Source organism: Psychrosphaera aquimarina, assembly GCF_032461525.1.
Taxonomy (GTDB): Bacteria; Pseudomonadota; Gammaproteobacteria; order Enterobacterales; family Alteromonadaceae; genus Psychrosphaera; species Psychrosphaera aquimarina.
In genome coordinates, this window is record NZ_JAWCUA010000010.1 from 1 (window position 1) to 115,343 (window position 115,343).

108 protein-coding genes and 6 pseudogenes are annotated in these 115,343 nt (G+C 37.9%); 76 read left to right on the forward strand and 38 right to left on the reverse strand.

Features of this window, described 5'->3' with window-relative positions; genetic code table 11:
• Positions 1-27: 27 nt before the first annotated feature.
• The 13 genes and pseudogenes from RT723_RS11860 to RT723_RS11920 form a co-directional block, all read right to left on the reverse strand.
• On the reverse strand, positions 28-465 hold the full coding sequence (locus RT723_RS11860; protein ID WP_315947305.1) for a prepilin-type N-terminal cleavage/methylation domain-containing protein: 438 nt from the start codon (positions 463-465) through the stop codon (positions 28-30).
• A 22-nt stretch (positions 466-487) separates the two neighbouring features.
• Positions 488-1,048 carry a prepilin-type N-terminal cleavage/methylation domain-containing protein gene (locus RT723_RS11865; protein WP_315947306.1) on the reverse strand — a complete coding sequence of 187 codons (561 nt, stop codon included), beginning with the start codon at positions 1,046-1,048 and terminating at the stop codon, positions 488-490.
• Between the two features lie 148 nt (positions 1,049-1,196).
• Positions 1,197-1,745, reverse strand: coding sequence for a hypothetical protein (locus tag RT723_RS11870; RefSeq protein WP_315947307.1), 549 nt, complete (start codon positions 1,743-1,745; stop codon positions 1,197-1,199).
• An 11-nt stretch (positions 1,746-1,756) separates the two neighbouring features.
• Positions 1,757-2,967 (reverse strand): annotated as a pseudogene (locus tag RT723_RS11875) (type II secretion system F family protein).
• Between the two features lie 9 nt (positions 2,968-2,976).
• A complete protein-coding gene (locus RT723_RS11880; protein WP_315947308.1) occupies positions 2,977-4,704 on the reverse strand; it encodes a GspE/PulE family protein in 1,728 nt (575 codons plus the stop codon).
• Positions 4,704-5,813 (reverse strand): tetratricopeptide repeat protein, encoded by a 1,110-nt coding sequence (locus tag RT723_RS11885; protein ID WP_315947309.1) that lies wholly within the window; start codon positions 5,811-5,813, stop codon positions 4,704-4,706. Before RT723_RS11885 ends, RT723_RS11880 begins: the two co-directional genes overlap by 1 nt.
• A complete protein-coding gene (locus tag RT723_RS11890; RefSeq protein WP_216056452.1) occupies positions 5,810-6,730 on the reverse strand; it encodes an ExeA family protein in 921 nt (306 codons plus the stop codon). Before RT723_RS11890 ends, RT723_RS11885 begins: the two co-directional genes overlap by 4 nt.
• A 5-nt stretch (positions 6,731-6,735) precedes the next feature.
• Positions 6,736-8,154, reverse strand: coding sequence for a pilus (MSHA type) biogenesis protein MshL (gene mshL / locus RT723_RS11895; protein ID WP_315947310.1), 1,419 nt, complete (start codon positions 8,152-8,154; stop codon positions 6,736-6,738).
• Positions 8,151-8,438, reverse strand: coding sequence for a hypothetical protein (locus tag RT723_RS11900; protein ID WP_315947311.1), 288 nt, complete (start codon positions 8,436-8,438; stop codon positions 8,151-8,153). The genes mshL (RT723_RS11895) and RT723_RS11900 overlap by 4 nt, the downstream gene beginning before the upstream one ends.
• Complete coding sequence (locus RT723_RS11905; RefSeq protein ID WP_315947312.1) at positions 8,431-8,778, reverse strand: hypothetical protein; 348 nt, start codon at positions 8,776-8,778, stop codon at positions 8,431-8,433. Before RT723_RS11905 ends, RT723_RS11900 begins: the two co-directional genes overlap by 8 nt.
• Positions 8,762-9,418, reverse strand: coding sequence for a hypothetical protein (locus tag RT723_RS11910; RefSeq protein ID WP_315947313.1), 657 nt, complete (start codon positions 9,416-9,418; stop codon positions 8,762-8,764). Before RT723_RS11910 ends, RT723_RS11905 begins: the two co-directional genes overlap by 17 nt.
• On the reverse strand, positions 9,415-10,026 hold the full coding sequence (locus tag RT723_RS11915; RefSeq protein ID WP_315947314.1) for a PilN domain-containing protein: 612 nt from the start codon (positions 10,024-10,026) through the stop codon (positions 9,415-9,417). Before RT723_RS11915 ends, RT723_RS11910 begins: the two co-directional genes overlap by 4 nt.
• Positions 10,026-10,961 carry a hypothetical protein gene (locus tag RT723_RS11920; RefSeq protein WP_315947315.1) on the reverse strand — a complete coding sequence of 312 codons (936 nt, stop codon included), beginning with the start codon at positions 10,959-10,961 and terminating at the stop codon, positions 10,026-10,028. Before RT723_RS11920 ends, RT723_RS11915 begins: the two co-directional genes overlap by 1 nt.
• 95 nt (positions 10,962-11,056) lie before the next feature.
• Between RT723_RS11920 and RT723_RS11925 the strand changes: the two genes are divergently transcribed.
• Entirely contained in the window at positions 11,057-12,004 is a 948-nt protein-coding gene (locus RT723_RS11925; protein WP_315947316.1) for a 1-aminocyclopropane-1-carboxylate deaminase/D-cysteine desulfhydrase, read from the forward strand.
• Here RT723_RS11925 and RT723_RS11930 read toward each other — a convergent pair.
• The 5 genes and pseudogenes from RT723_RS11930 to RT723_RS18180 all read right to left on the reverse strand — a co-directional run bounded on the left by RT723_RS11930 (position 11,931) and on the right by RT723_RS18180 (position 14,637).
• Positions 11,931-13,208, reverse strand: coding sequence for an EAL domain-containing protein (locus tag RT723_RS11930; RefSeq protein ID WP_315947317.1), 1,278 nt, complete (start codon positions 13,206-13,208; stop codon positions 11,931-11,933). The genes RT723_RS11925 and RT723_RS11930 overlap by 74 nt on opposite strands.
• Positions 13,187-13,825, reverse strand: coding sequence for a hypothetical protein (locus tag RT723_RS11935; protein ID WP_315947318.1), 639 nt, complete (start codon positions 13,823-13,825; stop codon positions 13,187-13,189). The genes RT723_RS11930 and RT723_RS11935 overlap by 22 nt, the downstream gene beginning before the upstream one ends.
• 244 nt (positions 13,826-14,069) lie before the next feature.
• Positions 14,070-14,210, reverse strand: a pseudogene (locus tag RT723_RS11940) (porin); the annotation flags it as partial.
• A gap of 50 nt (positions 14,211-14,260) precedes the next feature.
• Entirely contained in the window at positions 14,261-14,512 is a 252-nt protein-coding gene (locus RT723_RS11945) for a hypothetical protein (RefSeq protein WP_315947319.1), read from the reverse strand.
• Between the two features lie 38 nt (positions 14,513-14,550).
• A complete protein-coding gene (locus RT723_RS18180) occupies positions 14,551-14,637 on the reverse strand; it encodes a hypothetical protein (protein WP_428983704.1) in 87 nt (28 codons plus the stop codon).
• A gap of 96 nt (positions 14,638-14,733) precedes the next feature.
• Here RT723_RS18180 and RT723_RS11950 point away from each other — a divergent pair, with 96 nt between their 5' ends.
• From RT723_RS11950 to RT723_RS11965, 4 genes and pseudogenes are all read left to right on the forward strand, one after another.
• Complete coding sequence (locus RT723_RS11950; protein WP_315948535.1) at positions 14,734-15,051, forward strand: DUF4956 domain-containing protein; 318 nt, start codon at positions 14,734-14,736, stop codon at positions 15,049-15,051.
• A gap of 38 nt (positions 15,052-15,089) precedes the next feature.
• The gene (locus tag RT723_RS11955) at positions 15,090-15,341 is read left to right on the forward strand and encodes a hypothetical protein (protein WP_315947319.1); all 252 of its coding nucleotides are present in this window, start codon (positions 15,090-15,092) and stop codon (positions 15,339-15,341) included.
• A 50-nt stretch (positions 15,342-15,391) separates the two neighbouring features.
• A pseudogene (locus tag RT723_RS11960) lies at positions 15,392-15,532 on the forward strand (porin); the annotation flags it as partial.
• Between the two features lie 244 nt (positions 15,533-15,776).
• Positions 15,777-17,672 (forward strand): EAL domain-containing protein, encoded by a 1,896-nt coding sequence (locus RT723_RS11965; RefSeq protein WP_315947320.1) that lies wholly within the window; start codon positions 15,777-15,779, stop codon positions 17,670-17,672.
• Here the strand turns inward: RT723_RS11965 and RT723_RS11970 are convergent.
• Positions 17,599-18,546, reverse strand: coding sequence for a 1-aminocyclopropane-1-carboxylate deaminase/D-cysteine desulfhydrase (locus RT723_RS11970; RefSeq protein WP_315947316.1), 948 nt, complete (start codon positions 18,544-18,546; stop codon positions 17,599-17,601). The two genes, RT723_RS11965 and RT723_RS11970, sit on opposite strands and share 74 nt — an antisense overlap.
• Positions 18,547-18,641: 95 nt before the next feature.
• Here RT723_RS11970 and RT723_RS11975 point away from each other — a divergent pair, with 95 nt between their 5' ends.
• The 37 genes and pseudogenes from RT723_RS11975 to RT723_RS12155 all read left to right on the forward strand — a co-directional run bounded on the left by RT723_RS11975 (position 18,642) and on the right by RT723_RS12155 (position 57,877).
• The gene (locus RT723_RS11975) at positions 18,642-19,592 is read left to right on the forward strand and encodes a hypothetical protein (RefSeq protein WP_315947321.1); all 951 of its coding nucleotides are present in this window, start codon (positions 18,642-18,644) and stop codon (positions 19,590-19,592) included.
• Complete coding sequence (locus RT723_RS11980; RefSeq protein WP_315947314.1) at positions 19,576-20,187, forward strand: PilN domain-containing protein; 612 nt, start codon at positions 19,576-19,578, stop codon at positions 20,185-20,187. The genes RT723_RS11975 and RT723_RS11980 overlap by 17 nt, the downstream gene beginning before the upstream one ends.
• Positions 20,184-20,840, forward strand: coding sequence for a hypothetical protein (locus RT723_RS11985; RefSeq protein ID WP_315947313.1), 657 nt, complete (start codon positions 20,184-20,186; stop codon positions 20,838-20,840). The genes RT723_RS11980 and RT723_RS11985 overlap by 4 nt, the downstream gene beginning before the upstream one ends.
• On the forward strand, positions 20,824-21,171 hold the full coding sequence (locus RT723_RS11990; protein WP_315947312.1) for a hypothetical protein: 348 nt from the start codon (positions 20,824-20,826) through the stop codon (positions 21,169-21,171). The genes RT723_RS11985 and RT723_RS11990 overlap by 17 nt, the downstream gene beginning before the upstream one ends.
• Complete coding sequence (gene mshL / locus RT723_RS11995; RefSeq protein WP_315947322.1) at positions 21,164-22,867, forward strand: pilus (MSHA type) biogenesis protein MshL; 1,704 nt, start codon at positions 21,164-21,166, stop codon at positions 22,865-22,867. Before RT723_RS11990 ends, mshL (RT723_RS11995) begins: the two co-directional genes overlap by 8 nt.
• A 5-nt stretch (positions 22,868-22,872) precedes the next feature.
• On the forward strand, positions 22,873-23,793 hold the full coding sequence (locus tag RT723_RS12000) for an ExeA family protein (RefSeq protein WP_216056452.1): 921 nt from the start codon (positions 22,873-22,875) through the stop codon (positions 23,791-23,793).
• The gene (locus RT723_RS12005) at positions 23,790-24,215 is read left to right on the forward strand and encodes a hypothetical protein (protein WP_315947323.1); all 426 of its coding nucleotides are present in this window, start codon (positions 23,790-23,792) and stop codon (positions 24,213-24,215) included. The genes RT723_RS12000 and RT723_RS12005 overlap by 4 nt, the downstream gene beginning before the upstream one ends.
• Complete coding sequence (locus RT723_RS12010; RefSeq protein ID WP_315947324.1) at positions 24,215-24,898, forward strand: tetratricopeptide repeat protein; 684 nt, start codon at positions 24,215-24,217, stop codon at positions 24,896-24,898. The genes RT723_RS12005 and RT723_RS12010 overlap by 1 nt, the downstream gene beginning before the upstream one ends.
• Positions 24,898-26,625 carry a GspE/PulE family protein gene (locus RT723_RS12015; protein WP_315947308.1) on the forward strand — a complete coding sequence of 576 codons (1,728 nt, stop codon included), beginning with the start codon at positions 24,898-24,900 and terminating at the stop codon, positions 26,623-26,625. Before RT723_RS12010 ends, RT723_RS12015 begins: the two co-directional genes overlap by 1 nt.
• Positions 26,626-26,634: 9 nt before the next feature.
• A pseudogene (locus RT723_RS12020) lies at positions 26,635-27,845 on the forward strand (type II secretion system F family protein).
• An 11-nt stretch (positions 27,846-27,856) separates the two neighbouring features.
• Positions 27,857-28,405, forward strand: coding sequence for a hypothetical protein (locus RT723_RS12025; RefSeq protein WP_315947307.1), 549 nt, complete (start codon positions 27,857-27,859; stop codon positions 28,403-28,405).
• Between the two features lie 148 nt (positions 28,406-28,553).
• Positions 28,554-29,114 (forward strand): prepilin-type N-terminal cleavage/methylation domain-containing protein, encoded by a 561-nt coding sequence (locus RT723_RS12030; RefSeq protein WP_315947306.1) that lies wholly within the window; start codon positions 28,554-28,556, stop codon positions 29,112-29,114.
• A 22-nt stretch (positions 29,115-29,136) separates the two neighbouring features.
• Positions 29,137-29,574, forward strand: a complete 438-nt coding sequence (locus RT723_RS12035; protein ID WP_315947305.1) for a prepilin-type N-terminal cleavage/methylation domain-containing protein — start codon at positions 29,137-29,139, stop codon at positions 29,572-29,574.
• A gap of 48 nt (positions 29,575-29,622) precedes the next feature.
• Complete coding sequence (locus tag RT723_RS12040; RefSeq protein WP_315947325.1) at positions 29,623-30,117, forward strand: prepilin-type N-terminal cleavage/methylation domain-containing protein; 495 nt, start codon at positions 29,623-29,625, stop codon at positions 30,115-30,117.
• Entirely contained in the window at positions 30,104-30,718 is a 615-nt protein-coding gene (locus tag RT723_RS12045; RefSeq protein ID WP_315947326.1) for a type IV pilus modification PilV family protein, read from the forward strand. The genes RT723_RS12040 and RT723_RS12045 overlap by 14 nt, the downstream gene beginning before the upstream one ends.
• Positions 30,718-31,599 (forward strand): PilW family protein, encoded by an 882-nt coding sequence (locus tag RT723_RS12050; protein WP_315947328.1) that lies wholly within the window; start codon positions 30,718-30,720, stop codon positions 31,597-31,599. The genes RT723_RS12045 and RT723_RS12050 overlap by 1 nt, the downstream gene beginning before the upstream one ends.
• 47 nt (positions 31,600-31,646) lie before the next feature.
• The gene (locus tag RT723_RS12055; protein ID WP_315947330.1) at positions 31,647-32,105 is read left to right on the forward strand and encodes an MSHA biogenesis protein MshP; all 459 of its coding nucleotides are present in this window, start codon (positions 31,647-31,649) and stop codon (positions 32,103-32,105) included.
• A gap of 68 nt (positions 32,106-32,173) precedes the next feature.
• A complete protein-coding gene (locus tag RT723_RS12060; protein WP_315947331.1) occupies positions 32,174-37,486 on the forward strand; it encodes a LamG domain-containing protein in 5,313 nt (1,770 codons plus the stop codon).
• A gap of 117 nt (positions 37,487-37,603) precedes the next feature.
• A complete protein-coding gene (locus RT723_RS12065) occupies positions 37,604-39,469 on the forward strand; it encodes an SUMF1/EgtB/PvdO family nonheme iron enzyme (RefSeq protein ID WP_315947333.1) in 1,866 nt (621 codons plus the stop codon).
• A 159-nt stretch (positions 39,470-39,628) separates the two neighbouring features.
• The gene (locus tag RT723_RS12070; RefSeq protein ID WP_216056439.1) at positions 39,629-40,672 is read left to right on the forward strand and encodes a rod shape-determining protein; all 1,044 of its coding nucleotides are present in this window, start codon (positions 39,629-39,631) and stop codon (positions 40,670-40,672) included.
• Positions 40,673-40,760: 88 nt separating this feature from the next.
• Positions 40,761-41,639, forward strand: coding sequence for a rod shape-determining protein MreC (gene mreC / locus RT723_RS12075; protein ID WP_216056438.1), 879 nt, complete (start codon positions 40,761-40,763; stop codon positions 41,637-41,639).
• Positions 41,626-42,114, forward strand: coding sequence for a rod shape-determining protein MreD (mreD, locus tag RT723_RS12080; protein ID WP_216056437.1), 489 nt, complete (start codon positions 41,626-41,628; stop codon positions 42,112-42,114). Before mreC ends, mreD begins: the two co-directional genes overlap by 14 nt.
• The gene (locus tag RT723_RS12085; protein ID WP_315947336.1) at positions 42,111-42,677 is read left to right on the forward strand and encodes a Maf family protein; all 567 of its coding nucleotides are present in this window, start codon (positions 42,111-42,113) and stop codon (positions 42,675-42,677) included. Before mreD ends, RT723_RS12085 begins: the two co-directional genes overlap by 4 nt.
• The gene (gene rng, locus RT723_RS12090; RefSeq protein ID WP_216056435.1) at positions 42,677-44,149 is read left to right on the forward strand and encodes a ribonuclease G; all 1,473 of its coding nucleotides are present in this window, start codon (positions 42,677-42,679) and stop codon (positions 44,147-44,149) included. Before RT723_RS12085 ends, rng begins: the two co-directional genes overlap by 1 nt.
• A gap of 20 nt (positions 44,150-44,169) precedes the next feature.
• Positions 44,170-44,634 (forward strand): tRNA (adenosine(37)-N6)-threonylcarbamoyltransferase complex ATPase subunit type 1 TsaE, encoded by a 465-nt coding sequence (tsaE, locus tag RT723_RS12095; protein WP_216056434.1) that lies wholly within the window; start codon positions 44,170-44,172, stop codon positions 44,632-44,634.
• 41 nt (positions 44,635-44,675) lie between these two features.
• Positions 44,676-45,998, forward strand: a complete 1,323-nt coding sequence (locus RT723_RS12100; protein ID WP_315947338.1) for an N-acetylmuramoyl-L-alanine amidase — start codon at positions 44,676-44,678, stop codon at positions 45,996-45,998.
• A gap of 9 nt (positions 45,999-46,007) precedes the next feature.
• Positions 46,008-47,888: a DNA mismatch repair endonuclease MutL gene (mutL, locus tag RT723_RS12105; protein ID WP_315947339.1), complete on the forward strand. Its 1,881-nt coding sequence runs from the start codon at positions 46,008-46,010 to the stop codon at positions 47,886-47,888.
• 35 nt (positions 47,889-47,923) lie between these two features.
• A complete protein-coding gene (gene miaA, locus RT723_RS12110) occupies positions 47,924-48,859 on the forward strand; it encodes a tRNA (adenosine(37)-N6)-dimethylallyltransferase MiaA (RefSeq protein ID WP_315947340.1) in 936 nt (311 codons plus the stop codon).
• 70 nt (positions 48,860-48,929) lie between these two features.
• Positions 48,930-49,178 (forward strand): RNA chaperone Hfq, encoded by a 249-nt coding sequence (gene hfq, locus RT723_RS12115; RefSeq protein WP_216056430.1) that lies wholly within the window; start codon positions 48,930-48,932, stop codon positions 49,176-49,178.
• Positions 49,179-49,278: 100 nt separating this feature from the next.
• Positions 49,279-50,566: pseudogene (gene hflX / locus RT723_RS12120) on the forward strand (ribosome rescue GTPase HflX).
• A gap of 100 nt (positions 50,567-50,666) precedes the next feature.
• Positions 50,667-51,824 carry an FtsH protease activity modulator HflK gene (gene hflK / locus RT723_RS12125; RefSeq protein ID WP_315947341.1) on the forward strand — a complete coding sequence of 386 codons (1,158 nt, stop codon included), beginning with the start codon at positions 50,667-50,669 and terminating at the stop codon, positions 51,822-51,824.
• Between the two features lie 2 nt (positions 51,825-51,826).
• Complete coding sequence (hflC, locus tag RT723_RS12130) at positions 51,827-52,702, forward strand: protease modulator HflC (protein WP_216056427.1); 876 nt, start codon at positions 51,827-51,829, stop codon at positions 52,700-52,702.
• A 129-nt stretch (positions 52,703-52,831) separates the two neighbouring features.
• Entirely contained in the window at positions 52,832-53,980 is a 1,149-nt protein-coding gene (locus RT723_RS12135; RefSeq protein ID WP_315947342.1) for an aminotransferase class V-fold PLP-dependent enzyme, read from the forward strand.
• Positions 53,980-54,159, forward strand: a complete 180-nt coding sequence (locus RT723_RS12140) for a DUF2065 domain-containing protein (protein WP_252731830.1) — start codon at positions 53,980-53,982, stop codon at positions 54,157-54,159. Before RT723_RS12135 ends, RT723_RS12140 begins: the two co-directional genes overlap by 1 nt.
• A 204-nt stretch (positions 54,160-54,363) precedes the next feature.
• Entirely contained in the window at positions 54,364-55,662 is a 1,299-nt protein-coding gene (locus RT723_RS12145; RefSeq protein WP_216056425.1) for an adenylosuccinate synthase, read from the forward strand.
• Between the two features lie 128 nt (positions 55,663-55,790).
• On the forward strand, positions 55,791-57,116 hold the full coding sequence (locus tag RT723_RS12150; protein ID WP_315947344.1) for a S41 family peptidase: 1,326 nt from the start codon (positions 55,791-55,793) through the stop codon (positions 57,114-57,116).
• A 95-nt stretch (positions 57,117-57,211) separates the two neighbouring features.
• A complete protein-coding gene (locus RT723_RS12155; RefSeq protein WP_216056423.1) occupies positions 57,212-57,877 on the forward strand; it encodes a tetratricopeptide repeat protein in 666 nt (221 codons plus the stop codon).
• Positions 57,878-57,913: 36 nt separating this feature from the next.
• On the opposite strand, the gene RT723_RS12160 is transcribed toward RT723_RS12155, so the two are convergent.
• On the reverse strand, positions 57,914-58,228 hold the full coding sequence (locus tag RT723_RS12160) for a prephenate dehydrogenase (protein WP_315947346.1): 315 nt from the start codon (positions 58,226-58,228) through the stop codon (positions 57,914-57,916).
• Positions 58,229-58,363: 135 nt separating this feature from the next.
• On the opposite strand from RT723_RS12160, the gene RT723_RS12165 reads away from it, so the two are divergent.
• Positions 58,364-58,570 (forward strand): hypothetical protein, encoded by a 207-nt coding sequence (locus tag RT723_RS12165; protein WP_216056421.1) that lies wholly within the window; start codon positions 58,364-58,366, stop codon positions 58,568-58,570.
• A 30-nt stretch (positions 58,571-58,600) separates the two neighbouring features.
• Here the strand turns inward: RT723_RS12165 and epmB are convergent, their stop codons facing one another.
• Positions 58,601-59,605, reverse strand: coding sequence for an EF-P beta-lysylation protein EpmB (gene epmB / locus RT723_RS12170; protein ID WP_315947348.1), 1,005 nt, complete (start codon positions 59,603-59,605; stop codon positions 58,601-58,603).
• Between the two features lie 40 nt (positions 59,606-59,645).
• On the opposite strand from epmB, the gene efp reads away from it, so the two are divergent.
• Positions 59,646-60,209, forward strand: coding sequence for an elongation factor P (gene efp / locus RT723_RS12175; protein WP_315947349.1), 564 nt, complete (start codon positions 59,646-59,648; stop codon positions 60,207-60,209).
• Between the two features lie 95 nt (positions 60,210-60,304).
• Complete coding sequence (epmA, locus tag RT723_RS12180; protein WP_315947350.1) at positions 60,305-61,300, forward strand: elongation factor P--(R)-beta-lysine ligase; 996 nt, start codon at positions 60,305-60,307, stop codon at positions 61,298-61,300.
• 16 nt (positions 61,301-61,316) lie between these two features.
• Here epmA and RT723_RS12185 read toward each other — a convergent pair whose 3' ends face one another.
• The 4 genes from RT723_RS12185 to rsgA form a co-directional block, all read right to left on the reverse strand.
• On the reverse strand, positions 61,317-62,027 hold the full coding sequence (locus RT723_RS12185) for a glycerophosphodiester phosphodiesterase (protein WP_315947351.1): 711 nt from the start codon (positions 62,025-62,027) through the stop codon (positions 61,317-61,319).
• 8 nt (positions 62,028-62,035) lie between these two features.
• Complete coding sequence (locus tag RT723_RS12190; protein ID WP_216056416.1) at positions 62,036-62,914, reverse strand: DMT family transporter; 879 nt, start codon at positions 62,912-62,914, stop codon at positions 62,036-62,038.
• A 94-nt stretch (positions 62,915-63,008) separates the two neighbouring features.
• A complete protein-coding gene (gene asd, locus RT723_RS12195; RefSeq protein WP_216056415.1) occupies positions 63,009-63,872 on the reverse strand; it encodes an archaetidylserine decarboxylase in 864 nt (287 codons plus the stop codon).
• Positions 63,873-63,977: 105 nt separating this feature from the next.
• Positions 63,978-65,033: a small ribosomal subunit biogenesis GTPase RsgA gene (rsgA, locus tag RT723_RS12200; protein ID WP_216056414.1), complete on the reverse strand. Its 1,056-nt coding sequence runs from the start codon at positions 65,031-65,033 to the stop codon at positions 63,978-63,980.
• A gap of 111 nt (positions 65,034-65,144) precedes the next feature.
• On the opposite strand from rsgA, the gene orn reads away from it, so the two are divergent.
• Positions 65,145-65,690 (forward strand): oligoribonuclease, encoded by a 546-nt coding sequence (gene orn, locus RT723_RS12205; RefSeq protein ID WP_216056413.1) that lies wholly within the window; start codon positions 65,145-65,147, stop codon positions 65,688-65,690.
• Positions 65,691-65,849: 159 nt separating this feature from the next.
• The gene (locus RT723_RS12210) at positions 65,850-66,722 is read left to right on the forward strand and encodes a sulfite exporter TauE/SafE family protein (RefSeq protein WP_315947352.1); all 873 of its coding nucleotides are present in this window, start codon (positions 65,850-65,852) and stop codon (positions 66,720-66,722) included.
• An 84-nt stretch (positions 66,723-66,806) separates the two neighbouring features.
• Here RT723_RS12210 and RT723_RS12215 read toward each other — a convergent pair whose 3' ends face one another.
• Complete coding sequence (locus tag RT723_RS12215; RefSeq protein ID WP_216056411.1) at positions 66,807-67,196, reverse strand: DUF2721 domain-containing protein; 390 nt, start codon at positions 67,194-67,196, stop codon at positions 66,807-66,809.
• Positions 67,197-67,320: 124 nt separating this feature from the next.
• On the opposite strand from RT723_RS12215, the gene RT723_RS12220 reads away from it, so the two are divergent.
• Positions 67,321-67,950 carry a YjaG family protein gene (locus RT723_RS12220; RefSeq protein ID WP_315947353.1) on the forward strand — a complete coding sequence of 210 codons (630 nt, stop codon included), beginning with the start codon at positions 67,321-67,323 and terminating at the stop codon, positions 67,948-67,950.
• Positions 67,951-68,008: 58 nt separating this feature from the next.
• Here RT723_RS12220 and RT723_RS12225 read toward each other — a convergent pair whose 3' ends face one another.
• From RT723_RS12225 to prmA, 7 genes are all read right to left on the reverse strand, one after another.
• Entirely contained in the window at positions 68,009-69,073 is a 1,065-nt protein-coding gene (locus tag RT723_RS12225; RefSeq protein ID WP_315947354.1) for a formimidoylglutamase, read from the reverse strand.
• 13 nt (positions 69,074-69,086) lie between these two features.
• Entirely contained in the window at positions 69,087-69,572 is a 486-nt protein-coding gene (gene rraA / locus RT723_RS12230) for a ribonuclease E activity regulator RraA (RefSeq protein WP_216056408.1), read from the reverse strand.
• A gap of 57 nt (positions 69,573-69,629) precedes the next feature.
• Entirely contained in the window at positions 69,630-70,433 is an 804-nt protein-coding gene (locus RT723_RS12235) for a type 2 periplasmic-binding domain-containing protein (RefSeq protein WP_315947355.1), read from the reverse strand.
• Positions 70,434-70,534: 101 nt separating this feature from the next.
• Positions 70,535-72,127, reverse strand: coding sequence for a bifunctional phosphoribosylaminoimidazolecarboxamide formyltransferase/IMP cyclohydrolase (gene purH, locus RT723_RS12240; RefSeq protein WP_315947356.1), 1,593 nt, complete (start codon positions 72,125-72,127; stop codon positions 70,535-70,537).
• Positions 72,128-72,238: 111 nt separating this feature from the next.
• Positions 72,239-72,529, reverse strand: coding sequence for a DNA-binding transcriptional regulator Fis (gene fis, locus RT723_RS12245; RefSeq protein WP_105051584.1), 291 nt, complete (start codon positions 72,527-72,529; stop codon positions 72,239-72,241).
• 71 nt (positions 72,530-72,600) lie between these two features.
• Positions 72,601-73,563 (reverse strand): tRNA dihydrouridine synthase DusB, encoded by a 963-nt coding sequence (gene dusB, locus RT723_RS12250; protein WP_315947357.1) that lies wholly within the window; start codon positions 73,561-73,563, stop codon positions 72,601-72,603.
• Positions 73,564-74,000: 437 nt separating this feature from the next.
• The gene (prmA, locus tag RT723_RS12255) at positions 74,001-74,882 is read right to left on the reverse strand and encodes a 50S ribosomal protein L11 methyltransferase (protein ID WP_315947358.1); all 882 of its coding nucleotides are present in this window, start codon (positions 74,880-74,882) and stop codon (positions 74,001-74,003) included.
• 174 nt (positions 74,883-75,056) lie between these two features.
• Here prmA and RT723_RS12260 point away from each other — a divergent pair, with 174 nt between their 5' ends.
• Complete coding sequence (locus tag RT723_RS12260) at positions 75,057-75,911, forward strand: 23S rRNA (adenine(2030)-N(6))-methyltransferase RlmJ (RefSeq protein WP_315947359.1); 855 nt, start codon at positions 75,057-75,059, stop codon at positions 75,909-75,911.
• A gap of 1 nt (position 75,912) precedes the next feature.
• Here RT723_RS12260 and RT723_RS12265 read toward each other — a convergent pair whose 3' ends face one another.
• On the reverse strand, positions 75,913-76,605 hold the full coding sequence (locus RT723_RS12265; protein WP_315947360.1) for a substrate-binding periplasmic protein: 693 nt from the start codon (positions 76,603-76,605) through the stop codon (positions 75,913-75,915).
• A 167-nt stretch (positions 76,606-76,772) separates the two neighbouring features.
• Here RT723_RS12265 and RT723_RS12270 point away from each other — a divergent pair, with 167 nt between their 5' ends.
• The 4 genes from RT723_RS12270 (at position 76,773) to RT723_RS12285 (ending at position 82,221) form a co-directional block, all read left to right on the forward strand.
• The gene (locus RT723_RS12270) at positions 76,773-77,618 is read left to right on the forward strand and encodes a class I SAM-dependent methyltransferase (protein ID WP_315947361.1); all 846 of its coding nucleotides are present in this window, start codon (positions 76,773-76,775) and stop codon (positions 77,616-77,618) included.
• Between the two features lie 461 nt (positions 77,619-78,079).
• Entirely contained in the window at positions 78,080-79,267 is a 1,188-nt protein-coding gene (gene uxuA / locus RT723_RS12275) for a mannonate dehydratase (protein ID WP_315947362.1), read from the forward strand.
• Positions 79,268-79,321: 54 nt separating this feature from the next.
• Positions 79,322-80,734, forward strand: a complete 1,413-nt coding sequence (uxaC, locus tag RT723_RS12280; RefSeq protein WP_315947363.1) for a glucuronate isomerase — start codon at positions 79,322-79,324, stop codon at positions 80,732-80,734.
• Entirely contained in the window at positions 80,734-82,221 is a 1,488-nt protein-coding gene (locus tag RT723_RS12285) for a mannitol dehydrogenase family protein (protein WP_315947364.1), read from the forward strand. The genes uxaC and RT723_RS12285 overlap by 1 nt, the downstream gene beginning before the upstream one ends.
• A 61-nt stretch (positions 82,222-82,282) precedes the next feature.
• Here RT723_RS12285 and RT723_RS12290 read toward each other — a convergent pair whose 3' ends face one another.
• A complete protein-coding gene (locus RT723_RS12290) occupies positions 82,283-82,996 on the reverse strand; it encodes a FadR/GntR family transcriptional regulator (protein WP_315947366.1) in 714 nt (237 codons plus the stop codon).
• 218 nt (positions 82,997-83,214) lie between these two features.
• Between RT723_RS12290 and RT723_RS12295 the strand changes: the two genes are divergently transcribed.
• The 15 genes from RT723_RS12295 (at position 83,215) to RT723_RS12365 (ending at position 100,722) form a co-directional block, all read left to right on the forward strand.
• Entirely contained in the window at positions 83,215-84,129 is a 915-nt protein-coding gene (locus RT723_RS12295) for a sugar kinase (protein ID WP_315947367.1), read from the forward strand.
• Positions 84,122-85,129 carry a TRAP transporter substrate-binding protein gene (locus RT723_RS12300; RefSeq protein WP_315947368.1) on the forward strand — a complete coding sequence of 336 codons (1,008 nt, stop codon included), beginning with the start codon at positions 84,122-84,124 and terminating at the stop codon, positions 85,127-85,129. Before RT723_RS12295 ends, RT723_RS12300 begins: the two co-directional genes overlap by 8 nt.
• A complete protein-coding gene (locus RT723_RS12305; RefSeq protein WP_315947369.1) occupies positions 85,126-85,632 on the forward strand; it encodes a TRAP transporter small permease in 507 nt (168 codons plus the stop codon). Before RT723_RS12300 ends, RT723_RS12305 begins: the two co-directional genes overlap by 4 nt.
• Positions 85,625-86,917: a TRAP transporter large permease gene (locus RT723_RS12310; protein WP_315947370.1), complete on the forward strand. Its 1,293-nt coding sequence runs from the start codon at positions 85,625-85,627 to the stop codon at positions 86,915-86,917. The genes RT723_RS12305 and RT723_RS12310 overlap by 8 nt, the downstream gene beginning before the upstream one ends.
• Before the next feature lie 19 nt (positions 86,918-86,936).
• On the forward strand, positions 86,937-88,187 hold the full coding sequence (locus RT723_RS12315; protein WP_315947371.1) for a glycoside hydrolase family 88/105 protein: 1,251 nt from the start codon (positions 86,937-86,939) through the stop codon (positions 88,185-88,187).
• On the forward strand, positions 88,187-88,960 hold the full coding sequence (locus RT723_RS12320) for a glucose 1-dehydrogenase (protein ID WP_315947372.1): 774 nt from the start codon (positions 88,187-88,189) through the stop codon (positions 88,958-88,960). Before RT723_RS12315 ends, RT723_RS12320 begins: the two co-directional genes overlap by 1 nt.
• A 66-nt stretch (positions 88,961-89,026) precedes the next feature.
• Positions 89,027-90,955, forward strand: coding sequence for a glycoside hydrolase family 2 protein (locus tag RT723_RS12325; RefSeq protein WP_315947373.1), 1,929 nt, complete (start codon positions 89,027-89,029; stop codon positions 90,953-90,955).
• Positions 90,916-91,464: a DUF4982 domain-containing protein gene (locus RT723_RS12330; protein WP_315947374.1), complete on the forward strand. Its 549-nt coding sequence runs from the start codon at positions 90,916-90,918 to the stop codon at positions 91,462-91,464. The genes RT723_RS12325 and RT723_RS12330 overlap by 40 nt, the downstream gene beginning before the upstream one ends.
• Before the next feature lie 159 nt (positions 91,465-91,623).
• The gene (locus RT723_RS12335; protein ID WP_315947375.1) at positions 91,624-92,850 is read left to right on the forward strand and encodes a DUF4861 family protein; all 1,227 of its coding nucleotides are present in this window, start codon (positions 91,624-91,626) and stop codon (positions 92,848-92,850) included.
• 35 nt (positions 92,851-92,885) lie between these two features.
• Entirely contained in the window at positions 92,886-93,716 is an 831-nt protein-coding gene (gene kduI / locus RT723_RS12340) for a 5-dehydro-4-deoxy-D-glucuronate isomerase (RefSeq protein WP_315947376.1), read from the forward strand.
• Positions 93,717-93,883: 167 nt separating this feature from the next.
• A complete protein-coding gene (locus tag RT723_RS12345; protein WP_315947377.1) occupies positions 93,884-95,035 on the forward strand; it encodes an NAD(P) transhydrogenase subunit alpha in 1,152 nt (383 codons plus the stop codon).
• Positions 95,035-95,310, forward strand: coding sequence for an NAD(P) transhydrogenase subunit alpha part 2 (locus tag RT723_RS12350; RefSeq protein ID WP_216056387.1), 276 nt, complete (start codon positions 95,035-95,037; stop codon positions 95,308-95,310). The genes RT723_RS12345 and RT723_RS12350 overlap by 1 nt, the downstream gene beginning before the upstream one ends.
• Before the next feature lie 8 nt (positions 95,311-95,318).
• Positions 95,319-96,689 carry an NAD(P)(+) transhydrogenase (Re/Si-specific) subunit beta gene (locus tag RT723_RS12355; protein WP_216056386.1) on the forward strand — a complete coding sequence of 457 codons (1,371 nt, stop codon included), beginning with the start codon at positions 95,319-95,321 and terminating at the stop codon, positions 96,687-96,689.
• A 91-nt stretch (positions 96,690-96,780) separates the two neighbouring features.
• Positions 96,781-97,398: a bifunctional 4-hydroxy-2-oxoglutarate aldolase/2-dehydro-3-deoxy-phosphogluconate aldolase gene (gene eda / locus RT723_RS12360; protein ID WP_315947378.1), complete on the forward strand. Its 618-nt coding sequence runs from the start codon at positions 96,781-96,783 to the stop codon at positions 97,396-97,398.
• Between the two features lie 339 nt (positions 97,399-97,737).
• Complete coding sequence (locus RT723_RS12365; RefSeq protein ID WP_315947379.1) at positions 97,738-100,722, forward strand: TonB-dependent receptor; 2,985 nt, start codon at positions 97,738-97,740, stop codon at positions 100,720-100,722.
• Positions 100,723-100,837: 115 nt separating this feature from the next.
• Here RT723_RS12365 and RT723_RS12370 read toward each other — a convergent pair.
• Positions 100,838-100,987 (reverse strand): annotated as a pseudogene (locus RT723_RS12370) (alanine--glyoxylate aminotransferase family protein); the annotation flags it as partial.
• Positions 100,988-101,038: 51 nt separating this feature from the next.
• Between RT723_RS12370 and RT723_RS12375 the strand changes: the two are divergent.
• From RT723_RS12375 to RT723_RS12410, 8 genes are all read left to right on the forward strand, one after another.
• Positions 101,039-101,266, forward strand: coding sequence for a hypothetical protein (locus RT723_RS12375; RefSeq protein ID WP_315947380.1), 228 nt, complete (start codon positions 101,039-101,041; stop codon positions 101,264-101,266).
• The gene (locus RT723_RS12380; protein ID WP_315947381.1) at positions 101,256-101,597 is read left to right on the forward strand and encodes a hypothetical protein; all 342 of its coding nucleotides are present in this window, start codon (positions 101,256-101,258) and stop codon (positions 101,595-101,597) included. Before RT723_RS12375 ends, RT723_RS12380 begins: the two co-directional genes overlap by 11 nt.
• Positions 101,598-101,927: 330 nt before the next feature.
• A complete protein-coding gene (locus RT723_RS12385) occupies positions 101,928-104,195 on the forward strand; it encodes a response regulator (RefSeq protein ID WP_315947382.1) in 2,268 nt (755 codons plus the stop codon).
• A 190-nt stretch (positions 104,196-104,385) separates the two neighbouring features.
• Positions 104,386-105,738 (forward strand): sigma-54-dependent transcriptional regulator, encoded by a 1,353-nt coding sequence (locus tag RT723_RS12390; RefSeq protein ID WP_315947384.1) that lies wholly within the window; start codon positions 104,386-104,388, stop codon positions 105,736-105,738.
• Complete coding sequence (locus tag RT723_RS12395) at positions 105,719-107,008, forward strand: sensor histidine kinase (protein WP_315947386.1); 1,290 nt, start codon at positions 105,719-105,721, stop codon at positions 107,006-107,008. The genes RT723_RS12390 and RT723_RS12395 overlap by 20 nt, the downstream gene beginning before the upstream one ends.
• Positions 107,009-107,269: 261 nt before the next feature.
• Positions 107,270-108,460: an HlyD family secretion protein gene (locus RT723_RS12400; protein WP_315947387.1), complete on the forward strand. Its 1,191-nt coding sequence runs from the start codon at positions 107,270-107,272 to the stop codon at positions 108,458-108,460.
• Positions 108,461-108,525: 65 nt separating this feature from the next.
• The gene (locus RT723_RS12405) at positions 108,526-109,230 is read left to right on the forward strand and encodes an ABC transporter ATP-binding protein (protein WP_315947388.1); all 705 of its coding nucleotides are present in this window, start codon (positions 108,526-108,528) and stop codon (positions 109,228-109,230) included.
• A complete protein-coding gene (locus RT723_RS12410) occupies positions 109,227-111,653 on the forward strand; it encodes an ABC transporter permease (protein ID WP_315947389.1) in 2,427 nt (808 codons plus the stop codon). The genes RT723_RS12405 and RT723_RS12410 overlap by 4 nt, the downstream gene beginning before the upstream one ends.
• 78 nt (positions 111,654-111,731) lie before the next feature.
• Here RT723_RS12410 and RT723_RS12415 read toward each other — a convergent pair whose 3' ends face one another.
• Both RT723_RS12415 and RT723_RS12420 read right to left on the reverse strand, forming a co-directional pair.
• Positions 111,732-112,862, reverse strand: a complete 1,131-nt coding sequence (locus RT723_RS12415) for a pyridoxal-phosphate-dependent aminotransferase family protein (RefSeq protein ID WP_315947390.1) — start codon at positions 112,860-112,862, stop codon at positions 111,732-111,734.
• A 257-nt stretch (positions 112,863-113,119) separates the two neighbouring features.
• Positions 113,120-115,210 carry a VCBS domain-containing protein gene (locus RT723_RS12420; RefSeq protein ID WP_315947391.1) on the reverse strand — a complete coding sequence of 697 codons (2,091 nt, stop codon included), beginning with the start codon at positions 115,208-115,210 and terminating at the stop codon, positions 113,120-113,122.
• Between the last annotated feature and the right edge of the window lie 133 nt (positions 115,211-115,343).

The following is a 115,343-nucleotide window of genomic DNA, read 5'->3' on the forward strand; positions in this document are numbered from 1 at the left end:
TAAGCGTTAGTAACCTTTTAATTAAACTTATCCGCAGTTTTTGTCTACAGATATGACGCCAGCATTATATTGGGCATAACAATCAAATCCCGCATCTCCACTAACAAGAGTAGCGAAAGCACCATCAGCGGCAGGTGCTTGACCGCTAGGATAAATACGAACGATTGTAGCATCTGCTGGCACAGCATCATTATATCTAACTGTCCAACTACTATCTAAATCTAGACCATCACCAACAGCCAAAGCACTCGGAGTTACTGAAGAGCCTGTAGTAATGATTGAGCGAGATTCTTCTATATTAACTACGCCTACCATAGCCGTTTTCACACCGTCTAGAGTCCCACCAACTGCATCACTTTTAACGTCTAAAAATTTAGGTGCTGCGGTTACTGCTAACACACCTAAAATAACGATTACGATAATTAGTTCTACCAAAGTAAAACCTTGTTGATTTGTGTTTTTCATAATTTACTACCTTTTATAAAAATTAATTCTTGAATACTGATACTTGACCGGTGTCCGCATTATAAGTGAAACCTTGAGTTCCACCTGTTGTCGCACCGTCATTAATAATATTAGTGGCAATAGTGGTACCAGCTGCAATATTCTGAGCCAATACAAACTGACAAACTCCTGCACCTGTTACATCTACTACGTAACGTTCACCATTATAGGTACCACCAATAACAATAGATGTTGGCGATGACTGTAAAATGTTATCAAATACTTGCTGGCAAGTTGTCGTGGTCATTGCTGACATGTCAGCTTCATTGCCACCTAGGCTTGATGGAAAACCAGTATCAGTTACATCTAAACTAACATTACCATAAGTTATATTATTATTACCGGCTGGACGTCCTGCTAATTCCCATTCCGCACGAACCATACCAACAGCACTTGCTATACCACCAGCTACACCTTCAACTGCTGAATCTTTTGCATCGTCGGTCGCATCCATAAAACGAGGTACTGCAGCAGCACCAAGAAGTCCTAAAATAATTACTACGATCACTAATTCGATTAATGTAAAACCTGTTTGTTTCTTCATTTTAAAACCTCTTGAACATATTTAATTTAATTCTTGTAAACATCTTTAAATATTATGTGTTGATTTTATCCTCAATCACACAATAAATCATTGATAATTGTTATTTTTATCTATTTGGCACCATAAATGTGTAAATATTAACGTCCTGTTAATACGTATTGCTTGTTACCACTTGTCCATTGCTTGAGTTATAACTGAACATTAGTTGGTTTGGAAATTTTTCTTTATGTAAATAATGACAATTATTATTTATCCTCTTTACATCCAGCTGCTCAGTTAAGTTTTCAACGGTTTTATTATCCTGCTCTTCATGTGCAAAATACATCCACAAATTTAAACAATCCAGCTCACGACTCTCACTTGCTACATTAATCGGCCAACCAAATTCATTTATTTGTAATAACAGTTTTTTATTGATCTTATTATTAATTGCTTGTTGATCTATATAGTATTCTAAAGTCAATGAATCCGGTTTGCCACGTATAATCCACTCTCTGCGGGCGTAATCCATAGATATAGAAAAACGTTCCGCTAGTAGATCATATTTGAACTCTTCTACTTCATTAATAATACCTAAAAACGAACGAACTGCGATATAAAACAGCACTGCAATAATTCCAGCAGCAACCAAAACTCGCACAAAAGAACGATCCATCAAGGAATCTGTAGTCACTTTACCTTGTTCTTGGTTCACCATGGCTGTTCAACTTATTTATGCGCGGACATCATGTCCCACATTGGTGTGAAAATACCTAATGCAAGTACTAAAACCATCCCTGCAACAACACTGATCAATACAGGTTCTATTTTAGCTGTTAAGCTTTTTAAATCAAAATCCACTTCACGTTCATAATAATCGGCGGCATCGGTGAGCAGTTCATCCACACGTCCAGTTTCTTCTCCCACCGCTATCATTTGTAATACTAACGGTGAAAACAGTTTACTAGCTACTGCTGAACGTAATAAAGATTCACCTTTTTCAATACTCGTTCGCATTTCCTTAATCTTAGCTTCCATATAACTATTGTCTACGGCTTCAGCCACTAAGGATAAGCCAGAATTCATCGGAACACCTGCATCCAAAATCATAGAAAAGCTACGTGAAAATCGAGCTAATAAACTACGTTCAATAATCGAGCCAACAAATGGCATCTTGATTTTATAATGATCCCACTGATAACGTCCGGCTTTGGTCGCGACATATGATCGTAAAAAAATATACCACCGACAATAACCAATACTAATACTTCCCAATACGTCACAAAAAAAGTAGAAGTCGCGATTAATATTTTAGTTGCCAGTGGTAAATCGGCACCTAATTTTGCAAACATCCCAGTAAAAGTTGGGATAACTTTTAAATTAAGTAAAAACATAGCCGCAGTGATAAAGAACAATACCATTTGTGGATATCGAATAGCTGAGTTTATCCGCTTTTTGGTTTCTTCATCACGTTCAAAGTATTCCGCCAGTTGCAAAAACGAACTTTCCAATCGCCCTGTATTTTCGCCTACATGCACAATACTGATTGCAATTCTTGGAAATACTTTACCATGGCTACTAAAAGCAGCCGATAGGGATCGCCCTCGTTCTAACTGTACGGCTACGTCATTTAAAATTCTTTTTAAGGTCTTATTGGTCGTGGTATCTGCCAACCCTACGATTGCTCGGATCATTGGTATTCCAGACTTAGTTAACGAGTACATCTGTCTTGAAAACACCACTAAGTCTTCAATTTTTACGCGGTCAAAATACCCTTTAAAAATATCTTTGTTTTGATCTTCGTCGGTTAAGGTAATCTTAATCGGAATTTCTTGGCGAGCCATTAGTATGTCTGCAGCCGAGTTTGTATTTGGCGCTTCGATCTGCCCCTTTATCAAGTTGCCTTTTTTATCACGTGCTTGATACAGAAAAAATGGCATTAATATGGCCTATTTATAAGTGGCTGTGTCACTAACCACCTCGGAAATTCTTAATACTTCAGAAATAGTTGTCACACCTTCAAGTGCAAGCTCTAACGCGGTTTCGCCTAAACTTTTATAATCTGGTAATGCTTTAGCCGCAACAGAAAATGCTTCAGTATCACCATTTCGTAAAGCAGTTAATAAACTGTCGTCGTTCATTTCTAATAACTCATAAACACCAATTCGACCTTTAAAACCTGTGTTATTACAAGTTTGGCAGCCCGTTCCTTTAAAGAACTGAGACATTGAATGATCTTTATGGGCAATATTTGATACCCATGTTATTTCTTGAGCTGAGGGTTCATATCTGGTTTTACACGATGAACAAACTCGACGAACCAATCGTTGTGCTAAAACGGCACGCAACGAACTTGCTACTAAATAAGGAGCAGCCCCCATATCGATTAAGCGCAACGCCGTCGATATAGCATCATTGGTATGCAGCGTTGATAATACCATGTGACCGGTTAATGCCGCTCTTAAGCCAATCTCGGCGGTTTCTTGGTCACGTATTTCACCAACCATGATTACGTCAGGATCTTGACGTAAGGCCGTTCTTAACACCGATGAAAACGTTAAACCGATTTTATTATTAATCTGTACTTGGTTGATCCTTGGTAAACGGTATTCTACTGGATCTTCAACCGTAATTATTTTTGTCTCAGCGTCGTTAAGTTCGCTTAAACAGCCGTATAACGTGGTTGTTTTACCAGAACCTGTCGGTCCGGTTGCTAAAAACATACCGTTAGGGCTTTTAACTAATTTACGCACTTTGGCTAAGATGTGTGGCGGCATCCCAGTCGCATTTAAGCTTAATAAACCGGCGGATTGATCCAACAAACGCATTACAACCGATTCACCGTCTTGAATTGGCATCGTTGAGATACGAACATCAACTTCATGCCCTTTCACTTTAATATGAAAACGGCCATCCTGAGGTACACGTTTTTCAGAAATATCTAAGCTTGCCATTAACTTGAGTCTGAGTACTAATGCAGGGGCGATATTGACTTCACGTAATATACTTTCTTGTAATATACCGTCAACACGAGTACGAATACGTAAACTGCCGCGATCGGGTTCAATATGAATATCTGATGCTCTGACTTGGATAGCATCTTCAAATAACGATCTCAGTAGTTTTGCTACAACAGAATCCGCTTCTCCGTCGCCATCTAACGAGGCAAAATCAAAGTCAGCACTTTCTTCATATTCCGCTTGTAGTTCAGATGCAAACTGTTCAATCTCTTTTGTTCTACGATATAAAACGTCAAAAGCAATTAAAATTTGGCTTTCACGGACCGCGACAATTTCAAGATTTTTTGGCGACAATAAGCTGGACAATTGTTCAATTGCCGCAAGATCTGCAGGGTCTGACATACCCAACATAACGTGTTCATCACCACTTTCTAATATTATTGCGCGTAAACGTCTGGCGTGAACTTCTGATAATTCCGAGGCTAATCGTTCTTCAATCTTCCAATCGGATATATCCAAAAAAGGCACATTGAGCTGTTGTGCCAAAAAGCGTAATAACTGCTCTTCCGAGATAATACCCGTTTCAATTAAAACAATACCAAGCTTACGACCACTTTCTTTCTGTGCTGCTAACGCAACCATTAACTGATCTTGTGTAATTATCTCATCATCAACTAACAGATCTCCGAGTCTCTTTTTAAGTTTATGCGTTGCCATTATTGTTTAAGCTCCTGAATTCGGTTCTCTACAAAATCCATGGTGGACCTTAACATGCCGCCTTTGGCTGCTGCGGTTTGATAACTCAATATGGCAGCATCAAACTTACCTTGGCTATCTAAGGAGATAGCATGGCCTAACCACCAATTACCAAGCTCAGGTTGCAATCTGGTCAACATTAAATAAGCTGATTCCGCACTTTCATATCGTTCTAACTTACGAGCAATGGATGCTTTCATCGAATAAAACTCTAACGTAGCGTTAGATAATTCAATATCTAAATATGAAAACGCGCCTTTAATATTATTCTCTTTAAAGTAAATTTTTGCTGCAGTCATGCGCCATAATTCAACGTTTGGATATTTAGACAAACCATCATTTAAAATCGATACCGCTTGCTGTAATTCACCTCTACCGTACCAAGCTACGGCTAATAAATTTCTTGCTTCAACATGACCATCGGATATGGATAATACTTTATTTAATTTTTCCACCGCTTCGGTCACATACCCTTTATCAAACGATGATTGAGCTTTAGTCATTAACTGTTCTAATCTCTGCTCTGGAGAATATTTTTCAGATGACTTAACAATAGTTAATTCAGGATTTGGATTTGATTTAGGCGCAGGCGCTATTGGTTTTGCTTTAGGTTCTGCCGTTTTAGTTTGTACGGTAACCGGCACTAATGGCTTAACTTTTTTGACGACGTCAACAGATGCTGCTGTTTCAGTAACTTTCTGTTCTTCCGGTTTTGTTTTTTTTGTTTGCTCTGGGATGACATCATCAACAATGGCTACTTTCTCTTCAGCTGTTTTGTCCGATGGTTGAACTGGCATTAAAGGTTTTATCTGTATTTTTTTTGGTTTTGAATCAACCTTATTAGCTTGAGCAACTGGGACTATAGGATCCTGAATGGGAGTAATGGGTTCATCTTTTAATAATAACCAACCTATCGCGATGGCTAAGCACACAACAACAACTGAAAGTGCAATGACAATATACTTAGCCGTATTTTTCACTGGTGGCTGATAAACCGCATTGATTACATCTGCTTCAGGATCATCATGACGTTGTTCTAAATCTTTTAGCATTTTATTAATTACGCTCATTGTAATTGTCCCTTAACAATAGGCCATAACCAATACCAACCAAATAATCCAGCCAACGATATACTTGAGAGTACAAGCGCTATCGCCCAGATACCTAACGATTCTGCTTTTGCAGAGTCAGTATCTTTCGCTGCATATACAACTTGTTTTTTACCCACTTCTTGTTGACCTAATCCATAAGTCAACATTAACGATTTATGACTCAAAATATTCACTAAACGAGGAATACCGCCACTGTATTTGTACAACATTTTAACGGCACTTGGTGTAAACAATTGTTTTCCTTTATATCCCGCAACCCTAACTCTATGTTGCACGTACGCTCTGACTTCATCCAACGTTAATGCACGTAACTTATAAGAGAACGTTATCCGTTGGCGTATTTGTCTTAAACGGTCAGACTTTAACATTTGGTCTAATTCAGGCTGTCCAAATAAAACAACATGAATCAATTTACGAGATTCGGTTTCTAGATTAGTAAATAATCTTAATGCTTCAAAACTTTCCCATGGGATTGTCTGTGCTTCATCGATAACCAATAAAACACTTTTCCCTTTACCGTTTAATTCTAATAACTTTAATTGAATTTTTTGACTGAGTTGCTGTTGATTTATATTACTAATGCCGCGAATTTTTAGCTCGCTGGCCAGAGCAAAACGTATTTCGTCTGGCGATAAAGCAGGATTTGGTAGATATGCAACTTCGAATGAATCTTGTGTTTCATTTAAAAGTTTACGACACAACAAGGTTTTACCTGTCCCAACTTCACCAGTAACTTTGATGAAACCTTCACCAGTTTTTAGTGCTGTTGTTAATACTTGCATAGCTTCATCATGACTTGGTAAGCCAAAATAAAAACTGGTATTAGGGGTAATAGTAAAAGGGAGTTCCCTTAAACCGTAATGATACAAATACATCTAAATTAATCACCGTACCAGCGTTTAAGTAATTCTGAACTACGGTTCATTTGCTCTTGCCATGTGCCAGTTCCTACCACAGTAGGCCTAATTAAAATCACTAATTCTTTTTTCTTACGCGACTCTTGTTTAGATTTAAACAAATGCCCTATAAATGGAATAGCACCTAAAAATGGTACTCTAGACTCACCATCCGATGAAATGGACTGCATAAGACCACCAATCACAACTATCTCACCACTTTTAGCACGAATGACGGTATCAGACTCACGTATATTGCTTTGAGCTAAAGGTAATACATATTGTTCTTCATTTAAAGTAACCACTTTTTGTTGTTCTGCTGTTTCTGTAACCGACGGGTGTACATGCAATATCACATCGCCTTTATCACTAATCTGCGGGGTAACATCTAGTGCGATACCAGAAAAGAATGGTTCCAATTCAATGTCTGGAGAACTTGTTGTCGCAGTGCCCGTCACTGTTGTTGTGGATACATCGGTTACAAAGTACTCATCTTCACCCACTTTAATCACTGCTTTTTGATTATTGGTCGCGGTTACTCTTGGTGAGGAAAGAACTTGTACATTACCTTGCGTTTTTAATAAATTAACCACGCCAGAAAAATCAACATTACTAAAACTTAAACTGGTTGCGCCACCTAATGACGCGGTAATAGCATTACCAAATGTACCGCTGCCGGTACTAAACTCAAAGTTAGTCGCCCCATCATTGGACATCACATTTTGCCAATTAATACCTTGTTGATAATCATCATCCAACGCGACTTCTACAATTTTAGCTTCTAAAATTACTTGTCTGGTTAAGTTTTCTTCCGAACGTTTAACAAAGTCTTTAACCACTTGAATATCAGAAGGTAAACCTCTTACGGTGACCAAACCTGATTGTGGACTAACAACTACTTTAGAATCATCCCCTGAACCAGACTTCATGATCATTTTTAACGTATCTTCTAGCTCTTGCCAATAATCAGTTTGCGACGTTGTTTGGATGTTAGAACCACTGCCACCTTGGTTGCCCATCTGGCTACCAGATTGGTTTTGATTACCTGACTGATTGTTAGAATTACTTGAGCTGTTATTCGATAAGTTATTAGACGAATTATTTGACGAATTGCCACTAGAGTTGTTACCAGAAGAAGAACCATTTTGTACTAAACCACCCGAGCTTATACTGGTTGATGTCATACCATAACGTTTTAACATCAAGTAGTTGATATCAATTGTTTCGGTTTTTATATCCGCCGGAAAAACTTGAATAACTTTTCCTCTAAATTGGATATCGACAGGATAAAGGCTATTTAATAATTCCATCACTTCGGAGATAGTGACATCTTTTAAATCTAAACTAATGCTTGCATCCACACCTGGATGAAACGCTACGCTATAAGGCGTATCTTCCGTCATACCTTGTAAAAAGGTTTTAATGGCACGCCATTCGCTGCCACATTAAATCGTTCTTCTAAACTAGACGTATCTAATGACGTATTGCCCACAGATAATAAATCAGCCGTTACTGAGTCTGGGATAACCAGTTTTGAGCGAGCGTCAGCTTTATCTTGATCTGTTTCAAAGACCTGATGAACCTCCTCAGATTTTTCTAACGAAGGCGTTAAGCTACAACTCGTTATTAATAAAGATATCAATGCAGTTATTACTACTTTTGCCGAATTCAAAATATTTTTACTCATATATATAAAGGCGTCTCTGGGTTTCTGAGTTAACTAATACAACATTATCATGGTTAATTTGACTGATAATGTAACCATTGATCTTATCGCCTTTGGCGTATATTTGATCAGAGATAATGGCAATCTTTGTGTCTCTTCTGTCCATGATCCCTTGCAAAGTCATGGCAGGCATAGATACTTTTTCAACTTGTCCTGTTATTGTATTTGTCTTGCTCACTGTCTGAGAAGTTAACGATTTTAATTGAGGTTTTGTCGGATCATGGATCTTATCTGCATTTACCTGCCAAGGTAATAGTAAAGTAACAATTAATAAACAAAACTTCTTATATTTTAATAACATTTGCATTATCACTAATGGTAACTAGGGAAAGTGTCATTGTCGCTTTTGGGTGTTCAGTAACTTCATAACTTAAATGTTGAATGCCAAATTGTTTATTTTTAGTTGTTATATTATTAACAAATTCCATCAAAGCAAAGTAATCCCCAGTGACTGAGACTTCAAACTGATGACGGTAATATACAGGCAAATCTAATTCTGTGTCAGTTTCTATTTCTTGTGTCGGCAAAACGGACATCGCAATAATGCGAATCTCTTTAGATGTTTCTAATAACCTTGTTAGCTCAGCGGTCATTTTTCCAGGTGCAACGTAATCTGTCATCACCTTATCTAATTCAGACTCTACTTGAGCTAGTTGTTTCTTTAATACGGTTATTTCATTTTTTATTTTTTCATTCGGATCTGTGTTTAACGCACCTTGAACCGAATTAATTTGTCCTGTTGTCGCCGTGTAACTGGTTAATACAAGATTGGTATTATTTTTAATTGTATTTAATTGCATAGTTCTAGGCTCAACAGCTAATTTATATAAACCTATGCATACTACGAAAATAAGAGCGCCTGAGATCAAACCTTTCTCTCGAGTACTTAATGAGATGAACTTTTCGTTCCATTGTCGCCATTGCGTGACTATTTTGTTCATTCTTCTGGCTCTTCTGTTCTTACTAACGCAATCGATGTTGCTATTTCAAACTCCATTAATTCTTCATCTATAGATCTCACGTTTAAATGACTGAACTCACGTCCCTGAAAAGAATTACTTGCTTTTAAATAGGTCATCCAACGAGTAACGGCACTAGAGTCCAAAGCGAAACCTTCAAATATGGCCGCTTTGTCATTAAAAGAGAATTTAGATAACCAAAGTTCATGATCATGATGTTCAGTTAATTCTTTTAATACTAAATAATAGTCAGTAGTTGTTGTTTGTAGTCGCTTACCAACACCTTCCCAAAGCATTAACTTTGCTTTTAACTTTTTATCTAAATTTAGTTTTTGATCATTAAATGTGGCTTTATCATTATGTTTTACTAAATCACCCTGCAATTTAGTTAATAACAATTGCGCCTGGTTATTTTTGCCTTCCATTTCAGCTAAATCATTATTAGCTTGCTCTATATCCATCGAAATAACACTGACCCATATAACAAAAACAATGGCAGCTACAACAGAAGCAGCAAGTAGATTGGTAAGGGTTAAATAATATTTTTTAGGCTTGAGTTCATCAAGGTAGAAATTAAGACTGATTTTCATTATTTTTTTCCTTCCTGCATAACATAATTAGCAACACCTAACGCCGCTAAATATTCTAATGCTGACTCACCATCTAATTGAGCTAAAGGAAGTTGCAATGTTTTAACCGGTAGTGCGCTGTTTAATGCTTCAACAATTACGGCTTCATTATTTCCAGCTATTGCCACCAATACATTTTTAATCGGGGGTTGTTTCAACTGACTTTCGTAATAATCAATTGAACGTTGTATTTCAATGGCTATATTGTCCGAACCACCAGCCAATACCAATTCTGGAGACATATTGATGACGGTATCTGTGCCTCGTATTTTACGCGCAAAACATATTTGCTGATTTTTCAAAATCAATAAAATGGCATCAGAACCTTTATGCTGAACAAATAATAATTGAGCAGCATCTTCGGTTGTTTGCATCCTAGCCAATACAAATTGCTCTGTAGTAATAGCAAGTATCTCAGCATTATTTTTATGAAAGGGTTCTATTATGGTGTCTAAATATGCTCGAGATGTCGCCATTACTTGAGCTTTGGCCGTTTGACCTAAAGGCTGAATATTCATTTCGATATAATCACAGATCATATCTTGCGGCGGAATAGAAACGAGCTCTTTTATTTGCCAAGGCAAAGAAGCGGAAATGTCAGCAACCGGTAATTCACTTAATTCAATTTGCGCACTTTCTGTTTTATTATTATTAATTACTATACCCGTACGAACATTTTCTAATTCAAAGTCTTCAATGATCAGGGATAACAATCGGCCTAGCTTATCAGGAGTCTCAATAGGGTATTCTTCGCTTTTGAAACATTCGTAACCCGTTTCAAGTTTTTTTATTTTGACGATACGAACACATTCTGGATGAATAGAAATACCAGCAAATTCATCAGGGATCTGTTTATTGAAATAATTCTTTATTTTTGCAAGTACGGCTAATTTCATGCGGTATTTTTAATTATTAATTAATTACTTACTAATGTATCCTGTATAGGCACTATTATACAACCAATAACCACTAAATTCGTTACTCTAAAACTATGAACCCTCATTTTTTTGATTTTGATCAACCTACCCCATTAGTCAAAACTTGTTTTCAGCTAAGCCCTTCTAAAAGAATTCATTTTCAAATTAAACGCGATGATTTAATAGATAAGTTGATCTCAGGCAATAAGTGGCGAAAACTCAAATATAATTTTAAACAATTTGACCAAAACAAATTTAAAGGTATTGCCAGTTTTGGAGGTGCATTCTCCAATCACATAGCCGCTTTATCTGCAGCAGGAAAGCGGGCAGATATACCCACTCTTGGTTTTATTAGAACCCATGAAATTGATTTTAATAACCCTACTTTATCCTTAGCTAAAACCAATGGGATGCAACTGATAGCCTTATCTCGTGAAGCGTATAGAAATAGGCATAACTCTGAATTCATAAATTCTCTCAAACAAGCATACCCTGATTATCTATTTGTCCCTGAAGGTGGAAGTAATGACCTAGCGGCTTTAGGTTTAGCTGAATTAGTGGAAGAGTTAAAGCTGCAGTCCATTCATTCCAAACATCATGTTATCGCATGTGCCATTGGGTCTGGTGGCACTATTAGCGGTATGATGGACGCATTTCCAGATATGAAGTTCATCGGTATAGCAGCCGTGAAAGACTTTCAACTATTAGAAAAGCTGAAAGTGAAATATGGTGTAAGGTTAACTATTGTGAGTGACAATTTATTTGGCGGTTACGGTAAAACTACACCAGAGCTAAATCAATTTTGTTTGGATTTTTATAATCAAACTCAGATCCCTATAGAACCAATTTATACTGGTAAATTATTACATACCCTAATGCATAATTATGACGAGCTAATGTCTGAGCAAAAGTCGTTAGTGGTAATTCATACTGGAGGATTGCAAGGTCTTAAAGGTTTAAATTATCGCCATCAATATCAATCACCTCTATGGAATGATCTATTGTCTCTGACGGACGTTTAATAAAGTGCCCTTGAACTCCATGTAGGCCAAGCCTTTCTAATGTATTTATTTCTTGTTCAGACTCCACGCCAGTGGCAAACAAAAGAATATTTCGGTTTGCGACTACCGTTTGTAAACTTCTAATAAACATCTGATTTTCAGCACGAACTTGAATCTGATTAACCAGACTTTGATGCAGTTTTAAATAATTAACATCTAAATAATCCAAATATCCAGTATCTAAAACATATAAACCGACTTGGTCAATCATTAACTGAACTTGAAACCGGCGTACCGCAGCAAACATGGACGACAGTTTTTTCGCATTCTGGGCTAAATCAAACTCAGATACTTCGAATATCAGATATTTAGTCAATTCGGCATTTGCCTTCAGAAATTGTATTAACCAATTACAAAAATCTCTATTTAACCAACTATCAATATGTACATTCACCGAGATGGGCACTAAACATCCTTGCTCCATAACGTCGATAATACTAAGTAAAATTTGTTTATCTATGGCCGGGATCAATCCACACTTCTTAGCCATAGGTAAAAAGACTTTAGCGTTTATGAGTTCACCATTTGTCCCTTCCATACGCGCTAACACTTCATAATGTTGAACTCGCATATCTAAATCAATAACGGGTTGATAAAACAAAACAAAACTATCTGTGTCTATGGCATTTTGTATTGCCGTACGCCAACGAACAGAGCCTTTAATTTCAGAGGCGGGTAACTGGCCTGAGTCATACATAAACCACCCTGACGGACCATGTAACTGAGCAGCCCTTAATGCCATATCGGCTTCTGCTAATATTTTAAAGCTTGTATCTTCCCTGTCGTACATGTCAGCACCAATATGACAAACCATATTGGTGTCTACATAATCAGGTAACTTTACCTTTTGGCTCATTCTAAGAATACTGAGTGCTATGCGTTCAACTTCATTACCATCAACATAAGGTAATAAAATAGCAAAATCATTGGCACTAATCCTAGAAACGACAGATTGTGCTGTGTCATCCACATATTCTTTTAATATTTCTGAGTATTGTTGCAAGATTTGCGCTACGGAGGATTTGCCTTGTCGATCACGGATCATATCTAACATGCCAAATTGAATGATCAGTACAGCACCATAAACCTTACCTTCTTCTTGCAACACGGAATCCAATCTGTGTTCAAAGTACAAGCGATTACCTAACCCTGTATGGTTATCCAAAAAGTTTGACTTCTAATAAAGTGATCCGCTTTATGTCCACTTTTTTGAGCTTCGATTCTTGCCTGATTTAAATTACGAATAGTATTTACCAAACTGTATGATCTACTTGATAAATAAAACCTAAACTTATCATTTTTGTCGTACCTTGCAGCCCACGATTCAAGCTGAATAAGTACCTTCCAATGTTTCTGTAAATTAAAGTGAGCCGTAGTTAACAAGGTAAGAACAATAAAAAATAACACAGTGTTTGTGATGAAAAATTGAAAGAAATACGCGGAAACCAGTGACTGATGCACTAAAAGAACATAGCCATCCTCAACTTCAAATTTGGTGGAAGCGACATTCCAACTTTTACCGAAAATTTTTCGTATTTTGGTGTATCCAGTTGGTGTAATAAATTGCCATTCCAAAATAACGGGGGATAGTGGCTTGACAATTTCGAGTGGTAAAGAAAGGTTAATCATTTGATTAGTATATTGAAATTGAGCATTAATTTGTCTTAAATGATCATCTTTCGCGGCAGTGTAAAACATCACATTTATTAAAATAAAGACAAAACAAATCAACACAGCGACATGTCTTGTAACTAAATTAAATAAAATGCGAGAAAACTGCATGTCCGTATACTTTTTATAATTATTATGTCGCTAATTTACTCCCTGCTCATACACCATGCAAGTGCATTGGCACTTTAATCTTAGTAAATACATTGATTATTTAGCTGAATCCTAAGATAAGCCAATAACCTTAAATGCTACGTATTGTAATTTTGGTAGACAAATTGGTAATCACAAATGTAATTACCAAGCGTATACTGTTTATTTTTTGTTGATTTCAAAACAGTCAATTTTGTTATATTTATTAAAACGAATATTGTAAACGTAAAGAGATGGCTTCACCTGATACCAGATCATTTCCAACATCTAAATAATCTGCCTGAATATAATCAGCCATCCATTTGATATTTTTATTTACGCTGTAGTTGATCCCAATCCCATAGGTCTGTGCTTCTTTGTTTTCTTGATTTAGAAGTAACTCACTATAACGGCCAGTTAACTCCCAACCAGACTCAAATTGTCATCAATATCCGTCTTAAAACTTAACCGCGCCCGTCGTATACCAGATAAGGTTTGAGACACAGCGTCATCTTCAGAACCTTCCAAAAACGAAGCATCAAATTTGTCAAAACCGAACATTACATAACCACTAATGTCTGTATCATCGTTTTTTTTAGCGACACTCGCCCCGCTGACTAAGCCACATAATACCGATAGTACAATTGTTATTGGCCGATTTAGTTTCATATCTAAGTACCTGATTCAATAATGTCTATGTATCGTTATTATCTTTCCGCTAAATAGCTGACTTTGAGCTGAGCAACGTCTCTTAAAAAATCTATGTGTTCAATATCCACCGCAACAACGTTCAAACCCGTTCTTAATTTTAAATCGGCAATTAATGTGTCTTTATTTTTGCTGTTTTTACCATGCTTCGCTACCGCACTGAGTCTATTTCAATTAAAGAAATGACCTATTTATTCCTTGTCACAGCCATTGCGTTGCTCACTTCGGTGGGGCAAATGAGCTTGGTTGATTTGGCTATTTTAAACGGCGTAATTTGTTTAATAGCTTTTATCATCGACTCCAGTCTATTTGTAAAACGTTATGAAATTCAAAGTGTTTGTTATGAACGTATTGAAAATATCACACCAGAAAATAAAGACACATTAATTGCCGATTTAAAATTAAGAACGGGTTTGAACGTTGTTGCGGTGGATATTGAACACATAGATTTTTTAAGAGACGTTGCTCAGCTCAAAGTCAGCTATTTAGCGGAAAGATAATAACGATACATAGACATTATTGAATCAGGTACTTAGATATGAAACTAAATCGGCCAATAACAATTGTACTATCGGTATTATGTGGCTTAGTCAGCGGGGCGAGTGTCGCTAAAAAAAACGATGATACAGACATTAGTGGTTATGTAATGTTCGGTTTTGACAAATTTGATGCTTCGTTTTTGGAAGGTTCTGAAGATGACGCTGTGTCTCAAACCTTATCTGGTATACGACGGGCGCGGTTAAGTTTTAAGACGGATATTGATGACAATTTGAGTCTGGTTGGGAGTTAACTGGCCGTTATAGTGAGTTACTTCTAAATCAAGAAAACAAAGAAGCACAGACCTATGGGATTGGGATCAACTACAGCGTAAATAAAAATATCAAATGGATGGCTGATTATATTCAGGCAGATTATTTAGATGTTGGAAATGATCTGGTATCAGGTGAAGCCATCTCTTTACGTTTACAATATTCGTTTTAATAAATATAACAAAATTGACTGTTTTGAAATCAACAAAAAATAAACAGTATACGCTTGGTAATTACATTTGTGATTACCAATTTGTCTACCAAAATTACAATACGTAGCATTTAAGGTTATTGGCTTATCTTAGGATTCAGCTAAATAATCAATGTATTTACTAAGATTAAAGTGCCAATGCACTTGCATGGTGTATGAGCAGGGAGTAAATTAGCGACATAATAATTATAAAAAGTATACGGACATGCAGTTTTCTCGCATTTTATTTAATTTAGTTACAAGACATGTCGCTGTGTTGATTTGTTTTGTCTTTATTTTAATAAATGTGATGTTTTACACTGCCGCGAAAGATGATCATTTAAGACAAATTAATGCTCAATTTCAATATACTAATCAAATGATTAACCTTTCTTTACCACTCGAAATTGTCAAGCCACTATCCCCCGTTATTTTGGAATGGCAATTTATTACACCAACTGGATACACCAAAATACGAAAAATTTTCGGTAAAAGTTGGAATGTCGCTTCCACCAAATTTGAAGTTGAGGATGGCTATGTTCTTTTAGTGCATCAGTCACTGGTTTCCGCGTATTTCTTTCAATTTTTCATCACAAACACTGTGTTATTTTTTATTGTTCTTACCTTGTTAACTACGGCTCACTTTAATTTACAGAAACATTGGAAGGTACTTATTCAGCTTGAATCGTGGGCTGCAAGGTACGACAAAAATGATAAGTTTAGGTTTTATTTATCAAGTAGATCATACAGTTTGGTAAATACTATTCGTAATTTAAATCAGGCAAGAATCGAAGCTCAAAAAAGTGGACATAAAGCGGATCACTTTATTAGAAGTCAAACTTTTTTGGATAACCATACAGGGTTAGGTAATCGCTTGTACTTTGAACACAGATTGGATTCCGTGTTGCAAGAAGAAGGTAAGGTTTATGGTGCTGTACTGATCATTCAATTTGGCATGTTAGATATGATCCGTGATCGACAAGGCAAATCCTCCGTAGCGCAAATCTTGCAACAATACTCAGAAATATTAAAAGAATATGTGGATGACACAGCACAATCTGTCGTTTCTAGGATTAGTGCCAATGATTTTGCTATTTTATTACCTTATGTTGATGGTAATGAAGTTGAACGCATAGCACTCAGTATTCTTAGAATGAGCCAAAAGGTAAAGTTACCTGATTATGTAGACACCAATATGGTTTGTCATATTGGTGCTGACATGTACGACAGGGAAGATACAAGCTTTAAAATATTAGCAGAAGCCGATATGGCATTAAGGGCTGCTCAGTTACATGGTCCGTCAGGGTGGTTTATGTATGACTCAGGCCAGTTACCCGCCTCTGAAATTAAAGGCTCTGTTCGTTGGCGTACGGCAATACAAAATGCCATAGACACAGATAGTTTTGTTTTGTTTTATCAACCCGTTATTGATTTAGATATGCGAGTTCAACATTATGAAGTGTTAGCGCGTATGGAAGGGACAAATGGTGAACTCATAAACGCTAAAGTCTTTTTACCTATGGCTAAGAAGTGTGGATTGATCCCGGCCATAGATAAACAAATTTTACTTAGTATTATCGACGTTATGGAGCAAGGATGTTTAGTGCCCATCTCGGTGAATGTACATATTGATAGTTGGTTAAATAGAGATTTTTGTAATTGGTTAATACAATTTCTGAAGGCAAATGCCGAATTGACTAAATATCTGATATTCGAAGTATCTGAGTTTGATTTAGCCCAGAATGCGAAAAAACTGTCGTCCATGTTTGCTGCGGTACGCCGGTTTCAAGTTCAGTTAATGATTGACCAAGTCGGTTTATATGTTTTAGATACTGGATATTTGGATTATTTAGATGTTAATTATTTAAAACTGCATCAAAGTCTGGTTAATCAGATTCAAGTTCGTGCTGAAAATCAGATGTTTATTAGAAGTTTACAAACGGTAGTCGCAAACCGAAATATTCTTTTGTTTGCCACTGGCGTGGAGTCTGAACAAGAAATAAATACATTAGAAAGGCTTGGCCTACATGGAGTTCAAGGGCACTTTATTAAACGTCCGTCAGAGACAATAGATCATTCCATAGAGGTGATTGATATTGATGGCGATAATTTAAACCTTTAAGACCTTGCAATCCTCCAGTATGAATTACCACTAACGACTTTTGCTCAGACATTAGCTCGTCATAATTATGCATTAGGGTATGTAATAATTTACCAGTATAAATTGGTTCTATAGGGATCTGAGTTTGATTATAAAAATCCAAACAAAATTGATTTAGCTCTGGTGTAGTTTTACCGTAACCGCCAAATAAATTGTCACTCACAATAGTTAACCTTACACCATATTTCACTTTCAGCTTTTCTAATAGTTGAAAGTCTTTCACGGCTGCTATACCGATGAACTTCATATCTGGAAATGCGTCCATCATACCGCTAATAGTGCCACCAGACCCAATGGCACATGCGATAACATGATGTTTGGAATGAATGGACTGCAGCTTTAACTCTTCCACTAATTCAGCTAAACCTAAAGCCGCTAGGTCATTACTTCCACCTTCAGGGACAAATAGATAATCAGGGTATGCTTGTTTGAGAGAATTTATGAATTCAGAGTTATGCCTATTTCTATACGCTTCACGAGATAAGGCTATCAGTTGCATCCCATTGGTTTTAGCTAAGGATAAAGTAGGGTTATTAAAATCAATTTCATGGGTTCTAATAAAACCAAGAGTGGGTATATCTGCCCGCTTTCCTGCTGCAGATAAAGCGGCTATGTGATTGGAGAATGCACCTCCAAAACTGGCAATACCTTTAAATTTGTTTTGGTCAAATTGTTTAAAATTATATTTGAGTTTTCGCCACTTATTGCCTGAGATCAACTTATCTATTAAATCATCGCGTTTAATTTGAAAATGAATTCTTTTAGAAGGGCTTAGCTGAAAACAAGTTTTGACTAATGGGGTAGGTTGATCAAAATCAAAAAAATGAGGGTTCATAGTTTTAGAGTAACGAATTTAGTGGTTATTGGTTGTATAATAGTGCCTATACAGGATACATTAGTAAGTAATTAATTAATAATTAAAAATACCGCATGAAATTAGCCGTACTTGCAAAAATAAAGAATTATTTCAATAAACAGATCCCTGATGAATTTGCTGGTATTTCTATTCATCCAGAATGTGTTCGTATCGTCAAAATAAAAAAACTTGAAACGGGTTACGAATGTTTCAAAAGCGAAGAATACCCTATTGAGACTCCTGATAAGCTAGGCCGATTGTTATCCCTGATCATTGAAGACTTTGAATTAGAAAATGTTCGTACGGGTATAGTAATTAATAATAATAAAACAGAAAGTGCGCAAATTGAATTAAGTGAATTACCGGTTGCTGACATTTCCGCTTCTTTGCCTTGGCAAATAAAAGAGCTCGTTTCTATTCCGCCGCAAGATATGATCTGTGATTATATCGAAATGAATATTCAGCCTTTAGGTCAAACGGCCAAAGCTCAAGTAATGGCGACATCTCGAGCATATTTAGACACCATAATAGAACCCTTTCATAAAAATAATGCTGAGATACTTGCTATTACTACAGAGCAATTTGTATTGGCTAGGATGCAAACAACCGAAGATGCTGCTCAATTATTATTTGTTCAGCATAAAGGTTCTGATGCCATTTTATTGATTTTGAAAAATCAGCAAATATGTTTTGCGCGTAAAATACGAGGCACAGATACCGTCATCAATATGTCTCCAGAATTGGTATTGGCTGGTGGTTCGGACAATATAGCCATTGAAATACAACGTTCAATTGATTATTACGAAAGTCAGTTGAAACAACCCCCGATTAAAAATGTATTGGTGGCAATAGCTGGAAATAATGAAGCCGTAATTGTTGAAGCATTAAACAGCGCACTACCGGTTAAAACATTGCAACTTCCTTTAGCTCAATTAGATGGTGAGTCAGCATTAGAATATTTAGCGGCGTTAGGTGTTGCTAATTATGTTATGCAGGAAGGAAAAAATAATGAAAATCAGTCTTAATTTCTACCTTGATGAACTCAAGCCTAAAAAATATTATTTAACCCTTACCAATCTACTTGCTGCTTCTGTTGTAGCTGCCATTGTTTTTGTTATATGGGTCAGTGTTATTTCGATGGATATAGAGCAAGCTAATAATGATTTAGCTGAAATGGAAGGCAAAAATAACCAGGCGCAATTGTTATTAACTAAATTGCAGGGTGATTTAGTAAAACATAATGATAAAGCCACATTTAATGATCAAAAACTAAATTTAGATAAAAAGTTAAAAGCAAAGTTAATGCTTTGGGAAGGTGTTGGTAAGCGACTACAAACAACAACTACTGACTATTATTTAGTATTAAAAGAATTAACTGAACATCATGATCATGAACTTTGGTTATCTAAATTCTCTTTTAATGACAAAGCGGCCATATTTGAAGGTTTCGCTTTGGACTCTAGTGCCGTTACTCGTTGGATGACCTATTTAAAAGCAAGTAATTCTTTTCAGGGACGTGAGTTCAGTCATTTAAACGTGAGATCTATAGATGAAGAATTAATGGAGTTTGAAATAGCAACATCGATTGCGTTAGTAAGAACAGAAGAGCCAGAAGAATGAACAAAATAGTCACGCAATGGCGACAATGGAACGAAAAGTTCATCTCATTAAGTACTCGAGAGAAAGGTTTGATCTCAGGCGCTCTTATTTTCGTAGTATGCATAGGTTTATATAAATTAGCTGTTGAGCCTAGAACTATGCAATTAAATACAATTAAAAATAATACCAATCTTGTATTAACCAGTTACACGGCGACAACAGGACAAATTAATTCGGTTCAAGGTGCGTTAAACACAGATCCGAATGAAAAAATAAAAAATGAAATAACCGTATTAAAGAAACAACTAGCTCAAGTAGAGTCTGAATTAGATAAGGTGATGACAGATTACGTTGCACCTGGAAAAATGACCGCTGAGCTAACAAGGTTATTAGAAACATCTAAAGAGATTCGCATTATTGCGATGTCCGTTTTGCCGACACAAGAAATAGAAACTGACACAGAATTAGATTTGCCTGTATATTACCGTCATCAGTTTGAAGTCTCAGTCACTGGGGATTACTTTGCTTTGATGGAATTTGTTAATAATATAACAACTAAAAATAAACAATTTGGCATTCAACATTTAAGTTATGAAGTTACTGAACACCCAAAAGCGACAATGACACTTTCCCTAGTTACCATTAGTGATAATGCAAATGTTATTAAAATATAAGAAGTTTTGTTTATTAATTGTTACTTTACTATTACCTTGGCAGGTAAATGCAGATAAGATCCATGATCCGACAAAACCTCAATTAAAATCGTTAACTTCTCAGACAGTGAGCAAGACAAATACAATAACAGGACAAGTTGAAAAAGTATCTATGCCTGCCATGACTTTGCAAGGGATCATGGACAGAAGAGACACAAAGATTGCCATTATCTCTGATCAAATATACGCCAAAGGCGATAAGATCAATGGTTACATTATCAGTCAAATTAACCATGATAATGTTGTATTAGTTAACTCAGAAACCCAGAGACGCCTTTATATATATGAGTAAAAATATTTTGAATTCGGCAAAAGTAGTAATAACTGCATTGATATCTTTATTAATAACGAGTTGTAGCTTAACGCCTTCGTTAGAAAAATCTGAGGAGGTTCATCAGGTCTTTGAAACAGATCAAGATAAAGCTGACGCTCGCTCAAAACTGGTTATCCCAGACTCAGTAACGGCTGATTTATTATCTGTGGGCAATACGTCATTAGATACGTCTAGTTTAGAAGAACGATTTAATGTGGCAGCGAATGGCGTGCCATTAAAACCTTTTTTACAAGGTATGACGGAAGATACGCCTTATAGCGTAGCGTTTCATCCAGGTGTGGATGCAAGCATTAGTTTAGATTTAAAAGATGTCACTATCTCCGAAGTGATGGAATTATTAAATAGCCTTTATCCTGTCGATATCCAATTTAGAGGAAAAGTTATTCAAGTTTTTCCGGCGGATATAAAAACCGAAACAATTGATATCAACTACTTGATGTTAAAACGTTATGGTATGACATCAACCAGTATAAGCTCGGGTGGTTTAGTACAAAATGGTTCTTCTTCTGGTAACAACTCTAGTGGCAATTCGTCAAATAATTCGTCTAATAACTTATCGAATAACAGCTCAAGTAATTCTAACAATCAGTCAGGTAATCAAAACCAATCTGGTAGCCAGATGGGCAACCAAGGTGGCAGTGGTTCTAACATCCAAACAACGTCGCAAACTGATTATTGGCAAGAGCTAGAAGATACGTTAAAAATGATCATGAAGTCTGGTTCAGGGGATGATTCTAAAGTAGTTGTTAGTCCACAATCAGGTTTGGTCACCGTAAGAGGTTTACCTTCTGATATTCAAGTGGTTAAAGACTTTGTTAAACGTTCGGAAGAAAACTTAACCAGACAAGTAATTTTAGAAGCTAAAATTGTAGAAGTCGCGTTGGATGATGATTATCAACAAGGTATTAATTGGCAAAATGTGATGTCCAATGATGGGGCGACTAACTTTGAGTTTAGTACCGGCAGCGGTACATTTGGTAATGCTATTACCGCGTCATTAGGTGGCGCAACCAGTTTAAGTTTTAGTAATGTTGATTTTTCTGGCGTGGTTAATTTATTAAAAACGCAAGGTAATGTACAAGTTCTTTCCTCACCAAGAGTAACCGCGACCAATAATCAAAAAGCAGTGATTAAAGTGGGTGAAGATGAGTACTTTGTAACCGATGTATCCACAACAACAGTGACGGGCACTGCGACAACAAGTTCTCCAGACATTGAATTGGAACCATTCTTTTCTGGTATCGCACTAGATGTTACCCCGCAGATTAGTGATAAAGGCGATGTGATATTGCATGTACACCCGTCGGTTACAGAAACAGCAGAACAACAAAAAGTGGTTACTTTAAATGAAGAACAATATGTATTACCTTTAGCTCAAAGCAATATACGTGAGTCTGATACCGTCATTCGTGCTAAAAGTGGTGAGATAGTTGTGATTGGTGGTCTTATGCAGTCCATTTCATCGGATGGTGAGTCTAGAGTACCATTTTTAGGTGCTATTCCATTTATAGGGCATTTGTTTAAATCTAAACAAGAGTCGCGTAAGAAAAAAGAATTAGTGATTTTAATTAGGCCTACTGTGGTAGGAACTGGCACATGGCAAGAGCAAATGAACCGTAGTTCAGAATTACTTAAACGCTGGTACGGTGATTAATTTAGATGTATTTGTATCATTACGGTTTAAGGGAACTCCCTTTTACTATTACCCCTAATACCAGTTTTTATTTTGGCTTACCAAGTCATGATGAAGCTATGCAAGTATTAACAACAGCACTAAAAACTGGTGAAGGTTTCATCAAAGTTACTGGTGAAGTTGGGACAGGTAAAACCTTGTTGTGTCGTAAACTTTTAAATGAAACACAAGATTCATTCGAAGTTGCATATCTACCAAATCCTGCTTTATCGCCAGACGAAATACGTTTTGCTCTGGCCAGCGAGCTAAAAATTCGCGGCATTAGTAATATAAATCAACAGCAACTCAGTCAAAAAATTCAATTAAAGTTATTAGAATTAAACGGTAAAGGGAAAAGTGTTTTATTGGTTATCGATGAAGCACAGACAATCCCATGGGAAAGTTTTGAAGCATTAAGATTATTTACTAATCTAGAAACCGAATCTCGTAAATTGATTCATGTTGTTTTATTTGGACAGCCTGAATTAGACCAAATGTTAAAGTCTGACCGTTTAAGACAAATACGCCAACGGATAACGTTCTCTTATAAGTTACGTGCATTAACGTTGGATGAAGTCAGAGCGTACGTGCAACATAGAGTTAGGGTTGCGGGATATAAAGGAAAACAATTGTTTACACCAAGTGCCGTTAAAATGTTGTACAAATACAGTGGCGGTATTCCTCGTTTAGTGAATATTTTGAGTCATAAATCGTTAATGTTGACTTATGGATTAGGTCAACAAGAAGTGGGTAAAAAACAAGTTGTATATGCAGCGAAAGATACTGACTCTGCAAAAGCAGAATCGTTAGGTATCTGGGCGATAGCGCTTGTACTCTCAAGTATATCGTTGGCTGGATTATTTGGTTGGTATTGGTTATGGCCTATTGTTAAGGGACAATTACAATGAGCGTAATTAATAAAATGCTAAAAGATTTAGAACAACGTCATGATGATCCTGAAGCAGATGTAATCAATGCGGTTTATCAGCCACCAGTGAAAAATACGGCTAAGTATATTGTCATTGCACTTTCAGTTGTTGTTGTGTGCTTAGCCATCGCGATAGGTTGGTTATTATTAAAAGATGAACCCATTACTCCCATTCAGGATCCTATAGTCCCAGTTGCTCAAGCTAATAAGGTTGATTCAAAACCAAAAAAAATACAGATAAAACCTTTAATGCCAGTTCAACCATCGGACAAAACAGCTGAAGAGAAAGTAGCCATTGTTGATGATGTCATCCCAGAGCAAACAAAAAAACAAAACCGGAAGAACAGAAAGTTACTGAAACAGCAGCATCTGTTGACGTCGTCAAAAAAGTTAAGCCATTAGTGCCGGTTACCGTACAAACTAAAACGGCAGAACCTAAAGCAAAACCAATAGCGCCTGCGCCTAAATCAAATCCAAATCCTGAATTAACTATTGTTAAGTCATCTGAAAAATATTCTCCAGAGCAGAGATTAGAACAGTTAATGACTAAAGCTCAATCATCGTTTGATAAAGGGTATGTGACCGAAGCGGTGGAAAAATTAAATAAAGTATTATCCATATCCGATGGTCATGTTGAAGCAAGAAATTTATTAGCCGTAGCTTGGTACGGTAGAGGTGAATTACAGCAAGCGGTATCGATTTTAAATGATGGTTTGTCTAAATATCCAAACGTTGAATTATGGCGCATGACTGCAGCAAAAATTTACTTTAAAGAGAATAATATTAAAGGCGCGTTTTCATATTTAGATATTGAATTATCTAACGCTACGTTAGAGTTTTATTCGATGAAAGCATCCATTGCTCGTAAGTTAGAACGATATGAAAGTGCGGAATCAGCTTATTTAATGTTGACCAGATTGCAACCTGAGCTTGGTAATTGGTGGTTAGGCCATGCTATCTCCTTAGATAGCCAAGGTAAGTTTGATGCTGCCATATTGAGTTATCAAACCGCAGCAGCCAAAGGCGGCATGTTAAGGTCCACCATGGATTTTGTAGAGAACCGAATTCAGGAGCTTAAACAATAATGGCAACGCATAAACTTAAAAAGAGACTCGGAGATCTGTTAGTTGATGATGAGATAATTACACAAGATCAGTTAATGGTTGCGTTAGCAGCACAGAAAGAAAGTGGTCGTAAGCTTGGTATTGTTTTAATTGAAACGGGTATTATCTCGGAAGAGCAGTTATTACGCTTTTTGGCACAACAGCTCAATGTGCCTTTTTTGGATATATCCGATTGGAAGATTGAAGAACGATTAGCCTCGGAATTATCAGAAGTTCACGCCAGACGTTTACGCGCAATAATATTAGAAAGTGGTGATGAACACGTTATGTTGGGTATGTCAGACCCTGCAGATCTTGCGGCAATTGAACAATTGTCCAGCTTATTGTCGCCAAAAAATCTTGAAATTGTCGCGGTCCGTGAAAGCCAAATTTTAATTGCTTTTGACGTTTTATATCGTAGAACAAAAGAGATTGAACAGTTTGCATCTGAACTACAAGCGGAATATGAAGAAAGTGCTGACTTTGATTTTGCCTCGTTAGATGGCGACGGAGAAGCGGATTCTGTTGTAGCAAAACTACTGAGATCGTTATTTGAAGATGCTATCCAAGTCAGAGCATCAGATATTCATATTGAACCCGATCGCGGCAGTTTACGTATTCGTACTCGTGTTGACGGTATATTACAAGAAAGTATATTACGTGAAGTCAATATCGCCCCTGCATTAGTACTCAGACTCAAGTTAATGGCAAGCTTAGATATTTCTGAAAAACGTGTACCTCAGGATGGCCGTTTTCATATTAAAGTGAAAGGGCATGAAGTTGATGTTCGTATCTCAACGATGCCAATTCAAGACGGTGAATCGGTTGTAATGCGTTTGTTGGATCAATCCGCCGGTTTATTAAGCTTAAATGCGACTGGGATGCCGCCACACATCTTAGCCAAAGTGCGTAAATTAGTTAAAAGCCCTAACGGTATGTTTTTAGCAACCGGACCGACAGGTTCTGGTAAAACAACCACGTTATACGGCTGTTTAAGCGAACTTAACGACGCTGAGACAAAAATAATTACGGTTGAAGATCCAGTAGAATACCGTTTACCAAGGATCAACCAAGTACAGATTAATAATAAAATCGGTTTAACGTTTTCATCGGTGTTAAGAACGGCCTTACGTCAAGATCCTGACGTAATCATGGTTGGTGAAATACGTGACCAAGAAACCGCCGAGATTGGCTTAAGAGCGGCATTAACCGGTCACATGGTATTATCAACGCTGCATACCAATGATGCTATATCGACGGCGTTGCGCTTAATCGATATGGGGGCTGCTCCTTATTTAGTAGCAAGTTCGTTGCGTGCCGTTTTAGCACAACGATTGGTTCGTCGAGTTTGTTCATCGTGTAAAACCAGATATGAACCCTCAGCTCAAGAAATAACATGGGTATCAAATATTGCCCATAAAGATCATTCAATGTCTCAGTTCTTTAAAGGAACGGGCTGCCAAACTTGTAATAACACAGGTTTTAAAGGTCGAATTGGTGTTTATGAGTTATTAGAAATGAACGACGACAGTTTATTAACTGCTTTACGAAATGGTGATACTGAAGCATTTTCTGTTGCGGCTAAAGCATTACCAGATTATAAAAGTTTAGGCGAAACCGCGTTAGAGCTTGCACTTGAAGGTGTGACAACTATTTCTGAAGTATTAAGAATTTCCGAGGTGGTTAGTGACACAGCCACTTATAAATAGGCCATATTAATGCCATTTTTTCTGTATCAAGCACGTGATAAAAAAGGCAACTTGATAAAGGGGCAGATCGAAGCGCCAAATACAAACTCGGCTGCAGACATACTAATGGCTCGCCAAGAAATTCCGATTAAGATTACCTTAACCGACGAAGATCAAAACAAAGATATTTTTAAAGGGTATTTTGACCGCGTAAAAATTGAAGACTTAGTGGTGTTTTCAAGACAGATGTACTCGTTAACTAAGTCTGGAATACCAATGATCCGAGCAATCGTAGGGTTGGCAGATACCACGACCAATAAGACCTTAAAAAGAATTTTAAATGACGTAGCCGTACAGTTAGAACGAGGGCGATCCCTATCGGCTGCTTTTAGTAGCCATGGTAAAGTATTTCCAAGAATTGCAATCAGTATTGTGCATGTAGGCGAAAATACAGGGCGATTGGAAAGTTCGTTTTTGCAACTGGCGGAATACTTTGAACGTGATGAAGAAACCAAAAAGCGGATAAACTCAGCTATTCGATATCCACAAATGGTATTGTTCTTTATCACTGCGGCTATGTTTTTACTTAATTTAAAAGTTATCCCAACTTTTACTGGGATGTTTGCAAAATTAGGTGCCGATTTACCACTGGCAACTAAAATATTAATCGCGACTTCTACTTTTTTTGTGACGTATTGGGAAGTATTAGTATTGGTTATTGTCGGTGGTATATTTTTTTACGATCATATGTCGCGACCAAAGCCGGACGTTATCAGTGGGATCATTATAAAATCAAGATGCCATTTGTTGGCTCGATTATTGAACGTAGTTTATTAGCTCGATTTTCACGTAGCTTTTCTATGATTTTGGATGCAGGTGTTCCGATGAATTCTGGCTTATCCTTAGTGGCTGAAGCCGTAGACAATAGTTATATGGAAGCTAAGATTAAGGAAATGCGAACGAGTATTGAAAAAGGTGAATCTTTATTACGTTCAGCAGTAGCTAGTAAACTGTTTTCACCGTTAGTATTACAAATGATAGCGGTGGGAGAAGAAACTGGACGTGTGGATGAACTGCTCACCGATGCCGCCGATTATTATGAACGTGAAGTGGATTTTGATTTAAAAAGCTTAACAGCTAAAATAGAACCTGTATTGATCAGTGTTGTTGCAGGGATGGTTTTAGTACTTGCATTAGGTATTTTCACACCAATGTGGGACATGATGTCCGCGCATAAATAAGTTGAACAGCCATGGTGAACCAAGAACAAGGTAAAGTGACTACAGATTCCTTGATGGATCGTTCTTTTGTGCGAGTTTTGGTTGCTGCTGGAATTATTGCAGTGCTGTTTTATATCGCAGTTCGTTCGTTTTTAGGTATTATTAATGAAGTAGAAGAGTTCAAATATGATCTACTAGCGGAACGTTTTTCTATATCTATGGATTACGCCCGCAGAGAGTGGATTATACGTGGCAAACCGGATTCATTGACTTTAGAATACTATATAGATCAACAAGCAATTAATAATAAGATCAATAAAAAACTGTTATTACAAATAAATGAATTTGGTTGGCCGATTAATGTAGCAAGTGAGAGTCGTGAGCTGGATTGTTTAAATTTGTGGATGTATTTTGCACATGAAGAGCAGGATAATAAAACCGTTGAAAACTTAACTGAGCAGCTGGATGTAAAGAGGATAAATAATAATTGTCATTATTTACATAAAGAAAAATTTCCAAACCAACTAATGTTCAGTTATAACTCAAGCAATGGACAAGTGGTAACAAGCAATACGTATTAACAGGACGTTAATATTTACACATTTATGGTGCCAAATAGATAAAAATAACAATTATCAATGATTTATTGTGTGATTGAGGATAAAATCAACACATAATATTTAAAGATGTTTACAAGAATTAAATTAAATATGTTCAAGAGGTTTTAAAATGAAGAAACAAACAGGTTTTACATTAATCGAATTAGTGATCGTAGTAATTATTTTAGGACTTCTTGGTGCTGCTGCAGTACCTCGTTTTATGGATGCGACCGACGATGCAAAAGATTCAGCAGTTGAAGGTGTAGCTGGTGGTATAGCAAGTGCTGTTGGTATGGTTCGTGCGGAATGGGAATTAGCAGGACGTCCAGCCGGTAATAATAATATAACTTATGGTAATGTTAGTTTAGATGTAACTGATACTGGTTTTCCATCAAGCCTAGGTGGCAATGAAGCTGACATGTCAGCAATGACCACGACAACTTGCCAGCAAGTATTTGATAACATTTTACAGTCATCGCCAACATCTATTGTTATTGGTGGTACCTATAATGGTGAACGTTACGTAGTAGATGTAACAGGTGCAGGAGTTTGTCAGTTTGTATTGGCTCAGAATATTGCAGCTGGTACCACTATTGCCACTAATATTATTAATGACGGTGCGACAACAGGTGGAACTCAAGGTTTCACTTATAATGCGGACACCGGTCAAGTATCAGTATTCAAGAATTAATTTTTATAAAAGGTAGTAAATTATGAAAAACACAAATCAACAAGGTTTTACTTTGGTAGAACTAATTATCGTAATCGTTATTTTAGGTGTGTTAGCAGTAACCGCAGCACCTAAATTTTTAGACGTTAAAAGTGATGCAGTTGGTGGGACTCTAGACGGTGTGAAAACGGCTATGGTAGGCGTAGTTAATATAGAAGAATCTCGCTCAATCATTACTACAGGCTCTTCAGTAACTCCGAGTGCTTTGGCTGTTGGTGATGGTCTAGATTTAGATAGTAGTTGGACAGTTAGATATAATGATGCTGTGCCAGCAGATGCTACAATCGTTCGTATTTATCCTAGCGGTCAAGCACCTGCCGCTGATGGTGCTTTCGCTACTCTTGTTAGTGGAGATGCGGGATTTGATTGTTATGCCCAATATAATGCTGGCGTCATATCTGTAGACAAAAACTGCGGATAAGTTTAATTAAAAGGTTACTAACGCTTAGTAACCTTTTTTGAACGCATTATGGATAACAAAGGCTTTACCCTGATAGAATTAATAGTGGTACTGGTATTGTTATCCGTACTTGTTGTCACTATACAACCCAAAATCAACACCACTTCTGATTTCACTTACATCTCCCAGCGTGATCAAACCATATCTCTGTTACGTAACGTTCAACAACGAGCGATGCAAAATACCCAAAACTCTGAAACCTGTCACCGTGTGAGTTTTAATACAAGCACTTTAGGTTTAACGGCACAAAATAATGATGGTACCTGTGCAACAGGTTTAAAAGCGGTCGCTGGCAATACTGATGATTATTTATTAGTTGAACTGGAAGATAGTTATAGCGCACAAAATGCCGCAGGCGTTGCATTATCAAATATACAGTTTAATTATCTAGGTCAGCCTATTCCTAATTTAGGAAGTTGTGCCACATCCGGTTGTGTTATTACAATTTCCACAGACCACAGTGTGTGTATCGAATCTGAAGGGTATGTCCATGTTTGCCCTTAAGCCTCTATTTACAACTCAATTAGCTGTAAATCGGCCTAATAAGAAAAAGCCTAACGGTTTTACCTTAATTGAATTAGTGATAGGCATCTTTGTATTATCGGTGGCATTAATGGTTATGACTGGTGCGTTATTTCCCCAAGCTGAGCGCAGTACAAATCCATGGTTTCAGGTACGCTCTGCTGAACTTGCTCAGTCCATGATGAATGAAATAATCGCTCGTCGGTTCGATGAAAATTCGGCACAAACCGGGGCATTACGTTGCGGCGAAAGTGGTGCTAGCGCTTGCACTGTGATCAACGCCTGCGGTTTTATTGATGGAACCGGTAAAGAGAACCCTTGGATTGAAGAAGGTAGTGCGAGTCGAGAATTATTTGATGATGTTGATGACTTTGATTGTTTTTCGGCTACAGGCAGTGATATTAGCAATATCGATAACCAATCGTTGAACGATGTTTATGCAAAGTTTACCATCAATGTATCTGTTCGTTATGCAGGAACTGATTTAGGCTTAGCGAATACAGATGCTAAGCTAATCACAGTGACGGTCACGCCACCGCTAGGTGATGATGTAGTATACGCAAGTTACAAGGCCAACTACTAATGGCTAAAGCACGCTTTTTCACTCAGACTAAACCGCAGGGATTCAGCTTAATTGAATTGGTGGCGGTTATTGTTATTTTAGGCGTGTTAGCTACCGCGTCTGTCCGATTTATTGTGTTTGGTACTCAAATATATGTTGAAGCCAATGACAGGCAGGTCGTGTTGTCAAAAAGTCGATTTGCAATAGAGCGAATGACCCGCGAGATCCGAGGCGCTATCCCCAATAGCGTCAGAGTATCTTCTTCTGAAAGTTGTATTGAATTTACTCCAATTAAAGCCTCGGGTGCATACAGAGATGATATCGACTCTGTAGCAGCACCAGTCTCGCCTGAAACCGGCAATAATATGGATGTGATTGGTTGGTTGGGAGATTATCAAACGGGCGATCGCGTATATATTTACCCAACTTCTAGTAGTGATATATATAATTCTAGCTCAGATAAAATGGGCATTTTAGGTGACCCTCTCGATTCAGGAGCGTTGCCCTATACGGGTATTAGTCCACAATTAAATATTACATTTAATCCAGATCCAAATTTCACTGAACATTCACCTAAGCGCCGTTATTATACCGCTGACAGCTCGATTAATTATTGCTTAATCGCTAACGGAGTGGTTTATGATTTGTATCGCATTGTTAGCACCAGTTTTTCTGCCTCTCAATTACAACCAAGTGATAAGAATGCAGCGACTTTACTCGGTGGGGTGCTAATGGCTGAGGGGTTGACCAATAACTTAAGTAATGATGCAACACATCCATTTGATATTTCTAGTTCAACATTAAATAGAAACTCTGTGGTTAACCTATACTTAGAATTTAAAACTAATATAGATGAGAATATGTTTTTTAACCACGAAGTACATATTCCCAATGTGCCTTAGCCAGTGATAAGTAATGGATGAGAAAATCCAATTGAGTAGTATTAATAATGTCAATAAATAGAATCAAACAAACCAAGCCAAAACAAAAAGGCAGCGCCTTGGCGATAGCTGTGTTTATTATTGTGATTATGGCTGCACTAGCGGCCGGTATAAGTAAATCTATCTCATCAAACACTGATCAATTGGTTTTTGAAGTGCTAGGGACTCGGGCATTATTCGCAGCAGAGTCAGCCAATGAAATAGCTCTTGCTCAGTTATTTCCAGTTTCTGGAGGTGTAGGTATATGCACTGCAGAACAATCGTTATATTTAAATGTTGATGGGTTACGAAATTGTGCGGTAAAAACGTATTGTTCAAATAAGTCGCCAGGCGCAAGTCAATACTATCAAGTTGTGTCTACCGCTGTATGTAAGGCCAATATGAATAACAATAGTTCCGACTTTATTTGTACTAATGAAAAAGTTTGTGTCAGTCGAACCATAGAAGTAGAGGCGAAAGCATTATGATATTAAGGTCTATATTTATACTTATATTTATATCGTTTAATGTTATTGCAGGGAAGACGATTCAATCAGTGACATTAACTCCATCAGCTGCTGAAATAAACGCGACGGTTAATGTTAATGTTGTAGTATCAGCAAGTGGCAGTAATAAAAAATGGTACTCTACCGGTTACTTATTAGATGGTTCATTTACCTGTTTGCAAAATACGTATACCTACAACAATCCTAATAATAGTACTAATAGTTTCGATATTACAGCTCCTTCAGTTTCCGGTGAGTATACCGTTGCAGTTCAAGCCTATAGTGATAATGGCTGTAATGACGGGGGGTCTACAATTGAATACGCTGATTTAACGGTGAAGTACAACCCTACCGATATAACTCTAGAACCAAATTCTATCTATGATACGGATGCTTACGAAAATGCAGTTGTTGGCACACTATCTGTTGTTGATCCAGTAGATTCAGAGTCAGTTGTTTTACATGATTGGGATGGTGGAACAATAACCGGTTCATGTTCAAGCTCTAATGATAACTGGCGATTCGGTATTACTTCAAATACGTTATCAATTACTAATGATAGTAACTCTACCTTACCCGTTGGAGATTACGTTATTTGTGTAAAATCAACTGATAATCGTATACGAAAAGACGTGATAATCACGGTCGTTGAAAATACTGCGGGCGTGGACACGGTAATTAATTTATCACCTAATTTTGTCGTCAATGAAAATGCATACGAAGGTACGGTTATCGGTACACTATCAGTTTTGAATCCCGACGATTCAAATAATGTAGTACTTAACGGTAGTGACTATAATTCACTCGTTGGTAGCTGTCCTGATGGTGCTGGTGATAATTGGCGATTTACTATTAATTCTAATGTTCTGTCTATAGGGAACGATAGCAACACAACTTTACCAGTTGGTGCATATACTATTTGTGTCAAAACAGATGACGATTATTACCGTCAAAATCTAACGGTTACAGTCACTGAAAACGATGTGCAAGCTACGTTTTTAGATAGGTTTAATGTACAAAGTTACTCGAACAATGATGGCCAGATAGATTGGGATTCAAACTGGATCGAATTTAATGACGATGGCTCGGTCAATAGCGGTAGAATTAAGATTGAAAATGACCGTTTACACGTTATTGGCAGTGAACGTTTTATTTACCGCCAGTTAAATTTATCAAATTTTACACAAGCTACTTTGTCATTAGATTACCAGGTAAATACAAGCGGAAGTGATGATATAGCTTATGTATTGATTAGGACGGATAACAGTAATACATGGTACATATTACATGAGTTTGATGCCGGTGGGGACTCCCAAGGAAGTATTGGGCCCATCGACATAAGTAGTTACCTCACAAGTGATACAGATGTTGGAATATATACCACAGAGAGTTTTGACGATGCCGACGATGTATATATCGATAACTTTGCAATAAACGCCACCGGAGCCCCTGAGCCAGAATCACACATATTTTTTGACCGCTTTAACAGTGTTTCTTATTCTAATAATGATGGAGAGTTTGGTTGGGCAGGGAGTTGGGTTGAAGGTAATGATGACGGCAGTCCTTCATCAGGTAAGATCACTATTAGTAATTCAGAATTAACCATTACCTCTTCTAGTGTTTCAATTTCACGAGAGGCTGATCTGTCTTCATTATCTACTGCTACCTTATCATTCAGCTACAGCAGTGTGACGAGTTACAGTGATGATATTGTTTATTTACAGATACGCACAGCTAACGGCAATTGGACTACGCTTGAGAGCTTTATTGGCTCAGATTCTAGTAATGCCTCAGGTGATGTGACTTATGACATTACTAATTATATTGGCAGTGATGTTGATGTTCGTTTTGTAACGGCTTCAGGCTTTGATTCCAACGATTCATTTAAAGTTAATGACTTTGCGATAGATGGCACAATCTCGGCTTTTTGCCCTGATTTATCAGCCTATAAAGTAATATTCAACGATGACTTTAGTGAAGATACTCATGCTTTAGCGGACACTTGGGCTCCGGTTGATTTTGATCGTTCTTCGACCAATGTTTGGCCAGGAGATACTATTTATCAATCGCCAAATGAAAGCCAAACCATCACTTATGCAATAAATAACGACACATTAAAAATTGCCGGTGACACGGTAAATTCAGGTAATAATGAATACGGTGTTTTATTACATAATGTTGATGATGAAGGGTATTCATCCTCCACCATTCAAACGTATGCCATTGAGACAACTGTTATTACACACGCAGACCAGATAGGTAACAATGACATAGGTGTTGTTTTTGGTTATGTGGATGAGGACGATTTTTACTTGTTACGTTGGACCAAAATAGGAAGTGGTTATTCTAATGATACAAACTTCCCTGGAGACTACAGAAGTTTAGATTTAGTCCATGTGCAAAATGGCGTCCCCACTCTATTATCTTCAAAAGCTAACTTTTATACAGATGATCCTATGAGTATCCGTATTACTGTGGATGAGAATGGTATTTCAGTTTGTATCAATGATAGTGCGGTGCTGAGTTATGCTAATGCACAACCTGAAATGAATTCAGTAGGTTTTTATAGTTATGACAACGATTACAATGGTGGATTTCAAGTTGAAGAGTTCTTAGTTTTTTGTCGAGATTGTGAGGCCGGAGGAATAATCGGTTGGTGGGCAATGGAAGACTCATTTGACGATGTAATCGGTGATAATCATCTAACACAATATGGTGAAATAAACTTTAGTTCGAGTAACGTCGCTAAAACAGTTGGTAATAATAGTACGTGTAAATATGCAGAATTAGATGGTGTTAGTTATGGTCGTGTAGATGACAGTGGTTATTTGAATAGTGATGAACTTGCCGTGTCAGCTTGGGTATACCCAACGTCTTATCCAAATGATAATAATGACACCAATGGCACTGATAACCTAATGGCTATATCTTCAAAAGATGTAAATTATGAATTTCATATCAATGAGGACGGTAAGTTATATTGGTGGTGGCAAAATGAGAGTAGTGAAAACCGCTCAATAACATCAGCCAACTCAGTGCCATTAAATACTTGGTCGCATGTTGCGATATCGTATCAAGCGGGTGAGCAAAAAATGTATATCAATGGTGTTCTAGAAGGCTCAAGTAGTTGGAATGAAACACCAAAACACAGTACATGTGATTATTTTGTTGGCGCGGATGTTGCGACAGGTGCTTGTGATGTAATACCAGAAAGAACCTTTATCGGCCTTCTAGATGAAGTGCGTATATATGATCGTTACCTAACACAAAATGAAGTTATAGATGATAGTAACTTCCTGAGAGAATGTGGGTTAGTTAACTCTGTTGACCACTATAGAATTGATCATCCACAAAATAATTTAAGTTGTAGTGCAACATCTGTCACTGTGAAAGCTTGTGGAGATGAGTTCTGTTCACAAGTCATAGGGGCTGATGTCACAGGGAACTTACATTATACCTTAGGCGGGAATACCACCACAGTGTCGGGTTTGAATTTAACCAATGCCCCTCAACAAGTTGAATTTAATCAAACAAGCGTTGATACCATTACACTTGGTTTAAATAGCATGTCACCTGATGCCAATATTCAGTGTTTTTATAATAGCGGAACACAAAGCAGTTGTAATATTACGTACACAAGATTTGGTTATAAAGTAACAGCATCAGATATTACCTCTAGTGAATCTGTATCAGATGCCAACAATCGAATTTCGGTGCAAGCGTTGGAAGCGATCGAGAATAATCCTGCGGTATGTGAACCTTCATTAGTCGGGAACAAACAAGTAAGTATAGACTTTTCATATTTAAATCCACCGACCAATTATGATCAAGAAGCGTTAAATGTATCTTTAAACGATAGTTCATATACCTCTGTGACAAGTGGCAGTGGTACTACTCAAACGTTAAACTTTAACGCTACCGATGCTATGGCATATTTTTATGTTAGATATGCCGACGCTGGCGCGTTGCAAGTTTCCGTGGCCGATGTGAATTTGAATTTATCTACTAATATTGCAACAGGTTACGATAACTTTAATGTCATACCAGCGAGTATTAATCTTCAAGTTAAAGATGAAAATGACAATATACTGGGTTCATCGGGAAATTTAACCCATTACGCCGGTCAGAACTTTAACTTGTCCATTCAGGCTTTAAACGCAGATGGTAATATAACCAATAATTACCGCCCAGGTGATCTGGAAATTCAGTCTGTAATGAACTCTCCTTTAATATCGAGCGGGGCCAACCCAGTACAGTTTTATTATGGTGGAACGAGTCCAGCCAGTGTAACCAATGATAATAGTGTGGCAAGTTGGACTGACGCCACCTCGCTAACCTTTGATAATAATGGGTTTAGTAACGCTGCTGCACAGTTTGATAATGTAGGTAGTTTTACCTTAGATGTAAAAGACAGTAATTACCTTGGTTATCAAATTAATAGTGATAGTGTAACCAGTGCAGGGCGATTTATTCCGGCGTATTTTACATTTGCTACACCGCTTCCGGACACAGAGATCACAGATACTCATACCACATTTAGTTACTTTGGCGAGTTGTTAGATTTTCCTACAAATCCCGTATTTAGCTATGTTGCGAAAACGTATACTAATCAGACCGCGACAAATTATGTATTTGTGCCGTCCAATTTTGGTTTTGTTTCTTCTAATTACTCTGAAAACACAAGTTATACTCCTGCGCCATATCCGAGCAGTGCGATTGAAAACATAGACCTAAGTGTACAAGGGCAAATGAATTTTTCTTTATCTGACCCATTTATCTATGAGAAACCTGCGGTACCAAGAGAACCGCTTACCAGTACGATAAGTTTGTTATTCAGCGCTAACGAATTACTGGATGCCGATAATATTGGTTATGACGTTGACGGAATAAGTAACGATTTACCGAGTTATGAGGGTATAACTGTATTAGAAAACACTTTTAATTTACGTTATGGCCGTTTATTTTTAGAAAACGCATACGGCAATGAAACTAGTGATTTAAAAGTAGAAATGATCCTGCAGTATTTCTCAGGTGGTAAATTTGTGACTAATACGGATGATAGTGAAACGACGTTTTCTGGGTTTAACATCTCAATTACTGAAGATGGAAATCCAACGATATACACTAGTAATCTTGTAGGCTCCAGTTTTGTAGCGGGTAAAACCCCTGCGACAGATGGCTTATTCATCAATGCACCAAACGTAGTGACAGAGTTGGATGTTAAAATTACCAATCTGCCAGATTGGTTGAATGTGGATTGGGATAATGATGCTGATATTGACGATGACGATAATGTATCTTCAACGGTAATTTTTGGCTCATATCGTGGAAATGACAGAATAATTTATAAAAGAGAGCGATAGTTTTAAAAATGCACTTGCGCTTTGAGTATTAACTCAATAGCATAGCAAGTTGTTAATTTTTTAATTTCTCAGGTTTGTCTGAAAATAATAATAAGTAATTTTGGGAACGGAAGTACTATGTTGAGAGCTCCACTGGCGCTATTGTGTGTCTTGTTAATGGGAAGTGTAAATGCACAAACTGGTGCGCTTACAGTTGAAGCTACCCAGGCTGACATTGCAAATAAACAAACTGAATACGACAATTATAACTTGGCTTTGCAAACGCAAATGAACCAAGCGAAGCAAATGAAAGAACAATTGTCGAAGCTTAGAGAGCAATCTAAAAAACTTGAGCGTGAGAAGGCTATCGCTTTGGAAGAGATGAATAGTCAATTCCAAAAAATGATTGACGATCCGTCCTTAGATATAGCTTCCGCACGTTTGACCTATACCGAATCAGTTAATGCCCACAAACAAAATAAATTAGATATTCAAAACCAATTAGCCGCTGTTCAAGAAAAAGAACGTGAAGTTGCTAGTATCAGAGTATCTAAACATTCGTTGTTAAATACGTTAGAAAGTTTAAAAGAGCAGTTAAACAATTCTCGTGTAGAGCGTTTATATTCTCAATTTAATAAGTCGGGTACTTTATCGGTTCAGCACGCGGTCGATTGTGATTTAGAAGAAGTGATCTCTGAATGTATTCGTCGTACTGAGCAATTAGCAAAACAAAAAGCATCCAAACGTTACTTAGATAAAATCTTTACTGAACTATCTGAATCTGCAACTGCATCAGCGCAACGAAATGCCGCCGATACTAGTGTTAAAGTTGAAAGCGTTAAAGTAACCAATAAAGGCTTTTCCGGTGTAGCTAAATACTCTGTATCTATGGATGTAGGTTTAAAAGGTAACTTAACACGTAAACAAGCTTGTCAGTTGTTGGAACTAAATGAACGTTATTGCGTTGAATTCCCTGGTGGTGGAGAAGTTGCAAAAAAGACTGAGAGTCAAAAAGTTAAATACGACGCTAATTTAATGTACGAATTAACCATACGCTCAAATGTATTTGATGATGAAGTGTATATTGATGGCGTTAGTTATGGTTCAACTAAATTAAGCGTTATGTTACCGGCCGGCGAGCATTCGGTTGAAGTGATCAAATTGGGTTATCAATCTTATGTTGAAAAGATTGAATTAACGGAAAACCGTTTAATTCGAGTTAATCTAAATAAAGACGCGCAAAGTTTTGCCAAAGGCGAAAAAATTCAAGACATTCTTAGCAATGACAAACAAGGTCCTAGATTAGTTGCAATCCCTGCAGGTGGTTTCCAAATGGGTGATATTACCGGTCGTGGATTAGACAACGAACGTCCTGTTGTAAGTTATAAAATTGAAGCGTCATTTGGCATTGGTGAGAAAGAAATCACTGTAGGTGATTTTGGTCAATTTATCGCTGCTACAAATTACGTAACGGTTGCTGAACAAGGTAAAGGTTGTGCATATTACAGCAACTCTGAGCCAAAATATGATATGCAAATGAACTGGCGTAACCCAGGTTATGAGCAAGATAACGATTACCCGGTTGTTTGTGTAACGTTAGATGACGCGAAAGCATATGTTGACTGGTTATCTACAAGCACTGGCAAAACGTATCGTTTACCTACTGAAGGTGAGTGGGAATATGCCGCTCGCGCAGGTTCGGATTTAGATTACTGGTGGGGCGATGCCATCGGTAGTAATAATGCAAACTGTGGTTGGTGTGGCAGCAAATGGTCAAACAATAGTGCATCTCCAACAGGTACATTTAAGCGTAACGGTTACGGACTTTACGATGTGATTGGTAATGTTTGGGAATGGAGTGATACTGGCTCTGATATCGTTTCTGTTGTACGAGGTGGCGCTTGGAACTTTGCCCCTAGTTTAGCTCGTGTTTCTACACGTTTAGAAATCGCATCTGACTTCCGTTCAAACTACATAGGTTTTCGAGTAGCAAGAGACAGATAGGCTAATTTTTCATCATTATGTAATTGAAGGGGCTTTAGCCCCTTTTTTATTTTCTAATAATATACTTTTGTCGTCAGTTCCTGCTTGCCGTAATAGCAGGTGTTAGGTAAAGTTAGCTATTAGTTTTTTAGCAGTATTTCTCAAAGGATAAAATGCGCCATGTTTAAGAGTCTGCGCGGTATGTTTTCTAATGATTTGTCGATAGATTTAGGTACGGCAAACACATTAATATATGTAAGAGAGCAAGGGATCGTTCTTAATGAACCGTCCGTAGTTGCTATTCGCCAAGAACGTGCAGGAGGACCTAAAAGTGTTGCTGCAGTCGGTGGTGAAGCAAAACGCATGTTAGGTAGAACCCCTGGTAATATCAAAGCGATTCGTCCAATGAAAGATGGTGTTATTGCTGACTTTTATGTTACTGAAAAAATGTTGCAGTACTTTATTAAACAAGTTCATAACAATAACTTTTTCCGTCCAAGTCCTCGTGTTTTGGTATGTGTGCCTTGTGGTGCTACTCAAGTAGAACAAAGAGCTATTCGTGAATCAGCAATAGGTGCAGGAGCCCGTGAAGTCTTTTTAATTGAAGAACCAATGGCGGCAGCAATTGGTGCTGGTTTACCGGTTTCAGAAGCAACAGGTTCGATGGTTGTTGATATCGGTGGTGGTACAACAGAAGTAGCTATTATCTCATTAAACGGTGTTGTGTACTCTTCTTCAGTACGTATTGGTGGTGACCGTTTTGATGAATCTATTATTAATTACGTGCGTCGTAATTTTGGTAGCTTGATTGGTGAAGCAACAGCAGAACGTATTAAACAAGAAATTGGTTTTGCATATCCATCAAATGACGTGAAAGAAATGGAAGTTCGTGGACGTAACCTTGCAGAAGGTGTGCCTCGTTCATTTACTTTAAACTCAAATGAAATTTTAGAAGCATTACAAGAACCATTATCTGGCATTGTTAGTGCTGTATTAGTTGCACTTGAAAAGTCACCACCAGAGTTAGCTTCAGACATTGCTGAACGTGGAATGGTATTAACTGGCGGTGGTGCATTATTACGTGATTTAGATCGTTTATTAATGGAAGAAACCGGTATACCAGTTATTATTGCAGATGACCCGTTAACGTGTGTAGCACGTGGTGGCGGTAAAGCTCTAGAGATGATTGATGTACATGGCGGAGACGTATTTAGTTACGAATAAACTAACATTCGCTTAGTTAAACAGTAGTATTTTAAACGGCAGTAACCACTGCCGTTTTACTTTAATAAAAATAACAAGAAAAGTAATTATGAATCCCATTTTTGGCTCAGGACCATCATTACCATTAAGGTTTTCGTTAGCCTTTGTTATTAGTTTTATTACAATAACTTATGACGTGTATACCGATAGCTCTCAGCAGATCCGCAGTTATCTTAATACGTTAGTTTCACCCGTTATTTATCTCGCCAACTTACCGCAACAAGCTCTTGATACAACCGCAAAATACGCTGCTTCAAAACAATCTTTATTAGATGAAAATAAAACCCTTAGAGAATTGCAACTGATGCAAAACGAAAAGTTGCAGCGATATAATATGTTGATGTCGGAAAATGCAAAATTAAGAGCATTGTTACAAACGAACCTTAGAATCGAAGTGAAAAAGTCGGTTGCGGAAATTATGGCTGTGGCCAGTAACCCGTTTTCTCAAAATGTAATGATAGACAAAGGTTCATCCCATAATGTTTATGAAAGTCAGCCTGTATTAGATGATTTGGGCGTTGTTGGCCAAGTAGTTAATGTGGCCAATACGACTTCAAGAGTGATTTTAATAACTGACCAAACACACTCAATTCCAATTAGAATAGCCCGTAATGATGTTCGTGCAATTTTATCAGGTACAGGCGATATTAATAAAATGGCGTTGATAAATTTACCGCAAGGCACCGATGTGAAGGTTGGAGATACGCTGATTACATCGGGGTTAGGCGAAATATTTCCAGATGGGCACCCAGTTGCCAAAGTGACAAATATCTACCCTGATGAATCACAGCCATTTATGAACATTCTTGCTCAACCCATTGCAAGGTTAGACAGATTAAAACATGTCTTGTTGTTATGGCCGAATGAGCAAGACGATTCTCCACAAGTTAAGGTTGAAACTAAAGGGGACAGTAATGGCGAAAAATAGCACGTCACCTTGGTGGTATATCAACGCAAGTATTTTAGTTGCCTTGATATTAAGCATAATGCCATTGCCTCTTCAGTTAAAAGCAATATGGCCAGATTGGGCTGCTATGGTTGTTATTTACTGGGCAATTGCTTTACCCCATAGAGTCAGTATTGGCACCGCTTGGATAGTGGGCTTTTTATTAGATATATTATTAGGTACTGTTTTAGGTGTTAACGCTTTAGCACTGTCTTTAGTTGTGTTTGGGGTGTCTTCAAATTTCCAAAAATTGCGTAATTTCACCGTTTGGCAACAAGCCGCTTTGGTTGGGATATTTCTAATTTTATTCCACCTTGTTGTTTTTTGGCTGAATCGATTTTTATTGAACGTTAATTTCTCGGTTGAGTATATTACCCCTTCATTTACCAGTGCTTTGTTTTGGTTGTGGTTATTTCCGGTATTACGTTCTTATCGTAGACGGTTCAAAATTCGATGAATAAACATGCTGTAATTTTAGCGAGTCAATCGCCTAGACGTAAAATGTTATTAGCACATCTTATTGATGATTTTACCGTGCAAGCGGCTGACATTGATGAGAGTGTATTAGACAATGAAACGCCGAGCGAATATGTATCTCGTTTGTCATTAGAAAAAGCACAACATATTTTCAAAAATAACCCAGATGCTATTGTTGTTGGATCTGATACATCAGTTGTAATCAACGATTGTATTTTGGGCAAGCCTGCAGATTTACAGGACTGTATTAATATTTTGTCATTATTGTCAGGCAAACAACATCAAGTAGTTACCGCGTTTACTGTTATGAACAAAGTTAAAATGATAACAAAAGTGGTCGTTACCCATGTGTTGTTTAAAACGTTAACGCAAGATGAAATAATAAAGTATTGGCATACAGGGGAACCACAAGATAAAGCGGGTTCTTATGCGATTCAGGGGATTGGTGGGAAGTTCGTTAAAACTATCAATGGAAGTGTTAGTTCCGTAGTTGGCCTACCTCTTGTAGAGATAGAACAAGCCTTAAAAGAAGTGATGGAATAATGACAGTTGAGTTATTGATAAATATTACCCCAAGTGAAACACGTGTTGCTCAAATCGAGAATGGCATGTTGCAAGAGTTACATTTGGAAAGACAAAGTACAGTCGGCATTGTAGGCAATATTTATCTGGGTAAAGTCAGCCGTGTATTGCCAGGGATGCAAGCTGCTTTTGTTGATATTGGCATGGAGAAAGCCGCGTTTTTACATGCTTCCGACATTATTACCTATGATCACGATAAAGATATCATTACACCAAAATCCAATGCGGTAAGAGATATCGTTGAATTGGTTAGAGAAGGTCAAAAAATTATAGTTCAAGTGGTGAAAGATCCATTAGGAACAAAAGGTGCCCGTCTAACAACAGATATTACCTTACCCTCACGTTATTTAGTTTTCATGCCTGACTCTAAACATGTTGGTGTGTCACAAAGAATAGAAAATGATGGGGAAAGGCAGCGTTTAAAAAGTATTGTTGAAAGGCATTACGAAGAAGGTCATGGTGGTTTTATTGTCAGAACCGCGGCTGAAGGGGCTGGTGAAAAAGAATTAGCACAAGATGCAGTCTTCCTTAAAAAGCTGTGGAACAAGATAATAAAAAAGAAAAAGAAAACCCGAAATCAAGCGGTCTTGTATGAAGACTTGAGTTTGGCGTTTCGTATTATCAGAGACTTTGTAGCTGAAGAGCTAGAAAGAGTTAGAATAGATTCCAAGTTAACGTTTGGAGAATTAACCGCATTTACCGAAGAGTTTTCACCGGAATTAACCAGCAAACTGGAATATTATCCAGGTGAGCGACCAATATTCGACATGTTTGATGTTGAGTCTGAAATTAAACGGGCATTAGAAAAAAGGGTCGATCTTAAATCTGGTGGTTATTTAGTTATAGATCAAACCGAAGCGATGACAACTATTGATGTCAACACCGGTGGTTTTGTTGGCCATCGTAGTTTAGAAGATACTATATTTAATACGAATAGTGAGGCTACACAGGCTATTGCTCGCCAATTACGATTACGTAATTTAGGCGGTATAATCATCATCGACTTTATAGATATGATCAGTACCGACCACCAAAGGCGCGTATTGCATAGTTTAGAAATAGCATTATCAAAAGACCGAGCAAAAAATAATGTTCACGGGTTTTCAGCTTTAGGTTTAGTTGAAATGACGCGTAAACGTACCCGAGAAAGTTTAGAACACGTATTATGCAGTGAATGTGAAGTATGTAATGGCCGAGGTTATGTAAAATCGGTGGAAACCATATGTGCAGAACTGCTGCGTGAAATCGTTAGGGTAAACCGTGCCTATGACGCCGATAAATTTATTGTTTATGCATCAACGGCCGTGGCGGAGTTTTTAGAGAGTGATGAATTCCATAATTTAGCAGAGTTAGAAGTTTTTATTGGCAAACAGATTAAGGTCAAAACAGAATCACTGTATAATCAAGACCAATTTGATGTTGTTATGATGTAATGAGTTGTTAAATATAAAGTATGAAAGAGCTAAGTGTTGAATTAAAAGATGAACTCGCCACTGTCCAAATGGGCAATCACCTGGCTGACGTCATTAAAGACGGAGCTATTATATATTTACATGGTGATTTAGGGGCTGGTAAAACAACTTTTACTCGTGGTGTGGTTCAAGGTTTAGGACATAAAGGCAATGTTAAAAGCCCCACTTACACCTTAGTAGAGCCTTATGAGTTGGCTGGCATAAACGCTTATCACTTTGATTTATATCGATTAGGTGATCCGGAAGAGTTAGAGTTTATGGGGATCCGAGATTACTTTGAACTTAATTCATTATGTTTAATCGAATGGCCTGAAAAAGGAGCGGGTGTATTGCCGCAAGCCGATTTGGATATTACATTGGAATATGTAGATACAGGCCGTAAAATTACCTTTATTGCTAATAACGATAAAGGCGCAAGTATATTAACTTTGCTGAAACAAAAATAATAAGTCTCAAAGCAGTTATAACAAGAAGATAGAGAAATAAAATGTGGCTTAACAGCATAATCCGAATAATTCTAATTAACAGTTTGTTAGCGATAACGATTGGCTTTTCAATGCCAGCGTTTGCTGCAAAAAATGTTAAAAACGTAAGGGTCTGGCCATCACCAGATTCCACACGTGTGGTATTGGATTTAACCCAATCCATAGAATATTCTTATTTTATGTTGTCCAACCCTGAACGTTTAGTTTTAGATATAAAAAACACTTCTATTAATGCCGAATTATCGAACCTAGCTCAATCGAGCGATATCTTAAAAAATATTCGTAGCAGCACTAAAAACAAGTCAGACAGTCGTTTGGTATTTGATTTAACGTCAAAAATAGAACCTATTATTTTTGCGTTAAAACCTACCGCGCCCTACGGTAATCGTCTGGTAATTGACTTGGTAGATACCGAAGCCAAAGTTGCAGAAAATCAAAAGAAAATGGAATCGGATCGAGACATCATAATTGCCATCGATGCCGGACATGGTGGTGAAGATCCGGGTTCTATTGGTGGTAAAGGTAATTATGAAAAGCGTATTACCCTTGCTATCTCAAAAAAATTAGAAGCACTCATTAACAAACAGCCTGGCTTAACTGCAGTAATGACACGTACTGGAGACTATTATATTAGTGTCCATGGGCGTACCGAAAAAGCGAGAAACGCAAACGCTGATTTATTAATATCCATACACGCCGATGCATACCATACACCTCATCCATCAGGAGCTGGTGTCTGGACACTAAGCCCACGCAGAGCCAATTCTGAAATTGGTAAATGGTTAGAGAAAAAAGAGAAACACTCAGAGTTGTTAGGCGGGGCGGGTGATGCCATTAAGAATACTACGACAGAAAAATATTTAGTACGTACCTTATTGGACATGTCGATGGATCATTCTATGTCGCAAGGTTACTTGGTAGCAAAAGAGATCTTGGGCGAGTTAAAAGACATCACTAAGTTGCACAAACGTTCTCCGCAGTCAGCCAGTTTTGGCGTGTTGAAGTCACCAGATATACCGTCAATATTGGTGGAAACCGGATTCATTTCAAATCCGAAAGAAGAGAAGTTACTGATAAATAACTGGTTCCAAAATAAGATGGCTAATTCTATATTCACGGCAGTAAATAGCTATTTTAAAAGAAACCCACCTGATGGTTCTTACTTTGCTAAATTTAAAGATGTGAAACACAAAGTAAAACGTGGAGAGTCGTTGTCTCTGGTCGCGCAAAATTACAATGTAACCGTCAGCAAGATCAAAGAAGCGAATAACTTACGTTCCAACAATATTAAAATTGGGCAGGTATTGTCCATTCCTCAATCTTAGTTTTCGTTTATGACAATTAAGATATTGCCACCTCAGCTGGCAAACCAAATCGCTGCGGGTGAAGTTGTTGAACGCCCCGCCTCTGTGGTTAAAGAATTAGTCGAAAATGCCTTAGATGCTGGCGCTAGCAAAGTTGAAGTTGATATTGATCGTGGTGGTCATAAACGTATTTTAATACGAGATAATGGTAAAGGGATCGACAAAGAACAGCTTACCTTAGCCTTATCACGTCATGCCACCAGTAAAATTGCCAATATTGATGATTTAGAAGCCATCAGTAGTCTTGGTTTTAGGGGCGAAGCACTAGCGAGTATTAGTTCGGTGTCTCGTTTGACCATGACATCAAAACCAGCGGAGCAAAATGAAGCTTGGAGTGCCATGGCAGAAGGGTTGGCCATGAACGTGGATATTAAACCTGCGGCCCATCCAAATGGCACTAGTGTCGATGTGGTTGATTTGTTTTTTAATACACCCGCTAGACGAAAATTCTTAAGAGCTGAAAAAACCGAATTTAACCATATTGAAACCTTGATTAAACGCATAGCGCTTAGTCGCCCGGATGTAAGTTTTATATTAAAACATAATCAAAAAGTGATTAAGAAATATAGAGCTCATTCAGAAACCTTAGGTGTTGTTGAGCAAAAAAGTAAACGAATAGCGGAGGTGATTAACACAAGTTTTATTGACTCAGCTAGTGTCTTTACCAGTAAATATGAACAGGTCAGCATAGCCGTTTGGATTAAAGCCCCAGAGTTATGTGTGTCAGTGAACCCTGCACAATATTCCTTTGTTAATGGTCGAATGATGCGTGATAAATTGATCCAACATGCAATTCGACAAGCTTATGGGCAGTTGTTACATCCAGAACAATTACCAGAATATGTCATATTCATAGAGTTGCCGGCTAATGAAGTGGATGTAAATGTGCACCCTGCTAAACATGAGGTACGGTTTCATCATGCGCGTTTATTGCATGATCTTATTGTAAAAACGATTAAAGATGCGTTAGACAGCTTTCAAATGCATGAACAAGAATTAGCTTTAGACGAAGAGCTTGAAACTGAAACGCAAAATGCAGGCAAAGAAGTTTCACCATCTTGGTTATCCGAACCAAATAAGGATTATCAACATGCGGTTGCGCAAACTGAAATCGAAAAGTCTGATTTAGTAACTGCTACAGATAAAGCCCGACTTAATATACCAAAAGGTAATACACCAAACCTTTATACGGCATTGAATCGACCTGAAAAATTAACCGAATACCAACTTACTCAAGCCGTCAGTCCTGCAAATAAAGAAACTTTTGTTAACAATGGACCGGACAATAATAAAGAAAAACAGACAGATCCTAAGATATTAGCGGAATCTGTAAACGACTTTTCGGTCTTGTTTATACAACAAAATAGATATGGATATTGCCTAATAGAACAAGAGTTATGGCTTGTTGATGCAAATTTATATGTCAAACCACAGTTTTCAAACGTTCAATTGGTTGAAACTCAAAGATTAATGAAAACGCCACTGTTAGTGCCAGTGAGATTGAAATTATCGGTTGACGAAAAAAGATGGTGTGAAGAGTATTTATCTAGGTTAGCCGATCATGGTTTTGATTTAATGTTACATCAGCACTTTTTGATTATTAAACAAGTACCTGCAATATTACGCAGTAATGAAAATAGTCGAACATTACCAACCTTTTTTAATCAAATAATGACCGCGCCATTGACGGCCGAGATCCTGATTGAAAAAATTCTAGAGCAGAAAACCGCAGTAATGTCAGATCAACAAATCATCGACTTTTTACAATATAATGCTAAACAAAATGGTTTTATAGCTAAACTGAAACATTCAGGTTTAAAATTAAACCCTAGCGCTCTATTAAATCAATAAAGTCTTCAATCTGTATTAGGAAAGAACGTATAAATATGGGACATCAACAAGTTAAACATCCAGTTATCACGATCATGGGGCCAACAGCATCAGGTAAAACTGATCTGGCTATGACCCTTTGTGATCAAGTAAATGGCGAGATTATTAGTGTTGATTCTGCACTTATTTATAAAGGCATGGACATTGGAACAGCAAAACCGACCTCCCAAGAGTTAGAGCGTTATCCGCATAAATTAATCGACTTTTTGGATCCTAAACAAATATATTCCGCCGCTGACTTCAGGCGAGATGCGTTGATAGAAATAGAAAAGGCCTACCAAAAAGGTAAAACACCCATTTTAGTTGGTGGCACTATGATGTACTTTAAATCATTAGTTGAAGGTATTTCTGAGTTACCTGAAGCACAAGAAAAAGTACGTACCGAGATTGAAGAAATAGCCAACCAGCATGGCTGGGATCATGTTCATGCAAAGTTGGCAGAAGTCGATCCGGTTTCGGCACAGCGTATACATCCGAATGATCCACAGCGAATTAATCGAGCCTATGAAATTTTTCTGATCAGTGGACAGACCATGACTGACTTAATGAAAAAAGAAAAGCAGCCGATACCGTATCCAGTGAAACAATTTGCTTTTCAATGTGAAGATAAGACCCAGTTACACCAACGAATTGAGCAAAGATTCCATAAAATGTTAGATTTGGGCTTTGAAAATGAAGTTAAGGCCTTATATCTACGTGGTGACTTACATTTAGATCTGCCTTCCATGCGTTCTGTCGGCTACCGACAAATGTGGGAGTATTTAGACGGTAAGTTAGATAAAGAAGAGATGATATTTAGAGGTATTGTTGCGACACGTCAATTGGCAAAAAGACAATTGACCTGGTTGAGGAGTTGGCAAAACATGACTCAATTAGTTATAGGTAATGAAAAAGAAAACTTGCAACGAATATTAAACTCGCTAAGCTGTTAACTTGTTAGATAACTAATCTATAGTTATCTAATATTAAAATAACAATAAATAATAAGAAGAAGGAAGAAACATGGCCAAGGGGCAGTCTTTACAGGACCCATTTTTGAACGCGTTACGCCGTGAACGTATTCCAGTTTCGATCTATTTAGTGAACGGTATTAAATTGCAAGGTCAAGTTGAGTCATTCGACCAATTTGTGATCTTGTTAAAGAATACACTTAGCCAAATGGTTTATAAACATGCCATTTCTACGATAGTTCCAGCTAGACCATTCCAAACGAATCCGCATTACCAAGCTGGTGCTGAAGAAACAGAATAATCGTTATAATTGGTAACAATTCTGATGATTGATGATAAAAAGGAAATATGCCAATGTGTATTTCCTTTTTTGCGTTGTAATAAATAACTAGGACACACTATTGTTTGATAGATATGAAGGCGGCGAACTAGCTATATTAGTTCACGTTAATTTCTCTGATGAAAGTGACAGAGAAGATTTAGAAGAATTAGGTTTATTAGTATCTTCCGCAGGTGTTACTGCATCGTCAGTGATCACCACATCAAGACAAAATCCAGATGCCAAATATTATGTTGGCACAGGTAAAGCGCAAGAGATAGCCGATGCGGTAAAAGTATCGGGAGCAGAAATTGTCATTTTTAATCATGCATTGTCTCCTTCTCAGGAGCGTAACTTAGAAGCATTATTCCAGTGTCGTGTATTGGATAGAACCGGATTGATACTCGATATCTTTGCACAACGAGCCAGAACACATGAAGGTAAGTTGCAAGTAGAACTTGCTCAGTTAAAGCATATTTCTACGCGCTTAATTCGAGGTTGGACCCACTTAGAACGCCAAAAAGGTGGGATAGGGTTACGCGGTCCCGGTGAAACACAGCTAGAAACAGACAGACGATTATTACGCGCTAGGATCACGCACATATTGGCACGTTTGGAAAAAGTATCAAAACAACGTGAGCAAGGTCGACGGTCCAGAAAAAGCAGAAGTGCCAACCGTTTCATTAGTTGGTTATACCAATGCGGGTAAATCAACATTGTTTAACGTTATCACTAATGCTGATGTTTATGCGGCCGATCAGTTATTTGCTACATTAGACCCAACATTAAGAAAAATAGACATTGCCGATGTTGGTGAAACCATATTGGCAGATACGGTTGGTTTTATTCGCCACTTACCGCATGATCTTGTTGCTGCATTTAAAGCAACATTGACCGAAACTAGAGAAGCGGATTTACAATTACATGTCGTTGATGCTGCAGATATTCGACGCGCGGATAACATGGAACAAGTGGCTGAAGTATTAAAAGAAATTGAAGCTGATGAAGTCACACAGTTAATTATCTTTAATAAAATTGATTTATTGCAAGATATCGAACCTCACATTGAACGAGATGATGAAGGTTTACCAAAAGCAGTGTGGTGTTCAGCCAGAGATAAACAAGGGCTAGAATTAGTTGAACAAGCTATTTCTGAAATACTTGGTCTATCTATGGTTGAGATGGAACTTGTGTTACCGGCAACAGAAGGTAAATTACGAGCCAGTTTATATCAGCTAAATGCGGTGTTGGATGAAAGTATAAATGATGAAGGACAGTGGTTAACGCATGTCCGAATATCTTTAATTGACGAGCAAAAAATTAACAAACAGCTGGGTTATGCTATTGAAAAGTGGCGTGTGCAGCATTAAATACAATAAACATGTTAATTTTTCATAGATTACATAGAGTTATTTTAGTGCTTTTGCTAAATTAGCGGACAGAAACTTTAGATAAAGATTGGAGCAATATATGGCCTGGAATGAACCGGGAAATAATGACAACGATCCGTGGAAAAATCGCGGTAAAGATCAAGGTCCACCGGATCTCGATGAGTTGTTTAAAGATTTAGGCAAACGATTTAATGGCATGTTTGGTGGTAAACCATCTGGAACTGGCGAAGCTAAAAAGCCGAGTGGTTCAATGGGGTTTATATTAGTATTGGTCGTTGGCTTTTTAATATGGGTTCTATCTGGAATTTATACGTTAAAAGAAGCAGAGCGCGGGGTTGTTTTAACCTTTGGTGAATACTCTTCGTTGGAAGATCCAGGTATTCAGTTTAAATGGACATTTATTCAAGAAGTTTATCCGGTCAACATTCAAACGGTTAGAACTCTACCAGCTGCAGGTTTCATGTTAACTAAAGATGAAAATGTGGTACGTGTTGAAATGGAAGTGCAATATAAAGTGGTTAACCCACGTGACTTCTTATTCTCTACGCCAAATCCAGAAAATAGTTTACGTCAAGCTACAGACAGTGCATTACGTATGGTTATTGGTCACTCAAGAATGGATGACATCTTAACATCTGGTCGTGAAGTGGTTCGTCAAAATACATGGCGTGAACTTGAGAAAGTGATAGAGCCTTATAACTTAGGTTTGATCATCGTTGATGTTAACTTTAAAGACGCTCGTCCTCCTGAAGAAGTGAAAGATGCATTTGATGATGCGATTGCGGCACAGGAAGATGAAGTTCGTTATGTTAATGAAGCAAAAGCATACGAAAGTGAAGTTGAACCTAGAGCTCGTGGTCAAGTAAATAGAATGATCCAAGAAGCGACGGCTTATAAACAAGGTAAGATTTTGGCTTCAGAAGGTCAAGTTGCTAAGTTTGAGCAATTGTTACCTGAATATAAAGCGGCGCCTAAAGTAACCAAAGATCGTTTGTATTTAGAGACGATGGAGCAAGTTTACTCTAATACATCAAAAATCCTGGTTAATACTACAGGGGGCGGCAACATGATGTATCTTCCGTTGGATAAAATAATGCAACAGCAAAACAATGTTAAGTCTGACAGTAATCGTGAAAATGTGAATTACAATACTGGTTCAGGTAATACAACTCAACCTACACAAAGTGCAACGGGTCGTAATGGCCGTACTGATCGCTCAAATGATGGGAGAAACTAAGCATGAAAAATTTTAGTATAGTTGCCCTGATTTTAGTTATTTTATTATCGTTTTCTTCATTATTCGTGGTTAGTGAAGGTCAACGTGGAATCGTGATTCAATTTGGTAAAGTTAAGCGTGATAGCGCTGACGTGACGGTTGTTTATGGTCCAGGTTTACACTTTAAACTGCCATTTGTTGAGAAAGTTAAAAAACTTGATGCTCGTATTCAAACTTTGGATGATATCCCTGATCGTTTTGTAACGGCAGAGAAAAAAGACTTAATCGTTGACTCATTCATTAAATGGCGCGTATCTGACTTTGCCACTTATTATCTTTCAACTGGTGGTTTAAAAACCCAAGCTGAACAGTTATTAAAACAAAAAGTAAACAACGCACTAAGAACAGAGTTTGGTACTCGTACGATTAAAGAAATTGTATCTGGTGAACGTGAAGAGTTAATGCAACAAGCTATTGTTGCAGCTAAGAGCTCTAGCGATTTAGGTATTGAAGTTCTTGATGTTCGTGTGAAACAAATTAACTTACCACTAGAAGTAAGTAAGTTTATATTTGAACGTATGCGTACTGAACGTTTGAAAGTAGCAAAAGCTCACCGCTCAGAAGGTCAAGAGCGTGCTGAAATTATCCGTGCGGATATTGATGCTCGTATTACCGTCTTATTGGCTGAAGCTGAACGTGAAGCGCAAATGTTACGTGGTCAAGGTGAAGCTATCGCTGCACAGATATACGCAAAAGCGTTTGGTAAAAATCCAGAGTTTTTTGCTTTTGTTCGTAGCTTAGATGCTTACAAAAACAGTTTTAATAGCAAAAATGATATTTTAGTTATTGAACCTGATAGTGACTTCTTTAAATACATGAAATCCACATCAGGTAATTAATGTTTACAAAACATTAAATGAAAGGCTCTATTGATAGAGCCTTTTTTATTGCCTGAAGGTTATTAACTCGGTACTTTAGCTGCAATTAACTTAAACATTTACATATCAACTAATGGTTCTAAATCTTCTATGTATCAACACTTGTATAAACAGTTTTTAGCCGCTCGTCCAAACATCCAACATTTTGCCTGTCATAGCCACCATTATTGGCCTGACGTAACACGTCAAGCGATGTTGGATTATTGGGACGATACTGCCTCCATGGTTGATGAGAAGTGGGATCATATATTTGCTGACAAGTTGCCTGCTACGCAAAAGTTAATCGCAAAGTCTTTAAATCTAACGTCACCTGAACGTATCGTTTTTGCACCTAATACACATGAGTTGTTGTATCGAATTTATTCTAGTTTTGATCCGGCTAAAAAAATCAAGATTCTGACCACTGATAGTGAATTTTATTCGTTTCAACGCCAATCAGAGCGATTAGAACAAGCTGGATTAGTCGAAATAACACGTATAACAACGGAACCATTTTCTAACTTTGAACAAAGGTTTACAGAAGCTGCACAGAAGGATGAATATGATTGGATTTTTGTAAGTCAGGTATTTTTTAATTCAGGTTATGCCATTAATGACTTAGCTGATTTTATTCAACAATTGCCAACGCAACCTCTGATCACTATCGATGGTTATCATGGCTTTTTTGCTATCCCTACTGATTTGTCAGAGATTGAACAAAAAGTCTTTTATTTAGCCGGTAGTTACAAATATGCCCAAGGTGGAGAAGGCGCTTGTTTTGCCGTTGTGCCTGATGGCAATTATCAACCAATATACACAGGCTGGTTTGCTGAATTTGGCGATTTACACCAAAGACAAGAAGGTCATGTAGGCTATGCTAAAAATGGGCAGCAATTTGCAGGGGCGACGATAGATTTTTCGGCGATGTATCGACTGCATGCAAGCCTAACTTTATTTGAGCAAGAAGGATTAAGTGTTGAAGTTATACACCAATATGTAGAACAATGTCAGCAGGCTTTTTTACAACAAATAGATGAGCTTAAACATCCATTACTTAATCGCGATAATCTATTAAGCCCTAACCACAACCATGGTCACTTTTTAACATTTAAATTAGACGAGGATGACGTAGTTAGTCTTGCTAAGTTGTTAGATTCGAACGGAATTAAAACGGATTTTAGAGGTAATAGATTGCGTTTTGGTTTTGCGATTTACCATGACCCTACAAAATATGATTTAACCTGTTTAAGACAAGGGTAATGATGGACTGGCTCACTATTATTGGATTTGTCCTCATCATTGAAGGCATGATCCCGCTATTATTTCCTAAACAGTGGCTGAATTATGTTCAAAAATTGGCTTTAGAGCCTATTGGAACAATTCGAATCGTCGGCGGTATATTGTTTATTTTAGGCGCTTTATTGTTAGTTTTCAGATAAATGTTTAAGCAAATTGATTGAATAATAATCGCAAAGTCGATGTAAAACTGAAATGCGTAATGTTTTTAATATATAACAACAATTAAATTATTCTTTTATAACAAGTAGATAGTGTTATTTTGATACGAATTAAAAAAAATCGGGTGATCTTCGTCCCGTATTTTTGGTAGAATCCCCGCCTAATTTTTTCTGAGTGGAAATATAATGGGCAAGAACGTAGTTGTTTTAGGCACCCAATGGGGTGACGAAGGTAAAGGTAAGGTTGTTGATCTATTAACTGATAAAGCATCATATGTTGTGCGTTATCAAGGTGGTCACAATGCTGGCCATACTTTAGTTATCGACGGTGAAAAAACAGTATTACACCTAATCCCATCAGGTATTTTACGAGCTGGTGTTAAATGTATTATTGGTAACGGTGTTGTTTTATCACCTGAAGCATTAATGACTGAAATTAGCATGTTAGAAGAAAGAGGCGTTCCTGCAAAAGAACGTTTGTTGATCTCTGAAGCTTGTCCTTTGATTTTGCCTTACCACATTGCTTTAGACAAAGCGCGTGAGTTGGCTCGTGGCAAAAAAGCCATAGGTACAACAGGTCGTGGTATTGGTCCAGCATACGAAGATAAAGTAGCCCGCCGTGGTTTACGTGTTGGTGACTTATTTAACCCTGTATTGTTCAAAGAAAAATTAAAAGAAGTATTAGAATATCACAACTTCACTTTAGTAAATTATTACAAAGTTGAAGCCGTTGATTTCGAAAAAACATATCAAGATGCAATGGCTGTAGCTGAGATATTAAAAGCTATGGTAGTTGATGTTACTGACATGTTAGATAAAGCGCGTATTGCTGGTGAATCTATCTTGTTTGAAGGTGCTCAAGGTACTTTATTAGATATCGATCACGGTACTTACCCTTATGTAACTTCTTCAAACACTACCGTTGGTGGCGTAGCGACTGGCGCTGGTTTTGGTCCTTGTCATTTAGATTACGTGTTAGGTATTGTTAAAGCTTATACAACGCGTGTTGGCTCTGGTCCATTCCCGACAGAATTATCTTGTGAAGTTGGTAACCACTTAGGTACTAAAGGTCATGAGTTTGGTGCAACAACAGGGCGTGAGCGTCGTTGTGGTTGGTTTGACGCTGTTGCAATGAAACGTGCAGTTCAACTTAACTCAATCACTGGTTTCTGCTTAACTAAACTCGATGTATTAGATGGTTTAGAAGAACTTAAGATTTGTACTGGCTATAAATTAGCAGACGGAACCGTTGTTGATGTTCCTCCTATGGCAGCTGAAGGTTACGAAAGTGCAACGCCTTTATATGAAACTATGCCTGGTTGGTCTGAAAACTCGTTTGGTGTGACATCGTTTGAAGAGTTACCAGTAGCCGCTCAAAACTATGTTAATCGCTTAGCAGAAATCACAGGCGTTCCAATGGATATTATATCTACTGGCCCTGACAGAAACGAAACTATGATCATACGTAACCCGTTTGGTGCATAATTTGTTAGGGTTAAGTCATTGTGAAAAAACCGTCGATTGACGGTTTTTTTATGGGTAAAATTTAGCGACTGGAAAGCTGTCTTTGGATAGATTAAGGTAGTCACTATAGTAATAAGATGAGAATTATTTTGAAAATATCACACGGTTTATTGTTCGCATTATCTACCATGCTTTTAGTTTCATGTTCTGACGGTGATGATCAACCCACCTATGAAAGCTGTAGTATTCCGGACACCAATAATAAATTATTTTCTCTACTCCAAGATAAGTATTTTTGGAATGAAGAATTACCTGCGAAAATTAACCCGGAAGCATACGAATCGATAGGGCATGCGTTATATAACTTACGAAATGAAAAAGACCGTTTCAGTTTTACCATGACCAGGGAAGAATACGATGATTATGCGAATTCGGTATTTTTTGGTTATGGATTTGGTCATCAAGTAAATTCAGCTGGCGATGGTTTGACGATACGCTATGTGTTTGAAGATGGATCTGCAGCTAAAAATGGCTTACGTCGTGGCGATGTAATCACCAAAGTCGGTGATGTATTAGTTTCAGACTTTATTCAACAAAATACAGGGACTAGCGTGGATTGGACTGTGTTATTTGGTCCTAATGTTGAAGGTCATTACGTTGACGTGACATTTAAAAAACCGACAGGTGAGGTGAGCGTTGCTACCTTTACCAAAGGCAGCATTGTTGCTAACACCGTGATGGCTGCAGAAACTAAATCATTAACTATTAATGGCCAAGACAAGACTGTGGCGTATATGGTGTTTGACTCGTTTAAAGAAAGTTCCCAAACCGAGTTTAATACGGCTTTTGAACAATTTGATAACGTTGATGAGATGATCTTAGATTTACGATACAACAGTGGAGGGGTTATCTCGACGGCGAATCAGCTCAGTACTCAAATTGCGGGTAGAAATGTTGATGATGAGATTTTTGTCAGTTACAAATACAACCAGAAACAAAGTGATAATAACGAAGATATTTTGTTCACTCTGGGAAAAGGTATAAAACAATTAGATCTCGACAGACTGGTCGTGTTAACTACCGAAACTAGTTGTTCGGCCAGTGAGTTAGTCATCAATGCCCTGTCTCCTTTTATTGATGTGACTGTAGTTGGTGATACCACGTGCGGTAAACCGATTGGCATGAGACCAGAAGAAGTGTGTGAACACGTGGTATTTGCTATTAATTTCCAAACACACAATGCGGCAGGTTTTGGTGATTATTTTGATGGTTTGCCCGCGGATTGTGCTGTGGCTGAAAACGTAACGGGTGATTGGGGAGATGAAAATGATCCCTTATTGGCTGAAGGGTTAAGTTACTTAGCCAATAACCAATGTAGTAGTCAAAGTGTTGCGTACTCAAAGTCATTAACAAAAAACAAGAAACGTAAAGATGTCTCGGTAAAAGAAATGATGTTACATAAGGATATGCTTTGATTTTTAATGGCTTATAACTTGCTTACAATTATTGCTGTATCGTTACCTAAGTAACAATAAAGTTAGTGGCCATCTAATTTAAACGTGGAAACCCAATGAAATTATTTTTAACCATTCTATTCGGACTTTATTTCAGTGCCTTCTCTTTTTGCACCTTAGCAAATGGAGTGGCAAATGAAACCGTAGAAGAACCTCTTGATGATGAATTATTAAAAGCAGTTCAAATTTACACACAAGATGAGCTACTTGATTTAATAAAACAAAACAAACATTTAGAACGTGTTAAAGAAGACCGTTGTCAGCTAAACCGTGATATAGAAGACAGAGCCGTTAAACTTAAAATACCGGCTTATCAATTTCTTTATGGTGATATGTTGGCTTGGGGTGTGTGTGTAGAACGTGATGCGCAACTTGGGCTGTTTTATATTCGTTTGTCAGCAGAGCAAGGGTTAGTTGCAGCTATTGAACAATTGGGACGTTATTATGATATCGGACGTTTTGTTCAAAAAGATCAAGAGCGTGCTTATCAACTAACCAATAGAGCGGCAGAGTTGGGGAATTTAAATGCACAATTTAGATTAGTGCAAATGAACTTAGATGGCGTCGGGAGTCCATATGATTTCGAAAATTCATATCGTTGGTTACACCATGCTGTTATTGCAGATCAAAAACAACATGCTGAGGCCGCTGACTTACTAATGCAATTGTCAAAATTGATGAATCCAAAGTCGGTAAAAAATGCAAAAAAGTCAGCATATTAAGCTGACTTTTTGATTTATCTAACAATAAAATACTGGTTATTTCAGGGCGTTTTTTAATTCAGCGATAGTTTTATGCAATAAATGTAATTTTTTCACTATCACTTCAATATCATCTTTTGCGTTGGTTAAATCTTTATCTGAATTTTTCAGCGTTAATATTTGCTCTGCCGTTTCTTCTAAATAAGGCATGAACTTATCAGACTTAACCGTAAACAAATCTGACTCTTTAAATATCGAACCAAACTTACCATGACCACTCTTTTTAAGGTCATTCAAATATTTATCCGCATCAATTGCTTTACGGTATAAGTCTTTAAGGTTCTCTTCTAAACTATTTACTATATTTTCCACTTAAGATCTCTGAATTGTATCCGATAACTGATGGAGGGTATTTTACCTTAATTTGACTAAATTAACCTATTCATTGTTTAATTCATGTTGAGTTAAGTGAAATACAAAGTCCAATCAACAACTGGAGTGATCAAAATGCAAATTGCTTCTTCTGGACTGCCAACCTCTGGTGCAATGCAAGGTGGCGAAGCGTTGGCTGCCAATTTGGCAAAAGGCGTTCAAGAGATACAAGGACAAGTGGCACTGGCGTTATTAGCCTCTACTGCTCAACTCCCTGTAAGCTCTAACCCTGTGGGTAGTACTGGTAGTGTTATAGGTCAACACATTAATATTAGTGTGTAACCAAGTAATAAAAATGGGCGGCAGTTTAGCCTAGGGGAGGATTGGAGTTTTACTCTTTTCCCCTCCTATTTCCCTCACCAATTTAGGCATTAAAAATCCCGGTAATTGTTCTAACATCTTTTGATACAAGCTTTTTGCTTCTTTTTCGCTGATATCAAAATGCATCGCCCCAGTCACTTTATCTAAAAGATGAAGGTAATAAGGCAAGATATCCGCCGCAAATAATCCTTCACTTAAATTAACTTGTGCTTCAAGGGTGTCATTCACATCTTTTAATAAAACCGCCTGATTTAACAAAGTCACATTGGCTTGTTTTAACTTATGACAAACGGTTTTTAATTCAGGGCTGATTTCATTTACATGATTGATATGCAACACCAAGATCACTTTCAATCGACTTTGGCTTAACACATCCAATAATGTCTCTGTAATACGACTGGGGATCACCACAGGAAGCCTTGTGTGAATGCGTACACGCGTTATATGTGCAATGTCAGCTAATGCCTTTATAAACCAATAGAGAGCGTTGTCGTCTGCCATGAGTGGATCGCCACCACTTAATATCACTTCATTAATTTGAGTATGTTGTTTAATGTATTCTAAATGGTCTAACAGTTGTTGTTTATTCACTGAATTATCGGCATAAGGAAAGTGTCGTCGAAAACAATAGCGGCAATTCACCGCACAACCGCCTTTAAAGATGATTAATACTCGGCTTTTGTATTTATGTAATAAACCAGGCGTAGAATTATTTTGCTCTAATAATGGATCGGCAACATACTCAGTTGAAGTCAAAAACTCCAAATGGCTTGGAAATACCTGTTTAAATAACGGATCGTTAACGTTATTCTTTTCCATTAAGTTGGCAAAATGATGTGGAATGCGCATATTAAATAATGAACGTGCGCTAATATCTTGGCTGAATTTCTCAGGATTAAATCCAAGGTATTCGAGTAACAATTCTGGCTTAGTAAAACTTTGTTTTAATTCTTTTTGCCATTGGGACTCAACACGGACGTTAGCTTGATGTATCATTCGGGTCACTTGTATATTTTAATTATTTTTAGAGGATGAAATGGCTTCATTCAGCACCAACCAATTTAAAGCTGGCCTTAAGTTAATGATTGACGGCGAGCCTTGCAACATTCTTGAGAATGAGATTGTAAAACCGGGTAAAGGCCAAGCGTTTAACCGTGTAAAAATTCGTAAACTTGTTAGTGGTAAAGTACTAGAGAAAACCTTTAAATCTGGTGAATCAGTTGAAGGTGCCGACGTAATGGATATCGAACTTGCGTATCTATATAGCGATGGCGAATTCTGGCATTTCATGAACAACGAAACCTTTGAGCAAGTGGCTGCCGACGAAAAAGCCGTAGCTGATGCAATTAAATGGTTAGTTGAAAACGACGTGTGTACTTTAACGCTGTGGAATAATAACCCAATTGCGGTATCTCCACCAAACTTTGTCGAGCTTGAGATCACAGAAACGGATCCTGGCCTAAAAGGTGATACAGCGGGTACTGGCGGGAAACCGGCAACATTAACGACCGGTGCGGTTGTGCGTGTACCTTTGTTTGTGCAAATTGGCGAAGTCATTAAAGTTGATACTCGTACAGGCGATTATGTAGGTCGTGTATAAAAATAAATTGTTAACTCCAGTTAACATTAAAGAGAAGCCTGACGATGTCGGGCTTTTTTATAGATAAATGTTAGCTTTGAATTGGAAAATACACCATGTGGCAACCTACCGCATCAATAGAAACATTAAAGAATCGAGCCTTATTTATCGCTTCTATACGCCAGTTTTTTACTGCAAGAGGGGTTTGGGAGGTTGAAACGCCAATATTAAGTAATAACACCATTACAGACCTGCACTTGGACGCTTTTGAAACTCAATTTGATTTTGATACAAATGGTCAAGCTAAGTCCCTGTTTCTACAAACATCACCCGAGTTTGCCATGAAACGCCTATTAGCAGCGGGCAGTGGTGCTATTTTCCAAATCAACAAAGCATTTCGTCATGAAGCGGCAGGACGTTTTCATAATCCTGAATTTACCATGCTGGAATGGTATCGTCCGGGGTTTGATGATCAACAATTGATGGCCGAATTAGATGAGTTAATGCAGTTAACTGTTGATGCAAAACCGGCTCTGTATTTAAGTTATCAACAAGCTTTTATTAATTACTTATCCTTTGATCCCCTAACGACTAACTTAGAACAGTTAAAGCTTATTATTGCCAAACATTCTAACGATGAATGGTTACAAAAAGAGTCCAATCCGGATACCTTGTTGCAATGGTTGTTTAGTATGAAGATAGAGCCCGTCTTAGGCTATAAAGAGCAGGCTTATGAAGAAAAAGACAAACAATGGACACCATGTTTTATCTATAACTTTCCCGCAAGCCAAGCCTCTTTAGCTAAAATAAACCAACAAGACAAACGTGTAGCCCATAGATTTGAGTTGTATTATCAAGGTGTTGAATTAGCCAATGGCTTTTATGAATTGCAAGATAAAGCAGAGCAACAAAAGCGCTTTGAAAATGATAATCAACTAAGAACACAAGCCGGATTACTACAAAAGCCCGTTGATGAAAATTTGTTATCCGCGTTAGAAAGTGGATTGCCAGATTGCGCTGGCGTTGCTGTCGGTATTGATCGTTTGTTTATGCTCAAATATAACTTAACCCACATAAATCAAGCTATAGCGTTTGATGTTAACCGAGCTTAAATCACTTTAACCAATATTAGTTTATTTGCTGCAGTTTTTTGATCAGGTTAAATGCATGTTTTGGGTCATTAGCAAATATGCCATCGACTTGATTTTGATAACACCATTGTATTTCCTGAGCGTGATCTATAGTGAAAATATAAACCTCAGTTCCCAGTGCTTTTACTTCGTGCAAAAACGCCTTGTTTACACAGTCCATATCTAAATGAATGCTAAATACTTTAAAATGGGTGAGATACTTTTTCATATCGATGGGACGATTGGTAAGTAACAATCCAAGTTTTAACCTTTGGTCTAAAGCATATAATTTCTTTAAATACACATGGTTAAATGACGAAATAATCAGGTTTTCCATCGGAAAATTAACCTTGTCACAAACTAAGATTAATTTTTTAAAAAACAAACTAATGTTTCTAATCTTCTTTAATTCAATATTGAGAATTAATGACTTGTCGGTTAACTCTGTAATCAACCATTCAAGGGTCGGGATAGGGTTACCATCATTACCCACAATGTTGGCAATATCATCTTCGCTTAAATCTATGGTTTTTTTATCAATATCAAACAAACGCGTTAACCATCGGTCGTGAATAACGATAAATTCATTCCCTGATTGAAACAGATCTATTTCCACACCCGCCATAAAGCTAGGGTCACATTGTTTAATAGCGGTTTGACTATTTTCAGGATAGTGCGCTGAGATCCCACGATGGGCAAATATTTTCATTCAATATTTTACTCTTGTGTTACTTCATTATTTTTTGCGTGTTTATTGGATAAATACGTTTCGTATATTGCCGCTGATAAAATGATCACACCGCCCAACAAGGTCATTAATGTAGGGACTTCAGCAAGTAATAAAAAGCCAAGACTAATGCCATATAGTGGCTGTAAATAAGCTATTAAACCTGCGGTTTTAGCCGATAACTTATGGATGGCAGACGCAAACAACACATGCGGCGCGGCAGAAAAGAAGGCGGTGAATAAAATTAATAATTGCCAGTCATCCACAGAAATCATAATTGGACTTGTGCCAACAAAAGGCATCAAAATTAAAGCTGTAACCAAAAATTGATAGAACATACTTTGAGTGCCGGAATAGGCTTTAAAATAATGTTGTATACCAATATTGCGTAATGCCATGGTAATGGCCGACACTAAACCCAACACTATCCCAATCAGGTAATCGTCAGAAAGGGTGATGCCAGAGCTCCATAACGTTGGGAATAACATACTAATACCAAATGACACGACAACACTGACTAAAATATCGCGTAACGAAGGGCGTTGTTTACGAAACAGTGGTTCTAATAACACAGTAAACACCGGGTAGGTAAATAACGTGATCATACCCACAGCGACCGATGACATTTGAATACTGGTGAAATAAGTAACCCAATGTGTTGCAGCCAATAACCCCAACACCAAAGCAATTTTATAATCTTTGAAACTGTTAAGACGAATCTTACTTTTACTCAGTCGTAAAACGATAAATAATACAAACACAGTTAATAGACTGCGATAAGCGATGATGTCAGTAGCGGATAGTTGTATTAATTTAGCAAAAAGGCCTGATACACCTAGGAGCATAACCCCTAAGTGTAATTTGAGCATTGGGTGTAAATCACCAAGCTTACTGATGTTGTGTTTTATATAATTAAACAACGGCTTAATGCTCACCCATCATGTCTAAAAACGTAACTTAGAATTAACGTTTGTCAGCGAAATGTTCACCTAAACGAGTTACTGAACCGGCTTCTAATTCTTCAATAAATTTAACTTTATCTTTAGCGAATAAACAAACAACGGTTGAACCTAACTTAAAGCGACCCATTTCTTCGCCTTTATCCAATACTATCGCGTCATCACCTTCTGCTGGATATTGTGAATGTGTCACAGTTTTCCCACGAGGTGGGGTAATTTCGCCAGCCCAAACTGTTTCGATACTACGTACTATGGTTGCACCAACTAAAATCATTGCCATTGGCCCTAATTCAGTGTCGAACACACAAACAACACGTTCGTTACGCGCAAATAGATTTGGAACATTAGCCGCGGTTAACGGGTTCACAGAAAAAGCATCACCAGGAACATAAATCATATCCGTTAACGTGCCTTTAACTGGCATATGTAATCTGTGGTAATCACTCGGTGCTAAGTAAATTGTGGCAAAGTCACCATCTTCAAATTTGTCAGCAATGGCTTGATCGCCGCCAACTAATTCTAACATTGAGTAATAATGGTTTTTAGCTTGTAATAAGGTACCATCTTTTATAGGTCCAAGTTGACTAACAGCGCCGTCGACCGGGTGTGCTAACTTATCTTCATCTTCAATAATCGTTCTGGCATTTTCATCTAACTCACGAGTAAAAAACTCATTAAACGTTTTAAAGTGCTTAGGGTCTGAATGTTTGGCTTCTTCCATATTAATGTCATAGGCTTTGATAAAACTTTTAATTAATGCGGTAGTAACAAAACCAAGTTTGGCTTTCGCTAAAAATCCAACTAATTTAGATACACCATGTTTTGGTAATGCGTATTGGAACGCTATTTTTAAGTTATCAAAATTCACTTATATACCCTTTTATAAAACGTTTAATTTATATTTATATAGGTTCATTGTACCTGAGCGAACAAGTTCAATGAACAATTGTTTGTAACAGCTAGTGTCAGAAGACTAACTTGGTTCTTTTGATTGATGTCGTAAGGTGATCTCGTCTATGGTTTGCAGAATGCGTTTATAGCTGCTGTACCTTTGTTGTGAGATCTTTTTGTCGGCAATGGCTTGCTGTAATGCACAACCTGGATCTTTTTGATGTTTACAATCTCTAAACTTACACAAGGTAAGGAAAGGCCTAAACTCAATAAAACCATATAAAATCTGTTCCGTTTCTAGATGCCACATAGCAAACTCACGTACTCCAGGAGAGTCAATGATGGAACCGCCATTGTCTAATCGATAAAGTCTAGATGCCGTTGTTGTATGTACACCTAAACGGCTATTGTCAGACACTTGTTTGGTTAAGATATTCACCTCAGGCAATATTGAATTTACTAAGGATGATTTCCCTACGCCTGACTGGCCAACAAAAACGCTGGTTTTATCTACTAATAATTCACGTACCGATTCAATACCTTGTTCTTCGATGGCTGACATGGTTAACACTTGATAGCCAATACTTCGATATAACTCAACGGTACTTTCTACTGATTCTCTGTTTTGGTCATCAAGTAAGTCCATTTTATTGATCAAAATGACCGGAGTAATATCTAATTGTTCAACCGCCACTAAATATCGGTCTATGATACTTGGGGCTAAGTCCGGCAATAAAGCTGAAACGATAAATATTTGATCAATGTTGGCGGCAACGGGTTTAAGGCCGTCGTAAAAGTCGGGACGAACAAATACGCTGTCTCTAGGTTCAACCGCTTCAATAACACCATTAAAATCAGAGTCGGATACTTTATAAGGACGCCATATTACTTTATCCCCACACACTAATGAAGAGACCGCACGACGTATATTACAGCGAATAAGTTCGCCTTCACTGCTTTCTACATCGGCATGTTGACCATAACGGGTAACGACTTGACCAAAACACTGAGGTCCTAACATAGAGTCATCTAAATCATCTTTAGATGGCTTTTTTTGTTTTGCTTTTGCAATCCGCTTATTTTGGTTATCTTTAATACGTCTTGACTGAGAGTTTGATAATTTCTTTTGTTTTGCCACTTTTGGCCTATGATTTATTTATAAAAACTTGTGAAAGTTGTTAAAAAGATTAACAATGGTTTTATATTATACTTAACCATGCGCGATAAAAAGGATTCCGTAAGGTCTTATATGTCATTTAGCGAAAATAATCTAATTTGGGTTGATCTGGAAATGACCGGATTAGAACCTAGTACCGATAAAGTGCTCGAAGTTGCCACTATAGTGACGGATAGCGATCTTAACATTTTGGCGGAAGGGCCTGAAATCGCAATTTATCAACCGGACGACATATTAGATAATATGGATGAATGGTGTGTTACTCAGCATGGTAAGTCTGGTTTAACGGATCGTTGTAAAAACAGCAAAGTTTCAGAACAACAAGCTTGTGAAATGACAATAGAGTTTTTGAAAGATTACGTTCCTGCTGGTACTTCGCCTATGTGTGGTAACAGCATCTGCCAAGATCGCCGTTTTATGCATGAACATATGCTGACCTTAGAAGAGTTTTTCCATTATCGTAATTTAGACGTTAGCACGATAAAAGAATTAGCCAAAAGATGGCGTCCAAATTTAGTGGCAGACTACAAGAAAAAAGGTGTTCATCTGGCATTAGAAGATATCAGAGAAAGCATTGAAGAACTTAAACGTTACCGAGAGTTTTTCTTTAAAGTTTAGTTCCCGCTTAATCTACAATGAAGCCGCTCTTGAGCGGTTTTTTTATGAGCGTTAATTTACTTTCAAGTTGAGTTATATTGAAAGTCGTTGCATTTATATTTAGAGTCCTTGTTATTAATACAAGTTATTAGCCGATTCGAGTTTTTAAGGTAAGCGTTTGTGTTTTCTCTTATTCGTCAAAAGTATTTCGCTTTAGTTGTAAGTTTTATAGTGGTCATAACCTTTTGGGTTTTGTATCAAATATCAACCTATTCCGCCTATGGCTTATTGGGCATTTTAGGGGCGTTGTTTGCCAATGCGACCGGAGCGGGCGGCGGCATTATTTTCATACCTGCATTTCAGCAATTGGGCATTACCGCAGAGCAATCCGTGGCCACAAGTTTTGCTATTCAATGTTTTGGGATGACAACCGGCTCAGTCATGTGGTTAACACACGCAAAAAAATGCCGTATTGAGAATTGGAGTTTATTACCAACACTAAGTTTTATTTGTATTCCTTTTTCAATTTTAGGCATTTGGTCTGTTTATGGTTTGGGACTATCAACCCCGGGTTCATTGTCTTATTTATTTGCCTATTTTTCTATTTTTATTGGCTTAGGCCTGTTGTACACCGGCATTAAAAAAATCCAATCAGATAAAAGTAACCTAATGCCAAAAGAAATCACCGTGATTAGCGTTAAAGATAAAGTCGCGTTGGTTTTATTAAGTTATGTCGGTGGCATTATCACGGCGTGGTTGTCTGTTGGTGTGGGTGAAATTATTGCGTTCTATCTAATTTATCGAGGTTATAGAGTGACGCTAGCGATAGCTGTTGCCGTCGTGTTGTCGGCATTTTCCGTATGGGCGGGAATTGGTTATCACATATATTTGGATAATGTTTATTGGAATGTATTGTTATTTGGTGGTCCCGGTGCCGTCATTGGTGGCATCTTGGCAAAAAAATTAGCCACGAGCATTCCCGTTTTTCAGTTAAAAATGTTTTTTGCCAGTTGGGTATTTATAGCGGGCACCATTGAACTATTAATCAATTAACATCAGCCAGAATCAATAGCCATAAGGTCATAAAGGCGTTGATTAACTGATTCTAGGTAAGTTCAATAATGCCGTATTGTATACCTATGGCTGCGCCGCCATAGACTCAAGTTCTATTTCAATTGCTCTTGTGCTGATGTGTACCTCAAACAAAGATAAAACAAGTGAAATGGTTAATGAGGCTAAGCTGCATCCAAAAAAGATGGATCCCAGTAATGGCATCTCAACAAAGATTAAAAACATAGCCAAAGTACATAATAAAAAACTCATTACACCTGCGGATTGCATCGCTCGGATCAAATGCAGTCTTTTACGTAATGTGGTGATCTGACGTTTTACCACAAGTTCTAGGCCTGAATTATCTCGTTGGTTTAACTCCCGAATAAGTTGGGCTAACACTAAAAATCGATTGGTATACGCAAGTAATAATAACGAAATTGCAGGGAATAATAGAGCCGGCGTTGTTAGAGTCATATGATTTTCAGCGGTTAAGAATTTGATTTTAAAATCATACAGCTATCGAATATCTAGGTCTATTGTTATAATGCAGATTATTCAAGTCTGAAAACTTGGTCCACCCTTTATACGAGAATACATTTTGGCTAATTCATCTAACGAAAAATCAGTACATTTAAAAACCAATAATTTCCAGCGTGTTCGCGAGTTGTCGAGAAAACAACAAGGCGTTTTATCTTTAGCTTTATTAGAAAGAATGAAGCCTAACTATCAACTGTTCGCTCAAGTTACTGAATTTCCACAAGACTATAATTTAGATAATATTGTAAATAGTCTATGGGAGAAGTTGTTAGTTAAAGGTGCGAAAGTAAACTTTTCTATTTTAGAAGAAAAGATTGAGTCATTAACGCCAGACGAGCTAGATTTTGATATGTATGGTGTTTATCCTGCGATTTATTTCTGTACCGGTCTATTAACTTACATAAACGGTGAATTAAGTGAAGACGAATATGACTCCGTTGCCATAGCCAAAATATCGCAAGGGTGCATCGTACACTTAATAGAATACCAAGCGGGTGAAACTGAGTTAGATAATGAAAGTATTCGTGAACATGAGTTAATGGCGGCGGAAATGTCGGTATTAACAGAATTATTAGACTGGTTATCGATAACCAGATTAAAAGATTTAGATTTAAAAGCAATCCGTACCAAAGCCTTAGATATTGTATTTGCAGATGGTGTGACAAATATAGGCATTGAACTGGAAGGTTAGTGTCGACTTTATAAAGGGTTCAAATATTGAGTATGAACCCTTTTTTATTGCTGGTTATTTAATAGCCATTATATTCGATGTTACTACGTGCTTTTAAATAGCTATAAACCAGTTGATTAAGGATCTGCCCCACATCATGTGATTGATATTCTGAATGTTCATGAATCGCAGGTGCCCCTTCACATAAATGCACGTAACGAACCGAGTCTAATGTTGCCATAGAGTAAACATAATGTATGGCTTGCTCTAAACTAAACCCACTGACGCTGTATGCACTCGCTGCTGCTTGTTTTATACAATCTAGGTCAAGCTCTATACCAATAGGTCCAGGAGCAGTGGAGATATAATCACGAGCCAAATTTAACGACTCTGTAAAGGGTTGTTGTCTATCCATAAACATTGATTGAAATGTGTAATATGGGAAATGTGCGTCAATCAATCCTTCAATCGTTTCTTGATTGTTTTTTTGTTCGTGTAAACCTAAAACACAGTAATGGCTTAATAACTCAGCATGGAGCGCATACCTAAATGGATTGCCAGAGTGACGGCCTTCCATTGCTCTAAAGTCAGCATGAGGGTCTAAATTGACACAAGCAACTTTATTCTCCGTTGCATTGTTCAGTGCTGTAATAATAGGGTAGGCATTGTTATGCCCACCTCCAATAATGATAACCTCTAAACCAGAAGCAAATATTGGGGTTAATACTTTGTTAACTCTCGCATCTACTTTTGCACAAAGCTGACGCAAAGTATCGAGCTGATGATTGGTGGAAAACGCTTGATAACTTTGCTTTTGCAAACTTTCAACATCAACATTGCCAATTAAAAAACAGGCATTCCAATCAAAAAAGCAGTTGGCTTGTTGGTTTAAGAACACAGATAGAAAGTTGGCCCAGCCCTTATCTGCACCACCATTGCCGCAATTAGCTCTTGGCCCTATGTCTTCTGGAATACCAATTATGGCAAACCTTGCGCCATTGTTTTTCGCAATTATAAGGTTTTCAGCCAAGGTTAATTCAGCGGTGGCAACTTGTATCATGTCAACAACATGATGTTCGTTGTTACGTCTGTTTTTGTAAGACTGAATTAACGTTGGGTCAATATAGCTAACGTGTTCGAACATATGAAGTTGACTGTTATTCTATATCAAGAGGCTCTGCTGAAAGGATAGTTCCGGTACTATCAGCATAAATATGGTCATCGGGTAAAAAGGTAACACCTGCAAAGTTTATCGCGATATCATCTTCGCCAGATCCGGTATCGGTGGCCGCAACAGGTATAGAGTTTAACGCCAATATGCCAATGTTGATCTCTTCAAGGGCATCCACTTCACGTACACTGCCGTTACAAATGATCCCTTCCCATTTATTCTCAGCGGCAAGTTCGACTAACTCAGCATCTAATAATCCAGAGCGAATTGAACCGCCACCGTCAATCACTAATACCTTGCCTAAACCGGATTGATTTAACACAGTAGCAATTAAGCCATTATCTTCAAAACATTTTACAGTTTGTACTTGACCACCAAACGATGTAATACCGCCATAATGTTCAAAAATAGGTGCAAGAACATCTATTTGCTCAGCAAACATATCGCATAATTCAGAAGTGTTATATTGCATAGTGGTTTCCAGTTTTATTGTATTGAGGCTGATTTAGTATATAGGTTTTACACAAAATTACAGAGGTAAATCTAATAACTCAACTAAATCAAACTCTATTAAATCAACTAGTTTGTCTATGTTGTACTTTTTGCCTAACGCTTTCCAATCATCAGAGCGTTGCATCGCATTAATACTTTCATTAATCGTCGGTAATAATGTGTTGAACTCAGGTGTTAATACAATAGAAAATAAATAGGCATCGTTTGCTTTTGTTGCCATATGCAGTTTGTTGTTATCGCCATGAGACGCGTTGTAATAATTTACGGTAGAGCGGTTGATGATACCAAAATCTGCTTTATTGTTTTTTATCAGGGAAAGCATCTCGTCGAAAGTGTTTACGTCAATTCGCTTGAGTTGTTTATTATGGATAAGGGTATTTAAACCATTATAAAAATAACCATTCTGTCCCACCATAGTTAACCCTTTAAAATCATCGGCTTGAGTTAATTTAGTTGCGACCAAAGGATTGGTGGTGAAAAATACATCGGCATCCCAAACCAAACTGACACTGTTGATCAGGTCTGGACGAATTTTTCTAAACCACAAAGGGTTAGTTAATAAAATGGCTTTAGGTTGGTTATTTCTTAATTGTTCATTAAGGACTGAGCGTTTGATTGACTCAAGTTCAAAAGATATGGTGTCAGGACTATACTTATTTAATAAAGCCACGATGTCATAACCTAATCCACCACCCTCAGAATTAATAAATGGCGGACTATTATGGTATTCACTTATTTTAATGAGTTGCGCCTGACTTGTAGGACTGAAAGTTATAAAAGTCAGTAAGATAGCTAAACATATTATTCTAAATGAGTTCATTATATTTCTATTTAGTGGACTTACGTTAATTGTAGATCTTATTTCAAATAAAAAAAGAGCAGGTAACGTAATTACCTGCTCTTGTTTATATTAACGAGTGTTTAGTGACGGAAGTGACGCATTCCAGTAAACACCATCGCAATACCGTGTTCGTCAGCTGCGGCAATAACTTCGTCATCGCGCATAGAACCACCCGGTTGAATGATTGCTTTGATACCAGCGGCTGCGGCAGCATCAATGCCATCACGGAATGGGAAGAAGGCATCTGATGCCATAACCGACCCTTCAACCACTAAGTTTTCATCAGCGGCTTTAATACCTGCGATTTTAGCAGAGTAAACTCGGCTCATTTGGCCTGCGCCTACACCAATAGTCATGCTGTCATTGGCATAAACAATCGCATTTGATTTTACAAACTTAGCGACTTTCCAGCAGAACATTAAGTCTTTTAACTGGGCTTCAGTCGGTTGTACTTTAGAAACGACTTTTAAGTCAGCTTCAGTAACCATACCTTGGTCACGGTCTTGAACTAACAAACCACCATTCACACGTTTGATTTCTGGTTGAGTTGTTTTTGCTTTCCATTGACCAGTTTCTAATAAACGTACGTTTTTCTTAGCCGCAACAATTTGAGCTGCTTCGGCAGAAACTTTAGGTGCAATAATAACCTCAACAAATTGACGAGAAACAATGGCTTCAGCCGTGTCAGCGTCTAATTCGCGGTTAAAGGCGATAATGCCACCAAAGGCCGATGTAGGGTCTGTTTTAAAGGCTCTGTCATAAGCTTCTAAAATAGTGTCGTTTACCGCAACACCACAAGGGTTAGCGTGTTTAACAATAACACAAGCTGGGCGATCAAATTCTTTAACACACTCAAGCGCCGCATCTGTATCTGCGATATTGTTGTAAGAAAGAGCCTTACCTTGCAACTGAGTTGCCGTTGCAATAGACGCTTCTTCAACATCGTTTTCAACGTAAAATGCAGCTTGCTGGTGGCTGTTTTCACCGTAACGCATTTCCAGCTTTTTGCTAAATTGCATGTTATAAGTACGTGGGAATTTAGACTCTTCAACTTCATCAGCATTGTCTGAATAATCAGGAACCATTTTACCAAAGTAGTTTGCAATCATGCCGTCGTATTGAGCAGTATGTTCGTATGCTGCAATTGCTAAATCAAAACGCGTTTCAAATTTAGTCGCACCATCGTTTTCTTCTAATTCATTTATTATTCGGCCGTAATCTTTAGCGTTCACCACAATAACAACGTCTTTGTGATTTTTAGCTGCAGCTCGAACCATAGTAGGTCCACCGATATCAATATTTTCAACCGCATCTTCCATGGTGCAATCTGGGTTAGCTACTGTGTTAGCAAATGGATATAAATTAACAACAACCATGTCGATTGCGTCAATATCATTTGCAGCCATAACGTCGTCATCAGTACCGCGACGGGCTAAAATGCCACCATGGATTTTAGGGTGAAGTGTTTTAACACGACCATCCATCATCTCTGGAAACCCAGTATGATCTGAAACTTCAATTGCGTTTACGCCATTTTCAGTAAGTAGTTTGAAAGTGCCACCAGTTGATAAGATTTCAACGCCATGAGACGTTAATGTGCGTGCAAATTCTACTATACCAGTTTTGTCTGACACGCTTATCAGTGCGCGGCGAACAGGTCGTAATGTATCCATTGAGTGTATTTACCTTAATTGTTAAAAAGTGATAATTAATAAATAAATAAAATTGGTATAAAAACAAAAAAGCACCCAAAGGTGCTTTTCTGCGGTCATCCCGCTAGGGGATTAGTTCATTCCGTAACGCTTTAATTTTTTACGTAAAGTACCACGGTTAATTCCTAACATATTCGCTGCACGGGTTTGGTTGCCGCGAGTATATGTCATGATTTCTTCTAAAAGAGGCTTTTCTAATTCAGACAATACTAGGTCATATACGTCTGTAGAATCTTGACCGTTTAACGTTTGTAAGTAGTTACGAACTGCTTTTTTAACTTCGTTGCGTAAAGGCTGAGGTTTGTCAGCTGTTTGGATGTGCGCATTAGTAATGAACGGAGTTGGAACGTTTTGATCAAACATGTTTATTTCTTCTCTATCAAATAAAGTTAAGACTCAAATTGGCGACGAAACATCGCTGCCAAGTGTATTTTTTATATATTTTCGAAAAATGCGTTTAATTCTTCAAATTGCTGTTGGCAATCTTCAATTGCATTAAACCTTTTTCTAAATGACCTGTCCGTGTCTTGATCTGCTAAGTACCAACCAACATGCTTACGTGCAATACGGGGACCTAACACATCGCCATATAATTGGTGCAAGTTATCAACGTGCTCCATCAATATGCTACGAACCTCTTCCTTCTCTGGTGGCGCCAGAATGTGACCGGTTCGTAAATAGTGGTCAATCTCTCGGAATATCCAAGGTCGACCTTGCGCTGCACGACCAATCATAAGACCATCGGCATTAGTAAACTCTAATACCTGTCTTGCTTGTTCTGGGGAAGTAATATCACCATTAGCAATCACAGGGATTTGTACATTTTCCTTTATTTCTTTAATCGTGTTGTATTCCGCTTGGCCTTTGTACATACAAGCTTTGGTACGCCCATGTATAGCCAAACATTGAATGCCATTGCGCTCTGCAATTCTGGCTATTTCAACACCATTACGATTCTCGGTATCCCATCCGGTTCTCGTTTTTAAGGTAACAGGAACCTTTACCGCTTTTACCACAGCCTTAACGATGTCTTCCACCAGTTTAGGATGTTGCATTAGCGCAGAACCAGCTAACTTCTTATTTACCTTCTTTGCTGGGCAGCCCATATTAATATCTATGATCTGCGCCCCATTTTTTTCATTAAACGCAGCCGCTTCAGCCATTAAATCTGGATCAGCACCTGCGATTTGAACCGAGCGAATTCCAGTTTCACCCATGTGATTCATTCTGTTCATGGACTTGTCGGTTTTCCACACTTGTGGGTTAGACGACAACATTTCAGAGACGGCTAATCCAGCACCTAAACGACGACATAATTGTCGAAAAGGTCGATCCGTAACTCCCGCCATAGGCGCAACAATTAAATTATTGTCGAGGGTATAAGGACCAATTTGCATTAACTATTCACCATTGCTTGTTTTTCTAAATCACATTAAATGCTCGTTAAGATAATTTAGAGCCACCAAGCCATAATTTTGAACTATTGATGATTTCAATTTTAATTGAAAGCGCTCAATAATCTCTCTGTCCAAAAAAAGGGCGGCAAGTTTACTGTTTTTTTACAAAAATCAAAGGTTGTTTTTTAAACAATAGTTGTTTTTTTATGTGCTTTAGTATTGACATTTTAAATTCAGTATAAAATTCGTTATTTATTAAGGAATAACCTATAAATATGGCTTTGCGAACGATTTTGGCTTGAAATTAGTATTGAAATGGGGTTGGCTTTTACTAAAAATAAATTAATAAAAAACCTTAATTAAAAAAATAATTGAGGTTTTTTGTATGTATTTTAGGAATTAAATGGATTTGATTCTATTTTTAACACCATTAACGTTTATTTTATAACGCCATCTAACCGAACCCATTCATCTTGTTGGGTTGCAGGATTCATGTTTGCTAAGTCTTTATAAGCACTTAAAACATCATCACCTTGTTCAGCTAAAATACCGGATAAGGCTAACTCGGTTCCCATATGACCATAACCACAAATAACCTGTTTAAGTTCTTTTAATGGCCCAGCTAATATATTGGCTAAGATCACGTCGGTTTCAAAGTCAGGCGCATCTTCAGGTAAATACCATTCAATTTTATCCGCGACTTTATTACGTTCTGCGTTTTCTTGGCTGGCAATTATGGCTTTAGGATCAATGTCGATACCAATAGCGCGTTTGGCTCCAAGCTTTAATGCTGCAATTGCTAAAATACCACTGCCGCAACCAAAATCTAAAACGGTCTTACCGGACAGATCCATTTGTTCCAACCATTCCATACAAAGCGCTGTGGTTGCATGAGTGCCAGTGCCAAACGCCAAGCCCGGATCTAAAATTACATTACAGGCATCAGGTTCAGGAATTTCACGCCAACTTGGGCAAACCCACAAACGTTCACCAAACTTAATTGGGTGGAAGTTATCCATCCACTCACGTTCCCAGTCTTTATCTTCCACTTGTTCAATCTTGCAATTAAATTGACCTTGGAACATGTCTTGGTCTTTGAGGATATCAACAATATGTTGCATCTCCGTGGAAGCATCAAACAAACCCACCACAGTTGAGGTTTGCCAATACTTTATATCACCAGGAAATAATTCAAATATCGCTTCATCTTTATCATTGGCGGTAAAGGTAACGGACTGACTACCAATTTCGACTAATAAGTCACTAATGTCTTCTACATATTCCGAATTAACCGCGAAACGAATTTGAACCCAAGCCACACAACACTCCCATAAGACTGTTTAAATCTTAATAAATTTCAATAATGGCAAATTCTAACTCATCGTATAACAATCTTCTAATAATAAGCAGATAAAGCGCTGTTTATAATGTTGAGTATTCGCTAAACTTTCAGTAATTACACTTTTCATTATTATTAATTACAGGCAGCAATCATGCTCAGTTATCGTCACGGCTTTCATGCCGGCAATCACGCCGATGTTCTCAAACATTTAATTTATCAATATGTGTTGTCGTATATGTCTCAAAAAGACAAACCTTTTAGTATTGTCGATACACATGCCGGTGCGGGGGCTTATAAATTAGCGGATGAGTTTGCAGCAAAAAATAAAGAATATGAAACCGGCATAAATAAGTTGTGGCATGCTGAAACTGAGGGTATGCCAGAGTCTGTTAAAAACTACGTAGATGCAGTAAGACGTTTTAATATTGAAAGTGAATGTACCGAACTTGATGTATACCCTGGTTCACCTTGGTTTGCTTTGGATCAGATCCCCCTTGAAGGTAAAACCTTTTTTCATGAACTGCACCCTGCTGATTTTGAATTATTAAGACAGTTTGTAAGAACCAACCGTTATCGAAAAGCAATCAAAGGCGATGGTTTCAGTGAAAGCATTGGATTGTTCCCGCCACCGAGCAAACGTGGCGTGGTGATTGTTGATCCTCCCTACGAAATGAAAGAGGATTACCAACGTGTGGTGGAATATATTGAAACTATGTATAAACGTTTTTCAGGTGGCGTCTACATGATTTGGTATCCAGTCGTAGACCGTTACCGAATAAACAAAATGGAACAGCAGTTAATTAAAAGTGGCATTAAAAATATGCAATTGTTTGAACTTAACGTAAGTGCTGACACCGAGGAACGTGGCATGACAGGTTCAGGCATGATTTTGATCAATCCACCTTGGACATTAAAAGCTGAGATGGAAACCGTATTGCCTTACTTGGTATCCACCTTAACTAATAATGAAGGTGATTTTAGAATTGAGCAGTTAGTAGACGAATAACTCACGGAGTTAGGGGAATAATTGCTTTATTTAATCTCACCATAAAGTTGGGGTGCTGCTGTAAAAATAACTTGGATATATAAACGCCAAACGGCTTAGACACTTCTAAGTGGATTTTAATGTCACTTGGCTTCCATTTTGATCTTTTAAGCGCTTGTTTGAACACCTCTTCGGCTAAAAATATCGTATCTACGCGGTTATGCATCAACTGACGTACCATGGCATTAACGTCTGTGGTTGGGTAAATTGATTTATATTCATTTTCACTCAACCATGTATGTGTATTGGCATTTTTATAGGTTGATATACGTAAGTGCAATTTGGCATGTTCAGAAGCAAAATCAATCTTATGCTGTTTTCGAGTTATCCATATCCAATTATTACTGGTGATAGGTTGACTAAAAACCGCAATTTCATCTCTTTCATCATTACGACTTGCTAATGCTAAACCATCAATTTTGTTTTCACGCAAAAATCTGACAGCAATACCATAACTGTCGATCGGCTCAAAAATGACATTGAGTTTTAATTGTTTACCAACATCCTTTAACCTTTCTATGCCAACACCTAGCGCGACACCATCTTTTGTATAAGTAAAAGGCTGAAATTCTGGATATCCCAAAGTAATTGATTCAGCTTTCGCTGCAACATTGTCGATGAACAGAAATATAAATAAAGCTAAAGTAATGCGCATAAAGGCTTAATAAAATGAATCACTTATGAAAATATAATCGGGATTGGTAATTAAGCAAGGTGAGGGGTAAAGTGAAACAAGATAAATCACAGCTTATACACGATTAATTAGTTTGCTTGATGTAAGTAAATGTCTAGACTGGATACATAAACAAATAGGGAATAATAATGAAAACAAAAATTTTGATCAAAAAGCTTAAGTCAACGGGCTTTCGTTCGTTTGTCTCTTTAGCTGTATTCACATCAGTATTAACGGCAACGGTACCAGCTTATGCTTCAAGTATTGCCAAAGCGGTTCAAAGTGATGTTCGTGCAGAACACAGCGCTCGAGATCAGTATCGTCATCCACAACAAACGTTGGAGTTTTTTGGATTAAAACCCAACATGACTGTTGTTGAAATCTGGCCCGGTGGTGGCTGGTACACGTCAATCATAAATCCAATTGTTCAAGAACATGGTAAATACTTTGCGGCAAACTTCCACATCTTTGAAGGTTCACCTAACTATTATAAAAAGAGCTTAGATAGCTTTAAACAAAAAGTAGCGACCAATCCAGTCTATAAAGGAATTGAAGTTACTGAATTCCATCAAACTAAAGCGTTAAATATAGCCCCTGAAAGTAGTGTGGATATGGTATTAACCTTCAGAAATGTGCATAACTGGTATATGGGTGATGGTGATTTAGGGGTAGAGAATGCCTTTAAAGCATTTTATAAAGCCCTTAAGAAAGGTGGTGTATTAGGTGTGGTAGAACATCGTATGCCGGAGAGTTTAGATCAAGTTGAAAACAAACGTTCTGGCTATATGAAACAGTCTTATGTCATTGCTGCCGCTGAAAAAGCCGGGTTTAAACTAGCAGCGACAAGTGAAATAAATGCTAACTCTAAAGATAGCGCTCAACACCCTAAAGGCGTTTGGACTCTTCCACCACGTTTAGCTCTAGGTGAAGAAGATAAAGCTAAATACTTAGCTATTGGTGAAAGCGATCGCATGACGTTGAAATTTGTAAAATAGAACTTATTTGTTAATCTCCAAATTGAAAGCCCTAATCAATGATTAGGGCTTTTTTTATAAGTAAATCTACTTTCTCAATAATAACTATATCGGCCTTACCAATTTGCATTTCTGATAAATATTTCAATGGTAATTATCGCGTGGTTAACCACGGTTGATTTTTTAGGCCATTATTGTAAGGCCAGATTGTATAAGCTTGACGATAGAATTAAGTAATACATAGTATATATTTAATACTGTTTAATCATATCTTTAAATTTAAAAAAATGGTTAATTATCTGATTTATATGCATTTAATGTGTTTTGTAATTTATTATCTCTCGTTAAATAATATGTAATTTAGGAGTTGTTATAGGCACTTTCAAAAATTCAAAAAAATAAATTCTTGATGTTAGTTTACACTTTTGGTTAAATGGATAGGTGGCCTTACCAATATTAATTAACTTAGTGAGTAATGTTAAATGTTAGAAACTTGGCGATGGTTTGATGAAAATGACCCTATTACATTAAAAAAAGTAGCTCAAGCGGGCGCTAAAGGGGTCGTAAGTTCGCTTAATGAAATTGCAACCGGAGATGTTTGGCCGCTTGAAAACTTACTAGCAAGAAAAAGTAAAATTGAGAATGCTGGATTAGAATGGACCGTGATTGAAAGTATACCAGTGCATAATGACATAAAAACACGCACCGGCAATTTCGAACAATTCATAGAAAATTATAAAACGTCTTTAATTAATGCGGGTAAAGCCGGAATTAAAGTAGTTTGTTATAACTTCATGCCTGTGGTCGACTGGACCAGAACTAACCTAGATTATTTATTAGAAAATACAGGTTCAGCGTTACGTTTTGATATGGTTGATTTTGTTGCCTACGATATGTTTATCTTAGAGCGAGATAATGCTCATCTAAGCTACGACGCTAAAGTTATTGCCCAAGCTAAAATCTATTTTGAAAATATGTCGTCTAAGCAAATTGATATATTAGAACGTAATATAATTGCAGGTTTACCCGGTGGTGAAGGTTCTTATACCCGAGACTCTATCAAAGCTGCAATTGCTGAGTTTATTGAACTTGGCGAAGACGGTATGCGCGCTAACCTATTTGAATTTTTAAAAGAAGTGATCCCTGCCGCTGAGTCCGCAGGTGTGAATATGTGTGTGCATCCAGATGATCCTCCGTTTTCACTATTTGGTTTGCCAAGAGTCGTTTCCACTCAAGATGATGTACGCAAAATATTAGCCGCGATAGAAAGTCCTGCAAATGGCTTAACTATGTGTGCCGGTTCATTTGGCGCAAGAGGGGATAATGATCTTGTGGCTATGGTGAAAGAATTCGGTCCAAAAATTTACTTTGTGCATCTAAGAAATGTAGTACGCGAAGAAGATGGGTCATTTTATGAAGCAGAGCACCTAGATGGCGATAATGACATGGTGGGGTTGGTCGATGCATTGTTAAGTGAAGAAGACCGTCGTAAGTCTGAAAATGCAAATTATATTCCTATTCCAATGCGCCCAGATCATGGCCATTTATTGGAAGATGAATCTAAAGAAGAAGGGGTTAAACCTGGATACTCTTATTTGGGTAGGTTGAAAGGATTAGCGGAGTTACGGGGTGTTATTCATGCGATTACCCACTTCAAACAGTTAAGATAAATATTCGAATAAAACAGACAGATGAATCAATTAGATAAGTAGTTAGGATTGAATGTGAGCGAAGAATTATTGTTGCACCCAGATCGATTATTTAGTGCCGACCCAACACAACGAAGCATTGCTCGACGTTTATACCAAACCATCAAAGATCTGCCGATAGTGAGTCCACATGGACACACAGATCCTAAATGGTTTGCTCAAAATGAATGTTTTTCAAATGCGACAGAATTGTTGGTTAAGCCAGATCATTACCTACTAAGAATGCTATTTAGCCAAGGGATAACGCTTGAGTCACTAGGCATAGGTAAAAATCGTGAAGGTGTAGAATCTGACCCTAAAAAAAGTTGGAAGATCTTTGCTGAGCATTATTATCTGTTTCAAGGCACTCCAACGAGCCTTTGGTTAGATTATGTATTTGTAAATGTGTTTAATTTGACTGAAAGATTATGTGCTGAAAATGCGGACAGCCATTACGACACGATTACGGCTTGTTTGCAGCAAGACGACTTTAAACCTAGAGCATTGTTTGAACGTTTTAATATTGAAGTTATTGCAACAACCGAGTCCGCAATAGATGATCTCACATACCATCAACAAATTTTAGACAGTGGATGGTCTGGAAAGATCATAACTGCTTTTCGTCCTGATAATGTAATTGACCCTGAGTTTGAAGGTTTTGAAGAGAACTTATCAATACTTGCTGATATGACAGGTATCAATTTAGAAACGTATTCGGGGTATTTAGAAAGTTTAAAAGTACGTCGCCAGTATTTTAAAAAAATGGGGGCAACCTCTACTGATCATGGCCATCCAACAGCACGTACATTAGATTTAACTGAACAAGAATGTGATGCGCTTTATAGTAAAATTCGTTCCCAGCAATACAGTGGCGAAGAAGCCGACCAATTCCGCGCTCAATTATTAACAGAAATGGCAAAAATGAGTGTTGAAGATGGGTTGGTTATGCAGATACACCCTGGCGTTTACCGCAACCATAATCAAGATTTATTCGACAATTTTGGCCGTGATAAAGGCGCCGATATTCCAGTTGCCACTGAGTATGTTGAGAATTTAAGACCATTATTAAATAAGTTTGGTAACAACCCTAAATTCAGCGTCATTGTATTTACCTTAGATGAAACAACCTACGCCCGTGAATTAGCACCGTTAGCAGGACATTACCCTGCATTAAAAGTAGGGCCTGCTTGGTGGTTTAACGACAGTCCAGAAGGCATGAGACGTTATCGTCAACAAATTACTGAAACGGCAGGTTTTTATAATACCGTTGGTTTTAACGACGATACTCGTGCATTTTTATCTATACCGGCACGTCATGATGTAGCTCGTAGAATGGATTGTGTATTCTTGGCTGAGTTGGTTTCTGACCATCGTATTTCAGAGCAACAAGCGGAAAAAATTGCTTATGACCTGACTTATGGTTTAGTTAAAAAGGCGTATAAATTATAATGGAACAATTATTATCTTTATCCACATTAGACAAACTTAATCCTAATATTAAAGGCCTAGCGTATGATAAAAACGCGGGATCAGTGGGTATAGTGCATATAGGCATAGGTGCTTTTCATCGTGCTCATCAGGCGGTATTTACCAATGATTTAATTGCCTTGGGTGATAACCAATGGAAAATAACCGCGGTTAGTCTGCGTTCTGCTAATGTTCGAAATTTAATGCAACCACAAGACAGTGTCTATTCGGTGGTCGAGCGTTCTGATGAACAAGTTAATGTAAGTTTAGTGGGTGCAATACAAGATGTATTGGTTGCACCAGAATTGCCGCAACAAGTGGTCGATGTAATTGCCAGTTCACAAACTAAAGTGGTGACGTTAACCGTAACTGAAAAAGGTTACTGCAGAGATAAAAGTGGATTGCATTTAGATTTAAACAATCCAGATATTCAAGCTGATTTAACTAGCTTAACTTCAGCCAAAGCGTCACCAAAAACAATGCCTGGGTTTATTGTTGCAGCTTGTCAGAAAAGGCAATCTACAGGTGATAAATTAACGGTAGTGAGTTGTGATAATTTACCTTCTAATGGCTCAGTAACTAAAACGATGGTGCTAGAGTTTGCCGCAGCACTCGACGGACAATTAGCGTCTTGGATAGAAAATAACGTTAGCTTTTGTAACTCAATGGTCGACCGTATTGTACCTGCGGTGTCAGAACAAGATGTATGCGATGTTGCAAACGTACTCGGATTAACAGATAAGAGTGTTGTGATCACAGAGCCATTTAAACAATGGGTGATTGAAGATAACTTTGCTTCTGACAAACCTCAATGGGATAAAGTAGGCGCGTTGTTTGTTAAAGACGTCACTGTTTATGAAGACATGAAATTAAGATTGTTAAACGGCGCGCATTCAACATTAGCTTATATTGGTTTTTTGATGGGGTATGAATATATTCACCAAGCGGTGACGGACAAAACCTGTTTGGCCTTTGTTAAAGCACTACATGCGGATGTATTAAAAACCGTAGAAGACGTACCTGGGATAGATTTGGAGGAATATGCGAGTACGATAATAGCGCGTTTTTCAAACTCCAAAGTTCCATATAAAACCACACAAGTCGCCACAGATGGCTCGCAAAAGTTAGCACAACGATTAATAAGTCCTGCAGAGATATTAAGTAAACAAGGGATTATTTCTAGACCTATTGCTTTAGTCGTTGCAAGCTGGTGTCGCTTTTTAGAAAGCGTAGACGAACAAGGTAATGCATATACTGTGTCAGACCCATTGGCGGATGAGCTTGTTGGTATTGCTCAGCATAATAAAGCCGACGAAATAACCCAAGTTAAATTGATATTAGAAGAGTCAGGCATATGCAGTGATGCAATGTTGCAAGACAGCAACTTTATTGATCAAGTTAGGGTTTTCCTGAAAAGTATTCATGATAAGGGAATAGGGAATACGGTTAAGCAGTTTTTAGCACAGTAAGGTTAGATAAAATAACGTATCTAATGCGGTTATGTTTACCGAACTAGATACGTTTTTTTGTTTATAACTTTATTTTACTAAACGGGTCATTATCAAAATAAGTTGATGCTGCTGCGGTCGCATTTTCAATATGTTTCTGCATGGCCGCTTTGGCTTTTTTCTCATCGCGTTTTTCTAATGCTGCCACAATAGTTTTATGATCTTGGATTGAAGGGTGAACGCCTTCAGCACGCAATCGCGAAGCAAATGCAGAACTTAAGTCAGATTTACTTCTTAATTCCCAAAGCCAGTTTACGACCGAGGAAATAGCACTGTTTTGGGCGGCTGATGCAATAATGTTATGGAATTTCCAATCAGATTTTTCAGATGCATCAGGGCGCTTTTCTTCTTCTTCCATCTCAGCAATAGCTTGTTTTAATTCAGCAATTTGATCATCAGTAATATGCCTAGCTGCCAATGCACAAGCTTCTGATTCAATAATTGCCCTAATTTCTAAAATCTCAAACGGGCCTATGCCTTTATCTTCTATTGCAAGGAAAGGCTTTTTAGCTGTTACATAAATACCAGAGCCAGTTCTAATTTCCACAATGCCTGATAACTCTAATGCGATCATTGCTTCTCTAATCGTCGGTCTACTAACGCTTAGTTTTTCAGCTAACTCTCTTTCAGAAGGTAGACGACTACCAGGTAAAATTAGGCCATCATTGACTAGTTGCGATAATTGAGCTGCAACTTTTACATAAAGTCTATCGGTTTTAATTGCTTGTAATTCCATATCCCTCTCACTGAAAACGGTTAACGCTGAGACAGTCTATAAGCCTTAGCCCAGTCAAACAAACATTTTATCAATCAACACACCAATATAGTTATTAAATTACTTGAAATTTATGGTTGCGTTATAAATGTTTTAGTTGGTAGTATGGAATGATGGTAAGGTGGCATGACCAATTATGCAAGTGTTAATTATGCAGTATAAAAATAAGTAGGTGAATAGTGAAAGTTGCGATAATAGGTGAATGTATGTTGGAGCTAAGTGCAGACTCTGAGAAAAGATACACGATGAGTTATGGCGGTGATACCTTAAATACCGCGATATATTATTCTCGGCTTGGTGGAAAAGCAGAGTACTTTACCGCATTAGGCGATGATATCTATAGCAATACTATGCTTGAACAGTGGCAAGCTGAAGGTGTGGGGATCTCTTATGTCCGAACCATAGCTAATCAAATGCCAGGTTTATACATTATTAACAATGATCAAAACGGCGAACGTTATTTCCATTATTGGCGTCAACATGCTCCAGCTCGGCAACTGATCAGTCAATTCCCAGATGTATTACATCAACTGCATACGTTTGACCTTATCTTCTTAAGCGGCATTACTTTATCGTTATATAACCAATCAGATTTACAACAACTATTTTCGTGTTTACAGCACTTCAGAGCTAAAGGTGGCATTGTGGTATTTGACAATAACTATCGTTTAAGAAACTGGAAAAGTTTAGATGATGCACAAGCTGTGTTTAAAACTATGATGGCACAGACAGACATTGCCTTAATAAGTTTTGATGACGAAGTGTCTATGTATGGTGAGCATACGCCCGATGAATGTTTAGTTAAATGGATAAACGCTGGAGTCCGAGAAGTCGTGATAAAAAATGGAGAGTCAGGTTGTTTATTATATGTAAATGAACTCACCTCAACCATATCTTTACCGTCAGTTGTCAAACCTGTAGATACCACGGCAGCAGGTGATTCATTTAATGGTGCCTATTTAGCGGCTAAGTTAAAAGGCAAAACGCCACAGCAGTGTGTCAATGACGCACAAATATGTGCCAGTGTCGTGATCATGCATAAAGGCGCCATTATAGATAAATCTATCGATTTAACAGGGGCTAATAATGTTTAAGGGAATGATTAAAAACGTAATACTTAAATCGATAACATTGCTAATGTTATCCAGTTTTTTATTTGGTTGCGAAAGTGAACAGCACCACAAAAAAACAATTCGTTTAGCTCATGGTTTAGATATTCAACATCCAGTTCATTTAGCATTAGTGTTTATGAATGAAGAATTACAACGTTTATCCGATGGTAAAATGGACTTAGTCATATTCCCATCGGGACAATTAGGCTCAGAACGTGAAATCTTAGAACTAATCCAAATTGGTAGCATGGGCATGACCAAAGTATCAGCTAGCTCTTTAGAAGCTTTTGTGCCAGAAATGAAAGTGTTTAGTTTGCCTTATTTGTTTGACGATAAAGAGCACTTTTGGCACATATTATCAGGTGAAATCGGGCAACAACTGCTTGATGCAGGCACCCCATACCGAGTTAAAGGATTAGGTTATTTCGATGCTGGTAGTCGCAGTTTTTATACCACAGGTAATAAAGTCACTAAGCCAGATGATTTAGCCGGATTAAAAATTCGAGTGATGAATAGTCAAAGTGCAGTAGACATGGTTAATACCATGGGCGGTGCGGCCACGCCTGTTAGTTGGGGTGAGTTATATACTGCTCTACAGCAAGGTATCGTTGAAGGCGCAGAAAACAACCCACCGAGTTTTTTCTATTCTAAACATTACGAAGTCAGCAAATATTACCTGTTAGACGAACACACCTCTATCCCAGACGTGATTATTATAGGTACTCACATGTGGAATAACTTATCTGAACAGCAGCAGCAATGGTTATCCCAAGCTATGTCGGCAGCGACAGAATATCAAAAAGAGTTATGGGCACAGTCCACCGATATGGCATTACAAAAAGTACAAGAAGCGGGCGTGCAAGTTTTAACGGCCGACAAATCATTATTTCAAAAAAGTGTCGCGCCGCTTTATAAAAAGTTTGAACAGACAAAATTTCAACCTTTGATCTCGGCGATTATCTCGAATAAGGATAAACCATGAAGTTTATTAATGATTTAGTGAATAGATTAGATTCCGTGTTACGGGTTGTATTAGCCGTCATGATGGCTGCTTTAGTCGTGGACGTTACTTGGCAGGTATTAACCAGATTCATTTTGCCGCAACCTAGCTCTTTTACTGAGGAAGTTGCTCGTTTTTTATTGATATGGGTAAGTTTGTTAGGTGGGGCTTATGCGTACCGTGAACAGAGTCATTTAGGTTTTAATCTTCTAGTTAGAAACATGTCATTAAACAATCAAGTACGTATTCATAAGTTCTCTTGTGTGCTGGTGGCTATTTTTGCCATTTTGGTCTTGATAATAGGTGGCAGTAATTTAGTTTATTTAACTTGGTTGTTAGGTCAACACTCACCAGTACTAGATGTGCCAATGGCCTTTATTTACACAGTGATCCCAGCAAGTGGTTTGTTGTTCTTGTTATATAGTTTGCACTTTTTTCTGCAAAATCCGCTAACCAATACTTCACCGGAGAGTAACGATGAGTAGTGCATTATTATTTGGTATTTTTACCATATTATTATTGATCAATTTACCAATAGCGTTAGCCATTATATTCGCTACGTTAGTGACTATGTTAGCTACCATAGACTCTTTGCCTGCGTTAACCACAATAGCGCAACGATTAGCTGCGGGTATTGATAGTTTTGCGTTATTAGCTATTCCATTTTTTATCGTCTCTGGATATTTAATGGGACAAGGTGGCATTGCGGCACGATTAATTGCTTTTGCTAAAGTATTAGTTGGTCGTTTGCCTGGTGGACTGGCGTTTGTAAATGTTATTTCTTGTGCTCTGTTTGGTTCAATCTCTGGTTCTGCCGTAGCGGCTACTTCAGCCATTGGTGGATTTATGATCCCAGCGATGAAAAAAGAAGGTTACGACAAACCGTTTAGTACGGCTGTCACTGTGACGGCTGCAACAACTGGTATGTTAATACCACCGAGCAACATCTTAATCATTTACTCTTTAGCCAGTGGTGGGGTATCCATTGCTGCTTTGTTTATTGCTGGTTATTTACCTGGGCTATTAGTGACCTTATTACTGATTGCGGCAAGTGCAATGTACGTGAGAAAGCAGGGTATTAAACCATTGGCAAGTGACCAAATTGAAGACTTTTGGCCCGCATTATTTGGTGCTATTCCAAGCTTGATGTTAATTGTACTTATTATTGGCGGTATTATTGGAGGTTTATTTACCCCGACCGAAGCGGGTGCCATTGCGGTTCTTTATTCTTTAATATTGTCGTTAGTTTTTTACAAACAATTAAAAGTTGAAGACTTATATCCACTGTTATTAAAAGCGGTTAATACCACAGCTATAGTAATGTTACTGATTGGCGCATCATCGGCCATGTCTTGGATGATGTCCTATGAGTCTATCCCTCAAACTCTAAGCGAAACATTATTGGATTTATCTGACAATCCGCTGGTTATTTTACTCATTATTAATTTGACCTTGTTGTTAATTGGCACCTTTATGGACATGACACCAGCAGTGTTAATCTTCACGCCTATATTTTTACCGGTAGCTGAGTCATTGGGGATTTCGCCACTGCATTTTGGCATCATGATGATCCTTAATTTATCCATAGGTTTGTGTACGCCTCCTGTGGGTAGTGTCTTATTTGTAGGCTGCAGTATAGGTAAAGTTAATATCAGTGAAATTATTAAACCTATTTTACCGCTATATGCGGCCATGATTGCAGCTTTGGTCCTGGTGACTATGTTCCCTGCCATTAGCGAATTTTTACCTCAACTTTTAGATTTAATTTAATCCTATTAAGGAAAAACTTATGAACTTAAAACGTTTTAAATGGCTATGCATTGTTCCTGCATTGGTTTCAACCACAGGCTTTGCTCAAAATAACTCAACTATTGATGTGGTCCCTTATCAAGCGCCTGTGGTGAGCGATATGTCTTTCTCATCATCATTAAAATCAGCTGATATTAAAAAAGTAGCAGATCAAGTAGCAGATTGGCAGTTAAGTCAGTTTGATATCCGCTCAAATATGATGCGACGCGAAGGTCGTGCCAGCGGTATTCCACAAGGATGGATGTACGCGACTTTTGATATTGGTTTATTAGCATGGGCTGATGTCACTAAACAAAATGAATACAAACAAGCCACGATCAACATGGCTAAATTAAACGACTGGACCTTAGGACCTCGTGTTTATCATGCAGATGATCACGCGATTGGTAGTGTTTACATTGATTTATATGAACAAGATGGTGATAAATCAAAAATGGCTCATTTAACCTCTATGTTTGATCAAGTATTAGCGGCCCCTAAAAATACTTCTTTATTATTTGATGACGACAAAAAATTCAAAGAAGTCGCCAATGGGCGTGTATTCCACGATCCAATTTGTACCGTTCGTTGGTGTTGGGCTGACGCTATATTTATGGCCCCACCAGTTTGGACTAAATTAGCGGTACTAACGGGCAACAATGAGTACTTAGATTTCATGAATCAAGAGTTTTGGGCTACCACGGAATATTTGTTTAATACTGATGAACAATTGTATTTACGCGATAGTCGTTACTTTGATCGTAAAGATTCAAAAGGTCGTCTAATTTATTGGGGACGTGGTAATGGTTGGGTGTTAGCAGGTATCGCTCGCGTATTAGAAGCTATGCCACTGGATTACCAACATAGACAAAAATACGTTGATCTTTATACCTCAATGTCTGACCGTTTAATCAAATTACAACAAAAAGATGGTAGCTGGCCTTCATCATTGTTAGAAACTGAAACGAATTCAACGCCTGAATCTAGTGGTACAGGTTTATTGATTTATGCAATGGCTTGGGGCGTAAATAATGGTATTTTGCCAAAAACACAAACTAACTTAAAAGCGATTGATTTAGGTTGGCAGTCATTAGTGGATAGTGTGCAGCCAAACGGTAAATTAGGTTGGGTTCAACAGGTGGCCTTTGCACCGGGCTCAGCCACCAAAGATGATACCCAGTTATATGGCACCGGCGCATTATTATTAGCCGCAGCAGAAGTCTATAAATTAGTTAATACGGAACAAAAGTAATGAATGCTTATTTAGAAAATATGTTTGGCTTGGATAACAAAGTTGCCATAGTTACTGGGGCAACTCGTGGTTTAGGCCAAGCAATGGCATTAGCGCTTGGCGAATCTGGCGCAACAGTGGTCGTGGTTGGTTCTAAAGTGGATAACCTAAAGGATACAGTTGAGTTGTTGGCAGCAAAAAATATTAAACACTTGGCGTTAGGTTGTGATCAAGCGGATGGTGAGCAAATCAAACAAGTCGTTGCTGACACCATAGCCAAATTAGGCAAAGTTGATGTTTTGGTTAATAACGCTGGAACCATTAAACGCGCTCCCGCACATGAATTTTCTGATGAAGATTGGATGGAAGTGATCAATGTAAACTTAAATGGTGTGTTCCGTTTTTGCCGTGAAGTGGGCAAACACATGTTGAAACAGAATTCAGGCAAGATCATTAATATAGCGTCTTTGTTAAGTTTTTCTGGTGGCATCACTGTGCCTGCATATGCAGCAAGTAAAGGCGGTGTCGCCCAGTTAACTAAAGCACTCGCGAATGAATGGGCAAATTCAAACATCCAGGTTAACGCAATTGCGCCTGGTTATTTTGAAACCGACAATACCTTTAACATACGGCAAGACGAAGAAAGGCAAAAAAGCATTTCAGCGAGGATCCCTGCTGGTAAATGGGGACAGCCAGAAGACATGGCAGGAGCCGTTATATATTTATCAAGCAACGCATCTCAATATGTTAATGGTCATGTGTTATTAGTTGATGGTGGTTGGATGGCTCGTTAAGTGTCTTCTTTATGTTGCCAACTCTTAATGTTGGCAATAATTAATTATTACAAGAAAGGTTCAGGTATGTTTTTTAATTCTGACAATAAAATAGTAACAAAGCTGTGTGTTTTTACTTTCTTAATTGGTTCTGCGTTTAGTAATGTTTTGTTGGCTCAACAAAATGAAAGTACGCAACTAATAAATCAAGGCTGGTTTTATTTAGAGAGTAACGTTGAAGTTATAACCAGTGCTAAAAAAGCGACAGCTTGGATAAAAACGTCATTACCTCATACGTGGAATGCAACGGATACCGTAGATTCAACTCCAGGTTATCGCCGTGACGCAAGTTGGTATAAAAAACAGCTGATAATCAAAGATATGTCGCCTAACAATAGATATAAACTCTATTTTGAAGGCGTTAATATGCAAGCCGAAGTATTTGTTAATGGCCAAAAAGCTATTACTCATATTGGTGGTTATTTAGGTTTTGAAGTTGAAGTAACGGAGCTATTAAATAAAAGTGGAAACAATGAGATTTATGTTCGTGCCAGTAACGAATATAACCCTAACTTAATCCCTTCTCAAAAATCAGACTTCTTTATTCATGGTGGTATCACTCGTGATGTTTGGTTAAAAACTTTACCGCTTAACTACATTGATTATATCCAAGTGGATACGCCAACGGTTAATGATGACATAGCGAAAACTAGTGTTAAAACAGAGTTGAATGCATTATCAGCCCAAAGCGCTACATTAGTTTATAAATTAGTCGACCCTGCTGGTAATAAAGTTAGTTCACAGCATCAAACGATAAAGCTTCAGGAAGGCTCCCAAACTGTTGAGCTTGCGTTAACGGATGTAAAACAACCGCTATTATGGTCGCCTGATGCCCCTAACTTGTATCAATTGATAGTCTCTTTATTAAACAATAATAACCAAGTTATGCAAACCATTAATACACCAGTTGGTTTCCGTTGGTTTGAAATGCGTGCCAATAAAGGCTTTTTTGTAAACGGAAAAAAAATGTTAATTCGTGGTACCCATCGCCATGAAGAACATGCCGGTATTGGTGCTGCTATGCCAAACGAATTACATCGCCAAGATATGCAACAAATTAAAGACATGGGTGCTAACTTTGTTCGCCTAGGTCATTATCCTCAAGATCCAGAAGTATACAAAGCGGCTAATGAATTAGGGCTCGTTATTTGGGATGAACTGCCTTGGTGTCGTGGTGGTATGGGGGGCGAAGAATGGCAAGCCAATACTCAGTCGTTGTTAGAGCGTCAAATCAAACAAAACCGTAATCATCCAAGCATCGCATTTTGGTCTTTAGGTAATGAAATGTACTGGGAAGAAGACTTTCCAGGTGGTGGTGACGCTGAAAAGATCACGCCTTATTTAGTTAAATTAAATAAGATAGCAAAACAAGCAGATCCTAGCCGTATTACCACTATCAGAAAATACTACCCGGGTGCTGAAGTCGTAGATGCATTCTCTCCATCAATATGGGCCGGTTGGTATGGCGGTGCATATGGTCAATATGCAAAAGCTATTGAATCTTCCATGGAAAAATATCCAACATTTTTACATATGGAATACGGCGCATCTAGTCATGTGGGCCGACATACTGAAACACCGATTACTAAAGAAGGTATGCAAGGTGCACAAGTGTCTGTTGCGGAAGCAATGAACCAAGCTGTCGTACAAAGTGTGGCGAAAGACAGTGACTGGAATGAAAACTACGCAGTAGATTTATTTGATTGGCATACCATAGTTGCTGAAACGACTGCCAATTTTGCCGGAAACGCACAATGGGCATTTAAAGACTTTGGCACGCCATTACGTCCAGAAAATCCTATTCCGTATATGAATCAAAAAGGGCTAGTGGACAGAAATGGTAAACCAAAAGATGCGTATTATGTGTTTGCCAGTCATTGGTCCAAAACCCCCTTTTGTTACATAGAGTCAGAGACTTGGACACACAGGAATGGGCCAAAGAGGGTCGTGATGTAAGTGTCTATTGCAATACTCAATCGGCAGAGTTGTTTTTAAATGGCAATAGTTTGGGGGAGAAAAAACGTAATGCAACTACGTTCCCTGCTGGTGGTTTAGTGTGGAAAGTGCCATTTAAACAAGGTGATAATATCCTTAATGTCGTTGGTCGTACTCCTAACGCTGAAGATGCGAAACATCAAATATCAGTTAATTATTTAATTGGTGAACATGGCAAGGTAGATAAAATTGCTTTATCCGTTAAAAAACTGGCAAACGGTAACCAACTAATTGAAGCGCAAGCCATTGATGAAAAGGGTAATCGCGTATTGGATTATAATAAACGCAGTTACTTTTTTAATATGACCAGTCATGGGAAGTTAATAGAGAATCAAGGCACTCCTACCGGCAGTAGTATTATAGAAATGGCTAGTGGTTATGCCGCTATTGAGTTTGTTTCCGGTGCCAAACCAACCACTATTGAATATAGGAATCAAAATGTGAAAGGTGTCTATATAGACGTAAAATAAATGCATTGCGTAATGCAAAAAATGGCCAACTAAGTTTGGCCATTTTTTTGTGAAAAATCACACTGGTAAAGTGGCATTACCAATTTGCATGATGTATATTATTGATCAACTTATGTAACAGTACGAGCAATCTCATGTTTAAAAGAGTTAGAAAAAATATTGTGTATTAGTAGCGTCTTCGTTCTTTTTTCAGCGGTCTCACACAGTGATGCGGTTAATGTCGATTGGCCGTATTATTCGTTTAACGTGACAAATACGTTAAACCAAGATCGTGATGATTTGATTTGCATTGAGCAAAGCCAAGCAAACTTTTTAATCACAAAAAAACATGCCTATCTAGTTACTATTGAGGGTAAACAAGTACCTAGCCAAGTGGCTCCTTGTTCAATAGCCAATGAATCACTAGGTTTGTTAGTCAAACAAGCTTTAACCGCTAAACAAAGCTCAAAATTGAACGTTTATGTAAATACGCAAGCTACTTTATCTAGCCAGCATCAAGTTCCTTATACCTATGCAGAACTTCAGGTAAGAGTCGGAGGGCAGTGGCAACAAGACAAATTAGCTGGTGGTCAATATGTACCGGTAGAATCATACCAGTTACCAGATGATCATACGGTGGGCAATCGTTTGTTTAAATATGAAGGGCTAGGTTGGGAATCTGAATCTATGGCCTATCGCTATTATTTTGATCACCGCGGTTCTATCGATATTTTTGCCAAACAAAAAAATGGTTTGGTACTAGAGAACGTTGGTATTGATGGCGATGATTATCATGTATTAGATGATTGGGGTTTAGATGTCTTAAAAGTAGGCCCTTCTTTAGGATTAGGTGGTATTGCCGCTTGGCAAAATAACACTGTATTTGGTGCTAATAAGTTTGACCAGTTATCCACCACAATCAATAGTGGAAACTTAACTTCTGACGTTAGGTTAACGTATCAAAATTGGCAGGTGGCTGATAATAACGGAGATTTAGGTTTAACCTTAAGCATTAACGCCAATACGTCGCTAACTCGAGTTAAAGCTCAAACGTTAGCGCCAATACCTCAGTTTGCTACTGGCATTGTAAAACATGACGTTGATGTGATTAAAAAAGTAAACAATGAAAGCACTTGGTCAGTATTAGCTACTTGGGGCAAACAAAGCTTAAACAAAGATAATTTAGGCATGGCTATTTTCTTTAAGACCAGCCAACTAGAAAAACTGACACAAGATAAATACAACGAGTTAGTTGTATTTAAACCAACAAATGCGCCACTGTATTATTACTTCTCAGCCAATTGGCAAGCTGCGCCAAAAGGTGCAAACACCAAACAACAATATATCGAAGACTTAGATAAAACATTGGCGTTATTAAATAACCCAATTCAGGTCTCGCAGAAATAACAAATTTATATACTGAATTAATTTAAGGAAACATCATGAAATTTATGTTCTCAGCCGATATTAGAAGCTACAAAAACATGCGTAATGATGAATTACGTGAAGCCTTTGTAACCGAACCCCTGTTCCAAGCGGGTGAAATTGTATTGGTTTATACCGATGTTGACCGTGGTTTAGTGGGTGGCATAGTGCCACAAGATAAACCTATTTTATTACCAACTCATAAAGAGTTGGCTGCTGATTATTTTTGTCAACGCCGTGAAGCAGGTGTAATAAACATTGGTGGTGAAGGTAGTATTAATGTTGATGGCACCGATTACGCTATGGCTAATCGTGATAGTTTATATATACCTAAAGAAAGCCAAAAAATTGAGTTTTCATCAAATGATGCAAACAATCCTGCTAAGTTTTATTTAGTTTCTTATCCAGCGCATCGTGTTACTAAAACAGTGCATGTACCAAAAAGTGCAGCGAAATACATCGCACTTGGCTCACAAGAAACATCAAATGAACGTGTGATTTTCCAGTCAATTCGCCCAGGAATTGTGGATAGTTGCCAGTTAGTGATGGGTATTACTGAATTGAAAACGGGCAGTGTTTGGAATACCAAACCACCTCATACTCACTTTAGACGTACAGAAATATATATGTACTTTGACTTACCACAAGATGAAAAAGTATTTCATCTAATGGGTGAACCATCTGAGGTACGTACACTTCCAATTGATTCAGAAACCGCCATTGCTTCACCAAGTTGGTCAATCCACAGTGGTGTTGGTACTTCAAACTATAGCTTTATATGGGCTATGGGCGGAGAGAACCAAGAGTTTGATGACATGGATCATTTAAAGGTTACGGACTTACGTTAATCCTCAAACTAATAAAGCCAAATGGTTTTGTTAGCTATGTGTTAACAGCAGACAACACCTATTAAATACCAATTAATTCAATTGGTATAAACCTGTTCAAATAAACCTAACTAGCATTTTAGCCAAAATGCTAGGCGGTTTTTTGCGACCAAAATTTGAGAGAGAATATGAAAATAATAGCCTTTCCAAAAGAGCAGCACGTCGGTGAAAACCGTACAGCGTTGTTACCGGCCAATGTAAAAGCGTATACCTTAATGGGCGCTCAAGTCTTAATCGAGAGTGGTTTAGGAGATAATATATTTATCACAGACCAAGATTATGTAGACGCTGGTGCAAAGGTAGCTGAGTCACGTGAAACCTTACTCAAACAAGCTGACATAATTTTATCTATCCATAAATTACCTCAGCAAGAGCTAAGTAATTGCCAAAATAATAAAGCCATTTTGGTTAGTTTCTTAGACCCGTTTAATGGAGCTGATTACGTAAAAACATTATGTGAACACAAACTCACTAGCATCAGTATGGAAATGATCCCGCGTATTAGTCGTTGTCAAAAAATGGATGCACTTAGCTCCCAAGCTAGCTTGGCTGGGTATGTCATGGTAGCCAAAGGGGTTAATGCGTTAGCGTCGGTACTACCAATGATGATGACACCTGCAGGCACCATCAAACCTGCCAAAGTATTTGTCATAGGCGCTGGTGTTGCAGGATTGCAAGCCATAGCAACGGCTAAACGTTTGGGCGCTGCAGTGACTGCATTTGATACTCGTACTGTGGTTGCAGAACAAGTTCAGTCGTTAGGGGCAAAGTTTTTAGAGATTGATTTGGGTGAGACAGGCCAAACTGGTCAAGGATATGCCCAAGTATTAACCGCAGAACAAATGAAAATACAGCAAAGAGAGCAAGCAAAGTGTATTGCTGATTCAGACATAGTGATCACAACAGCTCAATTATTTGGACGTAAACCACCGCAATTGATTAACAAAGACACCATTAAGCTGATGAAACCCGGCAGCGTAATTGTTGATATGGCAGCGGAAAGTGGTGGCAATGTTGAAGGTTCAGTTGCAGGCCAAACAGTGAGTATACATAACGTGAAAGTTGTTGGTACAGGTAACTGGTCAAATGAAGTCGCCAAAGATGCATCTCAAATGTATGGCAACAACTTATTTAATTTAATCAGCGAATGTTGGGACAAAGAGCAGGCTGAATTCAACCTTGATTTAACCGATGAAATTTTACAAAACGCAGTGATCACATATCAAGGCGATGTGGTTAATGACGTTATTAAACAACATTTAAATAAGGAAACCGCGTAATGATTGCTATCTACTTATTATTCATTTTAATGCTGTCGGTGTTTGTTGGATTTGAATTGATTCGCAAAGTACCCGCTACCTTGCATACACCTTTAATGTCAGGGGCTAATGCTATTTCTGGTATTACCTTAATCGGCGCATTAAGTATGGCCGGTGGTGAATCGGGTCAGTGGGCGACTTGGTTGGGGGCTGCGGCTGCTTTTTTTGCCACCGTGAATGTTGTGGGTGGTTATATGGTTACAGATCGTATGTTAGCCATGTTTAAGAAACGATAGGAGTTGTCATGTTTGATTTTACCTTATTGATCAATGCTGTTTATGTGATATCAGCAACATTATTTATACTGGGTCTTAAATTACTAAGTCACCCAAGTACTGCCAGAAAGGGCAACTTAGTTTCATCAATCGCTATGTTTGTTGCCATTATTGTTACTTTATTAGATAAAAACATAGTTTCATTTGAGTGGATTGTCATCAGCATTATTACGGGTTCTGTGGTTGGTGGTTTTGCTGCTAAACGCATAGAAATGACGTCAATGCCTGAACTTGTATCACTATTTAACGGGATTGGCGGTTTAGCCAGTGTTGCTGTGGGCTGGTCAACGGTATTAGGCAATTCAGATCTTTCCATATTTGTGTTGTTTGTTACCTTTTTGGCGTTATTAATTGGTGGTGTAACGTTTTCAGGCAGTGTGGTGGCGTGGGCTAAATTAAGCGAAAAAATAGCCGGCAGACCATTAGTCTTTAAAGGACAAGCGTTTGCCAATGTATTGTTACTCGTTTTGGTGTGTTTATCTGCGTATTTATTTATAACTGAACCAACATTATTAACTTGGCATTATTTAGTGATTGGCTTGGCATTAGTGCTTGGCGTCATGGTGGTATTGCCAATTGGTGGTGCAGACATGCCGGTAGTCATTTCACTGCTAAATAGTTATTCCGGTTTAGCGGCCTGTGCTGCAGGTTTTGCATTGGAAAATAATTTGTTAATAGTGGCAGGTGCATTGGTTGGTGCCAGTGGCATCATCTTAACCAACATTATGTGTAAAGCGATGAACCGTTCTTTGGTTAATGTCTTAACTTCTGGTTTCCAAGCTGTAGTAAAAAATGAAATGAAAATCGAAGGTGAGATAAAGCCATTAACTGCAGAAGATGCTTTTTTTGTTCTTGAAGCAGCTCAATCTGTTGTGGTTATTCCTGGTTATGGCATGGCTGTAGCACAAGCACAACATGCGTTAAAAGAATTACAAACTCTGCTTGAAAGTAATGGGGCGGAAGTCGCTTATGCTATCCATCCTGTTGCTGGACGTATGCCTGGGCACATGAATGTATTATTAGCAGAAGCGGATGTTTCATATGAACAATTATTTGAAATGGATGAGATCAACGCTCGAATAGACAGTTTTGATGTGGCCATTGTTATTGGGGCAAATGACGTTGTAAATCCTGCCGCTCGCGAAATGAAAGGTAGTCCTATTTACGGTATGCCAGTCATAAATGCAGATTTGGCTAAAAACGTATTTGTATTAAAACGCGGCATGGCAACGGGTTTTGCCGGTGTCGACAATCCACTGTTCTTCAAAGACAACAGTCGCATGATATTTGGTGATGCTAAAGAAACTATCAACACCATTATCCGTCAATTTGCAGATTAAGCTTTAAAGCCTTAATCAAGGTTAAGGCTATTTAAATTATATTAACGAGTTATTGGGTAAAAATAACTCAAATTAGAGTCAAGGCATTCATATGAAATCTATATCAAGTTTAATGGCACAACAGCCGTTATTACCTATTATCCAAGCAAACAATGTTGAGCAAGGTGTAAACATAGCAAAAGCTATGTTTGCAGCCGGATTAACTGTCGTTGAGGTGGTGTTGCGTACACCTGAGTCATTACAGGCATTAACGGCAATTAAACGAGCTTTGCCAGAACTTATAGTCGGTGCTGGCACAGTAACCGACGAAGATATATTAAAACAAGCGATAGAAGCGGGGGCTGATTTTATTGTTACTCCAGCCATATCCAATAAGTTATTAGGCTATTTAGTGGATTGTGGCGTGCCTGTATTACCTGGGGTATCAAATACTACTGATATTTTATTAGCAAGGGAGTTTGGCTTTACTGAAATGAAACTATTTCCAGCTTCTTTGTCTGGAGGTGCGCCATTTTTAAAAGCCGTTTCATCCATATTTCAGGATGTGACCTTTTGTCCAACCGGCGGAATTACCCAAGCCAATAAACAAGACTATTTATCATTACCTAATGTCTTTGCGGTGGGTGGTACTTGGGTTTGCCAACCAGAATGGTTAAATACAGAAAATTGGCAAGCGATAACAAACTCTTGTTTGAGTGCGATAAACTAACTCTACTATTTTTAAACAATCGTTTACATTTACCAAATTAACAAGGATGATAGGGCTGTTTTAGCTTTATCATCTCTTGTTCTTATCATGTTGCTTCCTCGTTGGACTATAAAAAATTCACATAGTGTTTCTAGATTTTAACCTTGCCTATTGTTCGTTTTTTTGATTGATTTTTAAAAAATTCAAGAAAAGTAAAATTAAATTTCCTTATAAAATAGTACCTTATGAATTAACCATCTTTGGTAAGGCCACTTTACCTCCAGATTACTTTACCTTTTTGTTTTGTGGTGATAGATTAATCAAAGTTACAAAAAAATATAATAATAAACGGGGAAATTCATGAGCAAACAACATTTCAGTAAAGTGGGCTTTAAAAGAACATTACTTAGCACTCTAATTTCAATTCAATGTTTTGGTGCGTATGCAGCAGTTGATGCTGAAAAAGAAAAAGCACCAAGTGTCGATGATGTTGAAGTAATAGAAATCAAAGGTATCAAAGGTAACCTTGAATCAGCATTAAACGCTAAAAAGTCATCACCTACCATAGTCGATGGAATTTCATCAGATGATATTGGTAGCCTACCGGCATTAGATATGGGTGAAGCATTACAAGCGGTTGCTGGTGTTCAGCTTAACCGTGAGGGCGAGCGCAGAGAATCAAGCATTAACTTACGCGGACTGCCGTCTGGTTTTGTATTAACAACTGCGAATGGCCAGGCAATTGCTACTCCAACTAGAAATTCATCAGCATCTGCATATGGAGCTGGTAATCCTTTTGGAGCCTTTAATCCAGCAGTATTTTCTGGCATTAAAGTCGTAAAATCTTTATCAGCTGAAATGCCAGAAGGCGGGATTTCAGGTATCGTAGACCAAGGAATTCGTGGTGCATTAAGCCGCAAAGATTCATTAACCGCGCAAGTGGGTTTCAGACATGAAGAGTTAGCCGACTCTATGGATCCTGAATTTGTATTGTCTGGTTCAACGCACTTGATTAAAGATGTATTAGCGGTAAATGGTACCCTTGCATTTTCAGAACAGACTTTCCGTCAAGACGCCATAAGAATTAATGCGTATGACACTATTTCAAACAAACAATATGACCAAGGTAATGGGGCTGGCACCTTTAGTGAGTGGAAAGCGGCTCAAGGTTTACCGTCAAATGCCATAGTGCAAATGCCAGGCGAGTATCGCCAACAGAGTGAAGTAAACACAGGTGACCGTCTATCTTTTGCCGGTGGTATAGAGTTCCAAGCCACTGAGCAATTAAAACTTGGTGCCAATGTAATTTTAACTAGCCGCGATCTAGACGGTAGCCGTTTAGAACAGTTGGAAATGCGTTTAGATCAAAGCACCGTAGGCATTACACCACGTGCTGATTCTGCACCAAGAGATACTGGATCTGTGGGTACAAACGGAGAGCCAATCTATACACTTTCAGCGGTTGATTTTAATAACCCTCGTTATTATTTTGATAATCGTCAAGATGCTCAACAACAAGATTCTAATGCATATTTGTTTGACGCAGAATGGCGTTCTGATGATTGGATCGTAGATGCTGCAGTAACTCTTTCTGATGCAGTTAACCAACGCGCTGAAGTATTGTTATCTTCACGTGTCGATAACTCAGGTATTACCGGGACGGTATATACAGGTGAGGGTGATATAGGCGATTTCTATTTTGATATGGAAGGCGCTGAAGGTTCGATGGATTGGGATAATGCAGTTTGGAGCGTAAAAGATAAAGTTGCAAATACAGCATTAGTTGGTTCAAAAGTTGATGGTGTATCTAATGTTTATATGATCATTACCGGTAACTATGAACAGGTTGAACATGAAGCTAACTCAGTAGAGTTTAATGCTGAACATATGTTAGATAACCCGTTCATCCAAAGTATCAAATTTGGTTACCGTTTTGCTGAGTCTTCACAAGATTCTACTTATGCAAAAGGTTCTTCTGTTGGTGTAGATCCTACAGGCGTTCTTACTAATGCTTCTATAACAGACCCATCTTATGTAAATGAAGAAGCCTTTTTTGGAGGCCTAGCCCCAGGTTTTGTAACCGCTGCAGACGGTTGGCGTTCATTTGATTTTGCTTCAATGAACCAAGGTTTAAGAGACTCTATCGATATTAATAATGTTGGTGATTCTAGCGATGGTGAAACTGCGGTATTAACACCTATGGGTTATATCCAACGTGGTGGTCGTCAAGCTGATGGTTATATTTATTCTTCATCACTAGAAACTCATGCGCTCTATTTAATGGCTAATCTAGAAGTTGAGTTGGGTGACTCTTACCTTACTGGTAATGTGGGTGGACGTTATATTGATTCATCTACAGAGTCTCGCGCGCCATTAGCTGGACAAGGCGATATCAATAACTTAGACCAAGGTGTTTATCCAGAAGATTACAGCCACTTTTTACCTAGCATTAACTTAGCGATGAACTTAGATCAGGATGAAGAGTTTATGGTACGTATGGCTTACAACGAATCAATAGTTCGTCCAGACTTAAGAGCGGCTAATCCTTCTGCTAAATTCAAATATATTCCAGGGTTGGCTGAAGTTGGTCTACCGGGGGTTGGTATTAAACCATTTGAAGCGGATTCTTTGGATTTCTCTTTTGAATGGTATAACCGTGAAGGTAGTGCGATTACATTAGCGGTATTTAATAAGGAAATTTCAAACTTATTTGATAACGAAGGTTTATGTAATAGTGATGCACTGGTTGGGACTGGCGTTAACTTAGGTAGTTTATCTCAACAAGCTGATGGTACTTGTATTACAGACGGTAATGACAACCTTTCTGATGCTACTTTATTGGTAGCGGGCGATGAGGTTCGTATGTCTGGTTTAATCAATATAGAAGATACTATTTCTGTAAGTGGTTATGAATTATCAATTCAGCAAAACTTGGACTTCTTGCCTTACCCGTTTAATGGTTTAGGTGGTGTATTGAACTATTCAAATACAAGTCAAGATGAAGACGACGATGCGCGTGTTCCTGGTATTTCAGATGAGACATATAACGCTATTGCGTATTACGAAGAAGATGATTTTGGTATCCGTATAGCTTATAACTATCGTACAGCTTATGACTTAAGAACCACAGGTACAGCTAATGGTAGCGGTGACAGAAGTGTAAAAGCGGCTGGCCGATTAGACCTTTCAGCTTACTATAATGTGAATGAAAAAATGAGTGTCAGTTTTAAAGCATATAACTTAACGGATACCTTATACGAAGAGTATCAAAACAATGAGTGGATGCCGCGCTCTACTAAGTTTGGTGGACGAGTTTATGCTGTTAACGCTAAATATAAGTTCTAAGCCAAGCAGAAATATTATGTGATTTGTATTTCTGGTGAACACCAAGCTATTTATAGCTTGGTGTTTTTTTATAGAGGAAAATTAACCATAAACCAGCAATGCGCGAAAGAGTTATTTAGCTATTATTTAACGCAGCAACACATAACAGTACATTTTCACTTTTTGCACTGTATCCCATCAAACCTATACGCCATGCTTTGCCTGCGAATGCACCAAGGCCCGTGCCAATTTCCAAATTAAACTCATTCAAAAAACAGCTTCTAACGTCATCCAAAACAAACACTAGAGTTTTTTTGGTTTAATACCGGAAACGTCAGTGGTTGAGATTTGGCCTGGCGACGGTTGGTACACAATAGTTATTAACCCTGTGGTAAAAGAAAAAGGCAAATACATTGCAGCTCACTCCCCTACCTTTGAAGGTGGTTCTGCATTTTATGAACGTAGCTTCAACAGTTTTAAAGAAAAAGTAGCAACCGATCCTTTATTTCTAGGAGCTGAAATCTCTCAATTCCACGCAACTAAATTATTAGACTTTGCACACTGAAAACAGTGTTGATATGGTACTGACGTTCCGTAACGTTCATAACTGGTACATAGGTAGTGGTGTTGAAACTGCATTTACCGGTTTTTATAAAGCCCTTAAAAAAGGTGGCGTGTTAGGTGTGGTTGAACATCGTATGCCAGAAAGTTTAGATCAAGTTGAAAATAAAAACTCAGGTTACATGAAACAATCCTATGTTGTTGCCGCAGCTAAAAAAGCAGGCTTTAAATTGGTAGCGACAAGTGAAATTAATGCCAATGCAAAAAGACACAGCTCAACATCCAAAAGGCGTTTGGACATTACCGCCAAGTTTACGCTTGGGCGAAGAAGATAAAGCTAAATACTTAGCTATTGGTGAAAGCGACCGCATGACGCTGAAGTTCGTAAAATAGAAAACAATATACTGTTAACTAACAGCGAAGAGATAACTAAAACGGTAAGCCATTGTAAAATTGCTTACCGTTTTTTTGCCAGAAAATCGGTCATATAAGGATACAAACTGTTTTTACTTGTTTGTTAAATCCCAGCAAAATGTTAATTTGGTAACTTGTCCCCTCTAATATTTTTCTAATTGTATATGTACGCATTGCTCAAAACGTACTAACTTTTAACTAGTGATATCATTAAGCAATGCAGTAAATATCAATTAAGGTGCCCAGTACATATGAGTTTAGTGTTGAATAATAAACTAAGGAAGCAAATAAAGCTTCGATATAGTCTGGCACTTTCATTTATCGCTATCTTGATCTCCTCGTCATTTTTTATCATATCATCAGTATTACAAAGCCAGCGTGACGATGCTGTTATAATTAATATTGCCGGTATGCAGAGAATGCTATCGCAGAAAATAAGCTTGCACGCGAATCAAATAATTCGTACTGACAACTTAACCGCTCCTAATCCGTCATTAGTATCCCAACTGAATAAGTTAAAAGCTGCAGTAAACAAATTTGAAACTAACCAAGAAGTCTTAGAGGGGTTATTAAAAGAACAGAGTTCAAATGGCCTTGTTCCTGCAGAGGTAAGCCATATTTTATACGCAGAGCCTAGTTTGCTTAAGTCTAGAATTATTAATTATGTGGATGCTGCCAAGAAGCTACTTATTCAAGTCGAAAGTCAATCAGTTCAAACGTTAGCTTGGAATTATAACGATGATGAAACGGATTCGTTATTAAAGGATTTGAACCAGGTTGTAGTGGCATTAGAGCTTAGTGCCCAATTGAAGGTTGATAGTATGTCGAATATAGAAACGGCTATTTTCCTTAGTACATTGCTAATTTTACTGCTAGAACTGTTTTTTATATTCAAGCCTCTTGAGCGCCAAATCATGCGTAATGTTGAAGATTTAGAGGAAGCTAAAGACGCTGCTGAGCTAGCTAACGTCGCTAAGTCTGAGTTTTTAGCCAATATGAGTCATGAACTGAGAACGCCTTTAAATGGCATTATGGGAATGCAGGAACTTGCGAGAAGTGAGAGTGATCCTGTTAAACGTGAAAGCTTTTTGGTACAAGCCGTTGCGTCTTCAAAACATCTGTTAAAACTAATCAATGAAGTACTCGATCTTGCTAAAATTGAAGCTAAGAAAATGTATTTGGAACAAACGGACTTTTCACTTAATCAATTATTAGATCAATGTTTTGCCCCTTTTATTGTGCTTTGTCAGCGTAAATCTATCGAACTCAACATTACTAATCCGAAAGAGTTTCCTGCGTATTTAAAAGGCGATTCAACTCGATTAACCCAAGTTATCAATAATCTATTATCTAATGCGCTTAAATTTACCGAGCAAGGCAAAATTGACATTAATATCCAATTAGAAGAGCTCGATAATACAAAAGTTAAATTACAAATGTCGATTAACGATTCAGGTATTGGAATAGATTCAACTCAGTTGGCGAGTATTTTTGATAAATTCACTCAAGCTGATGGCTCAACGACTAGAAAGTTTGGTGGAACAGGACTTGGGTTAAACATTACTCGTGATTTAGTTGAAATGATGCAAGGTGAAATCCAAGTAGAAAGTGAAGTTAACAAAGGTTCAAGGTTTCAATTTTTTGTCATGTTAGATAAGTCTGATAAAAAATTAGAAGCTTTAACCCCTTTAACGAATTCGTTAAATAAAGATAGTTTAATTGTCGTAGTTGACGACTTAGAAAATAGCCGGATTTACTTAAAATCACTGATCAAAAAAATGGGACTAGCTTGCCTTACCTTTGACTCAGCAGAGGCATTCCAAAAAGAACAAGCCAATATAGGTTCGATTGCGGTATTAGTAGTGGATTATCAAATGCCGGAAGTCGATGGCATAAGGTTAATTGAACTACACAAAGCCCATGATGCCAACTGCAAATATATGGTTGTTACCGCAGCACCTGAGGCTATTTCTTTAGCAGACAGACAAGAGCTTGGGCATGTGCCAATTTTAGAGAAACCAGTTAAGCCTGAGATATTTAATAAAAAACTGAGTTCATTACTTTGCGAAAATACAAATAACAAACAGTTTGATACTCCAGTATTGAATATATTATTAGCCGAAGATAATTCAATAAATGCACAAATCGCCATTAACATGTTGGAGCGTATTGGGCATAAAGTGGAATGGGTTGTTAATGGCAACGAAGCGGTTGAAAAGGTGTGCTCTCAACAAGAGGGGAGTCAACTAAACGATTGTCAGTTCGACTTAGTGTTAATGGACGTTAACATGCCAGAGATGAACGGATTAGAAGCCACCCGCATCATTAGAGAAAGTTATAAAGGCAATTTACCTATCGTAGCGTTAACCGCAAATGCGTTTGCCTCAGACATTAACGAGTCGCTAAACGCAGGTATGAATGCGCATCTTACCAAACCAATTAAAATGGACGAGCTGTCAAAACTGATTTCACAAATTCAGCAGGGTGATAAATTGAATATCTTAATGTCAGACATTTAAAGTATTTAGCTATTTTCGTAAGTGCTCCCACGGAGTTAAAGTTTGTCGAATAACCTTAAATAGGTATTTTTAGCCCTAATATATTTAGGGCTTTTTTGTTATTAAAACCATACTACTAGCAAAATAGTAAATGCGATTTTGACTTTAACACGTTACTCTCTTGGTAATAGTTTAAAGAACGGAACCCAGTATGGTTACCCCAACAATTCTCATCGTCGATGACCGAGCTGATATTATCGTCAGCGCTCAATTTGTATTAGAAGATAATGGTTATCAAGCGATTGGGGCTAAAAGTCCTTATGACGCTAAAGACATCATTGAACAAAATAACATAAGTATTATTTTGTTAGATATGAATTACTCGTTAGATACAACGTCAGGTGATGAGGGTTTAGAGTTTTTAGCTTGGTTACAAAAGTCGGAATACAATATTGCGGTTGTCGCTATGACTGCTTGGTCTAATGTTGAGTTGGCGGTTAAAGCCATGCAACTTGGTGCAGGCGATTTTATTGAAAAACCTTGGAAGAACCAAAGGTTACTGCAAGTTATCAGTCAGCAATTAGAATTATCAGGGTTAAAACAGCAGAATAAAAAGTTAGCACAACGTTTGGAGCCTTCAGAGCAATTTGGCTTTCAGTGGCAGTCGTGCTGTATGACGGACTTATTGCAGCAAATTGAAAGTGTCGCTGCTGCAGATGTTTCAATTTTATTAACTGGCGAAAATGGCACAGGCAAAAGCCAGTTGGCTCAACATATACATCAATATTCTAGTCGTTCGACAGAGCCATTTATCTCGGTGAATATGGGGGCTATTTCAGAATCTTTATTTGAAAGCGAAATGTTTGGACATAACAAAGGGGCGTTCACCGATGCCAAAACTGACAGGATAGGGCGTTTTGAGCTGGCAAACAAAGGCACTATTTTCTTAGATGAGATTGCAAACATCCCTTTATCCCAACAAGCTAAGTTACTTAGAGTGTTAGAAACGGGAGAGTATGAAGTTTTAGGCTCTAGTAAAACCTTACGTACAAATGTACGCATTATTAGTGCAACCAACGGTGATGTAAATGCAATGATTGGCAAAGACGAGTTTAGAGAGGATTTGTTGTATCGCCTCAATACCATAGAGTTTAGGTTGCCGCCGTTAAGAGCAAGACAGCAAGATATCATCCCTTTAGCCGAGCATTTTTTAGAACAATATAGAGTTAAATACAACAGAGAAGTAAGTACGATATCGGCTCATGCAAAACAAGCTCTGACGACTTATCATTGGCCTGGAAATATAAGGGAGTTAAGTCACTTAACGGAACGTGCCGTGTTATTAGCAAAACACTCAGAGTTAGTAGTGTCTGACTTTAACCTTAAGTCCCAAGACGCAGCTACAAGTATTAATATGATGACGCTTGAACAAGCTGAGCGTTTGTTGTTAAAACAAGCATTATCTAATACAGACGGTAATATGACTCATGCTGCTAAATTGTTAGGGTTAACCAAATCTTCTATGTATCGACGTTTAGAAAAATATGACGATATTCAAAAATAAAACCTTAGAAGGTTACATCTTAAAAATAGTCACCATTTTCTGCATGTTATTTCTGGTGGTTACAGGTTTATTACTTGAGCAACTGCAATGGAATTCGTGGGATATTGCACTCACTCTAGTATTTCAAGCTTTTGCCCTCACCATATTTTCATTTAAGTTCCGTAAACGTATAACCGCAGGTTTTGACCGAGCTTTGTTGCATATAGAAGCGGTAAAAATGGAAGATTATAATCAGTATGCAAAATCGGATTTTGATGAAGGTAATTCCAATGAACTTCATTTGGCGTTAAAAGCCTTAAGTCAACACTTGCAACAACAAAAGTCACGTTATGATCAACATGCATTTTTACTCTATCAGTTAATAGATCAGCTTAACACACCGATGTTGGTGTTTAATAAAAAGCAAAAGCTGACCTACGCCAACGCGGCGTTTTCCATTTTGTATAACCAGCCTTGGCAAATGTATCGATTAGCATCTCCTAAATTATTAGGCCTGATTGAAACTGATTCTGGTTGGTCGATTCCCAGAAAAGGACAACAATGGCAAATTAGCCAAAGTAAATTTATCGACTCAGGTGAAGAGCATTTTTTGTTAGTGTTTACCAACATTGATTCTGCGTTAAGAGCAAGCCAATTAAACGCATGGCAACAAATAATTAGGGTTATGGGACACGAAATTAGAAACTCGTTAACCCCGGTGTCGTCATTAGCCGAAAGCCTGTCCACCCAGATGATATCTCCTAGAGAACAAAGTGCTTTAGCACTGATATCTGACAGATGTTTGCACTTACAAGACTTTATTAATCGTTATTCATCATTGTCACAACAGTTAGACTTACATTATCAAAGTATTGAGTTATCTAGTTTTGTAGAGCGATTGAAAGCTCTCAATCCCGAGTTAGAAGTTACCACACAAGTTAAAGAAAGCAAGCTTTGGGGAGATACCACCTTTCTAGAGCAAGTATTTATTAACCTACTGAAAAATGCCAAAGAAGCGGGGGCGACTAAAGTTAAATTTACCATTGTCCGGGTAAAAAATAAGTGCAAAATTGAACTTGAAGATAATGGTCATGGTTTTGCCAATACGGATAATTTATTTGTGCCATTATTTACCACGAAACCACAAGGACAAGGGATTGGTTTGACATTTTGTCGCAATATTATCGAACAACACAAAGGTACTATTGATTTAGAAAATAATGCCGACTTGGCTAATAAAAATAGCCAAACAGGTGTGACTATTTCTATTACTTTGCCACTGACCTCTTAACCATCACAAGCACATAGTCTTATAAATGACTTTGACATTAAACTCATGTTTCGGATCCGAATTTTAACCGTCCGATATCGGACGGTTAAATCAGTTTAATAGATGGTGTGATATTTAAGTTTCTGTTTTTATTGCGTTATTTTCTTGGCATGTAACTTGATAACCCAGTCTACATTATTATTGTTGTAGTTGAGTTATGGACGTAGTTAAAACCAAGCAAAAAAATCTGGATTACTGGATTCAAAAGCTAAAATAACAGGCGTGATCTCGCTGTTATTTGTCATTTTAGTATTTTGGGCAATGCGTATAGGTAGCTCAGTTTCAGTCGAAAGAGCCAGTCTTTTAATTGAGTCAGTGCAAAAAGGCGATTTGGAAGTCATCATTGATGGATATGGCACATTAACTTCTGACAAACAGCAACTTATTACTTCATTTTCTTCCGCAACAGTAAAAGAGATCGTATTAAAACCTGGTGCATCAGTGACAGCAAATAGTGTCATTGTTCGATTAGAGAATCCTGAGTTACAACAGCAAGTCGAAAATGCCGAACAAGAACTCACGCAAATTAAAGCAAATTTACGCCAGCTTAAACTTAATAATCAACGTGAAACATTAAACGAATATGCCCAACTCGCTCAAATCAAAGCGAGTCATGAAACCGCGGTTTTAAAACGCACCGCAGAAGAGCAGTTAGCCGCCAAAGGCATAGTGTCAGATTTAACCTTCCAACAAACATTATTAGATGAACGTCAGTTGAGACAGCGCATCGAAATATTAGAACAAAGAAACGATCAGTTAAGTTTGGTACACAACGAGTCCGTTAACATCCAGCTAGAAAGAATAAAACAGCAAGAAGGCCGATTAGCCATTGCCCAATCTAGATTAGAAAAGTTAACCGTCCGTGCTGGCTTTGATGGAGTGTTACAACGTTTGTCCGTTGAGTTAGGCCAAAGCCTTGCTGCGGGTAGTGAAGTTGCATTAATTGGTAGTGTTACCGATTTAATTGCATTAATTCGTGTTCCGCAAAGCCAAGCTCAACAAGTGGTTGTTGGTCAAAAAGTCATAATCGATACAAGACGAGATAAAATTGAAGGTCTTGTATCTCGCATAGACCCTATTGTTGATAACAATACCGTGGAAATAGAAGTTTCATTACCAGAAAACTTGCCGGCTAGTGCTCGTCCTCAGTTAACGGTAGACGGAAAGATAATCGCGGATACCTTATTAAATGTTAATTACATTAGACGTCCAGCTGGCGTTAAATCTAATACCCGATTCGAAATGTATAAGTTAATTCCAACTGGAGATACAGCGGTGTTAACGGAAGTGGTTTTTGGTAGTCAAGCCGGACAATTCATGGAAGTGAAAAGCGGAGCCAATCAAGCGGAACAATTTATTATTACAGATTTAAGCAATTTACAGTCAACTAATTTGACGTTAACTATTAATTAAAAGACGTAGCTATAACTAAAAACAGAGTTTAAACGTCAAAACAAAAAAATGGTAGGGGAACAAATATGAGCGAAATAAAAATAAAAATGACAGGTATATCTAAAATTTTCGAAACCGAAGATTTAGAAACTCACGCATTAAAGAGCATCGACCTTACAATCAACGCTGGGGATTATGTTTCAATCTCTGGTCCGTCAGGTTGTGGCAAATCTACCTTGTTAGCCATTCTTGGTTTATTAGATATGCCAAGTGCAGGTGAATATATTATTGAAGGTGAAAATGTTAGCGATCTTACTTTAGATCAGGCTGCTGAGATCAGAAATAGCAAGATTGGATTTATCTTCCAATCGTTTAACTTAATTGATGAACTATCAGTATTCGACAATGTTGCCTTACCATTAAGGTATAAAGATAAAGTGCCATCCGACGCAGAAATAGCAACACGAGTTAAAGCTTGTTTAGAAATGGTTGATATGAGTCATAGAGCCAGTCATAAACCAAATCAGTTATCTGGTGGACAACAACAACGTATCGCCATTGCTCGTGCATTAGTAGCAGAACCTGCAATTTTGTTAGTGGATGAACCTACAGGTAATTTGGACTCAAAAAGCGGTGACCAAGTTATGGACGTATTAGAAAAACTAAATAACAGCGGCACTACTATTTGTATGGTTACCCATGATCCTAGATATGCAGATATGGCCAAAACACAACTTAAATTATTAGATGGTTCTATTTTAACTAGCCCAGATTTGCAGGTTGCGGTATGAGTCAATTAATCTATCAATTCAAACAAGCTTGGGCAGGCTTGAGTAAAAAGCCCGGTTTTGTCTCTACTGTAGTAATAACCATGGGCACAACCTTAGGCGCACTATTGTGCATAGTGACGTTAGCGTATTTATTATTACTTAAACCTTTACCTTATCCTGAACAAGATAATCTATATAAAGTTGAGCATGCAATTGGAGATAAATCTGGCGAAACTAATGCTAAAGCGTTTACCTATCCAGGTTTAATTCACTTATATAAAAACCAAGATGTATTTAAACAAGCCGCATTAGTGCATTACGGCGAAGATGTTTTAACCTCTTTACCAAATCAACCAACCGTGAATACAGGATATATAACACCAGAATGGTTCAATTTACTTGATACTTCTATGGTGTTAGGTCGCAGATTCGAATTAACAGAAGCGTTAGAGACCAATAACCCAGTAGCAATTTTAAGTTATAAAGTTTGGAGTGAGGAATACGCCTCAGATCCAAATATATTATCTAAAAAAATTGATTTCAGTGGCATTAGTTACAATGTTGTAGGCGTGACCAGCAAAAACTTTGTTGAACCGCAAATTGCAAGAACAGGCAGATTAACCGGTGTTTGGTTTCCTTGGGACTATAACTTAGACAGCAGAATGAAAGACCGTTGGAGCAATATTAGCGGAGCATTGAATTTTGTTGGCAAGTTAAAAGATGGCATTACTGCAATTCAAGCTGAACAAATCATTACACCATTGGTAAATGATACGTGGAAAGAGAAAGTATCAGGTATTGCCTTTTTTGCAGGTTGGAATATCAATATGGAGCTACATTCGTTCCAAACCGTGATCTTAGGAGATAGCGAAAATACAGTGTACTTGTTACTTGCCGGCGTATTTGGTTTAGTGATCATTGCCTGTGCCAATATCGCTAATTTGTTTATGTCTCGTACTGCAGAACAACAAAGGCAACTAGCTATTTTTGCTGCATTAGGTGCTAAAAAATCTCATTTATTTAAAGCAATATTTGCTGAAACTAGTTTGTTAATGTTCTTATCAGTCGGACTGTCGTTAATTATCTCGTCGTTTGGTTTTTATGTGTTACAGCAAAATCTGTCAGAAATATTACCTCGTGTGTCTGAGTTATCTATTAATGGGATCACCTTTGGCGTAGCCGTATTTTTTGCATTGGTCTTTGCTTTATTATTTGCTGGGTTAAGCAGAAAAATGATCAACTACCGAGCGCTAAATTCTTTATTACAGTCTAGTGGTAAAGGCACAGGTATTCAGGTTTCAAAACGTATTAGACAGATGTTGATTGTCAGCCAAGTAGCGATAGCAACGGTACTTGTGTTCGCCAACATTAGTCTATTCAAAGAAGCGGTTGAGACCATCACAGAGCCTACCGGTTTTAGTGTCCAGAATATGAGTGAATTATCATTATCCGTTTCAGCACCACAAATGCCGCCAATGGAAGAAGTCATTCCGGTCATGACTGAACTACGTAAAAAATTAACCGAGTTACCACAAGTGAAGTCAGTATCCATAGCGGGTTCTCCACTGAGAGGTTATGGCTTGTGGGCGCTAACTTCCGTTAAAGATAACGTTAACTTCACGCCACGCAGTAAAGGTGTTGATAATATATATTTTGACATGATTGGTCAGGATCTAATTGAAGGTGACTTATTTACCGAAGCTGATATTAAAGATCGAAACAGAGTCATGATTGTTAATGACGTATTCGCTAAAAGACTGAATCCAGAGGGTAGCGCATTGGGGATGCAAATTTCACCAGGAGGCCCTGAAAACTTCACTATTATTGGTGTTGTTAAAGGTATAAAAATGCCAGGTAGTACTGAAATTCCAATTCGTGTTTATACACCGTCAAATCTTGGTTCGACAGTAATGACCCTAAACCTAGTTGAAAATCAAACCATCAGCCGTGAACAAGTGGTTTCAGTGTTACAGCAAGTTAGTGGTTTGTATGCGGTGTTTGGATTAGAAGACTTAGTACAAAGCCAAAAACGTATGTTGTTTACTCAATATACAACCGCAACAACAACCGTGGTATTAGCGATTATTACATTGTTTTTAGCAGGCGTCGGCTTGTACGGGATATTGAGTTACGGCACGCAAATGCGCCGTTTTGAACTAGGAACTCGTATGGCGATTGGAGCTAAGAAAAAACATTTAGTGGGCATGATCATAAAAGATAATGCATCGGTCATCGTATTGGGTGTTTTGTTAAGCTTAGTTATCTTATTAGGTTTATATATTAGTTATAGTACTGAGTTAGCGGCGTACTTAGGCTTACAGTTGTTGCCAATGTTTATCTTCACTGTGCTGTCGATTGCGGCCTTGTCGTTATTTGCCTGTTACTGGCCATTACGTCAATACGTGAATCATCCAGCAATACACTCTTTACGAGGAAGTGATTAATAAAGGTATATAGTTAAATATTAAAACCGAGCTTATCGCTCGGTTTTTTGTTTTTAATAGCCTAAATAATGCTTTTATTTAACGCTTATTTAAAGCCTGTTTTAATGCCGCAATACACAATAATACGTTTTCACTTTTTGCACTGTACCCCATCAACCCAATGCGCCATGCTTTGCCAGCAAATGCGCCAAGTCCGGCACCAATTTCTAAGTTAAATTCATTTAATAAATAAGATCTTACGGCCACATCGTCAACACCTTCAGGAATATACACAGCGTTCAATTGAGGCAAACGTTCAGCTTCAGGAACAATAAATTCAATACCTAAATCAGCTAAGCCTTGGGCTAATGCTTGGTGTTGATCTGCGTGACGTGCCCATGCAGTTTCTAATCCTTCACGGTAAAGATGTAACAAAGACTCGTGTAATGCATATAACGAATTTACAGGCGCTGTATGGTGATAAGAACGTTTGCCGCCAGAATTATTAGCCCAATAATCCATGACTAAAGTTTGATCTAAAAACCAGCTTTGTACTTTAGTGGTTCTTGATTTTATTTTATCGACTGCACTAGGACTAAAACTAACAGGGGATAAACCCGGCACGCATGATAGACATTTTTGACTGCCAGAATAAATCGCATCTATTTGCCAGTCATCCACTCTTAATTCAACACCACCTAATGAGGTCACCGCATCCACTATTGTTATACAGCCGTACTGCTTAGCGATAGCACATAAGGTTTGAGCGTCGGATAACGCACCGGTTGAGGTTTCTGCATGAACAAAGGCAACAAACTTAGCATCGCTGTGCTGTTTTAATGTGTCTTCTAGTTGAGACGGAGAAACGGCGCGTCCCCACTCTCCATCAACGGTAATCGCGATCCCACCAACTCGTTCAACGTTTTCTTTCATTCGTGCGCCAAACACACCGTTAATACATACTATAACTTTTTCGCCAGGTTCAACTAAATTAACAAAACAGGTTTCCATACCTGCCGAACCAGGTGCCGAAACCGCCATGGTGATTTCATTTTTGGTTTGAAATGCGTATTGCAGTAATGACTTCACTTCATCCATCATGTTGACAAATAAAGGGTCTAAATGGCCAATCGTAGGTTTGGATAGAGCTTGTAATACCTGCGGTGAAATATCAGAAGGGCCGGGTCCCATTAACGTACGACGAGGGGGATTAAAAGAAGAAATCGACATTGTAGCTCCTTAAGCTCAAATAATTGTTATTAGCATAACAGGCGGAGACGCATAATTTTGATAAATATATTGTATGTTTGTTATCACTTAAATCTATTGTTAGCGTAAAGTCGTGATCAACCTTATTGTTTTAGCGGAGACTTTAGATATGGATTTATTTGCTTTAATTGGGTGAAGGTGGAATGAAGTAAAAAGTAAGATAAAAAAATAGCGCTCAAGGAGCGCTATTTGACTATTTAATATAACATTGGGAAATATTATTCTTCTGTAGCAACAACAACATCTGCTGAGTTACTGTGATAAGGACTGTTGTCATTATCTGTGTCTAGAGATACACCGTCATCATAACTTTCAAAGTTATCTGCATAAACAGATGTTTCTGCACCAGCATCATCAATAGAGAAGATCTTAACGTTATCAACCTGGAACTTACAATCTGCCATGTTGGCACTTGTATCACCTAATTTGAATACAAATGTTGAAGCACCAGAGGCTAAATCAGCAACAGATTCACTATAAGAATTCCATGCGTCTCCAACAGAAGTTCCGTCAATAGATAATGAAACTAGTGGGCCTACGTCAGCCGTTGCATTTGTCGCATCCCAAGTGATTTCTACGTTAGTCCAAGTGTCAGCAGTAAAGCTAGGGCTAGTTAAATCAACCGTTTTATTGCCATCTTGATTTTTGTTACGAATAGCATAATCAGTGTCGTAATCGCTACCATCAATACGTAAGTCTACTAACGCATTATATGAACTAGTAGAAGCGCCATATATAGCGATATAAGCATCTTTCACGTTTGAATCAATAGTACAAGTTGAAGCGGCTGTTTTAGAAAATGACGCTGTTAACTTACCTTTAGAAATACTGCTTACACCATCAGCACTTGAAGATAGTTTGTAACGTAATTCACCCGCATCGTCATCTAATGTATCCATGATTAATGCAACTTTATTACCCGATGTTCCAGGAGCAACGTCACCTTCACTTAGGTTACCGCCATTGCCTTCACCAGAACCTTCACCTTCGCCTGAGCTGTCTTCCATACCATATACAACAACTTCAGCTTCAAATGTTCTGCTACCAAATGGAGAATCATCATTAGAGTCGTCTAATGAATCACCCACCATAAAGTCTTCAAAATCTTCTTCTAAAAGAACTTCAGTTCCAGCAACATCAGAGTAGATATTTAAGTCATTTACATATACAGCATCTGCAGATAGTGAACCATTTGATGACAATCTAACGGTCATCGATTCAACTTCAACACCAGGAGTTGGGTGTTGAGAAGTAAACGGACCATAACTTGTGCCGTCGATCATAACAGTATAAGTGCCCACTTCAGTAGTACTTGAAGTGTCCCAAGTCATTACAATGTCGATCCATTCACCAGCTATAAAGTTTGGAGCATCGATTGCATCTTCATCAATTACACTGCTTGCACTTGTATTTTTACTTGGTACAGCGCCTTCATCAAACGTATTAACACGAAGACCATAAGCACCTTCATTTAATGATAATTCACCAATAAGGCTCTTAGTTGAACCTTCAGTGTCATACAAAGAAATATAAGCTGTTTCTGTTTCAAGTTCACCGTAAAGAATTGAAAGAGATAATTTACCAGTGGTTGTGCCCGATTCAAATTTGTAATACAACTCACCAGTATCGCCATCATCTGAGTCACTAATTTTTGCTACTTTATCCGCGGCAACACCTGTAATGGTAATCGCAATACTCGCTGAAGTACCATCGGCTGAAGTGATAGAGATATTTTCTACTACCGTATCTTCCACACCGGATAAGGCTGCTACAGTAGTATTTTCTGTGTCTAAGGTATAAGTCCACGCACCGTCAGCTGAAATTGAGAAAGTACCGTAGGTGAGTTCCACGTCAGATTGAGCGACAACGGTATCTGCACCATCTGCGTCAGTAACTGTAATTGTACCCGTTGAAGCTGCGCTTGCGTTTTTAGTTATTGTTGCCGTTGTATCACCAGCGAACGTAGCCGCAGAGTTTGCGACAGAAACAGTACTAGAATTTACGGTTTCTGCAAAATCATCGTTATCGGTATAAGACGCAGATACTGAAATGTCTTGACCTACTAAAGCTTCAGTAATGGTTAATGTTGATGTGGTTGCACCTGAAATAGCTGAACCATCTGCCATCCACGTATATGTAATAGCAGAACTATCAACACCGTTTTCATCTGTTACGGTTGCAGTAAGGGTTTCACCTGAAGCGGCAGTGCCAGATATTGTTATCTGACCAACCGTGTTTTCTACGTCATCTGAATCTTCACAGCCCGCTAATGCTAGGGCAATGGCTGAAATAGCAAACAATTTTCTCATTATAATTCTTCCTGTTGATTATTTTTATTTTGACAAGGTTTAGATTATTGGTAATTGCAAAAAGTCTAACTCATGTGGTTCTTAGTATTAAATTGGAATACCAGATTGTCAACCAAAATGTAGACTGATTTAT

What these genes read in the sequence shown, in the direction of transcription:
- RT723_RS11860 (WP_315947305.1), bottom strand. Translation starts at nt 465, where the DNA reads ATGAAAAACACAAATCAACAAGGTTTTACTTTGGTAGAACTAATTATC.
- RT723_RS11865 (WP_315947306.1), bottom strand. Translation starts at nt 1,048, where the DNA reads ATGAAGAAACAAACAGGTTTTACATTAATCGAATTAGTGATCGTAGTA.
- RT723_RS11870 (WP_315947307.1), bottom strand. Translation starts at nt 1,745, where the DNA reads ATGGTGAACCAAGAACAAGGTAAAGTGACTACAGATTCCTTGATGGAT.
- RT723_RS11880 (WP_315947308.1), bottom strand. Translation starts at nt 4,704, where the DNA reads ATGGCAACGCATAAACTTAAAAAGAGACTCGGAGATCTGTTAGTTGAT.
- RT723_RS11885 (WP_315947309.1), bottom strand. Translation starts at nt 5,813, where the DNA reads ATGAGCGTAATTAATAAAATGCTAAAAGATTTAGAACAACGTCATGAT.
- RT723_RS11890 (WP_216056452.1), bottom strand. Translation starts at nt 6,730, where the DNA reads ATGTATTTGTATCATTACGGTTTAAGGGAACTCCCTTTTACTATTACC.
- mshL (WP_315947310.1), bottom strand. Translation starts at nt 8,154, where the DNA reads ATGACGGAAGATACGCCTTATAGCGTAGCGTTTCATCCAGGTGTGGAT.
- RT723_RS11900 (WP_315947311.1), bottom strand. Translation starts at nt 8,438, where the DNA reads ATGAGTAAAAATATTTTGAATTCGGCAAAAGTAGTAATAACTGCATTG.
- RT723_RS11905 (WP_315947312.1), bottom strand. Translation starts at nt 8,778, where the DNA reads ATGTTATTAAAATATAAGAAGTTTTGTTTATTAATTGTTACTTTACTA.
- RT723_RS11910 (WP_315947313.1), bottom strand. Translation starts at nt 9,418, where the DNA reads ATGAACAAAATAGTCACGCAATGGCGACAATGGAACGAAAAGTTCATC.
- RT723_RS11915 (WP_315947314.1), bottom strand. Translation starts at nt 10,026, where the DNA reads ATGAAAATCAGTCTTAATTTCTACCTTGATGAACTCAAGCCTAAAAAA.
- RT723_RS11920 (WP_315947315.1), bottom strand. Translation starts at nt 10,961, where the DNA reads ATGAAATTAGCCGTACTTGCAAAAATAAAGAATTATTTCAATAAACAG.
- RT723_RS11925 (WP_315947316.1), top strand. Translation starts at nt 11,057, where the DNA reads ATGAACCCTCATTTTTTTGATTTTGATCAACCTACCCCATTAGTCAAA.
- RT723_RS11935 (WP_315947318.1), bottom strand. Translation starts at nt 13,825, where the DNA reads ATGCAGTTTTCTCGCATTTTATTTAATTTAGTTACAAGACATGTCGCT.
- RT723_RS11945 (WP_315947319.1), bottom strand. Translation starts at nt 14,512, where the DNA reads ATGAAACTAAATCGGCCAATAACAATTGTACTATCGGTATTATGTGGC.
- RT723_RS11950 (WP_315948535.1), top strand. Translation starts at nt 14,734, where the DNA reads ATGACCTATTTATTCCTTGTCACAGCCATTGCGTTGCTCACTTCGGTG.
- RT723_RS11955 (WP_315947319.1), top strand. Translation starts at nt 15,090, where the DNA reads ATGAAACTAAATCGGCCAATAACAATTGTACTATCGGTATTATGTGGC.
- RT723_RS11965 (WP_315947320.1), top strand. Translation starts at nt 15,777, where the DNA reads ATGCAGTTTTCTCGCATTTTATTTAATTTAGTTACAAGACATGTCGCT.
- RT723_RS11970 (WP_315947316.1), bottom strand. Translation starts at nt 18,546, where the DNA reads ATGAACCCTCATTTTTTTGATTTTGATCAACCTACCCCATTAGTCAAA.
- RT723_RS11975 (WP_315947321.1), top strand. Translation starts at nt 18,642, where the DNA reads ATGAAATTAGCCGTACTTGCAAAAATAAAGAATTATTTCAATAAACAG.
- RT723_RS11980 (WP_315947314.1), top strand. Translation starts at nt 19,576, where the DNA reads ATGAAAATCAGTCTTAATTTCTACCTTGATGAACTCAAGCCTAAAAAA.
- RT723_RS11985 (WP_315947313.1), top strand. Translation starts at nt 20,184, where the DNA reads ATGAACAAAATAGTCACGCAATGGCGACAATGGAACGAAAAGTTCATC.
- RT723_RS11990 (WP_315947312.1), top strand. Translation starts at nt 20,824, where the DNA reads ATGTTATTAAAATATAAGAAGTTTTGTTTATTAATTGTTACTTTACTA.
- mshL (WP_315947322.1), top strand. Translation starts at nt 21,164, where the DNA reads ATGAGTAAAAATATTTTGAATTCGGCAAAAGTAGTAATAACTGCATTG.
- RT723_RS12000 (WP_216056452.1), top strand. Translation starts at nt 22,873, where the DNA reads ATGTATTTGTATCATTACGGTTTAAGGGAACTCCCTTTTACTATTACC.
- RT723_RS12005 (WP_315947323.1), top strand. Translation starts at nt 23,790, where the DNA reads ATGAGCGTAATTAATAAAATGCTAAAAGATTTAGAACAACGTCATGAT.
- RT723_RS12015 (WP_315947308.1), top strand. Translation starts at nt 24,898, where the DNA reads ATGGCAACGCATAAACTTAAAAAGAGACTCGGAGATCTGTTAGTTGAT.
- RT723_RS12025 (WP_315947307.1), top strand. Translation starts at nt 27,857, where the DNA reads ATGGTGAACCAAGAACAAGGTAAAGTGACTACAGATTCCTTGATGGAT.
- RT723_RS12030 (WP_315947306.1), top strand. Translation starts at nt 28,554, where the DNA reads ATGAAGAAACAAACAGGTTTTACATTAATCGAATTAGTGATCGTAGTA.
- RT723_RS12035 (WP_315947305.1), top strand. Translation starts at nt 29,137, where the DNA reads ATGAAAAACACAAATCAACAAGGTTTTACTTTGGTAGAACTAATTATC.
- RT723_RS12040 (WP_315947325.1), top strand. Translation starts at nt 29,623, where the DNA reads ATGGATAACAAAGGCTTTACCCTGATAGAATTAATAGTGGTACTGGTA.
- RT723_RS12045 (WP_315947326.1), top strand. Translation starts at nt 30,104, where the DNA reads ATGTTTGCCCTTAAGCCTCTATTTACAACTCAATTAGCTGTAAATCGG.
- RT723_RS12050 (WP_315947328.1), top strand. Translation starts at nt 30,718, where the DNA reads ATGGCTAAAGCACGCTTTTTCACTCAGACTAAACCGCAGGGATTCAGC.
- RT723_RS12055 (WP_315947330.1), top strand. Translation starts at nt 31,647, where the DNA reads ATGTCAATAAATAGAATCAAACAAACCAAGCCAAAACAAAAAGGCAGC.
- RT723_RS12065 (WP_315947333.1), top strand. Translation starts at nt 37,604, where the DNA reads ATGTTGAGAGCTCCACTGGCGCTATTGTGTGTCTTGTTAATGGGAAGT.
- RT723_RS12070 (WP_216056439.1), top strand. Translation starts at nt 39,629, where the DNA reads ATGTTTAAGAGTCTGCGCGGTATGTTTTCTAATGATTTGTCGATAGAT.
- mreC (WP_216056438.1), top strand. Translation starts at nt 40,761, where the DNA reads ATGAATCCCATTTTTGGCTCAGGACCATCATTACCATTAAGGTTTTCG.
- mreD (WP_216056437.1), top strand. Translation starts at nt 41,626, where the DNA reads ATGGCGAAAAATAGCACGTCACCTTGGTGGTATATCAACGCAAGTATT.
- RT723_RS12085 (WP_315947336.1), top strand. Translation starts at nt 42,111, where the DNA reads ATGAATAAACATGCTGTAATTTTAGCGAGTCAATCGCCTAGACGTAAA.
- rng (WP_216056435.1), top strand. Translation starts at nt 42,677, where the DNA reads ATGACAGTTGAGTTATTGATAAATATTACCCCAAGTGAAACACGTGTT.
- tsaE (WP_216056434.1), top strand. Translation starts at nt 44,170, where the DNA reads ATGAAAGAGCTAAGTGTTGAATTAAAAGATGAACTCGCCACTGTCCAA.
- RT723_RS12100 (WP_315947338.1), top strand. Translation starts at nt 44,676, where the DNA reads ATGTGGCTTAACAGCATAATCCGAATAATTCTAATTAACAGTTTGTTA.
- mutL (WP_315947339.1), top strand. Translation starts at nt 46,008, where the DNA reads ATGACAATTAAGATATTGCCACCTCAGCTGGCAAACCAAATCGCTGCG.
- miaA (WP_315947340.1), top strand. Translation starts at nt 47,924, where the DNA reads ATGGGACATCAACAAGTTAAACATCCAGTTATCACGATCATGGGGCCA.
- hfq (WP_216056430.1), top strand. Translation starts at nt 48,930, where the DNA reads ATGGCCAAGGGGCAGTCTTTACAGGACCCATTTTTGAACGCGTTACGC.
- hflK (WP_315947341.1), top strand. Translation starts at nt 50,667, where the DNA reads ATGGCCTGGAATGAACCGGGAAATAATGACAACGATCCGTGGAAAAAT.
- hflC (WP_216056427.1), top strand. Translation starts at nt 51,827, where the DNA reads ATGAAAAATTTTAGTATAGTTGCCCTGATTTTAGTTATTTTATTATCG.
- RT723_RS12135 (WP_315947342.1), top strand. Translation starts at nt 52,832, where the DNA reads ATGTATCAACACTTGTATAAACAGTTTTTAGCCGCTCGTCCAAACATC.
- RT723_RS12140 (WP_252731830.1), top strand. Translation starts at nt 53,980, where the DNA reads ATGATGGACTGGCTCACTATTATTGGATTTGTCCTCATCATTGAAGGC.
- RT723_RS12145 (WP_216056425.1), top strand. Translation starts at nt 54,364, where the DNA reads ATGGGCAAGAACGTAGTTGTTTTAGGCACCCAATGGGGTGACGAAGGT.
- RT723_RS12155 (WP_216056423.1), top strand. Translation starts at nt 57,212, where the DNA reads ATGAAATTATTTTTAACCATTCTATTCGGACTTTATTTCAGTGCCTTC.
- RT723_RS12165 (WP_216056421.1), top strand. Translation starts at nt 58,364, where the DNA reads ATGCAAATTGCTTCTTCTGGACTGCCAACCTCTGGTGCAATGCAAGGT.
- epmB (WP_315947348.1), bottom strand. Translation starts at nt 59,605, where the DNA reads ATGATACATCAAGCTAACGTCCGTGTTGAGTCCCAATGGCAAAAAGAA.
- efp (WP_315947349.1), top strand. Translation starts at nt 59,646, where the DNA reads ATGGCTTCATTCAGCACCAACCAATTTAAAGCTGGCCTTAAGTTAATG.
- epmA (WP_315947350.1), top strand. Translation starts at nt 60,305, where the DNA reads ATGTGGCAACCTACCGCATCAATAGAAACATTAAAGAATCGAGCCTTA.
- RT723_RS12185 (WP_315947351.1), bottom strand. Translation starts at nt 62,027, where the DNA reads ATGAAAATATTTGCCCATCGTGGGATCTCAGCGCACTATCCTGAAAAT.
- RT723_RS12190 (WP_216056416.1), bottom strand. Translation starts at nt 62,914, where the DNA reads ATGCTCAAATTACACTTAGGGGTTATGCTCCTAGGTGTATCAGGCCTT.
- orn (WP_216056413.1), top strand. Translation starts at nt 65,145, where the DNA reads ATGTCATTTAGCGAAAATAATCTAATTTGGGTTGATCTGGAAATGACC.
- RT723_RS12215 (WP_216056411.1), bottom strand. Translation starts at nt 67,196, where the DNA reads ATGACTCTAACAACGCCGGCTCTATTATTCCCTGCAATTTCGTTATTA.
- RT723_RS12225 (WP_315947354.1), bottom strand. Translation starts at nt 69,073, where the DNA reads ATGTTCGAACACGTTAGCTATATTGACCCAACGTTAATTCAGTCTTAC.
- rraA (WP_216056408.1), bottom strand. Translation starts at nt 69,572, where the DNA reads ATGCAATATAACACTTCTGAATTATGCGATATGTTTGCTGAGCAAATA.
- RT723_RS12235 (WP_315947355.1), bottom strand. Translation starts at nt 70,433, where the DNA reads ATGAACTCATTTAGAATAATATGTTTAGCTATCTTACTGACTTTTATA.
- purH (WP_315947356.1), bottom strand. Translation starts at nt 72,127, where the DNA reads ATGGATACATTACGACCTGTTCGCCGCGCACTGATAAGCGTGTCAGAC.
- fis (WP_105051584.1), bottom strand. Translation starts at nt 72,529, where the DNA reads ATGTTTGATCAAAACGTTCCAACTCCGTTCATTACTAATGCGCACATC.
- dusB (WP_315947357.1), bottom strand. Translation starts at nt 73,563, where the DNA reads ATGCAAATTGGTCCTTATACCCTCGACAATAATTTAATTGTTGCGCCT.
- RT723_RS12260 (WP_315947359.1), top strand. Translation starts at nt 75,057, where the DNA reads ATGCTCAGTTATCGTCACGGCTTTCATGCCGGCAATCACGCCGATGTT.
- RT723_RS12265 (WP_315947360.1), bottom strand. Translation starts at nt 76,605, where the DNA reads ATGCGCATTACTTTAGCTTTATTTATATTTCTGTTCATCGACAATGTT.
- RT723_RS12270 (WP_315947361.1), top strand. Translation starts at nt 76,773, where the DNA reads ATGAAAACAAAAATTTTGATCAAAAAGCTTAAGTCAACGGGCTTTCGT.
- uxuA (WP_315947362.1), top strand. Translation starts at nt 78,080, where the DNA reads ATGTTAGAAACTTGGCGATGGTTTGATGAAAATGACCCTATTACATTA.
- RT723_RS12285 (WP_315947364.1), top strand. Translation starts at nt 80,734, where the DNA reads ATGGAACAATTATTATCTTTATCCACATTAGACAAACTTAATCCTAAT.
- RT723_RS12290 (WP_315947366.1), bottom strand. Translation starts at nt 82,996, where the DNA reads ATGGAATTACAAGCAATTAAAACCGATAGACTTTATGTAAAAGTTGCA.
- RT723_RS12300 (WP_315947368.1), top strand. Translation starts at nt 84,122, where the DNA reads ATGTTTAAGGGAATGATTAAAAACGTAATACTTAAATCGATAACATTG.
- RT723_RS12305 (WP_315947369.1), top strand. Translation starts at nt 85,126, where the DNA reads ATGAAGTTTATTAATGATTTAGTGAATAGATTAGATTCCGTGTTACGG.
- RT723_RS12310 (WP_315947370.1), top strand. Translation starts at nt 85,625, where the DNA reads ATGAGTAGTGCATTATTATTTGGTATTTTTACCATATTATTATTGATC.
- RT723_RS12315 (WP_315947371.1), top strand. Translation starts at nt 86,937, where the DNA reads ATGAACTTAAAACGTTTTAAATGGCTATGCATTGTTCCTGCATTGGTT.
- RT723_RS12320 (WP_315947372.1), top strand. Translation starts at nt 88,187, where the DNA reads ATGAATGCTTATTTAGAAAATATGTTTGGCTTGGATAACAAAGTTGCC.
- RT723_RS12325 (WP_315947373.1), top strand. Translation starts at nt 89,027, where the DNA reads ATGTTTTTTAATTCTGACAATAAAATAGTAACAAAGCTGTGTGTTTTT.
- kduI (WP_315947376.1), top strand. Translation starts at nt 92,886, where the DNA reads ATGAAATTTATGTTCTCAGCCGATATTAGAAGCTACAAAAACATGCGT.
- RT723_RS12345 (WP_315947377.1), top strand. Translation starts at nt 93,884, where the DNA reads ATGAAAATAATAGCCTTTCCAAAAGAGCAGCACGTCGGTGAAAACCGT.
- RT723_RS12350 (WP_216056387.1), top strand. Translation starts at nt 95,035, where the DNA reads ATGATTGCTATCTACTTATTATTCATTTTAATGCTGTCGGTGTTTGTT.
- RT723_RS12355 (WP_216056386.1), top strand. Translation starts at nt 95,319, where the DNA reads ATGTTTGATTTTACCTTATTGATCAATGCTGTTTATGTGATATCAGCA.
- eda (WP_315947378.1), top strand. Translation starts at nt 96,781, where the DNA reads ATGAAATCTATATCAAGTTTAATGGCACAACAGCCGTTATTACCTATT.
- RT723_RS12365 (WP_315947379.1), top strand. Translation starts at nt 97,738, where the DNA reads ATGAGCAAACAACATTTCAGTAAAGTGGGCTTTAAAAGAACATTACTT.
- RT723_RS12385 (WP_315947382.1), top strand. Translation starts at nt 101,928, where the DNA reads ATGAGTTTAGTGTTGAATAATAAACTAAGGAAGCAAATAAAGCTTCGA.
- RT723_RS12390 (WP_315947384.1), top strand. Translation starts at nt 104,386, where the DNA reads ATGGTTACCCCAACAATTCTCATCGTCGATGACCGAGCTGATATTATC.
- RT723_RS12395 (WP_315947386.1), top strand. Translation starts at nt 105,719, where the DNA reads ATGACGATATTCAAAAATAAAACCTTAGAAGGTTACATCTTAAAAATA.
- RT723_RS12405 (WP_315947388.1), top strand. Translation starts at nt 108,526, where the DNA reads ATGAGCGAAATAAAAATAAAAATGACAGGTATATCTAAAATTTTCGAA.
- RT723_RS12410 (WP_315947389.1), top strand. Translation starts at nt 109,227, where the DNA reads ATGAGTCAATTAATCTATCAATTCAAACAAGCTTGGGCAGGCTTGAGT.
- RT723_RS12415 (WP_315947390.1), bottom strand. Translation starts at nt 112,862, where the DNA reads ATGTCGATTTCTTCTTTTAATCCCCCTCGTCGTACGTTAATGGGACCC.
- RT723_RS12420 (WP_315947391.1), bottom strand. Translation starts at nt 115,210, where the DNA reads ATGAGAAAATTGTTTGCTATTTCAGCCATTGCCCTAGCATTAGCGGGC.